This is a genomic window from Streptomyces sp. NPDC017246 (genome assembly GCF_044331325.1).
Lineage (GTDB): Bacteria > Actinomycetota > Actinomycetes > Streptomycetales > Streptomycetaceae > Streptomyces.
In genome coordinates this window covers 346030-461372 of record NZ_JBIRMW010000004.1, presented here as the reverse complement: position 1 = coordinate 461372, position 115343 = coordinate 346030, and the positions used below count along the sequence as shown (strand labels likewise).

General features: G+C 73.0%; 104 protein-coding genes and 1 pseudogene (2 of these 105 only partly in view). 64 read left to right on the top strand and 41 right to left on the bottom strand.

Annotation, left to right across the window (positions count from 1 at the left end; all coding sequences use genetic code 11):
* Positions 1-639 carry the 3' portion of a TIGR02452 family protein gene (locus ACH4MY_RS12745; protein ID WP_398001507.1) on the top strand. The gene continues 192 nt to the left of window position 1, outside the view, so 639 of the gene's 831 nt are visible here — the last part of the coding sequence; its start codon lies off the left edge, out of view; it ends in the stop codon at positions 637-639.
* Positions 640-716: 77 nt separating this feature from the next.
* Positions 717-887: a hypothetical protein gene (locus ACH4MY_RS12740; RefSeq protein WP_398001504.1), complete on the top strand. Its 171-nt coding sequence runs from the start codon at positions 717-719 to the stop codon at positions 885-887.
* Between the two features lie 229 nt (positions 888-1116).
* Here ACH4MY_RS12740 and ACH4MY_RS12735 read toward each other — a convergent pair whose 3' ends face one another.
* The 4 genes from ACH4MY_RS12735 to ACH4MY_RS12720 form a co-directional block, all read right to left on the bottom strand.
* Complete coding sequence (locus ACH4MY_RS12735) at positions 1117-2532, bottom strand: flotillin family protein (protein WP_398001501.1); 1416 nt, start codon at positions 2530-2532, stop codon at positions 1117-1119.
* A gap of 83 nt (positions 2533-2615) precedes the next feature.
* The gene (locus ACH4MY_RS12730; RefSeq protein ID WP_398001499.1) at positions 2616-2834 is read right to left on the bottom strand and encodes a hypothetical protein; all 219 of its coding nucleotides are present in this window, start codon (positions 2832-2834) and stop codon (positions 2616-2618) included.
* A gap of 14 nt (positions 2835-2848) precedes the next feature.
* Complete coding sequence (locus tag ACH4MY_RS12725) at positions 2849-3556, bottom strand: alpha/beta fold hydrolase (protein WP_398001496.1); 708 nt, start codon at positions 3554-3556, stop codon at positions 2849-2851.
* A gap of 43 nt (positions 3557-3599) precedes the next feature.
* Positions 3600-4859: an MFS transporter gene (locus ACH4MY_RS12720; RefSeq protein ID WP_398001493.1), complete on the bottom strand. Its 1260-nt coding sequence runs from the start codon at positions 4857-4859 to the stop codon at positions 3600-3602.
* Positions 4860-5014: 155 nt separating this feature from the next.
* Between ACH4MY_RS12720 and ACH4MY_RS12715 the strand changes: the two genes are divergently transcribed.
* The 3 genes from ACH4MY_RS12715 to ACH4MY_RS12705 all read left to right on the top strand — a co-directional run bounded on the left by ACH4MY_RS12715 (position 5015) and on the right by ACH4MY_RS12705 (position 7861).
* A complete protein-coding gene (locus tag ACH4MY_RS12715) occupies positions 5015-6049 on the top strand; it encodes a LacI family DNA-binding transcriptional regulator (protein ID WP_398001491.1) in 1035 nt (344 codons plus the stop codon).
* A 196-nt stretch (positions 6050-6245) separates the two neighbouring features.
* Positions 6246-6515 carry a hypothetical protein gene (locus ACH4MY_RS12710; RefSeq protein WP_398001488.1) on the top strand — a complete coding sequence of 90 codons (270 nt, stop codon included), beginning with the start codon at positions 6246-6248 and terminating at the stop codon, positions 6513-6515.
* Between the two features lie 158 nt (positions 6516-6673).
* On the top strand, positions 6674-7861 hold the full coding sequence (locus ACH4MY_RS12705) for a thiolase family protein (RefSeq protein ID WP_398001485.1): 1188 nt from the start codon (positions 6674-6676) through the stop codon (positions 7859-7861).
* Between the two features lie 148 nt (positions 7862-8009).
* Here ACH4MY_RS12705 and trxA read toward each other — a convergent pair whose 3' ends face one another.
* A complete protein-coding gene (trxA, locus tag ACH4MY_RS12700; protein ID WP_327165592.1) occupies positions 8010-8375 on the bottom strand; it encodes a thioredoxin in 366 nt (121 codons plus the stop codon).
* A 113-nt stretch (positions 8376-8488) separates the two neighbouring features.
* Here trxA and ACH4MY_RS12695 point away from each other — a divergent pair, with 113 nt between their 5' ends.
* Positions 8489-9937 carry a dihydrolipoyl dehydrogenase family protein gene (locus ACH4MY_RS12695; protein ID WP_398001482.1) on the top strand — a complete coding sequence of 483 codons (1449 nt, stop codon included), beginning with the start codon at positions 8489-8491 and terminating at the stop codon, positions 9935-9937.
* 7 nt (positions 9938-9944) lie between these two features.
* On the opposite strand, the gene ACH4MY_RS12690 is transcribed toward ACH4MY_RS12695, so the two are convergent.
* The gene (locus tag ACH4MY_RS12690) at positions 9945-10589 is read right to left on the bottom strand and encodes a TetR/AcrR family transcriptional regulator (protein ID WP_398001480.1); all 645 of its coding nucleotides are present in this window, start codon (positions 10587-10589) and stop codon (positions 9945-9947) included.
* A gap of 153 nt (positions 10590-10742) precedes the next feature.
* On the opposite strand from ACH4MY_RS12690, the gene ACH4MY_RS12685 reads away from it, so the two are divergent.
* Both ACH4MY_RS12685 and ACH4MY_RS12680 read left to right on the top strand, forming a co-directional pair.
* On the top strand, positions 10743-12164 hold the full coding sequence (locus tag ACH4MY_RS12685; protein WP_398001477.1) for a purine-cytosine permease family protein: 1422 nt from the start codon (positions 10743-10745) through the stop codon (positions 12162-12164).
* 116 nt (positions 12165-12280) lie between these two features.
* Positions 12281-13951, top strand: a complete 1671-nt coding sequence (locus ACH4MY_RS12680) for an amidohydrolase (RefSeq protein ID WP_398001475.1) — start codon at positions 12281-12283, stop codon at positions 13949-13951.
* A gap of 148 nt (positions 13952-14099) precedes the next feature.
* On the opposite strand, the gene ACH4MY_RS12675 is transcribed toward ACH4MY_RS12680, so the two are convergent.
* The 3 genes from ACH4MY_RS12675 to ACH4MY_RS12665 all read right to left on the bottom strand — a co-directional run bounded on the left by ACH4MY_RS12675 (position 14100) and on the right by ACH4MY_RS12665 (position 15705).
* Positions 14100-14762: a DUF305 domain-containing protein gene (locus tag ACH4MY_RS12675; RefSeq protein WP_398001473.1), complete on the bottom strand. Its 663-nt coding sequence runs from the start codon at positions 14760-14762 to the stop codon at positions 14100-14102.
* 98 nt (positions 14763-14860) lie between these two features.
* Positions 14861-15280, bottom strand: a complete 420-nt coding sequence (locus ACH4MY_RS12670) for a DUF6153 family protein (RefSeq protein WP_398001470.1) — start codon at positions 15278-15280, stop codon at positions 14861-14863.
* Positions 15281-15357: 77 nt separating this feature from the next.
* Positions 15358-15705, bottom strand: coding sequence for a tetratricopeptide repeat protein (locus ACH4MY_RS12665; protein WP_398001468.1), 348 nt, complete (start codon positions 15703-15705; stop codon positions 15358-15360).
* A 119-nt stretch (positions 15706-15824) separates the two neighbouring features.
* Here ACH4MY_RS12665 and ACH4MY_RS12660 point away from each other — a divergent pair, with 119 nt between their 5' ends.
* The 5 genes and pseudogenes from ACH4MY_RS12660 (at position 15825) to ACH4MY_RS12640 (ending at position 22598) form a co-directional block, all read left to right on the top strand.
* Complete coding sequence (locus ACH4MY_RS12660; protein WP_398001465.1) at positions 15825-16790, top strand: pirin family protein; 966 nt, start codon at positions 15825-15827, stop codon at positions 16788-16790.
* 221 nt (positions 16791-17011) lie between these two features.
* On the top strand, positions 17012-18067 hold the full coding sequence (locus ACH4MY_RS12655; RefSeq protein WP_398001463.1) for a magnesium and cobalt transport protein CorA: 1056 nt from the start codon (positions 17012-17014) through the stop codon (positions 18065-18067).
* 96 nt (positions 18068-18163) lie between these two features.
* Positions 18164-21673 (top strand): hypothetical protein, encoded by a 3510-nt coding sequence (locus tag ACH4MY_RS12650; protein WP_398001460.1) that lies wholly within the window; start codon positions 18164-18166, stop codon positions 21671-21673.
* A 40-nt stretch (positions 21674-21713) separates the two neighbouring features.
* The gene (locus tag ACH4MY_RS12645; RefSeq protein ID WP_398001457.1) at positions 21714-22475 is read left to right on the top strand and encodes a hypothetical protein; all 762 of its coding nucleotides are present in this window, start codon (positions 21714-21716) and stop codon (positions 22473-22475) included.
* 35 nt (positions 22476-22510) lie between these two features.
* Positions 22511-22598 (top strand): annotated as a pseudogene (locus ACH4MY_RS12640).
* A gap of 337 nt (positions 22599-22935) precedes the next feature.
* Here the strand turns inward: ACH4MY_RS12640 and ACH4MY_RS12635 are convergent.
* The 8 genes from ACH4MY_RS12635 to ACH4MY_RS12600 all read right to left on the bottom strand — a co-directional run bounded on the left by ACH4MY_RS12635 (position 22936) and on the right by ACH4MY_RS12600 (position 33596).
* On the bottom strand, positions 22936-23238 hold the full coding sequence (locus tag ACH4MY_RS12635) for a hypothetical protein (RefSeq protein WP_398001454.1): 303 nt from the start codon (positions 23236-23238) through the stop codon (positions 22936-22938).
* A 90-nt stretch (positions 23239-23328) separates the two neighbouring features.
* Positions 23329-26703, bottom strand: a complete 3375-nt coding sequence (locus tag ACH4MY_RS12630; protein WP_398001687.1) for a pyruvate carboxylase — start codon at positions 26701-26703, stop codon at positions 23329-23331.
* A gap of 295 nt (positions 26704-26998) precedes the next feature.
* Positions 26999-27607 carry an RBBP9/YdeN family alpha/beta hydrolase gene (locus ACH4MY_RS12625; protein ID WP_398001452.1) on the bottom strand — a complete coding sequence of 203 codons (609 nt, stop codon included), beginning with the start codon at positions 27605-27607 and terminating at the stop codon, positions 26999-27001.
* On the bottom strand, positions 27604-29040 hold the full coding sequence (locus tag ACH4MY_RS12620; RefSeq protein WP_398001449.1) for an MFS transporter: 1437 nt from the start codon (positions 29038-29040) through the stop codon (positions 27604-27606). Before ACH4MY_RS12620 ends, ACH4MY_RS12625 begins: the two co-directional genes overlap by 4 nt.
* A gap of 110 nt (positions 29041-29150) precedes the next feature.
* A complete protein-coding gene (locus ACH4MY_RS12615; protein WP_398001447.1) occupies positions 29151-30068 on the bottom strand; it encodes a TauD/TfdA dioxygenase family protein in 918 nt (305 codons plus the stop codon).
* Positions 30069-30110: 42 nt separating this feature from the next.
* Positions 30111-31085 carry a quinone oxidoreductase family protein gene (locus ACH4MY_RS12610; protein WP_398001445.1) on the bottom strand — a complete coding sequence of 325 codons (975 nt, stop codon included), beginning with the start codon at positions 31083-31085 and terminating at the stop codon, positions 30111-30113.
* Between the two features lie 100 nt (positions 31086-31185).
* Complete coding sequence (locus tag ACH4MY_RS12605) at positions 31186-32244, bottom strand: 3-keto-5-aminohexanoate cleavage protein (protein ID WP_398001442.1); 1059 nt, start codon at positions 32242-32244, stop codon at positions 31186-31188.
* Between the two features lie 326 nt (positions 32245-32570).
* Positions 32571-33596, bottom strand: a complete 1026-nt coding sequence (locus ACH4MY_RS12600) for an AraC family transcriptional regulator ligand-binding domain-containing protein (RefSeq protein ID WP_398001439.1) — start codon at positions 33594-33596, stop codon at positions 32571-32573.
* Positions 33597-34309: 713 nt separating this feature from the next.
* Here ACH4MY_RS12600 and ACH4MY_RS12595 point away from each other — a divergent pair.
* Both ACH4MY_RS12595 and ACH4MY_RS12590 read left to right on the top strand, forming a co-directional pair.
* Positions 34310-34942 (top strand): TauD/TfdA family dioxygenase, encoded by a 633-nt coding sequence (locus tag ACH4MY_RS12595; RefSeq protein ID WP_398001684.1) that lies wholly within the window; start codon positions 34310-34312, stop codon positions 34940-34942.
* Positions 34943-34969: 27 nt separating this feature from the next.
* Positions 34970-36493, top strand: coding sequence for a long-chain fatty acid--CoA ligase (locus ACH4MY_RS12590; RefSeq protein ID WP_398001437.1), 1524 nt, complete (start codon positions 34970-34972; stop codon positions 36491-36493).
* Between the two features lie 172 nt (positions 36494-36665).
* Here ACH4MY_RS12590 and ACH4MY_RS12585 read toward each other — a convergent pair whose 3' ends face one another.
* The 7 genes from ACH4MY_RS12585 to ACH4MY_RS12555 all read right to left on the bottom strand — a co-directional run bounded on the left by ACH4MY_RS12585 (position 36666) and on the right by ACH4MY_RS12555 (position 43921).
* On the bottom strand, positions 36666-36854 hold the full coding sequence (locus tag ACH4MY_RS12585; protein WP_398001434.1) for a CsbD family protein: 189 nt from the start codon (positions 36852-36854) through the stop codon (positions 36666-36668).
* 49 nt (positions 36855-36903) lie between these two features.
* Positions 36904-37254 carry a hypothetical protein gene (locus ACH4MY_RS12580; protein ID WP_398001431.1) on the bottom strand — a complete coding sequence of 117 codons (351 nt, stop codon included), beginning with the start codon at positions 37252-37254 and terminating at the stop codon, positions 36904-36906.
* A gap of 47 nt (positions 37255-37301) precedes the next feature.
* Positions 37302-38255: an NmrA/HSCARG family protein gene (locus tag ACH4MY_RS12575; protein ID WP_398001429.1), complete on the bottom strand. Its 954-nt coding sequence runs from the start codon at positions 38253-38255 to the stop codon at positions 37302-37304.
* A gap of 255 nt (positions 38256-38510) precedes the next feature.
* Positions 38511-39752, bottom strand: a complete 1242-nt coding sequence (locus tag ACH4MY_RS12570) for an MFS transporter (RefSeq protein WP_398001427.1) — start codon at positions 39750-39752, stop codon at positions 38511-38513.
* A gap of 1 nt (position 39753) precedes the next feature.
* A complete protein-coding gene (locus tag ACH4MY_RS12565; protein ID WP_398001424.1) occupies positions 39754-41514 on the bottom strand; it encodes a condensation domain-containing protein in 1761 nt (586 codons plus the stop codon).
* Positions 41511-42854 carry a DUF6271 family protein gene (locus tag ACH4MY_RS12560; RefSeq protein WP_398001421.1) on the bottom strand — a complete coding sequence of 448 codons (1344 nt, stop codon included), beginning with the start codon at positions 42852-42854 and terminating at the stop codon, positions 41511-41513. Before ACH4MY_RS12560 ends, ACH4MY_RS12565 begins: the two co-directional genes overlap by 4 nt.
* On the bottom strand, positions 42836-43921 hold the full coding sequence (locus tag ACH4MY_RS12555; RefSeq protein WP_398001418.1) for a phytanoyl-CoA dioxygenase family protein: 1086 nt from the start codon (positions 43919-43921) through the stop codon (positions 42836-42838). The genes ACH4MY_RS12560 and ACH4MY_RS12555 overlap by 19 nt, the downstream gene beginning before the upstream one ends.
* A 493-nt stretch (positions 43922-44414) precedes the next feature.
* On the opposite strand from ACH4MY_RS12555, the gene ACH4MY_RS12550 reads away from it, so the two are divergent.
* The 11 genes from ACH4MY_RS12550 to ACH4MY_RS12500 all read left to right on the top strand — a co-directional run bounded on the left by ACH4MY_RS12550 (position 44415) and on the right by ACH4MY_RS12500 (position 58373).
* A complete protein-coding gene (locus ACH4MY_RS12550; protein WP_398001415.1) occupies positions 44415-45272 on the top strand; it encodes an aminoacyl--tRNA ligase-related protein in 858 nt (285 codons plus the stop codon).
* A gap of 75 nt (positions 45273-45347) precedes the next feature.
* Positions 45348-45578 carry an acyl carrier protein gene (locus ACH4MY_RS12545; RefSeq protein ID WP_398001413.1) on the top strand — a complete coding sequence of 77 codons (231 nt, stop codon included), beginning with the start codon at positions 45348-45350 and terminating at the stop codon, positions 45576-45578.
* 10 nt (positions 45579-45588) lie between these two features.
* Positions 45589-46212 (top strand): 4'-phosphopantetheinyl transferase family protein, encoded by a 624-nt coding sequence (locus ACH4MY_RS12540; protein WP_398001410.1) that lies wholly within the window; start codon positions 45589-45591, stop codon positions 46210-46212.
* Positions 46213-46506: 294 nt separating this feature from the next.
* A complete protein-coding gene (locus ACH4MY_RS12535) occupies positions 46507-47433 on the top strand; it encodes an alpha/beta hydrolase (RefSeq protein ID WP_398001681.1) in 927 nt (308 codons plus the stop codon).
* A 149-nt stretch (positions 47434-47582) separates the two neighbouring features.
* Entirely contained in the window at positions 47583-49055 is a 1473-nt protein-coding gene (locus ACH4MY_RS12530) for a peptidoglycan DD-metalloendopeptidase family protein (protein WP_398001407.1), read from the top strand.
* Between the two features lie 29 nt (positions 49056-49084).
* Positions 49085-50578 (top strand): hypothetical protein, encoded by a 1494-nt coding sequence (locus ACH4MY_RS12525; RefSeq protein ID WP_398001404.1) that lies wholly within the window; start codon positions 49085-49087, stop codon positions 50576-50578.
* A 91-nt stretch (positions 50579-50669) separates the two neighbouring features.
* Positions 50670-52688 (top strand): family 43 glycosylhydrolase, encoded by a 2019-nt coding sequence (locus ACH4MY_RS12520; RefSeq protein ID WP_398001401.1) that lies wholly within the window; start codon positions 50670-50672, stop codon positions 52686-52688.
* A 234-nt stretch (positions 52689-52922) separates the two neighbouring features.
* Positions 52923-53720 carry a serine/threonine protein kinase gene (locus ACH4MY_RS12515; protein WP_398001399.1) on the top strand — a complete coding sequence of 266 codons (798 nt, stop codon included), beginning with the start codon at positions 52923-52925 and terminating at the stop codon, positions 53718-53720.
* 5 nt (positions 53721-53725) lie between these two features.
* On the top strand, positions 53726-55315 hold the full coding sequence (locus ACH4MY_RS12510) for a serine/threonine-protein kinase (RefSeq protein WP_398001396.1): 1590 nt from the start codon (positions 53726-53728) through the stop codon (positions 55313-55315).
* A gap of 133 nt (positions 55316-55448) precedes the next feature.
* The gene (locus tag ACH4MY_RS12505; RefSeq protein ID WP_398001393.1) at positions 55449-56531 is read left to right on the top strand and encodes an AI-2E family transporter; all 1083 of its coding nucleotides are present in this window, start codon (positions 55449-55451) and stop codon (positions 56529-56531) included.
* Between the two features lie 192 nt (positions 56532-56723).
* The gene (locus ACH4MY_RS12500) at positions 56724-58373 is read left to right on the top strand and encodes a glycosyl hydrolase family 8 (RefSeq protein WP_398001389.1); all 1650 of its coding nucleotides are present in this window, start codon (positions 56724-56726) and stop codon (positions 58371-58373) included.
* Positions 58374-58409: 36 nt separating this feature from the next.
* Here ACH4MY_RS12500 and ACH4MY_RS12495 read toward each other — a convergent pair whose 3' ends face one another.
* Entirely contained in the window at positions 58410-60101 is a 1692-nt protein-coding gene (locus tag ACH4MY_RS12495) for an FAD-dependent monooxygenase (RefSeq protein ID WP_398001386.1), read from the bottom strand.
* A 196-nt stretch (positions 60102-60297) separates the two neighbouring features.
* On the opposite strand from ACH4MY_RS12495, the gene ACH4MY_RS12490 reads away from it, so the two are divergent.
* A complete protein-coding gene (locus tag ACH4MY_RS12490; RefSeq protein WP_398001383.1) occupies positions 60298-60714 on the top strand; it encodes a hypothetical protein in 417 nt (138 codons plus the stop codon).
* Between the two features lie 72 nt (positions 60715-60786).
* Positions 60787-61269, top strand: coding sequence for an SAM-dependent methyltransferase (locus tag ACH4MY_RS12485; RefSeq protein ID WP_398001380.1), 483 nt, complete (start codon positions 60787-60789; stop codon positions 61267-61269).
* A gap of 131 nt (positions 61270-61400) precedes the next feature.
* Here ACH4MY_RS12485 and ACH4MY_RS12480 read toward each other — a convergent pair whose 3' ends face one another.
* From ACH4MY_RS12480 to ACH4MY_RS12460, 5 genes are all read right to left on the bottom strand, one after another.
* Positions 61401-62741, bottom strand: coding sequence for a carboxyl transferase domain-containing protein (locus tag ACH4MY_RS12480; protein ID WP_398001378.1), 1341 nt, complete (start codon positions 62739-62741; stop codon positions 61401-61403).
* Positions 62742-62830: 89 nt separating this feature from the next.
* Positions 62831-64162, bottom strand: coding sequence for an alpha/beta hydrolase (locus ACH4MY_RS12475; RefSeq protein ID WP_398001375.1), 1332 nt, complete (start codon positions 64160-64162; stop codon positions 62831-62833).
* Positions 64163-64344: 182 nt separating this feature from the next.
* Entirely contained in the window at positions 64345-64815 is a 471-nt protein-coding gene (locus ACH4MY_RS12470; protein ID WP_398001372.1) for a DUF6114 domain-containing protein, read from the bottom strand.
* A gap of 2 nt (positions 64816-64817) precedes the next feature.
* The gene (locus ACH4MY_RS12465) at positions 64818-65477 is read right to left on the bottom strand and encodes a DUF6230 family protein (protein WP_398001370.1); all 660 of its coding nucleotides are present in this window, start codon (positions 65475-65477) and stop codon (positions 64818-64820) included.
* 196 nt (positions 65478-65673) lie between these two features.
* Positions 65674-66348, bottom strand: coding sequence for a TetR/AcrR family transcriptional regulator (locus tag ACH4MY_RS12460; protein WP_398001368.1), 675 nt, complete (start codon positions 66346-66348; stop codon positions 65674-65676).
* Between the two features lie 488 nt (positions 66349-66836).
* Between ACH4MY_RS12460 and ACH4MY_RS12455 the strand changes: the two genes are divergently transcribed.
* Positions 66837-67502, top strand: coding sequence for a Tat pathway signal sequence domain protein (locus ACH4MY_RS12455; RefSeq protein ID WP_398001366.1), 666 nt, complete (start codon positions 66837-66839; stop codon positions 67500-67502).
* A gap of 64 nt (positions 67503-67566) precedes the next feature.
* Here the strand turns inward: ACH4MY_RS12455 and ACH4MY_RS12450 are convergent, their stop codons facing one another.
* Positions 67567-68025, bottom strand: a complete 459-nt coding sequence (locus ACH4MY_RS12450) for a cyclic nucleotide-binding domain-containing protein (protein ID WP_398001363.1) — start codon at positions 68023-68025, stop codon at positions 67567-67569.
* A 216-nt stretch (positions 68026-68241) separates the two neighbouring features.
* Here ACH4MY_RS12450 and ACH4MY_RS12445 point away from each other — a divergent pair, with 216 nt between their 5' ends.
* The 5 genes from ACH4MY_RS12445 to ACH4MY_RS12425 all read left to right on the top strand — a co-directional run bounded on the left by ACH4MY_RS12445 (position 68242) and on the right by ACH4MY_RS12425 (position 72388).
* Positions 68242-68937: an alpha/beta hydrolase gene (locus ACH4MY_RS12445; protein WP_398001361.1), complete on the top strand. Its 696-nt coding sequence runs from the start codon at positions 68242-68244 to the stop codon at positions 68935-68937.
* A gap of 170 nt (positions 68938-69107) precedes the next feature.
* The gene (locus ACH4MY_RS12440; RefSeq protein ID WP_398001357.1) at positions 69108-69863 is read left to right on the top strand and encodes an amino acid ABC transporter ATP-binding protein; all 756 of its coding nucleotides are present in this window, start codon (positions 69108-69110) and stop codon (positions 69861-69863) included.
* A gap of 68 nt (positions 69864-69931) precedes the next feature.
* The gene (locus ACH4MY_RS12435; protein WP_398001354.1) at positions 69932-70801 is read left to right on the top strand and encodes a glutamate ABC transporter substrate-binding protein; all 870 of its coding nucleotides are present in this window, start codon (positions 69932-69934) and stop codon (positions 70799-70801) included.
* Positions 70802-70811: 10 nt separating this feature from the next.
* Complete coding sequence (locus tag ACH4MY_RS12430; RefSeq protein ID WP_398001352.1) at positions 70812-71477, top strand: amino acid ABC transporter permease; 666 nt, start codon at positions 70812-70814, stop codon at positions 71475-71477.
* A complete protein-coding gene (locus tag ACH4MY_RS12425) occupies positions 71474-72388 on the top strand; it encodes an amino acid ABC transporter permease (RefSeq protein WP_398001350.1) in 915 nt (304 codons plus the stop codon). The genes ACH4MY_RS12430 and ACH4MY_RS12425 overlap by 4 nt, the downstream gene beginning before the upstream one ends.
* Positions 72389-72430: 42 nt before the next feature.
* Here the strand turns inward: ACH4MY_RS12425 and ACH4MY_RS12420 are convergent, their stop codons facing one another.
* Positions 72431-73186: an anti-sigma factor domain-containing protein gene (locus ACH4MY_RS12420; RefSeq protein WP_398001347.1), complete on the bottom strand. Its 756-nt coding sequence runs from the start codon at positions 73184-73186 to the stop codon at positions 72431-72433.
* The gene (locus ACH4MY_RS12415) at positions 73183-73767 is read right to left on the bottom strand and encodes a sigma-70 family RNA polymerase sigma factor (RefSeq protein WP_398001345.1); all 585 of its coding nucleotides are present in this window, start codon (positions 73765-73767) and stop codon (positions 73183-73185) included. Before ACH4MY_RS12415 ends, ACH4MY_RS12420 begins: the two co-directional genes overlap by 4 nt.
* 221 nt (positions 73768-73988) lie before the next feature.
* Between ACH4MY_RS12415 and ACH4MY_RS12410 the strand changes: the two genes are divergently transcribed.
* A complete protein-coding gene (locus ACH4MY_RS12410; RefSeq protein ID WP_398001342.1) occupies positions 73989-74618 on the top strand; it encodes a fasciclin domain-containing protein in 630 nt (209 codons plus the stop codon).
* Here ACH4MY_RS12410 and ACH4MY_RS12405 read toward each other — a convergent pair.
* Positions 74611-76743, bottom strand: coding sequence for an MMPL family transporter (locus ACH4MY_RS12405; protein ID WP_398001339.1), 2133 nt, complete (start codon positions 76741-76743; stop codon positions 74611-74613). The genes ACH4MY_RS12410 and ACH4MY_RS12405 overlap by 8 nt on opposite strands.
* 146 nt (positions 76744-76889) lie before the next feature.
* The gene (locus ACH4MY_RS12400) at positions 76890-77384 is read right to left on the bottom strand and encodes a MarR family winged helix-turn-helix transcriptional regulator (protein WP_398001337.1); all 495 of its coding nucleotides are present in this window, start codon (positions 77382-77384) and stop codon (positions 76890-76892) included.
* Between the two features lie 159 nt (positions 77385-77543).
* Here ACH4MY_RS12400 and ACH4MY_RS12395 point away from each other — a divergent pair, with 159 nt between their 5' ends.
* Both ACH4MY_RS12395 and ACH4MY_RS12390 read left to right on the top strand, forming a co-directional pair.
* Positions 77544-79193, top strand: coding sequence for an SDR family oxidoreductase (locus ACH4MY_RS12395; protein WP_398001334.1), 1650 nt, complete (start codon positions 77544-77546; stop codon positions 79191-79193).
* A 136-nt stretch (positions 79194-79329) separates the two neighbouring features.
* Positions 79330-80703, top strand: a complete 1374-nt coding sequence (locus tag ACH4MY_RS12390) for a cryptochrome/photolyase family protein (RefSeq protein WP_398001331.1) — start codon at positions 79330-79332, stop codon at positions 80701-80703.
* Between the two features lie 110 nt (positions 80704-80813).
* On the opposite strand, the gene ACH4MY_RS12385 is transcribed toward ACH4MY_RS12390, so the two are convergent.
* On the bottom strand, positions 80814-81803 hold the full coding sequence (locus ACH4MY_RS12385; protein WP_398001329.1) for a MerR family transcriptional regulator: 990 nt from the start codon (positions 81801-81803) through the stop codon (positions 80814-80816).
* A gap of 135 nt (positions 81804-81938) precedes the next feature.
* Between ACH4MY_RS12385 and ACH4MY_RS12380 the strand changes: the two genes are divergently transcribed.
* The 14 genes from ACH4MY_RS12380 to ACH4MY_RS12315 all read left to right on the top strand — a co-directional run bounded on the left by ACH4MY_RS12380 (position 81939) and on the right by ACH4MY_RS12315 (position 98280).
* The gene (locus ACH4MY_RS12380; RefSeq protein WP_398001326.1) at positions 81939-82556 is read left to right on the top strand and encodes a sigma-70 family RNA polymerase sigma factor; all 618 of its coding nucleotides are present in this window, start codon (positions 81939-81941) and stop codon (positions 82554-82556) included.
* A 258-nt stretch (positions 82557-82814) separates the two neighbouring features.
* A complete protein-coding gene (locus ACH4MY_RS12375) occupies positions 82815-84404 on the top strand; it encodes a molybdopterin-dependent oxidoreductase (protein WP_398001323.1) in 1590 nt (529 codons plus the stop codon).
* A 148-nt stretch (positions 84405-84552) separates the two neighbouring features.
* Complete coding sequence (locus ACH4MY_RS12370) at positions 84553-86721, top strand: ATP-binding protein (protein WP_398001320.1); 2169 nt, start codon at positions 84553-84555, stop codon at positions 86719-86721.
* Positions 86722-86798: 77 nt separating this feature from the next.
* A complete protein-coding gene (locus ACH4MY_RS12365) occupies positions 86799-87941 on the top strand; it encodes a sulfite oxidase (RefSeq protein WP_398001318.1) in 1143 nt (380 codons plus the stop codon).
* 377 nt (positions 87942-88318) lie between these two features.
* On the top strand, positions 88319-89149 hold the full coding sequence (nadE, locus tag ACH4MY_RS12360; protein WP_398001315.1) for an ammonia-dependent NAD(+) synthetase: 831 nt from the start codon (positions 88319-88321) through the stop codon (positions 89147-89149).
* A gap of 112 nt (positions 89150-89261) precedes the next feature.
* Positions 89262-89648 carry a VOC family protein gene (locus ACH4MY_RS12355; RefSeq protein ID WP_398001313.1) on the top strand — a complete coding sequence of 129 codons (387 nt, stop codon included), beginning with the start codon at positions 89262-89264 and terminating at the stop codon, positions 89646-89648.
* Positions 89649-89782: 134 nt separating this feature from the next.
* Entirely contained in the window at positions 89783-90463 is a 681-nt protein-coding gene (locus ACH4MY_RS12350) for an ABC transporter permease (protein WP_398001310.1), read from the top strand.
* Entirely contained in the window at positions 90460-91134 is a 675-nt protein-coding gene (locus ACH4MY_RS12345) for an ABC transporter permease (RefSeq protein WP_398001307.1), read from the top strand. The genes ACH4MY_RS12350 and ACH4MY_RS12345 overlap by 4 nt, the downstream gene beginning before the upstream one ends.
* A 119-nt stretch (positions 91135-91253) precedes the next feature.
* Entirely contained in the window at positions 91254-92174 is a 921-nt protein-coding gene (locus tag ACH4MY_RS12340) for an ABC transporter substrate-binding protein (protein WP_398001678.1), read from the top strand.
* Between the two features lie 196 nt (positions 92175-92370).
* Positions 92371-93834, top strand: coding sequence for a cellulase family glycosylhydrolase (locus ACH4MY_RS12335; protein WP_398001304.1), 1464 nt, complete (start codon positions 92371-92373; stop codon positions 93832-93834).
* Positions 93835-93962: 128 nt separating this feature from the next.
* Positions 93963-95270: an alpha/beta fold hydrolase gene (locus ACH4MY_RS12330; protein ID WP_398001302.1), complete on the top strand. Its 1308-nt coding sequence runs from the start codon at positions 93963-93965 to the stop codon at positions 95268-95270.
* 67 nt (positions 95271-95337) lie between these two features.
* On the top strand, positions 95338-96507 hold the full coding sequence (locus tag ACH4MY_RS12325; RefSeq protein WP_398001299.1) for a GntR family transcriptional regulator: 1170 nt from the start codon (positions 95338-95340) through the stop codon (positions 96505-96507).
* Positions 96508-96598: 91 nt separating this feature from the next.
* On the top strand, positions 96599-97531 hold the full coding sequence (locus ACH4MY_RS12320; protein ID WP_398001296.1) for an SIS domain-containing protein: 933 nt from the start codon (positions 96599-96601) through the stop codon (positions 97529-97531).
* The gene (locus ACH4MY_RS12315) at positions 97528-98280 is read left to right on the top strand and encodes a PIG-L deacetylase family protein (protein WP_398001293.1); all 753 of its coding nucleotides are present in this window, start codon (positions 97528-97530) and stop codon (positions 98278-98280) included. Before ACH4MY_RS12320 ends, ACH4MY_RS12315 begins: the two co-directional genes overlap by 4 nt.
* Positions 98281-98326: 46 nt before the next feature.
* Here the strand turns inward: ACH4MY_RS12315 and ACH4MY_RS12310 are convergent, their stop codons facing one another.
* The 3 genes from ACH4MY_RS12310 to ACH4MY_RS12300 all read right to left on the bottom strand — a co-directional run bounded on the left by ACH4MY_RS12310 (position 98327) and on the right by ACH4MY_RS12300 (position 100722).
* Positions 98327-98827, bottom strand: a complete 501-nt coding sequence (locus tag ACH4MY_RS12310; protein WP_398001291.1) for a GNAT family N-acetyltransferase — start codon at positions 98825-98827, stop codon at positions 98327-98329.
* Between the two features lie 60 nt (positions 98828-98887).
* The gene (locus tag ACH4MY_RS12305) at positions 98888-99667 is read right to left on the bottom strand and encodes a VOC family protein (RefSeq protein ID WP_398001288.1); all 780 of its coding nucleotides are present in this window, start codon (positions 99665-99667) and stop codon (positions 98888-98890) included.
* Between the two features lie 98 nt (positions 99668-99765).
* Positions 99766-100722: an NAD(P)/FAD-dependent oxidoreductase gene (locus ACH4MY_RS12300; RefSeq protein WP_398001285.1), complete on the bottom strand. Its 957-nt coding sequence runs from the start codon at positions 100720-100722 to the stop codon at positions 99766-99768.
* A 66-nt stretch (positions 100723-100788) separates the two neighbouring features.
* On the opposite strand from ACH4MY_RS12300, the gene ACH4MY_RS12295 reads away from it, so the two are divergent.
* The 12 genes from ACH4MY_RS12295 (at position 100789) to ACH4MY_RS12240 (ending at position 112732) form a co-directional block, all read left to right on the top strand.
* Positions 100789-101379: a helix-turn-helix domain-containing protein gene (locus tag ACH4MY_RS12295; RefSeq protein ID WP_398001283.1), complete on the top strand. Its 591-nt coding sequence runs from the start codon at positions 100789-100791 to the stop codon at positions 101377-101379.
* A gap of 188 nt (positions 101380-101567) precedes the next feature.
* Entirely contained in the window at positions 101568-102536 is a 969-nt protein-coding gene (locus tag ACH4MY_RS12290) for an NADPH:quinone oxidoreductase family protein (RefSeq protein ID WP_398001280.1), read from the top strand.
* On the top strand, positions 102533-103714 hold the full coding sequence (locus ACH4MY_RS12285; RefSeq protein WP_398001277.1) for an acyl-CoA dehydrogenase family protein: 1182 nt from the start codon (positions 102533-102535) through the stop codon (positions 103712-103714). The genes ACH4MY_RS12290 and ACH4MY_RS12285 overlap by 4 nt, the downstream gene beginning before the upstream one ends.
* Positions 103711-104817 (top strand): acyl-CoA dehydrogenase family protein, encoded by a 1107-nt coding sequence (locus tag ACH4MY_RS12280; RefSeq protein WP_398001274.1) that lies wholly within the window; start codon positions 103711-103713, stop codon positions 104815-104817. The genes ACH4MY_RS12285 and ACH4MY_RS12280 overlap by 4 nt, the downstream gene beginning before the upstream one ends.
* A gap of 133 nt (positions 104818-104950) precedes the next feature.
* Complete coding sequence (locus tag ACH4MY_RS12275) at positions 104951-106567, top strand: ABC transporter substrate-binding protein (RefSeq protein WP_398001272.1); 1617 nt, start codon at positions 104951-104953, stop codon at positions 106565-106567.
* Positions 106564-107556 (top strand): ABC transporter permease, encoded by a 993-nt coding sequence (locus ACH4MY_RS12270; RefSeq protein WP_398001269.1) that lies wholly within the window; start codon positions 106564-106566, stop codon positions 107554-107556. Before ACH4MY_RS12275 ends, ACH4MY_RS12270 begins: the two co-directional genes overlap by 4 nt.
* Positions 107549-108385, top strand: coding sequence for an ABC transporter permease (locus ACH4MY_RS12265; RefSeq protein ID WP_398001266.1), 837 nt, complete (start codon positions 107549-107551; stop codon positions 108383-108385). The genes ACH4MY_RS12270 and ACH4MY_RS12265 overlap by 8 nt, the downstream gene beginning before the upstream one ends.
* Positions 108382-109395, top strand: coding sequence for an ABC transporter ATP-binding protein (locus tag ACH4MY_RS12260; RefSeq protein WP_398001264.1), 1014 nt, complete (start codon positions 108382-108384; stop codon positions 109393-109395). Before ACH4MY_RS12265 ends, ACH4MY_RS12260 begins: the two co-directional genes overlap by 4 nt.
* Positions 109388-110059 carry an ABC transporter ATP-binding protein gene (locus tag ACH4MY_RS12255; RefSeq protein WP_398001262.1) on the top strand — a complete coding sequence of 224 codons (672 nt, stop codon included), beginning with the start codon at positions 109388-109390 and terminating at the stop codon, positions 110057-110059. The genes ACH4MY_RS12260 and ACH4MY_RS12255 overlap by 8 nt, the downstream gene beginning before the upstream one ends.
* Entirely contained in the window at positions 110056-110712 is a 657-nt protein-coding gene (locus tag ACH4MY_RS12250; protein ID WP_398001260.1) for a hypothetical protein, read from the top strand. Before ACH4MY_RS12255 ends, ACH4MY_RS12250 begins: the two co-directional genes overlap by 4 nt.
* 119 nt (positions 110713-110831) lie before the next feature.
* Positions 110832-111026, top strand: coding sequence for a hypothetical protein (locus tag ACH4MY_RS12245; RefSeq protein WP_384562485.1), 195 nt, complete (start codon positions 110832-110834; stop codon positions 111024-111026).
* A gap of 116 nt (positions 111027-111142) precedes the next feature.
* The gene (locus tag ACH4MY_RS12240; RefSeq protein WP_398001258.1) at positions 111143-112732 is read left to right on the top strand and encodes a hypothetical protein; all 1590 of its coding nucleotides are present in this window, start codon (positions 111143-111145) and stop codon (positions 112730-112732) included.
* Positions 112733-112811: 79 nt separating this feature from the next.
* On the opposite strand, the gene ACH4MY_RS12235 is transcribed toward ACH4MY_RS12240, so the two are convergent.
* Positions 112812-113606: a VOC family protein gene (locus ACH4MY_RS12235; protein WP_398001255.1), complete on the bottom strand. Its 795-nt coding sequence runs from the start codon at positions 113604-113606 to the stop codon at positions 112812-112814.
* A 119-nt stretch (positions 113607-113725) separates the two neighbouring features.
* On the opposite strand from ACH4MY_RS12235, the gene ACH4MY_RS12230 reads away from it, so the two are divergent.
* Entirely contained in the window at positions 113726-114406 is a 681-nt protein-coding gene (locus ACH4MY_RS12230) for a formylglycine-generating enzyme family protein (protein WP_398001252.1), read from the top strand.
* Between the two features lie 44 nt (positions 114407-114450).
* Here the strand turns inward: ACH4MY_RS12230 and ACH4MY_RS12225 are convergent, their stop codons facing one another.
* A protein-coding gene (locus ACH4MY_RS12225; protein ID WP_398001249.1) for a universal stress protein crosses the window boundary here: on the bottom strand, positions 114451-115343 show its 3' portion. It continues 76 nt past the right edge of the window; 893 of the gene's 969 nt are visible here — the last part of the coding sequence; its start codon lies beyond the right edge, outside the window; the stop codon is at positions 114451-114453.

Sequence of the window (115343 nt, the reverse complement as noted above, 5' to 3'; positions counted from 1 at the left end):
ACCGGCGAGAGCAGCCTGGTCGCCGCCCGCAGGATGACCGCCGCCGACGCCACCCGCCCGGTCGCCGTCCTGAACTTCGCCTCCGCCCGCAACCCCGGCGGCGGCTACCTCAACGGCGCCCAGGCCCAGGAGGAGGCGCTCTGCCGCTCCTCCGCCCTCCACACCACCCTGCTCCGCGCCCCCGCCTACTACGCCCACCACCGCGAAGAACGGGACGCCTTCTACACCGACCGGGTCATCCACTCGCCCCGGGTACCGGTCTTCCGCGACGACCGGGGCGGCCTTCTCGCCGAACCCTTCACGGTCGGCTTCCTCACCTCGCCCGCCCCGAACGCGGGCGTCGTCCGCCGCCGTACCCCCGAACTCGCCGGCCGCCTGCCGGCCGCCCTCGCGTCCCGCGCCGAGCGGGTCCTGGAGACCGCGGCCGCGACCGGCTACCGCCGGCTCGTGCTCGGTGCCTGGGGATGCGGGGTCTTCCAGAACGACCCGGAGCAGGTCGCCGGCGCGTTCAAGGCGCTGCTCACCGGGGACGGCCGCTTCGCGGGCCACTTCGAGGAGATCGTCTTCGCCGTCCTCGACCGGGCCTCCGGCACCCCCACGCTGGCCGCCTTCGCGCGGGTCGTGGGCGCGGCCGCCTGACATGCGGCCTTCGCACCCCCGTGCCAGGCTGAGGGGATACGGACCACAGTCCGACACCCGTCACGGGAGGCACGATCGTGGGCAAGAAACAGACCCGTTCGAACCGGGGAGCCCGTACCGGCGGCCATGAGCACCGCACCGAGGCGGCCGCGAAGGAGCAGACCGCGGCGGTTCCGAGGAGAGAGAGCCCGATGCCGCTCGTCGAGCACGCGTCGCACCGCAAGGAACGGAAGTTCGGCCACAACTGAGCGCCGCGGCTGAAGGCCTCGACCGGAGGCCCACGACCGAGGGCCGCAGTTGAAGGCCCCGACCGGAGGCCACGACCGAGGGCCCCATGGAAGGCCGCGGCGAAGACAGTACGACCCGAGGCGGCACAGCCGAGCACAGAGCGAGGCGGGGAGCCGACGGGGTGAGGGCAGGGGCCCGGTGGCAGACACCACCGGGCCCCTGCCCCTGTGCGACACCCGCTCGGCGCGGTTACTCCCCGTCGCCGACCGTGATCTCCACGCTCTCCGCCGACACCCGGGCCGCCGGCGGCACCGTGCCGCCCAGCCGCTCCTGAGCGGCCGGGTTCATCGTCGAGAGCAGCTGCCGGGCCAGACCGAGCCCCGTCCCGCCCATGGTCAGCGCCTTGGCGAACACGTCCGCCATGCCGTCGGCGCCGTTGAGCAGCACCATCTGGTCCACGTTCCCGAACGCCGACGCACCCGCGGAGACGATCTCCGGCCACTTCTCCGCCAGTTGCTGGGCGACCACGGCCTCCTGGTTCTCCGCGAGCGCCGCCGCCCGTGCCTTGATCGCCTCGGCCTCCGCCAGACCCTTCGCCCGGGTCGCCTCGGCGACCGCGAGCCCCCTGGCGTGCTGCGCCGCCGCCTCGGCCTCACCGGTGAGCCGGGTCGCCGTGGCCTTGGCCGCGCTCGCCAGCTCGGTCTCCTTCGCGTCGGCCTCGGCCGCCGAGATCCGGGCGTCCCGCTCGGCCGCGGCCAGCGTCCGGGTCTCGTACGCCAGCGCGTCCGCCGGCTTGCGGACCTCCGCCTGGAGCTGCTGCTCCTTCCGGTGTCCCTCCAGCTCGGCGACCCGGGTCTCCTGGACGACGACCTCCTGGCGCGAGGCCGCCTCGGCCAGCGGACCGGCCTGCCGGGCCCGCGCGGAGGCCTGGTCCCGCTCGGCCTGGTAACCCGCCTGAAGGATCTCGCTGTCGCGGGTCGCCTCCGACATGCGCGCCGCGGCCTGCTGTTCGGCCTCGGTCGCCCGCCGGTTGGCCTCGGCCTGCGCGATCCGCGCGTCGCGTGTGACGGCGGCCGCGTGCGGGGCGGCCAGGTTCTTGATGTACCCGGTCGGGTCCTCGATCTCGTGGATCTGCAGCGAGTCGACGATCAGACCGAGCTTCTCCATCTCCGTGCCACAGGCCGAACGGGCCTGCCCGGTCAGCTTCTCCCGGTCACGGATCATGTCCTCCACGGTCAACCCGCCGACGATGGCGCGGAGATGACCGGCGAAGACGATGTGCACCCGCTCGCTCATCAGCTTCTGCTGGTCGAGGAAGCGGCGTGCGGCGTTGGCGATCGACACGAAGTCGTCACCGACCTTGAAGATCACCACACCGCGGACCTTGAGCGGAATGCCCTGGTGGGTGACGCACTCGACGGACAGCTGGGTCTCGTTGAGGTCGAGCGAGAGCTTGCGCACCGCCTGGACCCCCGGCAGGACGAGCGTGCCGCGGCCGGTGACGATGCGGAACCCCATGCCCGCGCCGAGACCCTCGTTCTTGTGGTTGGAACCGGAGATGATCAGCGCCTCGTTGGGTTCCGCGACGCGCCACATCATTTTGAACACACCGATGAGAACGGCGAAGGCGCCGACGACGACGCCCGCAAGGATGCCGATGCCCATGGACCAGATCCCCCTTCACCGGAGCCGAAGCGGATCCGGTGAAGGGAGTGTGCGCCTGTGGCGGGCGCCACTCAACGGTTCGGTCAACTGTCGTACGCGGCTGTGACATAGACGGTGCGTGGAGGGAGATGTTCCATGACCATCACGACCGTTCCGACGTCGATCCGCTCCTTCGGGGAGGCCGGATGGGCGAGGAAGTGCTCGGCACCGCCCCGGATCCGGACGATCACCTCACCGACGAGACCGGGCCCGACGGTGCCGGTCACCCGGCCGAGCAGTCCCACCATCGACGCGTCGTCCATGTCTGAACGGTACGTCAGATCCAGCTTTCCAGCGCGGACATGAACCCGTCGAAGTCCTCCCGGTGGATCGTGTGGCCCGCCTTCGCCACCGTTCGGACGGTGAACCCGCGGCCCTCCAGCATCGTGGCGTCCTCGGGCCACACCAGCGTGCTCGGGTCGGCCCGCACGACCAGCGAGGGAACGGCGGCCCGGGCAGGCCACAGATCGGCGCCCACGAAGTCCTCGAGACCGTACGCCGACCGCCGGTCCCAGACCCGTACCGACGCCATCTCGGTGTCGAGGTCCTCGTCCGACCAGTCCGGGTTGAAGCCGCGGACCTGCTCCCGGGTCATCGTCGCGCCCCGGACGAAGGCCGCGGCCCGGTAGCCGGCCGGTCCCGCCCTCAGGTGCCAGGCGGGGTCGGAGTAGACCGCGCGGGCGGGCTTCAGCCGGTCGAGGGCGCGGGCCAGGACGAGCCCGCCGAGCGAGTGCCCGACGGCCAGTTCCGCGCCGGCCGGAAGGGTTTCGGCGAGATCGTCGGCGTAGTCGTCCGGCCCGTACTCCTCCGGGCCCGCGGCCCGCCCGCTCGCCCCGTGCCCCCGCAGGTCCACCGCGACCACCCGGTAGCCGCGCTCCGCGAGCGCCGGTCCGACCCGCCGCCAGGTGCGGTGGTCGGCCATGAGGCCGTGGACGAGCAGGGCGATCCGGTCACCGGATCCCCAGGTGGTGGTGTGCAGGCGCACGGTGCCGCCTTTCCGACGGTGTACTGCGGGCGCCGACGGGGGATCAGCGCACGCTGCGGATGGGGCGCACGGCGAGCGCGCCGAGTACCGACAGTACGGCGGCGATCAAGAACAGTGCCGTGTATCCGCCACTCAGCGAGACGACCAGCGAGGCCACGAAGGGGGCCACGATCTGCGGACCCGCGTTGGCGACGTTGAGGACGCCCATGTCCCGGGCCGCGTCCTCGGCCTTGGGCAGCACCATGGTCACCAGGGCGGTGTCGACGGCCATGTAGCAGCCGAAGCCGAGGCCGTTGACCATGGCGAAGACGAGCATCGCCGTCCAGCTCGTCGAGGCGGCCGGGATGAGCAGCGCGACGGCGGCGAGCGCGGCCGAGGCGCTCACGAAGAGCTTGCGCCGGTCGAAGCGGTCCGACAGCCAGCCGCCGAGCACCGTGGAGACCACCATGGCGACCGCGTTGAGCGGCATGAGGATCGCCACGGCCTCCTCGGGGCTCAGCCCGGCGGGCAGTTCGGTGTGGTCCTTGAGGATGTACAGCTGGAATCCGGCCACCGCGAAGTAGCCGAGGATCAGCAGGGCTCGGCCGATGAAGGCCCAGCGGAAGTCGTGGTTCCCGAGGGCGCTGCCGAAGGCCGCGATCTGCTCCTTGACCGGCAGTGAGGCCTTGGGGGGCATCCGCCGTTCGCGGGCGCAGACCGAGAACAGCACGGCGGTGGCCGCGACGATCGCTCCGAAGACCAGATAGCCGGTGCGGTAGTTCTCGGAGAAGGCTGCGCCGACGAGGGCGCCGATCGTCGAGCCGATGGGGAGGCCGAGACCGACGGCGGCCGAGGCCTTGCCCCGGGCGGCCACGGGGACCCGGTCGGGCACCACGGAGGTCAGGGCCGCCTGGTAGATGTTCATGACGGCCTGGCCCAGACACCAGGCGATGGTCACGAGCAGGATCGTGTGCACGCCGCCGAGGAGCAGCATCACGGGGAGGGCGAGCAGCCCGCCCGCGAGGATCCACGGGTTGCGGCGGCCCGAGCGGTCCGAGAGGGCGCCCGCGACCGGGTTGAAGACGGTGGCGAAGATCGCGGATATTCCGGAGACGAGGCCGAAGTTGGCGACCTTGTCGGCGGGGTCGATGTCCTCGATCTGGAGCGCGAGGAGCATGCCGGGAACGCCGACGTACAAGGCGTACATCGCGGTGTTCCCGGCGAGGAGCAGGGGCAGCAGGCCGCGCGTCGGCCGGTCGGCCGCGGGGGAGCCGGGGCCTGTCGTGCCGGTTTCGGAGCCGGTTTCGCGGGAGGAAAGGGCCACTGTGCCCTCCTGGGGAGATCGCCCGACGAAAGGGCGAGAGGCGGATCGAACGGTAGGGTTACACGTGTCAGTGACACGTGTGAGCACTGTGTAGCACTCGATTCCGGCCATCCGCCAGACCCGGGGCCGGATTGTTCTGGAAAGATGCCGGAGCGATGAGCCAGCCAACCGAACACTCCCCCGAACGCCCCACCGGGCGCGCGGTCCCGACCAGCGCCGATGTCGCCCGCCTCGCGGGCGTCTCCCGGGCCACCGTCTCGTACGTCCTCAACAACACCTCGGCCGTCCGCATCAGCGAGCCCACCCGCCGCCGGGTGCGCGAAGCGGCCGAGGAACTGGGATACGTGCCCCACGCCGCCGCCCGCAGCCTGCGCGCCGGCCACAGCCGGATGGTGCTGCTGCCGGCCTCCCACGTCCCGGTGGGACCGCTCTACAGCCAGTTCTTCAACGAGTTCCAGTGGGCGCTGCGACGCCTCGACTACACGGTGGTCCAGTACGGCAGCGTCGGCCTGGAGGGCGAGGAGGCCGCCCGCGCCTGGGCCGAGCTCCGGCCGGTGGCCGTGGTCTCGCTCGGCGAGGTCCAGCTCACCGGACAGGGCGTCGAGATCCTCAAGCGGTCCGGGGCCCGGGCCGTCATCACCCTCGGCACCCGGGGTGTCGAGGGCACCCATGCCCTCGTCATGGACCAGGGACGGGTGGGCGAGGTGGCCACCGCGCACCTCGTGGAGAGCGGGCGGCGCCGGATCGGCGTCGTCATCCCCGAGGAGCCGGGCCTCGGGATGTTCTCCGGCCCGCGTCTCGACGGCGCGCGGCGCGCGGTGGAGGGCACCGGCGCCACCGTCGTACCCCTGCCCCTGCGGTACGAGGAGGAGTCGGCGAACAGTCTCGCCGCCCGCTGGCGCGAGCTCGGCCTCGACGGCGTCTTCGCCTACAACGACGAGTACGCGATGCTCCTGATGGGGGCGCTCCAGGACGCGGGCGTCGCCGTGCCGCAGGACACCGCCGTCGTCGGCGCCGACGACCTGCTCCTCGGCCGGCTCCTGCGACCCCGCCTCAGCACCGTACGGATCGACATGGTCCTCGGGCGCGAGCTGGCCGAACTGGTCGACCGGGCCGTCCGGGAACCGGAGGCCCCGCCCCGCACCCGCGCCCTGCTGGCCTCGCAGGTCGTCCGGCGGGAGTCGAGCTGAGCGCTCGCCCGGTCGGCGCCGGGGCGAGCGGGCGCCGGACGGCAGGCCGGTGGGTCGGCCCGGGTGTCCGGGTGGCGGTCTCGGCGGGTCTCGGCCCGGTGTCCGGGTGGCGGCCCGGCGGGTGTCGCCCCCGGCGTCCGGCCGTCGGCCCGGCGTCCGTCCGGCGGGACCCCGGCCGAACGCTTAGCGTCGGTGCATGAGCACAGTTCCGCAGCGTTTCGAGATCCTGCTGGTGCCCGCGCACGTCGAGGACCGGGGCGGCGCCTCCGTCACGGACAGCGCCGTCCGCACGGCCGTCGTGGAGGCCACCGGGCGCCACGGCGAGTCGGGTTACCCGATCTACGAGGGGCACGGCATCAGGGCCGACATCGACCCCGGGACGCGGACCGTGGAGGCGCTCCTCGTCGACGGGCGCGAGCTGGACTACGGTCTGACCGCCCTCGTCCGCCCGGCGGCACGCGACTGACCTGGGACGCTTTCCCGCGCGATGTCCCGAAACGGCCCGTTGACACAGCGGTCCTCCCGGCAGAGACTCTGCGCGCGCGCCAAGACGAAAGCCTTCGAGGCGAACGTCTTGTCACCAGGCGAACAGAGTCGTTCCGAAGGTCACGTGGGAGAGAACCGATGAGCATCCGCGACGTCTACATCGTCGACGCCGTCCGCACCCCGATAGGGAAGTTCGGGGGCGCCCTCGCCTCCGTGCGCCCCGACGACCTCGCGGCACATGTCGTCCGGGCCCTCGTCGACCGCTCGCCGGCGCTCGACCCGGCCCGCGTCGACGACGTCTACTTCGGCGACGCCAACGGCGCGGGCGAGGACAACCGCGACGTGGCGCGGATGGCCGTCCTGCTCGCGGGGCTGCCCGTGTCCGTCCCGGGCGTCACCGTGAACCGCCTCTGCGGCTCCGGTCTCGAGGCCGTCATCCAGGCGGCCCGCGCCATCGCCCTCGGTGACGCGTCCGTGGCGATCGCCGGCGGCGTCGAGTCGATGTCCCGCGCCCCCTGGGTCCTGCAGAAGCCCGAGCGGGCCTTCCCCGCGGGTCACCAGCAGCTCCACTCGACGACCCTCGGCTGGCGCATGACGAACCCCCGCATGCCCGCCGAGTGGACGGTCGCGCTCGGCGAGGGCGCGGAGCTGATCGCCGACAAGCACGGCATCACCCGTGAGCAGCAGGACGCCTTCGCGCTCGCCAGCCACCGCAAGGCGGCCGAGGCCTGGGCGAAGGGACTCTACGACGACGAGGTCGTCCCCTACCCGGGGGCCGAGCTCGCCCGCGACGAGTGCATCCGCGACTCCACGTCCATGGAGGCCCTCGCCAAGCTGAAGCCCTCCTTCCGCCCCGACGGGGGCACCGTCACGGCGGGCAACTCCTCGCCGCTCAACGACGGCGCGGCGGCCCTGCTGCTCGTCGACGAGGACGGACTGCGCGAGACCGGCCGGGAGCCGCTCGCCCGGATCCGGACGTCCGCCGTCACCGGGATCGAGCCCCAGCTCTTCGGCCTCGGACCGGTCGAGGCGGCCCGGCGGGCCCTGGACAGGGCGGGGCGCTCCTTCGCCGACCTGCGGACCTTCGAGCTGAACGAGGCCTTCGCGGCCCAGTCGCTCGGCTGCCTCGCCGAATGGCCGGAACTCGACCCCGAGATCGTCAACCCGCGCGGCGGCGCCGTGGCCATCGGCCACCCCCTGGGCGCGTCCGGTGCGCGCCTCGCCGGATCGGTCGCCCACCAGCTGGCCGCGGCCGGCTCGGGCACCGGCCTCGCGGCGCTCTGCATCGGCGTCGGCCAGGGGCTCGCCCTGGTCCTGGAGCGCTGAGCCGCAGGACGGCACGGGCCGGGCGGCGCCGGACCGGAGAGCAGGGGACCGGACGGCACGGGACCGGACAGCACGGCCCGGGCGACACCGCACCGGAACGCACGCGAGGGGGGTACGGGAGAGCATCCCGTACCCCCCTCGCGGTGGGTCACGCCTGCTTGGCGTCCTCGACGGACTTGCGGACCTCGTCCATGTCCAGCTTGCGCGCCTGGCCGATGACGTCCTCGAGCGCGGCCTCCGGCAGCGCGCCGGGCTGCGCGAAGATCGCCACGTTGTCCCGCACGATCATCAGCGTCGGGATCGAGCGGATCTCGAACGCGGCCGCCAGCTCCTGCTGCGCCTCGGTGTCCACCTTGGCGAAGACCAGGTCCTGGTGACGCTCCGACGCGGCCTCGTAGACCGGGGCGAACTGACGGCAGGGACCGCACCAGGAAGCCCAGAAGTCGATCAGGACGAACTCGTTTCCGCTCACGACCTCGTCGAAATTGTCCTTGGTGAGCTCTACGGTGCTCATGCTTCCTACCTTTCAGGTCTCCTGGCGGTGTCCTCACGGTCCCCTGGGGACTCGCCCCGCACAACCGCGTATCGAGCCGCGCTATTCCGTACCGCTGAGCCAGACTGTCACTCATGACACGAACGGTGGAAAGCGAGCACGAGTACGCGTACGACGTGGTCGTCCTGGGCGCCGGCCCGGTGGGGGAGAACGTCGTCGACCGGGTGCGGGCCGCGGGCCTCAGCGCCGCGATCGTCGAGAGCGAGCTGATCGGCGGCGAGTGCTCGTACTGGGCCTGCATGCCCAGCAAGGCCCTCCTTCGCCCCGTGATCGCCCGCTCCGACGCCCGGAAGGTGGCGGGCCTGCGCGAGTCCGTCTACGGCCCGCTGGACGCCCTGGAGGTCTTCGCCCATCGGGACGCGGTCGTCGGCGACTGGAAGGACGACGGCCAGCTGGACTGGCTGGACTCGATCGACGTACGGATCTTCCGGGGCCACGGCCGCCTCCTCGGCCCCCGCCGGGTCGAGGTCGCGGGCCCCGAGGGCGAGCGTCATGTCCTCACCGCCCGCCACGCCGTCGCCGTCTGCACCGGCAGCCGCGCCGTCCTCCCCGATCTGCCCGGCCTGCCAGGGGCGCGCCCCTGGACCAGCCGCGAGGCGACCAGCTCCGACCGGGTGCCCGGGCGGCTGATCGTGGTCGGCGGGGGAGTCGTGGGCGTCGAGATGGCGACGGCCTGGCACGCCTTCGGCGCGAAGGTGACGATGCTCGTACGGGGCGGGGGGCTGCTGCCCCGGATGGAACCCTTCGTCGGCGAGCACGTGGCCGAGGCCCTCACCGCGCGCGGCGCGGACATCCGCACCGGCGTCTCGGTCAGCGCGGTGGTGCGCGACGGAGGTACGGGACCGGTGACCGTGGTCCTGGAGGGCGGCGACCACGTGGAGGGCGACCAGGTGCTCTTCGCGACCGGCCGGGCCCCGCGCACCGAGGACATCGGCCTGGAGGAGGTCGGCCTGGAGCCGGGCTCCTGGCTGGACGTGGACGACAGCCTCAAGGTCGTCGGCACCGACTGGCTGTACGCCGTCGGGGACGTCAACCACCGCGCGCTCCTGACCCACCAGGGCAAGTACCAGGCCCGGATCGCCGGCGCCGCCATCGCGGCGCGTGCGCAGGGCGACGGGGCCCTGGACGAGTCGAGCTGGGGCGCGCACGCGGCCACCGCCGACCACGCCGCCGTACCGCAGGTGGTGTTCAGCGACCCCGAGGCGGCCGCCGTCGGGCTCTCGCTCGCCGAGGCCGAGCGGGCCGGACACCGGGTCCGGGCCGTGGACATCGACATGAGCGGGGTCGCCGGTGCGGGTCTCTACGCCCAGGGCTACCGCGGGCACGCCCGGATGGTCGTCGATCTCGACCGAGAGGTGATCCTCGGCGCGTCCTTCGTCGGCCCGGGGATCGGCGAGCTCGTCCACTCGGCGACGGTCGCGGTCGTCGGCGAGGTCCCGATCGCCCGTCTGTGGCACGCCGTACCGTCGTACCCGACGCTGAGCGAGTCGTGGCTGCGTCTGCTGGAGGCCTACCGGGGCTGATGATCCGTCACTTCGCTGCGTCGTAAGGGGTGTCGGCGGCTTCGGGGCTGTAGGGGGCGATCAGCGCCCGGGCCGCCGAGCGGGCCGCCTCCAGGGCCGGCCGCGGATCGCGGCCGGACTCCTGGCCGAGGACGACCCGGGTGCTCAACCCGTCGAGGAGGGCCAGGAGTTCGGAGGCGCGGGCGCCGGCGTCGAGCGGGGCGAAGCGCCGCCGCGCGACCCCGGCGGCGAGGAGCGACTCCAGGTCCTCCTGCCAGCCCCGGTCCAGCTCCTCCTGGGCCTCGCCGAGCGCCGTGTTTCCGGGGGTTCGGGCCCAGAGCTCGATCCACAGGGTCCAGCGCGGGTCGCGCGGCCCGCGCGGCAGATAGAGCCGGAGGAACCCGTCGAGCTTGCGCTCGGCGGGGACCCGCCGGGACAGCAGTGCCCGGCGCTCCTCGGCCAGCGCCGCCTCGCTCCACCGGAGCGCGGCGAGCAGCAGGAGGTCCTTGCTGCCGAAGTAGTACAGGATGTGGCCGCCGCTCGTGCCGAGCCGCTCCGCGAGCGCCGACATCGTCAGCGAGGAGAGGCCGTCCTCGGCGATCGCCGTCATGGCCTCCTCCAGCATCCGCTCCTGGGTGACGTGCCCGTCCCGCCGTCGTGCCGCCCCTGCCACCGCCACTGTCCCCGTTCCGTCGTTCCGTCGGTGTTCCTGCTCGGGGTCGACCTTAATCGCAACCCCCGGAGGTCTTGACGTGGCCGGAACCCATCGCACATCTTGAATGCCATTCAAGAACTTAGAACGGTATTCAAGATCAGGAGGTGCGGTGTGCTCGGACACGAGACGGCGCCCGGGACCACGGCGGCCGGGACCACGGCGACCAAGGCCCGGGACGAGGTGTTCCAGGTCGAGGAGCACGGGATCGACCCCATCCCCGACGCCGAACGGCACGGCGGCGCCAAGGACGTCTTCTGGCTCTGGTTCGGCTCGAACCTCACCTTCACCTATGTGATCAACGGCGCCCTCGCCGTCGCCTTCGGCCTCTCCTTCTGGCAGGCCACCGCCGTCGTCGTGATCGGCGGCCTCTCCTTCCTCGCCATCGGCGCGGCCGGACTCAGTGGTGTACGGACCGGCACCGCCACCCTCGTCATCTCCCGCGCGGCCTTCGGTCCGCGCGGCAACTGGCCCGCCGGCCTGCTCAACTGGATCGTCAGCATCGGCTACACCATCGTGAACACCGTGGTGGGCACCCTCGCCCTGGAGGCCTTCTTCGCCGACCTCGGCTGGAGCGGCGGGGGTGCCGCCCGTGCCCTCGCCCTCGCCGTCACCCTCGCGTTGACCTTCGCCGTCGCCCTCTGGGGCCACGCCACCGTCCAGTTCGCCGAACGCTGGATGGCCTACGTCCTCGCCGTCGGCTTCGCCGCCCTGCTCGTCCTCGTCCTGCCCGGCGCCGACACCTCCGCCCCGTCCGCCGCGCCCGGCGCCGCCGGCTGGAGCCTCGCCTTCGTCGTGATGCTCGCGGGCCCCTTCTCGTACCTCCCCATGCCCGCCGACTACACCCGCTATCTGCCCCGCACGACCTCCCTCAAGGCCGTGACCTGGAGCGGAGCGCTCGGCGGCTTCGTCTCCTCCGTGGCCCTCGGGGTCGCGGGAGTGGCCGCCGCGACCCAGGTCGACATGACCGACGCCGTCGCGGGCACCGAGAGCCTGCTCCCCGGCTGGTTCCAGCCGCTCTTCCTCGCCCTGGTCCTCGGCGGATCGGTCACCAACTCGATCATCACGCTCTACTCGTCGAGCCTGAACCTCCAGGTCCTCGGCATCCCCTGGAGCAGGGCCCGCGCCATCGTCATCAGCGCCGCAGTGACCGCAGTCGGCTCCCTCGGAGCCCTCTTCCTCACCGACTTCACCACCTCGCTCCTCTCCTTCCTCTCCCTCCTGATCATCGTCTTCGCCCCGTGGGGCGGCGTCTTCCTCGCCGACATGGTGCTCCGCCGCTGCACCTACGACTCCGCCGGACTGCACGCGACCACCGGCGGCGCGTACTGGTACCGCGGCGGCTGGCATCCGGCCGGCCTCACGGCGCTCGTCGCCGGCCTGCTCTTCTCGGCGCTCACCTGCGACTCCGAGCTGTGGACCGGCCCGCTCGTCGCCCCGCTCGGCGGCGCGGACCTCACACTGCTCGGCGCGGGAGTCTCGGCCCTGGTGTACGTGCTCCTCGCCCGACGGAGCGTGGCGCCGGTACGCCCCTGAGGCCGGCCCGCCACCGCCCGCACGCCACCCGCCACCGCCGGCACCCCACCCGCACCCTCCACACGCCCTCGCGCACCCCCGCACACCCTCGTACGTACGTCACGGAGTCACCCCGTATGAACGCCACCAGCCCCGCCACCGCTCCCTCCGCCCCCGCCGACCTCCTCCTCGTCGGGGCCCGGATCCACACCGTCGACCCCGCGCTCCCCGAGGCCCAGGCCCTCGCGGTCCGGGACCGCCGCATCGTCTGGATCGGCTCCGACGCCGAGGCCGGAGCCTGGACCGGGCCCGGCACCCGCGTTCTGGACGCCGGCGGACGGCTCGTCCTCCCCGGCTTCGTCGACGCCCACAACCACGTCCGCCTCGGCTCCGACGACGCCTGCGTCCAGCTCGCCGGAGCCCGCACCCTCGAAGCGATCCACGACCGCGTCCGCGCCTGGCACACCGCGCACCCGGACGCCGAGTGGATCGAGGCCGAGGCCTTCGACTACTCCGCCGTCCCCGGCGGACGCATGCCCACCGCCGCCGACCTCGACCAGGCCACCGGCGACACCCCCGCCTTCGTCCTCAGCTACGACGTCCACACCGCCTGGCTCAACACCGCCGCGCTCCGCCGCCTCGGTGTCGACCGCGACCACACCGACCTCCCCTTCGGGCGGGCCGTCACCGACCCGACGACCGGCGAGCCCACCGGATTCGTCAAGGACTTCGCGGTCAAGGGCCTCTCCCGCGAAGGCCACCGGGCCCTGCGCGAGCTCGGCGTGCCGTGGGCCTCGCCGGACCGGCAGTACGGCCGGCTCGCGAAGAGCCTCGACGACGCCATAGGCTTCGGCATCACCACGGTCGTCGAACCGCAGAACTCCCTCGACGACCTCGCCCTCTTCGCGCGCGCCCGCGCCGAGGGCCGCCTGCGCTCCCGGATCGTCGCCGCGCTCTTCCACCCGCGCGGCACGACCGAGGCCGACCTGGACGAGTTCGAGGCCGCCGCCGAGGAGTTCGCGGACGACCGGCTGCGCGTCGGCCCGCTCAAGCTCTACATCGACGACGTCGTGGAGCCCCGTACGGCGGCTCTCCTGGAGCCCTACGCGGGCTGCTCCCACCACCGCGGGGACACCTTCTACCCGCCCGAGGAGTTCGCCGGACTGCTCACCCGCCTCGACGCGCGCGGCTTCCAGTGCTTCGTCCACGCCACCGGCGACCGGGGCATCCGCACCGTCCTCGACTCCGTCGAGCGGGCCCGCGCCGCCAACGGGCCGCGCGACGCGCGCCACCAGATCGTCCACGTCGAGTGCCTCGACCCGGCCGACACCCCGCGCTTCGCCGAGCTCGGCGTCGTCGCCTGCATGCAGCCCCGGCACGCAGCCCCGGACATCGCGGGTCCGGGCCAGGACTGGGCCGAGAACGTCGGCCCCGAGCGCTGGCACAAGGCCTGGCCGCTGCGCAGCCTGAGCGAGGCGGGCGCCGTCCTCGCCCTCTCCAGCGACTGGAACGTCGCCGAGATGGACCCGATGGTCGGCATCCACGCCGCCGTCACCCGCCGCCCGCCCGGCGGCGGGGAGGCATGGACGGCGGGCGAGACGATCGACGTCGAAACCGCGGTCGAGGGCTACACGAGGGGTTCGGCGTACGCGAACTTCCTGGAGCACGAGCGGGGGTCGCTGACGGTCGGCAAGCTGGCCGACTTCGTCGTCCTCTCCCGCGACATCCTGCGCATCGCCCCGGAGGAGATCCCGGGCACGGTGGCGGAGACGGTCGTGGTGGCCGGGGAGGTCGTCGTGGAGAGGTGAGGTGGGCGTGGAGGGGTGAGGTGCCGTGGAGCGCGGAGGCGGTCGTGGAGCGGCGAGCGCCCATGTGAAGCGGTGAGCGCCCTCGCGGAGTGCGGGGACGGCCCGCCCCGGGAGGGGCGGGCCGTCGTGGGCACGGGGGAGTGCCCGGTCAGATCCGGTCGAGGATCTTCCGCAGGGCGGTGACCTCGGCGGACTGGGTCCGCACGACGTCGTCGGCGAGCGCCTTGGCCGTGGCGTTGCGGCCGTTCCTCTGCTCGTCCCTCGCCATGTCGACGGCGCCGTCGTGGTGGGCGATCATCAGCTCGGCGAACTTCCGGTCGAAGGCCTTGCCCTTGACGGCGGCCAGGTCCTTCATGTCCTGGTCCGACATCATTCCGGCCATGCCGTGACCGCTCCCGCCGCCGGAGCCGTGACCGGCGGAATCGGGCCGGCCCCAGCCCTTGAGCCAGGCCTTCATCTTCTGGATCTCCGGATCCTGGGCCTGCTCGATCGCGGTGACCAGCTTCTTGACCTCGGCGTCCTCGGCGCGTCCCCCGGCGAGCTTCGCCATCTCCAGGGCCTGCTCGTGGTGGGGGATCATCATCTGCGCGAACATGACGTCCGCGTCGTTGAACGCGCCGGTGGCGGCGGCCCCGGTGGCGGAGGGGGCCGCGGTGGCGGTGACGGCAGGGGCGCCGGACACGGACGGATCGCCGTGGTCCATGCCGCTCTTGCCGTCGTCCGTGCCGCAGGCGCTGAGCAGGAGCCCGGTCGCGGTGGCGGCGCCGACGAGGGCGATCTTCCGGGTGGTGCGGCGGGTGAAGGAACGCATGGGTGAGACCTCGAGTGCTGTGCGTACATTCGTACGGACGGAAAGGGGTGGCCGAAGGCGTTCACGGGCAGCGCGAGGCGCCCGCGGTGGCGTACGGCCTAGATCCGCAGTACGGACAGTCGTGCGAGGTCGGGAGCTCTGGGCGGGGGTGCGGGCGGGCCCGTCGCGGGGGCGAGCCCCGTGAGAAGGAGGGTGAGCCGGTCGGGGCGGCGGCCGAGCGCGGCCCGGACGAGGCCGGTGAGCAGCCAGCCGGCGAGGACGGCCACACACAAGGTGGTCATGTCCATCCCCGTACCGGCGGGCTCGTGCCGGGTGCCGGAGCCGTCGCCGTCATGGGCGCCTGTGTCGTGGACGGCGGTGGTGGCGGTGGCGGAGGTGGTGTCCATGCCGTCGCCGGACCCCTCGGGGTGGCCGACGGCATGCATCAGGAACACCCCGAGCGCGAGCACGACGACGAGCAGAAGGTGCGCGAGGGCGCCTTCCGCTCGTCTCGTTCGTTCCGCTCGGTGGGTGTGCACAGCCAGGACCTCCTGGCCGCCGAATATACCGGACGGGGGTATCAGGAACGCGTCAGGGACCTGGGGTGTGTCAGGCCTCAGGAGGGTGGGGTCTCGCCCGCCATGGCGGCGGCCATCCGCAGGTGCGGCGCGGCCTCGTCCGGGCGCCCCAGGCGCTCCAGGGTCCGGCCGAGCATCAGCCGGGCGTAGTGCTCGACCGGGTCGAGCTCCAGGATCGCCCGCAGCTCGGTCTCGGCCCGGGAGAGCTGGGCGGAGTGGTAGTAGGCCCGCGCGAGGAGGAGCCGCTGGGCCGTCTGCTCCGGGTGCTCGGCGACCAGGCCGCGCAGGATACGGACGGCGGTTCCGTACTCCTTCGCGTCGAAGAAGAACCGGGCGCGGTCCCAGCGTTCTCCGGCCGTTCCGAACTCGTAGTACGTGTCGCTCACTTGCCCGCCCTTTCCAGAGGCCCGGATCTGCCACCCTGTGGGGTGGTCGACCAGGTCAACACATCGAGATCGTTGAACATTCCACTACTGTCACCTCCCCGGACAGGAACAGGTTGAGCATGAGCAATCTTGATCGCCAGGCCCCGCTGACCGTGTGCGGCGGCCGCGGCTTCGTCGTCGCCGAGCCGGTACGGGAACTCCTCAGTCCCCGCCACGTCCGGCTCGGCGAGTCGACCGAGGTCCGCCGACTGCTCCCGAACCTGGGCCGTCGGATGGTCGGGGCCTGGGCCTTCGTCGACCACTACGGGCCGGACGACATCGCCGACGAAGCGGGCATGCAGGTCCCGCCCCACCCGCACATGGGGCTCCAGACCGTCAGCTGGCTCCACGACGGAGAAGTCCTGCACAGGGACTCCACGGGCAGTCTGCAGACGATCCGCCCGCGCGAACTGGGCCTGATGACCTCGGGCCGGGCCATCTCCCACTCGGAGGAGAGCCCGAAGCCGCACGCCCGCCTCCTTCACGGCGCCCAGCTCTGGGTGGCCCTCCCCGACGCCCACCGCCACGTGGAGCCGCACTTCCGGCACCACGCCGACCTGCCCCGGGTCACGGCCCCGGGAATGACGGCCACGGTCATCCTCGGCGACCTCGACGGCGCCACCTCGCCCGGCACGACATACACCCCGATCGTCGGCGCCGACCTCGCGCTCACGGCCGGCACCGAGACGAACCTCCCCCTGGACCCCGACTTCGAGTACGCGGTCCTGGCCATGTCCGGCGAGGCCCACGTCGACGGCGTCCCCGTCCTCCCCGGCTCCATGCTCTACCTCGGCTGCGGCCGCACCGCACTCCCCCTCCGCGCGGCCTCCGACGCCGGCCTCATGCTCCTCGGCGGCGAACCCTTCGAGGAGGAGATCGTCATGTGGTGGAACTTCGTGGGCCGCACGGACGAGGAGATCCGCGAGGCGAGAGAGGCCTGGACGGCGAGCGACCGCTTCGGCGAGGTCAAGGGCTACGACGGCGACCGCCTGGACGCCCCCGAGGTCCCGGCGACCCCGCTGAAGGCCCGGGGGAGGGTGCGCTGACCTGCGCCTTCCTCTCTGTCCGGCGTGCTCGTACGACCCGGCGCCCACCTGTCGCACCGTCGACGAGGTCGACGCCCGGCGCGGTCGGCCGCGTCTGCGGCGGCCGGGCGGGACATTCCCGGTGAGTCGGAGGAGCATCTATGGATGTGAGGCCGGCACGGCACGCCGCGCCGCCGAGGGGAAGGAGGCGGCGCACGTCGGCCGGCCGCGAGGAGGCGGCCATGATCGTCGACTGCGCTCATTACCGGGACGGGCGTCGGCAGCACGAGGGCGCGATGCCGCTGGAGCAGGCGGCCGCGCACTGCAGACTGGGCGGATTCGTCTGGCTGGGCATGTTCGAACCGAGCCCCGAGGAGCTGAGCCGGGTCCGTGAGGTCTTCGGACTGCACGAGCTGGCCGTCGAGGACGCCCGGACGTTCCACCTGCGGCCGAAGGCGGAGCAGTACGAGGACGGCACCGAACTGATCATCCTGCGCACCGCACGCTACGACGACGAGCGGGAGGAGATCGACACCGGCGAGATCAGCATCTTCCTCGCCGAACACTTCGTGATCACGGTTCGCCAGGGCATCGCGAGCGAGCTGCACGAAGCCCGGAGCCGGCTCGAGAGCCGCCCCGAGCTGCTGAAGACCGGCAGTGCCTCCACGCTGTGGGCCATCTTCGACCAGGTGGTCGACGGCTACGCACCGGTCGTCGAAGAGCTCGAACGCGACATCGAGCAGATCGAGGCCACCGTGTTCTCCGGATCGGTCGCACCGACCCAGCGGATCTACTTCCTGCGCCGTGAGGCGACCGACTTCTACCGCGCCGTGCACCCACTGCTCTCGGTACTGGGGCGGCGTCTGCAGTCCGGCAAGTCGCCCCGCGCGCTCCTCCCGTACATCCGCGACGTGCACGACCACCTGCTGCTGGTCAACGAGGAGGTCGCGGCCCAGCGCGACCTCCTGACCACCGTCCTGGAGGCGAACATCGCGGTGATCTCCGTCGAGCAGAACAAGATCAACCTCCGGCAGAGCGCCACCATGGAGCGGCTCACCATCCTCGCCAGTGTGTTCCTCCCGCTGTCCTTCGTGGTCGGCTTCTTCGGGCAGAACTTCGAGTGGCTGGTACGCCACATCAGCGGCTTCCCGGCCTTCCTCGTCCTCACCCTCTGCGGACTGCTGCTGCCCTGCCTGATGCTCTACGCCTGGCTGCGCCGCCGCCGCGGTCACCTGCCACAGCCGACGCCGGAGGTGACCAACCCGGTCCCCCGGGATCCGCCCGCCTCCACCGAGTGAGGACGGCACCGGCGCACCCGGTGGCCGCCCCACCGCCCGCGGGATATCGGGATATTCAGTGGGGCCACGGAGCCCTCGTCGGGCACAATGCCCGCGATGATCTCCACTGCCGACCAGCTGCTCGCCGCCCTCGAACCCCTGCCGCACGCCGCCCGGCTCCGGTTCACCGCAGTCACCGCTCACCGGCTCGCCGCCGGGGACGGACTGCGGCCCCTGCTCCTCGCCCTGGCCGCGGGCGGCCCGTACGAACGCCGCCTCGCCGCGCTGGCGGCGCTCGCGGCCGGAGAGCCGGACCACCTGGTGACCCGGCTCGCTGACCCGGACCCCGTGGTCCGCCGGTACGCACTGCGCGGCGCACGCCGACTGCCCGTCCCGGACGCCGCTGTCGAGGCCGCCTACGACGACGCGCCCGCCGTGGTCCGCGCCGACCTCGCGCGGCTGCTGCGCGACGGTCGAAGGCCCGGACTCGCCGAGCGGCTCGTGCTCCGGGTGCGCGGCGAGTACGGCGACCGGGACGCGGCCCGCCTGCTGCCGGGTTGCTCGACGGAGTTCACCGCACGACTGCTGCCCGAACTCGCGGGGGCGCTCGCGTCCGAGGGCTGGAGCGCGCTGGCCGTACGCCATCACGCCGCCGTCCTCGACCACGCGGAGCGGGAACTCGGGGGCATACCCCAGCGGTTGCGCGAACACTGGTGGAGGCGGCACGCCGCCGGAGTCGCCGCGGCGCTGCCCGCAGCGCCGGGGCGCGTCCTGGACCTGCTGGAGCGGTACGGCCCCGACAATCTGCCCGGTCCGCTGCACGACCGGCTGGGCGACCTCGTCGCGGTCGACGCCGAGCGTGTCGTGCGCTGGTTCGCCGCCCCCGACCGGACGGCCGCACGGTGGGAACGGACCCCAGGCCGAGCCGTCATGCGGCAGCTGGTGGCAGCGGACCCGCCGTCGCTGCCCCTGCTCGGGGCGCGGTGGTTCCACCGGGAGGCGTTCGGTGTGCTGCTGCGGTCGATGCCACCGGGGCGCCGGGCCCGCTTCGTGGACGCGGTCGTCACCGCGGGCGATCCGCGCGGGAACGTCCGCGCGCACGCGGGGGTGATCGCCCCGCTGCCCCCTTCGGAGCGGCACGCCCGTGCCCGTACCGCGATCGAGGCGGTCCGCGCCGAACCCCGTGGGGGCTGGGACCTCTGGGGCCTCCTCGCCCTGCTGCCGCCTGCCGAGGTCCGCCCCGAGCTGCTGGCCGGCCTCGGTACCGAGGACGCCGACGAGCGCGGGACGATCTGGTACCAGCTCATCGCGAACGCCGGCCACAGCCGGGAACCCGGACAGATCGCGGAGGTCCTCGCGCTGGCCTCCGGCCGGCTCACGAACGAGCGCGACCCCGTACGCGAGGAAGCCCTGTCCGCCGTCGCCGACCTGCCGGCGCCCGCACTCGTCGCAGCCCTCACGATCCGCGCCTCCGCCGGGGGGCGCACCGGGGCCGCGTCCGTGGAACGGCTCTGCCTCGACGGCCTGAGGGCCCGGGACTGCTCGCACACGACCCGGGACACGATCCGGACGCTGGCCGTCACACTCCTGTCCAGTGCCACGGAAAGGAACGTCGCCGACGGCGCGGCCCCCGCCGACGCGCCTGCCGAGGCCGTCGGTGCCACCGCCCTGCGGACCGCCGTCCGCCTCGTCGAGGCCCTGACCGCGCACACCGGAGCGATACGGCTCGAAGCCCTGGGCGCCCTGGTGGGCGGCGGTGGTGCGGGCGCCGTGCTCGGCGCGATCGGACCGTGGCTGGACCGGGCCGCCGCCTCCGGAGACGTCGCGCCGCTGCTCGCGCTGGTCAGGTCCGCCGGACGCCACGCGTACCGGATCCCGGACCTCCAGAAGCGTCTCGGACAGGCCCTGGGCGCCTGCCCCGACGGGGTCTACGGGGAGGTCGCCGCGGCCTGGCTGGCCGACCCGGCGTCGCGGGGCGACCGCGTGGCCGAGCTGCTGGCGCGGGAGCCGTCCGCGGCCTTCGTACCCGAGGTGCTGGCCGTCCTCGCCGCGGAACGCACCGACCTGCTGGACCGCGCCCTGCTCGGGACACCTCCCCCGGGCGGCCGGTTCCCCGCGGCCGGGGCTCCCCGGCCGTTGCCCCCGTTCCGGTACGCCGACCGGTGGCTGCCCCGGCAGCAGGAGGCCGCGGTCCGGCTGGCCGCGACCGTCATCGCCGATCCCGGCCGTGGTCTCGACGAACGCGCCGCGCTGCTCCGCGCGGTGGCCCCGGTGCCGGAGCACGGCAGGGCTCTCCTCCAGCGGTACACGGCCCCGGCGCGGAGCCTGCCCGGGCCGGAGGGGACGGAGGATCCCTCGGCCGACGAGGCCGGGTCCCCCCTGACGGCGGCGGCTCTGGACGCGGCCGCCCACACCGACGACCCGGCCTCGGCCCTGGGCGCCCTTCTCGACCACGCGGGCGACGACCGGGCGGCGGCCGCCTGGTCCGCGGCCGCCCGTGCCGCGGCCCACGCCCGGCCCAGCCGGGTGGCCGCCCTGCTCCATGACGTCCTGACCCGTGAGACCGGAGTGAAGGTCACCGTCAGGAAGGCAGCCGCCCGGCTCGCCGCCCGCCACCTGCCCCCGGGCGCCGCCACCGCGCTCCTCTCCACCGTGGGCCGTACCCCGGACATCCACCGGGACGTGCACGCCACCGTCGTCGGCCTGGCCGCGACGCTGCTGCCGGACGAGCGGATGTGGGCCCTGCTGGAGTCGGCGGTGGCCGACGGCCCCGAGACCGCTCGCGACGCGGTCCTGGACCTGAGCCCGGCGGACCTGGCCCCCGCCCACCGGTCGCGGTACGGGGAGTTCGTCGCCCGGCTGGCCCTCGCCCCCGGGGAACAGACGGCGGACCAAGCCCTGTTCGGCCTCCGCGACTGGGCGCCGTACACGCCCGCGGCCGGAAACGCCCTGGCGGACATCTACACGGACCTCGCCTCGCCCCTGAGCGTCCACCGGGCGGGGTACGCACTGACGGAGCTCGCCCAGTCCGGACTGCCCCACCCGATCGGCGGCGCGGCGCGCGGCACCCTTCTGCACGATGTCGTGGACCGCCTGCTGCTGCTCGTCGCGGCCGGCGAACCGGAGGACGGCGGGCGTGGCGGTGACCTCCCGGCGCGGCGTCGCCTCGACTCCCTCCTCGGCTCGGCGATCCGGGACCCTCGGATGTGCGCCGTCCTCGCCCGGCGGCTGGCCGCCGAACCGGCGGTCACCGCCACCCGCACCGCGCTCCTCGTCCGGGCGGTCGACCTGGCGGCGACGGAGCCCGAACTACTCCTCTCACTGTGTGAGTTGACCGCCGCGATCGCGGGTCGACCCGTCCTCGCGGCGCGAGTGGCTGAGGACATGGAGGAGGTACACCGATACGGCAGGCCGCTCGCCGGCCCCGGCGCCGTCCTGACCGCGGTGCGCGTCCTGAGCGGCGACGGCGGCCTCGTCGAAGGCCTTCTCGCCGTCGGTCTCGCCACGGCCCTCGGCAGCCGCCTTGACTGGCCGGAGCGTTGCCGAAAGGCCGTCGTGGAACTGCGCCGCCACCCGGAGTTGGAGGTCCGGGAGGCCGCGTACGCCACGGTCGTGGGCGGCGGCTGAACCCGCCGAGGGCGGCGGTGCGAAAATCGCTCGATCAGCCATGCCCTCGCGGTCTAGGGTCAGCGACGTGGCAACGAAACTCAATCAGATCATCGCAGTGGAAAAGGGCGTCAAGTCCCGGGCGCATCATGACCTGACGGCAGCTCATCACGGCCTGCAGAAGCCCGCGTTGCTCGCCGGCATCTCCCGCACCTACCAGCCGAAGGACGAGGAGGGTGAGCAGCTGCCGCCCGAGTCCACGCTGGTGCAGGTGAAGGCCGAGGACGTCCTGCGCGACACCGCGCGGGCGCTGACCCGCCTGTTCGATGTGACGGCCACCAAGGACTGGGCGAACTGCGAGGCGCGCGCCGACGTGACGGTCGACGGGCGCGTGCTCGTGGAGCGGGTGCCCGTGGCGTACCTCCTGTTCCTGGAGAAGCAGCTCACGGACATCAACACCTTCGTGCGCAAGCTTCCGGTGCTGGACGCGGCGGAGTCGTGGACGCAGGACCCGTCGACCGATGCCTGGAAGACCGAGATCGTGCGCACGGTCCGTACGAAGAAGGTGCCGCGCAACCACGTGAAGGCGGAGGCGACGGACAAGCACCCGGCGCAGGTCGAGGTGTACTACGAGGACGTGCCGGTCGGCTACTGGACCACCGTGAAGTTCTCCGGCGCGCTGCCGGCCCGGCGGGTCAATGAGCTGCTCGAGCGGGTGGAGAAGCTCCAGCAGGCGGTGAAGTTCGCCCGCGAGGAGGCGAACAGCGCCGAGGTCACCGACCAGCGGGTCGGCGACGCCGTCTTCGGCTACCTCTTCGGGTAGCCGGGACACCACAGACTCCCCGGCCACAGAGAACGGCCGGGGTGCGCGAGGAGCGCAAAGCTGAAGCTGAGCCTTGTCGTGACATCCGCGGTTCCAGTGGAGGTTCGAGTCCTCCTCCCGGCACTTCCCGCCGGGATGGCCCAACCTGGCAGAGGCAGACCGCGGTCAATCTCAGACTATTGCTCCAGACTCAGCATTCGCCGCTCATCGCCGGATCGACCGGGCCCGGGCCCTGGTGCGTCGAGATGCCAGTTCGAATCTGGTCCGCCGAGCTCGATCGGCGGTGGTCCAAAGGCAGGACGCGACGCAATGACGAATGACCCGGGTTCTCAAGTGTGCCGGCGTGTGATGTGAGTGGCATCGACAGGGTCCGGGGGCAGGCTACGCCCTCGGACCCGCTCCTTTTCCCGGGACCTGCCCCTCTCGTGGCCGATGCCGCGGCGCCGCCGGGGGTGCGTCCTCAGGCGCGTGCGCCGAATCCGTACTCCGTCCACCTCTCCATGACCCGGCGGCGTACGCCCTCGGGAAACGAGTTCTCGAAGGACGCGGTGCAGAAGGAGGACCAGTTCCTCGGCCTGCTGCGGCGACTGGTCCAGGGGCCGAACACACCCTGAACGCACGCCCGCTCCCGCCGGGGCACGGTCCCGATGCCGATGCCGATGCCGATGCCGATGCCGATGCCGATGCCGATGGCGATGGCGATGGCGATGGCGATGGCGATGGCGATGGCGATGGCGATGGCGATGGACGGCGGCCGGGACACCCGAATCGGTGCCCCGGCCGCCCACGAGCCAGAGGGTGTCCCGCCGATCGGGCCGGCCTCGCGGCGTGATCGGCAGGACACCCCCGCGCGTCACCCGATCTCGACGAGGAGGTCGCCGCCCTCCACCTGCTGAATCCTGGTGATGGCCAGTCGGGACACCCGACCGCCCCTGGGCGCGGTGATCGAGGCCTCCATCTTCATCGCCTCGATGGTGGCCACCGTCGCACCGGCCTCGACCTCGTCGCCCTCCGCGACGGCCAGCGTGACCACCCCGGCGAACGGCGCGGCGACATGGCCGGGGTTGCCCCGGTCGGCCTTCTCGGTCACCGGGAGATCGGCGGCCGCCGCGTTGTCGCGTACCTGGATCGGCCGCAGTTGGCCGTTCAGGGTGGACAGGACCGTGCGCATACCGCGTTCGTCGGCCTCGCCGATGGCCTCCAGCTCGATCAGCAGCCGCACACCGGGCCCGAAGTCGACGGTGTACTCCTTCCCGGGGCGCAGCCCGTAGAAGAAGTCCTTGCTGTCCAGCACGCTGGTGTCGCCGTACGCCTGACGGTGTGCCTCGTACGCCTTCGTCGGGCCGGGGAAGAGCAGCCGGTTCAGCGTCGCGCGCCGGTCCTCGGCCAGGCTGGCGCGGTCCTCCGCGGTCAACTCCGGCATCGGCCTGGGGCCGGCACGGCCCTCCAGCGCCTTGCTGCGGAACGGTTCCGGCCAGCCGCCGGGAGGCGTGCCCAGCTCGCCGTGCAGGAAGCCGATGACCGAGTCGGGGATGTCGAAGCGGTTCGGCGCCGCCTCGAAGTCCTCGGGCGCCACCCCGGCGCCCACGAGGTGCAGCGCGAGGTCACCCACCACCTTCGACGACGGCGTGACCTTCACCAGCCGGCCCAGCATCCGGTCCGCCGCGGCGTACGTCGACTCGACGTCCTCGAAACGGTCGCCGAGGCCGAGCGCGACGGCCTGGGTACGCAGGTTGGAGAGCTGCCCGCCGGGAATCTCGTGGTGGTACACGCGCCCGGTCGGCGAGTCCAGACCCGCCTCGAACGGGGCGTAGACCTTGCGGACGCTCTCCCAGTACGGCTCCAGGTCGCCGACCGCCTGCAGGTCGAGGCCGGTGGGCCGGTCGGAGTGGTCCGTCGCGGCGACGATCGCCGACAGCGAGGGCTGCGAGGTCGTGCCGGCCATGGAGGCCACCGCGCCGTCCACCGCGTCCGCCCCGGCCTGGATCGCCGCGAGATAGGTGGCGAGCTGGCCGCCCGCGGTGTCATGGGTGTGGAGATGCACCGGCAGGTCGAACTCCCTGCGCAGCGCGGAGACCAGCTTGGCGGCGGCGGGGGCCCGCAGCAGCCCCGCCATGTCCTTGACCGCCAGCACGTGGGCCCCCGCGGCGACGATCCTCTCGGCCAGCCGCAGGTAGTAGTCCAGGGTGTACAGCTTCTCCGCGGGGTCGGAGAGGTCGGACGTGTAGCAGAGGGCGACCTCGGCCACCGCCGTCCCGGTCTCCCGTACGGCGTCGATGGCGGGGCGCATCTGGTCGACGTCGTTGAGCGCGTCGAAGATACGGAAGATGTCGATGCCGGTGGCGGCGGCCTCCTGCACGAAGGCGTCGGTCACCTCGGTCGGATACGGGGTGTACCCCACGGTGTTGCGGCCCCGCAGCAGCATCTGCAGACAGATGTTCGGCACCGCCTCGCGCAGGGCGGCGAGGCGCTCCCACGGGTCCTCCGCGAGGAAACGCAGCGCGACGTCGTAGGTGGCGCCGCCCCAGCACTCCAGGGACAGCAGCTGCGGCAGGTTGTGCGCCACCGCGGGGGCGACGGCCAGCAGATCCTTGGTCCGGACCCGGGTGGCGAGCAGCGACTGGTGGGCGTCGCGGAAGGTGGTGTCGGTGACACCGATGGTCGGCGACTCGCGCAGGCTCCGGGCGAAGCCCTCCGGGCCGAGCGCGAGGAGCCTCTGCCGGGAGCCGGCGGCCGGCCCGCCGGGGGACAGCGCCGGCAGCTTGGTGGCCGGGGCGATCAGCTCGGGCCGGGGGCCGTGCGGCTTGTTCACGGTGACGTCGGCGAGATACGTGAGCAGCTTCGTACCGCGGTCGGCGGAGTGACGCGCGGTGAGCAGATGGGGCCGCTCCTCGATGAAGGACGTCGTGACCTGTCCCGCCCGGAAGTCCGGGTCGTCGAGCACGGCCTGCAGGAAGGGGATGTTCGTGGACACGCCCCGGATACGGAACTCGGCCACCGCGCGCCGGGCCCGGGCGACGGCGGTCGCGAAGTCCCGGCCCCGGCAGGTCAGCTTGACCAGCATCGAGTCGAAGTGGGCGCTGACCTCCGTACCGGCGTGGGTGGTGCCGCCGTCGAGCCGGATGCCGGAGCCTCCCGGAGAGCGGTACGCGCTGATCATGCCCGTGTCCGGGCGGAAGCCGTTGGCCGGGTCCTCGGTGGTGATCCGGCACTGCAGGGCGGCACCGCGCAGAACGACGGACTCCTGTGTCAGGCCGAGGTCGGCAAGGGTCTCGCCGGCGGCGATGCGCAGCTGCGACTGCACCAGATCGATGTCGGTGACCTCCTCGGTCACCGTGTGCTCGACCTGGATGCGCGGATTCATCTCGATGAAGACGTGGTTGCCCTCGCGGTCGAGGAGGAACTCCACGGTGCCCGCGTTGCGGTAGCCGATCCGGCGGGCGAACCTCACGGCGTCGTCGCAGATGCGCTGCCGCACCACCGGGTCGAGGTTCGGGGCGGGCGCGAGTTCGATGACCTTCTGGTGGCGCCGCTGCAACGAGCAGTCGCGCTCGAACAGATGGATGACGTTGCCCTCGCCGTCGGCGAGGATCTGCACCTCGATGTGGCGCGGGTCGACGACGGCCTTCTCCAGGAAGACGGTCGCGTCGCCGAAGGCGGACTCGGCCTCCCGGGCCGCCGCCTCGATGGACTCGCGCAGTGTCGCCGGGTCCTCGACCCGCCGCATGCCGCGACCGCCGCCGCCCGCGACGGCCTTGACGAACACCGGGAAGCCGATGCCCTCGGCGGCCGCCACCAGCTCGTCCACATCGGTGGAGGGCGCCGAGGAACCGAGCACGGGTACGCCCGCCTCGCGGGCGGCGGCCACGGCACGCGCCTTGTTCCCGGTCAGCTCCAGGGTCTGGGTGCTCGGGCCCACGAAGGTGATGCCCGCCTCCTCGCAGGCGTGCGCCAGTCCCGGGTTCTCGGAGAGGAATCCGTAACCCGGGTAGACGGCGTCGGCCCCGGCCAGGCGGGCCGCCCGGATGATCTCCTCCACGGAGAGATAGGCCCGTACGGGATGGCCGGCCTCACCGATCTCGTACGCCTCGTCGGCCTTCAGCCGGTGCAGAGAGTTGCGGTCCTCGTGGGGGAACACGGCGACCGTGCGCGCCCCCAGTTCATAGCCGGCGCGGAACGCGCGAATCGCGATCTCACCGCGATTGGCCACCAGTACCTTGCGGAACATCATGATCCCTTCACCTTGCCGGTGATGAGCAACGGGTTGCCGACACCTCCCCGCGGGGGTCGTGCCCGGAGCGGCACTCGCCCGCGTCGCGCCCGGCTCGTTTCGGCAACGCTAAGGGGTGCGCCGTGGCCTTCTGAAGGTCCCACGACAGTGACATGGATCATCGCCGCGCCGCTGTTTGTACGCGCCGGTCCGGGGAGGGCGGTCGGCCCGGAGCGGCTCCGGCGGGTGCCGGGGCCGGAGCCGCCACGCCCCGGCCGTTCCGGGGCCGGGGCGTGGGCGGGAGCGCCGCGGACTAGGACGGGGGCCGCGGTGCGCTGCGGTGCCGGCCGTGTTCGAGGGCCGCGACGAGTTCCTCGGCCTGAGGCCACGGACCGTGTCCGGAGGCGGGGTTGACATGTCCTACGGGGCCGAGATCCACCAGGAGGCTCCGCCAGTCCCGCGCGAGTCCGGCGACGCGTTCCGGAGATCCCAGCGGATCGTCCGAACCGGCCGCGACGATGCTGGGGAAGGGCAGCGGTCCCCGGGGTACCGGTGTCCAGCCCTGCGCCGCCAGCTCCTCGGGGGTGGGGTAGCCGTCCGGCAGCGGCGTCCCGAAGTCCGGGGGCGCGACCAGCAGGGCGCCCCGGACGTCCGCGTCGTACCGCCGGGCCCACTGCACCGTGGTCATGACGCCGGCGCTGTGGGCGACGATGGTCACCGGCCCGGTGACCCGCGCCATCACCTCGGCCAGGTTGGCGACCTGGGCGTCACGGCTGAGCCGGTCGCGTCCCAGCGGGGGAACCGTGTGGACGGTGCGGCCCGCGTCGCCGAGCCGCCGGGCCAGAACGGTCTGCCAGTGGTCCTCGACATGGTCCCGCAGGCCGGGGACGATCACGATCGTCGGCACGGTGGTCCCCGTCATGAGGTCGTCTCCGATGTCCCGGTCCCGGTCCCGGTCCCGGTCCCGGTCCCGGTCCCGGTCCCGGTCCCGGTCCCGGTCCCGGTCCCGGTCCCGGCCGCCGCGGCGGGCGCGGTGAGGCGGTGGAGGTCCTGTGCGTACCGGCGGCGGCCGATCAGGAAGGCCGCCGTGGCCGCGATCGCCACGAGCGGGACGAGCCGGAGCGCACCGAGCAGACCGAACCGGTCCGCGAGCATGCCGGTGACGGCGGGACCGGGCGCCAGTCCGAGCAGGCTCTGGGCCAGCGTGAGCGTGGCGAACGCCGTGGCGGCGATGGCCGCGGGGGTCAGATTCGCCACCATGGCGGCACCGGGACCGGCCGTACCGGCGCACAGCAGGGCTCCCAGGGCCAGCGTCAGCAGTTGCACCGGGCCGGCGGGCAGACGGAACGCGGTCGTCAGCAGGACGAGGGAGCCCACGCTGCAGCAGATGGCGACGGACCACGTGCGGAGGGGGTCGCGCCGGCTGAACCGGTCCGAGGCGATTCCGCCGGCGATCATGCCGATCCCGATCATCAGGGCGAAGAGCCCCGAGGTGGCGCCGGCCTTCGCGGTCGGCATCTCGTAGTAGCGGTCGAAGTAACTGGGCAGCCAGGCGATCAGGGCGCCGGCGATGAACAGCTGGAGGCCGCTGCCGACATAGGCACTGACCACCGAGACGGAGGAGAACAGCCGCGGCAGGAGCACGCGGAGCCGCTCGTTGCCGCCGGAGCCGGAGCCGGAGCCGGAGCCGGAGCCGGAGCCGGAGCCGGAGCCGGGGCCGGGGCCGGGGCCAGGGCCGGAGCCGACGCCGACGCCGGTCGCCCGGTCGTCGGACGGGTCCGTCCGAGGAGCCAGCCGTTTCTCCGTGACCACGACGGCGTAGACACCGGAGAGCACCAGGCCGAAGACACCCATCACGGCGAACGCCGAGCGCCAGCCGTACGCCTGGGCCACGGCGCCGCCGATGGATATGCCGAGGACCGAGCCGAACGCCCCGCCGGCGATGAAGGCCCCCGAGAGCGTCGCCCGCAGGGCGTGCGGGAAGACGCTGAGGACCACGGCGATGCCCACGCTGCCGTAGGCGGCCTCACCGATGCCGACGAAGAGCCGGCCGGCGAACATCTGGCCGTAGCTCGCCGCGACCGCGCAGCCCAGGGTCGCCAGGCTCCACATCGTCGCGGCGACGACGAGCGACCTCACCCTGCCCCACCGGTCGGCCAGCAGCGAGAGGGGGAAGGTGAGCAGACCGACCATCAGCGCCACGATGCCGCTGAGGGACCCCAGCCGGGCGTCCGAGAGCAGCCAGTCGGCCTTCAGCATCGGGAAGACGGCGTTGAGCACCTGCCGGGACATGTAGTCCGAGAGCAGGAGTGCGAAACTCAGTGCGAAGACCACCCAGGCGTAGCGCCGGGGCACGGGCCATTCCGAGGAACCGGTACCGCTACCGGTTCTCTCGGTGGCAGGTGCCGCAGTGGTGAGAAACCCCATTGTCATCACCTCGACTGCTGTTGACGGAAGAAGCAGGGTCAGAAGGTCCTGTCGCCGACGATTCCGGCGCGCTCCATCCTGCGGACTGCGGGCCAGTAGTCCTGGACGGCGTAGTGCTGGGTGGAGCGGTTGTCCCAGATGGCGACGCTGTTCCTCCGCCAGCGCCAGCGGACCTGGTACTCGGGCACCGCCGCCTGGCTGATCAGGTAGTTCAGGAGCCGGCCGGCGCCCGGCGCGTAGTCCTGGCCGAAGCGGACGTTGGCGGGTGTGTGGTAGTTGACGAAATGGGTCGTGAAGGCGTTGACGAAGAGGATCTCCTCGCCGGTCTCCGGGTGGGTGCGTACCACCGGGTGCTCCGCGTCCGGGAACCGGGCCGCCAGCGCGCGACGCTGTTCCGCGGGCATGACCGCGCCGAAGCTCGCCTCGATGCTGTGCCGGGCCCGCAGGTCCCGGATCTGTGCCTTGACGTGCTCCGGGAGACGGCGGTGGGCCTCGACCATGTTGATCCAGATGGTGTCGCCGCCCACGGGGGGCGTCTCGACACAGCGCAGTACGGCTCCCATGGACGGGTTCTCGCGCCATGTGCCGTCGGTGTGGAGCGCGTTCTCGTAGTGCTCGGGAGCGCTGTCGAGGTCCTTGTAGATACGGACCAGGCCCGGGTGCTCCGGGTCGCCGCCGACGACCGGGTGGTCCTCCAGCGGTCCGAAGCGTTCGGCGAAGGCGACGTGGTCGGCGCGCGTGATGTCCTGGTCGCGCAGGAACAGCACCTTGTACCGCAGCAGCAGGCTCTTGATCTCGGCGAACAGGCCGTCGTCGCGGGCGGCGTCGGCGAGGCTCACGCCGGAGAGCTCTGCGCCGATGGAGCAGGTCAGCGGCTCGACGCCGAGGGAGGTGCGGAGCACGTCCGGGCGAACCAGGGCCGGAGTGTGTTCCTTCGGTCGGAGGGTTTCGGGCATGGTGCTCACTCCTGGGCTGGGTGGGGTGGTGGCGCGGTGTCCTCAGAGGGCGAAGACGGAGGATCCCGTGGTCCGCCCGGCCTCCAGATCGCGGTGTGCCTGCGCGGCGCCGTCGAGGGAGTAGCGCTGATTGATCTCGATCGAGATGCGCCCGGAGGCGACGTGACCGAACAGCTCGCCGGCCAGCGCGTCGCGCTCCGCCGGTTCGGCGATGTAGTCGGCGAGTGCCGGACGGGTGACGAAGAGCGAGCCGTTCACGGCCAGTTGCATGGCGTCGATCGGCGGCACCGGACCGGAGGCCGTGCCGAAGCAGACCAGGAGTCCCCGGCGCGAGAGCGAGGCCAGCGAGCCGGCGAAGGTGTCCTTGCCGACACTGTCGAGGACGACCGGCACGCCTGCGCCGTCGGTCAGTTCGCGCACCCGCTCGGCCACGTCCTCGCGCCGGTAGTGGATGATGTGCTCGCAGCCGTGCGCGCGGGCGATCTCGGCCTTCGCCTCGCTGGACACCGTGCCGATCACGGTGATGCCGAGGAGCCTGGCCCACTGGCTGACGATCAGACCGACACCGCCCGCCGCCGCGTGGAGCAGTACGGTGTCACCGGCCTTCAACGGGTGGATACGGCGCAGCAGATACGCCGAGGTGAGGCCGCGCATGGTCATGGCGGCGGCGGTCTCGAAGCCGATCTCGTCCGGCAGCCTGATGAGGTGCGAGGCGGGCATGACCCGCTCCGTGCTGTACGCCCCCAGCGGGCTGCCGGTGTACGTGACCCGGTCGCCCTCGGCGACGTGGGTGACGCCCTCGCCGACGGCCTCGACCACTCCGGAGCCCTCGACGCCGATGCCGTCGGGCAGCCGGACCGGGTAGAGACCCGTACGGAAGTACGTGTCGGCGAAGTTGAGACCGACGGCGATGTGCCGGATGCGCACCTCGCCCGGCCCGGGGTCGCCGACCGGGACCTTTTCCCAGGTCAGGACATCGGGTCCACCGGTTTCGTAGAAGCGGACGGCGTGGGCCACAGGATTGCTCCGATTGCTCGTGTGCGGGCGGGTGTGCGGTGGCGGGTGGCGGGTGGCCGGGTGGACGGGTGGCGGGTGGCCCGGTGGCCGGGCGACCCGGTCAGCTCGTGAGGTCGCGCAGCATGAAACCGCGCTGCCCGGGCCGGCGGTTCGGCACCATGCCGAGGCGGTCGACGGTCTCGTCGGCGTCGCGGTAGTACTCGCCGATCCTGTAGATCCTCTTGGCCTCGGGGCCGGTCGCGATGTCGCGGCCGAGGGTGTTCGCGATCCGGACCATCTGCTCGACCTGCTCGACGGAGGACATCCGCTCGCCCTTGCGCCGCCACAGGTTGTCCTCGTTGCCCACGCGGACGTGCACACCGAGCGCGATGGCGATCGCGTTCATCGGCGCCACGGCGCGCATGGAGCTCTCGACGGTGAGGACCGCGCCGTCCGGTACACGGCGGATGAACTCGATCAGGTCGGAGGGGTGCCGCCCGGCGAAACCGCCGCCGATCGCCACGTAGTTGAGGACCAGGGGGCCGGTGTGGACGCCGGTGCGGATCAGTCGCTCGACGGTCTCCAGCTGGGCCATGGTGGCCAGTTGGAAGTGCGGCTGGATTCCGTTCGCGTGCAGACGCTTGAGGTGTTCGAGGTAGAACTCGGGTCCTGCCTCCACGACCATGTCGCGGTAGGCCCGGTAGTACTCGGGCTTGGCGATCGAGGTGCCCTCCAGGTCGTCGTCGGTCATGATCTCGACGATGTTCATCTGGCTGGTGTTGATCGCGATGGTCACCTGGTCCGGCGCCGGCGTGAGGTCGGCCAGGAGGTGCCTGGTGTCGTAGGAGAGCCACTTGGCGTCGCCGCCCTCGCCCTCGGGGGCGAAGGAGATCGAGCCGCCGATCTGCAGGACCATGTCCGGAACCGCCTCGCGCAGCCGGCCCATCAGCTCGTTGAACATGGACATCCGCTTGGAGCCCTTGCCGTCGAGCTCGCGCACATGGATGTGGAGCACCGTGGCACCGGCGTTGTAGCAGTCGACGGCCGCCTGGACGTGCTCGTCCATGGTCAGGGGCAGGTCGTCGGCGTCGCCGGGCAGCCATTCGGGCCCGTACGGGGCGGCCTGGATGACGAGCCTCTCCTGGTTCTCGGGGAAGAGCGAGTCGTCGTGAAAGTGCACGGTCCTTCTCCTTCGTGTACGGGTGACCACCGGCCGGGGCCGTCGGCGTCCGGGGAGTCGCATCTCCTGGACGGCGGGTGCCGGCGGCGGGTGGGGGAGAGCAGCGGGCGCGCGGGCCCGGTCGTGCCCGGCCGGGCCGGAGGGGAGCGGGCTGTCGGGGGAACGGCCCGTCTCACCTCCGGCGGCCTACCGCCGTGAGCGGTGCAGCCAACGTAGGGGCGGGTGGGCGCGGCCGCTTGACCCGTGGTGACGGGTGACTTGTCATTTGGGGACAGGAGCGACCGGCGGCCGAGGCGCCGTCCGTGTCTTTCGTGCCGCCATGGGCGTCAGCCCAGGCCCGGGTGCCGCTCCTGGCCGTTCTCCTTGCGCCACTGCCTCGGGCTGCACCCGAACTGCTCGTGGAACCACCGAGAAAAGGCGCTCAGGGACGAGAAGCCCAGGAGGTCGGAGATCTCCGTCAGGGAGCGGCGGGGACTGGCCACGAACTGCTCCGCGAGCCGCGCCCGTGTGGCGTTGAGCAGCGAGGAGAACGTCTCTCCCGAGTGGGCCAGATGCCGGTGGACGGTGCGGCGGTCGACGCCGAGGCTGCGGGCGACCTGCTCGACGGAGCATCGGCCGGTGGGCAGCAGCGCCTCGATGAGTTCGCGCACCCGGTCCGCCACCGAGGTGTCCCTGGGCGCGGCGCCGATGGCGTCGAAGTACTGCCGGGCGTAGTTGCGCAGCTGCGGGTCCGCCATGGCGTTGGGGGCGTCGAGGTCGTCGGCGTAGAAGACGACGCCGTTGAACTCGCGGTCGAACTCGAGCCCGGTGCCGAACATGCTGCGGTGCCTGGCCGAGTCCGCCGGAGCGCTGTGGGCGAACCACACGGAGAGGGGCTGCCACCGCGGGTCGAGGAACCCTCGCAGAATGCGGGTGTAGGCGGCCACGATCAGCTCCGTCGCCTGCCGGGCCGGCGCCGTGTCACCGAGCCGGAGGTCCACCTTGAGGGTGGCCAGGCCGTTCCCCACGGACAGGCGCGTGTGCAGGAGCTCGTTGTACATGTGCTCGTGGCGCAGCAGCAGGGTCAGCGCGCTGCGTACGTCGGGTTCCTCGCGGACGACCAGGCTGATGGGGCCCAGGTTGGAGAAGCGGCGCAGCTCTGCCATGCGCAGGCCGAAGTCGGCGTGGTGCGAGGCGGCCGCGGAGAGCTCCAGGAGACGGACGGCGGCCGGGCCGGAGATCCACCGGTCCTGGACGGCGAGGTCCGCGGTGTCCAGGCCCACGCGCTTCATCAGCGCGCGCGGGTCGACGCCGAGGGAGCGGCTCAGCTCGACGTAACCGTTCAGCGCTGCGGTGCGGACAAGGGGCCTCATCGGCGTGCTCCAGGTGTTCGGTCCCCAGAAGTTAAGTTTCTCGTCCCGGCACGTCAAGCATCCGGAGTGAGCCCGTCCTAGCATCCCCTCAACGCGGTCCCGACGAGGGGCGTGCGGAGCCGCCCGGACGCGCCCGGGGACGGCCGCCGGTCCCGGGACGCGGACCGGCTCGCGGCTCGTCATGACACGGAGGCGAACATGCCCGACATCGAGGATGCGAGGGACATCTCGCGCAGGCCTTTCGTGGCCCCGGCGGTCCGGTACGGCCCGGCCGTCCGGGACAGCCCGGCGGTCTGGCACGGCCCGGACCTGGCCGGGAGCGAGGAGTGGGTCCTGCGGCTCTCGGCCCGGCAGACCGGTGAGCTGAGGGCGGCGCTGCGGACAGCGCGCAGACGCGCCACCACGCTGCTGAGGATGACCGCCGAGGACTTCCCGCTCCCCACGCTCGCCGGTGAGCTGGCCGAGGCGGCCGGAGAGCTGGCGACCGGCCGGGGGTTCGTCCTGGTCAAGGGCGTCCCGGTCGGTGAGCTCGGCGACCGGGACGCCGGTACGGTCCTCCGGGGCATCGGCCAGTACCTCGGGCGGCCCGTGCCCCAGGACGTGGACGGCCACACGCTCCGCCACGTCCGGCACACGCCGGGTTCCGCGGACGGCTCCGGGGTGCCGGGCCCCCGCTCCCGGGCGGGGGCCCCGTTCCACATCAGGAGTCGGATCTGCTCGGCCCGCTCTGCCTCGCGCCGGGCCGCCCGGGAGGACGCACCTCCCTCGTCAGTTCGGCCGCCGTCCACGAGGCCCTGGCGGACCGCAGGCCCGACCTCGTTGAGTGCCTGTACCGCACCCACTTCTTCGACCGACGTGACGCGCGGGCACCCGGCGAACGCCCGTATCTGGCCGCCCCCCTCGTGACCGGGCACGGCGCGGAACTCGGCATGCGCTACGACCGCGACCGGCTGGAGGCCGCGCGGAGCCTCGTCGGCGTACCCCCGTTGGAAGCGGCGGACACGGAGCTGTACGCCCTGGTCGACGCCCTGGCCGGGTCCTCCCGTCTCCGGCTGGACCTCTCCCTCGAAGCCGGCGATCTGCTACTCGTCGACAACCACGCCGTCATGCACGCCCGCTCGGAGGCCGAGGACCTCGACGCGTCCGAACCGGGGCGCCACCTGCTGCGACTGTGGCTGGCCCGGCACCGGGACACCGGTGCGCCGGACACGGCCGCCCGTGGTCCACGCGCCACGGAGACACGCCGTGGGATCACCCCGCTCGACGTCGTCCGGCCCCGGAGCCTGCGCCCCGGCCCCCCGGGCGGCGGATGCCGCGACCGTCGCCCGCACCGCGGCGACGGCTGAGACGAACAGACGAAGGAGACTGCCGCCATGACCAACCTCGCCGCCTTTCTGGTGAACTCCGCGGCGGCCCGCCGCGACCGGGTCGCCGTACGCCACGACGACACCGCCCTGACCTACGCCGAGCTGGACGACGCGAGTGCCCGGTTCGCCGCGGTGCTGCGCGACCGCGGGGTGCGGCCGGGCGACCGTGTGGCGATGACCATGCCGAACGTGCCCCTGTTCCCCGTCGTCTACTACGGGACGCTGCGGGCCGGGGGCGTGGTCGTGCCGTTGAACCCCCTGCTCAAGGCCCGTGAGGTGGCATACGTCCTGCGTGACTCCGGGGCCCGCGTCGCCGTGGCGTTCCCGCTGTTCGCGGAGGAGGTCGCGAAGGCCGCCGCCGAGCTGGGCACCGAGTGTCTGGTGACGGAGCCCTCGGCGTTCCGCGAGCTGCTCACGGCCGTCGAACCGCTGCCCGGCGTAGTCGACCGTGAGGACGGGGACCCGGCGCTGATCCTCTACACCTCGGGCACCACCGGCACACCCAAGGGAGCCGAGCTGACGCACGGCAACCTGGTCTCGAACACGACCACCACCGCCGAGACGCTGATCCAGGTCGGCCCCGACGACGTCCTGTTCGGCGGACTGCCGCTGTTCCACGCGTTCGGGCAGACCTGTGCGCTCAACGCGTCCGTGGCCGCGGGGGCGACGCTGACCCTGCTGCCGCGGTTCGATCCGCGGCGGGCGTTGGAGGTCGTCCACCGTGACGGGGTCACCGTGTTCCTCGGCGTCCCCACGATGTACTCGGCACTGCTCCAGGCCGAGCTGCCCGACGGCTTCGACGGCTCCCGGCTGCGCCTCGCCGTCTCCGGCGGTGCCGCGATACCCGTCGAGGTGCTGCACGGATTCGAGCGGCGCTTCGGCGCCCCGGTGCTGGAGGGCTACGGACTCTCCGAGACATCGCCGGTGGCCTCCTTCAACCACCCCGACCGCCCGCGCAAGGCCGGCTCCATCGGGGTGCCGATCCGCGGGGTCGAGATGAGGCTCGTCGCCGATGACGGCTCCGCGGCGGGCCCGGGCGAGGTCGGCGAGATCGCGATCCGCGGGGAGAACGTGATGAAGGGCTACGTCAACCGCCCCGAGGCGACCGCGGAGGCGGTGCGCGACGGATGGTTCCACACCGGCGACCTGGCCCGCGTCGACGAGGAGGGCTTCTACTTCGTCGTGGACCGCAAGAAGGACCTGATCATCCGAGGGGGCTACAACGTGTACCCGCGGGAGGTCGAGGAAGTCCTGTACGAGCACCCCGCCGTGGCCGAGGCGGCGGTGGTCGGCGTGCCGCACGAGGTGCACGGGGAGGAGATCGCGGCGGTGATCGTCCCGCGCGAGGGCGCGGACGCGACGGCCGAGGAGATCCGGGCCTTCGTCGGGGAGCGGGTGGCGGCGTACAAGTACCCGCGGATCGTCACCTTCGCGGACGGACTCCCCAAGGGCCCCACCGGGAAGATCCTCAAGCGCGAGATCGTCGTCCCGACGAGCGACCGATTCGGTGAGGCCGAGAGTGAAGAGTGAGGCCCAGGGGCCGGCGTGAGGCCGACGGTCAGTGCGAGGCCGAGGCCGAGGCCGACGTACGGCGCCGAGGCGCTCCGGCGCGCGCCCGTATGCCCGTCGGGCTGCCGCCGACGGGCTCGCTCCGGAGTGGGTTCCGGGTGTTCCGGACCCCTATCCGGGTGTCCCTGGTCTGCTAGGAGAGGCGTCGCTTGATCTCGTCACGCGCCTTCCGCGCGCTCTCGTGCACCTTCTCCATCGCCTCGCGGGCCTTGGCCGCCATCTGGTCGGCCTTCCCCTGCCGCTCCAGGCCCGCGTCTCCGGTCGCCTTGCCGACGGCTTCCTTGACCTTGCCCCTGCCCTTCTGCACCGTGCTCTTGCGCATGACCGGGTTCCTCTCGTGTGGGGTCTTCGGGCCGGTGCCCCGTGCACGCTCACTGCTCCGGTGCGCGCCTCCGCTCCCTTCGGCGCCGCACCGCGGACCGTACGAACGTCGTCAGGCACACCACCGTGACCACCCACACCGCGGCGAAGCCCCAGAGCGGCGCCGAGGACGAGGAGGCGCCGGCGAGGAGGAACAGGGCCACGGAGGCCGTGCCGAGAAGCGCGGTGCACCAGCCGAGGCGGTGCCGCGGAGACACGTCCCATCGGCCTCCCGCGCCGGTCCCCGCGCGAGGCTTTCCGAGGGTTCGCAGTGTGCGATCGAGGGACTCGTCGCTCCTGAGGCCCTCCTCGATGCCTTCGAGCAGCATGCGTTCCTGGTGGGTGAGCTTGGGATCGTGCATGACGAGCTCCCGTCGAGCGGTCCGGTCACCGGTCACGTCGTCACCGGTCACGTCCAGGTCGTGCGCAGACGTTCCTGGTGTCCCGCGAGCCAGGTGGCGAAGTCCTGGAGGGCGGGGTTGAGGCCCCGGACGGCGTCGATGTCCCGGGACTCGGTGAAACGCTGCTCGCAGTCCGTGTAGTACTGGAACATGTTCCCCGACTCGTCCGCGCCCGGGAATCCCTGCGCACGCCATTCGTCCGGAGTGAGGGGCCGGTAGCGCACCGGTTCGCCGAGCGCGCCGGTGAGAGCCGCGGCCATGGCGGCGACCTCGAGGTGCTCGCCGGCGATGCTCACCGTCGCGGCGATGAGGTCCGTACCGCGTTCGAAGACGGCCAGTGCCGTCCTGCCCACGTCGTCCGCCGCGATCCCGGCGAGCCTGGCCCCGCCCATCGGGAACGTGAGCCGCAGCGCGCCGTCCGGGCCGCGCTGCGGGGCGAACGAACCGAGCAGGTTCTCCCAGAAGAAGGTGGTCCGGAGGAACGTCGTCGGCACGCCTTCGTCGAGGAAGTAGTGGTCCGCCTCCGCCTTGCCGTCGAAGTGCGGCACCTTGTAGTGCTCCTGGAGCGTCGGCATCCGCTCGTCGTCGAGCGGAACGCACTCACGGGTGTCCTCGAGCGTCGACCAGATCGCGTGCTGCACACCCGCGTGCGATGCGGCCCGTGCCAGGGCAGCGGCCTGGTTCTTCTCCCGCTCCGCCGACATGTGCTCCCAGAAGTTCGTGACCAGGAACGCGCCGTACGCGTGCTCGAACGCCGGTCCGAGGCTCTCCGGGTCGTCCATGTCGGCCCGCACGACCTCGGCGCCCAGCCGCTTCAGTTCCGCGGCCGGCTCCCCGTCGGGGTGTCTCGTGACGGCACGGACCGAGAATGCTCCGTCACGGTCGGCCAGGACGGCTCGCGCGAGGCCGCCGCCCTGCCGGCCTGTCGCGCCGATCACCGTGATGATCTTCTTCGCGGTCATGTCTGGATCCGCCTCACAGCTGCGTGGTGCACCCGTGGAACCCGGGAGTCCTCCTCCGCGTGTTCCCGCGAACAGCCGCGGCACGCTACTGCCGCGGCGCGGGCTCGGAAGCCGACCCCCACCAGACTACCGCTCGACCCCGGAGGCGGTACGGGTGAGTGATCCCTCCCCGACCGCCGCGGGTGCCCCGTCCCGTCCCCCTGTTTCGGCAGGAGTCGCTGACCGCCGCAGGGGGACGGCGGCGGCCGCCGCCGGTCAGACCTTCGGGGAGCGGCCCAGCGCGCGGATCGCCGGAATGCAGAGCATGACGCCGATGAGCGCGATGCCCATCACCGACGAGAACAGCAGCACCCGGTCCGCGCCGTAGGCGTCCGCCGCGGGGCCTGCCAGGGCTCGGCCCAGGGGGATCACCATGATGGAGCCGGCCACGTCATAGGCCGACACGCGGCTCAGGACCGCCAGCGGGATGTGGGACTGCACGCTCGTCGCCCACATGACTCCCCAGAACGCGAACCCGCAGCCCGCCACGACCCCGGTGAGCGCCGTCGCGGTGAAGGACCAGCCGAGCGCGGGCGCCAGCGGATTGAGGGTGAAGAAGAACATCGCGCAGGCGCCCGCGACGAGCGGCCGTCGTGGCCGGACCCGCATGCCGAGCAGACCGCCGACGATCGTTCCGGCGCCGTCGGCCGAGGCGATCCAGCCGTATCCGCCGGCCCCGTGCTGCTGGGTGAGGAGCGCCGCGCCCAGCGGGAGCGCCGGGCCGAAGACGAAGAGGCCGTACACCGCCCACACGGCGATGACCCCCCACAGCCAGGAACGGGACCGGAACTCGTGCCACCCCGTGGCCAGCCGGTGCCACATCGGGTCGTCGCTCTCGTCCCGGGCCGTGCCGAGCCCGCGCAACGGCGCGAGGCCCAGTGCGCTGAGCGCGTACGCCGCGGCGATGACCACGAACGAACCCGCCACGTCCCAGTAGGCCACCAGGAGACCCGCCACGCCGGGACCGAGCAGGGTGCAGATCGCCTCGGAGACGCGCAGCAGCGCGTTGGCCCGCTGGATGTCCTCGGCGACCTGGGGGACCAGGCTCGCGAGACCCGGCTGGAACATCGCGGTCGCCGCTCCGCTGAGCGCCAGCAGCGCCATGATGTGCCAGAGCCGTATGTCCGTGGCGATCAGCAGCACCGCGAGCGCGAGCATGGCCACCATGCGCACCACGTCGGCGCCGACCATCATCACCTGCGGGGTGAACCGGTCGGCGAGCACTCCGCCGAACAGCACCAGCAGGACGATCGGCGCCATCCACGCGGCCAGCGCGTATCCCACACCGCTCGCCCCGTAGCCCGCCCCGAGTACGGCGGTCGTGAGCGACACCATCAGCATGCCGTCGGCGAGCAGCGACGTGCTGCGGGCCGTGAAGAACAGCCGGAAGCGACTCGACCGCCACGGGCTGGGCGGAGCGTCCTGCTCCCGCCGCTCGGTTACCTCATCCATCGTCATGTCACATCCGCCGGTCCCGGCCGGTCCCTTCCCTGAGAATCTGCTGCCGGAGCCAGGCGCTGCTCCGGTCCGCCTCCGCCGGCGGGTCCTGGACGATCACGTACCGGCGCGGTGCCAGTACGCCGGGGCGGCCGGGGAGCGCGTCCATCAGTGCCGTGTGGGCCTCCGCCGGTGCGAGGGGGGTGTCGCCGGCGGCGATGTACGCCGTCAGGGCCCTCTCCGGCGGCATGTACGCGTACGAGGCCTCCACGGTGACGTGGACGGGCAGGCCCCCCAGGACCTCGCTCAAGGTCTCCGCCACCAGCGGCGGCGACGTCCACGACCCGTCCACCCGGCACCACCGCGGACCCCGCTCCACCGGACGGACTCCCGTCACCCCGGTGAGCGACGACAGCGGTACGTCGTCCGTGGCGGCCGCCTCCAGGAGCCGTACCAGACCGGTGAGGAAGCCCTCCGCCTCGTCCTTGTCGAACAGCGCGGGATCCGCCCACAGAGCGAGGTGGATCAGCGGCTCGGTCGCGTAGACGAAGGTCAGGACACGGGTCGGCAGCACCTGGTCGGGACCCCAGCTCAGCTCCAGGTCCGGCCCTGCGGTGTCCTCCGGCCGGGCGGAGGCGCCCGGGACGACGGCGGAGGGGAGCGTGCTCACGTCGTTGAAGACGACGTCACGCGCGAACTGGCTGCCGCGCTCGAAGGTCGCCCGCCCGATCATCTCCCAGAGGCGGACCGCGTCGAACTGGCTGTGCCGGTAGGCGTCGAGCGCCCCTCCCCAGGACTTCTTGAGCAGGGCGTCGAAGGTCGGCACCTGGACGTCGAGGGAGAGCAGCGCGTCCTGGGACAGCGTGTTCACGGAGCGGGCGAGCCGGGAGTGGTACCGGTTGGAGGTGGGGACGGCGGCGACACACGCGGTCTGCGCCGTGCGGTGGGCGACGAGCGCGCACCACGCGGTCAGCAGCACGGTGGACGGCAGGCCGCCCGTGCGCTCGGCCACGAGCGCCAGGGCCCGCGCGCCCCGCCGCGACCGGAGGGTGAGCCGCGGCACCCGCACCTCGGTGCCCTCGGCGCCCGGCTCCGCGAACATGGCCTGCGGTCCGCCGCGGATGATCCGCTCCCAGTACCGCAGCGACGCCTCGGACTTGCGGAGTCCCGCCGGGGTCGACTCCTGGGCGGCGAGGTCGAGCGGGGTGAGGGAGTCGAGGGGCGGCAGTGTCCCCCCGGCCAGCAGACCCAGCCATTCCTCCTTCAGGACCGCGAGGGCGCCGACGTCGGTCACGGCGTGGCTCGCCGCCATGGCGACGAAGACGGGCGTGCCCGCCACGGCGACGAGGGAGACGCGGAGCGGGAAGTCCCGGTCCAGATGGAAGCGTTCGGAGCGGGCCTCGCGGGCCAACGACTCGGCGTGGGACTCGAGTTCTCCGGGAAGTTCGCCGGGGAGTTCGTCGTGGTCGACGAAGGTGACCGTGAACGTACCCTCGGACGCCACCACTTGCTCGCGGGGTGCGACCCCCGGGGCATGCGGAAAGGTCGTACGCAGCGCCTCGTGGCGTACGGCGAGCGCGCGCAGCGCGTCGATCGCCGACTCCGTCCGGGTGCCCTCGGGGACCGGCCACACATCGTGGATGTTGATGTGCTCGGGCTCGTCCCGCAGCATGCAGCGGATCATGTTGGCCTGCCCCATCGTGACGGGGCCCCGGCGCTCCTCACCGCCCGCGTACGCGACGGTGAGGGTGCGGGAGCTCCTCGGGGGACGGTGGCCGCTCATGCGGTGCCTTTCAGGGACTCTCGAAGCGGATCGGGGTGACGGTGCGACCGGCTCGCGCGGGTCAGGGCCTCCCACGTGTCGGTCAGGAGGGCGAACTCCTCCATGTCCTGACGGGCCTCGTCGAGGAGTCGTTCGCGGAGGGAGGCGAGGACGTCCGCCGCCGTGGCCCAGCGGCCGCCCAGGGCGCGGTACGAGCGGATGAGGACGTCCAGCCGGCCGGCGTTCTCGGCCCGGTCCACGCGGCTGCCGTGCGTGCTGTCCCTGGCGAACCCTGCGACGGTGTCGGCGCGGACGTGGCCCTCGTCGTCGAGCAGCGCGTCACCGGCCTCCTTCATCGCGGTGTACACGGAGGTGAGGTGCGGTGCGGCGAGGAGGAACTTGGCGAACCGGAGCTGATAGGCGAGGAACCCGGCGTCGGAACGGCGTTCACCCGTATGGAAATTGACGATGTGCCGGTTGTGCAGCACCCCCGGCAGCCGGGCGTCCTGGATCAGATGGAGGAGGAAGTAGTCGCTGCCGATGGTGTCGGTGGCGGGCGGAAGCGGCACCCGCGCGTACACCTCGCGGTCGAGGGCGATGTTGCACATGTCCACACGCATCGGGCTGACGCTCATGAGCGTGGAACGGTCGCCGGTGTACGGGGTGGTCCCCGCGCCGCGGAAGGACTCCGCGATGAGGTTCCTGCGCCAGATCTCCGGGTAGTCGGCGGGGACCGACAGACCGACGACGTCCTCGTACACGGCGGGGTCGAGCCGGCGGATCTCCTCGACGTCCACGGACATCTCGCCGACGAACGAGCCGCCGACCAGGGCCACCGGCCGGTCCGCGCACGCGGGGTCGAGTCTGCTCCGGGACACCAGACCGGCCGCGTCGGCGGCCCGCCGTCCCAGTGAGGTGAGCTCCTCGTGGAGCGGGAAGACAGGCTCGCCGTCCAGGTACTGGTAGCGGCTGTCCGAGTCACGGCGGTGGACCGACGTACAGCCCAGGGCCTCCGCGATGAGGAAGGCGCGGTTGGTGCAGGCCCCGTAGGAGACGCGGTCCGGCAGCATCAGGTCGAGCATCCGGTCGGGAGCGGCGACGCCGGACCGGGCGATCACCTCCCGGAGGAAGGTCCGCTGCTCGTCCTCGTCGAGGTGGTGCGCGATCACACCGGGGACGGCGGGCAGCGCGGCCACCGCCTCCCGGTGCTCGGCGAGCGCGGGGGCGTCGGAGGAGTCCAGGACGAGGAGACGTACCTCGGCGCCGAAGTGACGGGCGCCGTGGGCGGCTTCCTCGGCGACGGCCCGGATGGTCGCGGCGCAGGCCCGGTTGGTGGGAAGGGTCAGGCAGACACGGCGCACGCCGGCTCCCCGCCCTCGGTCCCGGTCTTGCCCGCGTCCTTCCAGGAGGTGAGCCCGAGCAGGCGGCTGCCGAGTTCGTTCAGGGCGGCCGTGGGGTATCGCTTGGACTCGTGCAGGACGGGGTCGCCGACGAGGGTCCGGTTCCAGCGCGGGGTCCGCAGGTGCCGCCAGGCGTCGACGCGGGACCGCCGCAGCCGCTCGTGCTCCTCCAGCGCCGGCATCATCGACAGGTACTGGACCGCGCGGACCTGGTCCCGGGAGACGTTGCGCGCCACACCGTGGGCGAGCAGGCCGTTCCAGATCAGCAGATCACCGGGGTGCAGATCGGGGCGTACGACGGGGTACTCCGTGCGGTCCACGGCGGGGCGGAGGGGGTCCCGGCCGGCCGGCTGGCCGACCTTCCACTCCTCGAACCGCCGGAACAGCTCCGGGTCGCACTGGAAGCCGCCGGACTCCGGCCGGGTCTCGTTGAGCGCGATGATCCCCTGCACCCGCTGCGGAGGGACGCCGAGCGTGGTGTCGATGTCCCAGTGCAGATCGATGTCGAAGCCGCGGTCGGTGGGCTCGATGAGGGCGCGGTCACGGTTTCCGACATTGGGCGGGTTGAGGTTGAGCCGGTCCTGGGTGACCCACAGTTCCTCGCAGTCCCACACGTCCACGAAGGCGTCGTAGACGCGCCGGGCCTGGCGGTTGTCCCAGAGGAGCTGGTGGTGGTACGCCTCCACGAAGCCGTAGACGTGCAGCTGCTGGTCCAGTTCGGAACGGAACGGCCGGTCCTCGTACCAGCTGTCCGGCCGGTCCGGGTCGAGGCCCTGGAAGTCCCAGGTGAAGTCGAGCAGACGCTTCGCGGCCTCCGCCGGGATCGCCTCGCGGACGATCACATAGCCGTACGTCTGCCAGTGGGCGAAGTCCTCCTCGGACAGCACGCGCAACGGCCGGGACTTCTTCAGCTCGCGCAGGGTGGTCTGCGCCAGATAGGACTCGCCGTCCGCGCTGAAGTACGGCAGGTCCGAGGACGCCCGGTGGAGATGCGGGCGACGGGATCGATGCGGGGCGGGTGTCGTCATGGTGGTCCCTCCAGGGCGGGAGTCGGGGGAGACGGTTCGGCTCGGCGGCCGGCGCGGGGCGCCGGGACCGCGGGGAACCCTTCGGGGCTTCTCCTCGGCCGGGGGACAGCACGGCGCGACCCTCGGCGCGGGGCCGGTGGCACACGGCATGGACGGACGGCGGGACGGACTGCGCGGACGGGCGGCAGGGACGGACGGCTGCGCCGTGGCGCGGTGCGGCGGCCACGTCATGCACAACGATTGGTTTAGACCATAGCCGCTGTCAAGTGTCATCTCAATATGCGGAGTTGTTCCGGCCCGGGGGTGCGCACGACGGCCGGGAGGGGCTCCCGGCCCGGCGGCTTTGGTCTAGACAACAGGGTCGCTACTCGCCTAGTGTCCCCCTGCGGAGTCCGGTCCCTGATGGCACATCAGCCGACGCGGCAGTGCATTCCTTCCGCCCATCCGACCGACACCCCTGACTGTTCGACCACGCCCAGAGGGAGCGGTTTCCATGAGCACACCCAGCACCACGGTCCTGCCGGACGGCGGCCTGAAGAGCCCAGGTGCGGGCCTGATCACACTGGACCCGGTCCGCACCGCGCTCCTGCACGGCCTCGACGACCTCCTCACCGGACTGGCCGCACGGCTCTCCGCACCCGAGGTCGTCGGACCGCCGCTGCTGTCCGTGGAGGGCCTGGCACGGCTCGACTTCTTCCGCAACTTCCCCCATCTCGGCGTCTCCGCCGGGCGGTTCGCCCCGGACGCGCTCGACGGCCTCGCGGCCGGTGAGACACCGGGAGAACTGCCGCTCCGGCCGACCGGCTATCTGCTGCCGTCCGCCACCTGCTACGGACTGCTGCTCTCCCTGGAGGGCCGGGACGTCGGCGAGGACGGCCTGCGGCTCTCCGCCGCCGGTCGCTGCTTCCGCAACGAGACCCACTACGACGGGCTGCGCCGCCTCTGGGGCTTCCACATGCGTGAGGTCCTGTACCTCGGCACCAAGCAGGGCGCCGTCGAACACCTCGCACACGGCGCCGAGTTCATCCAGGAGGCGGCCGCGCGCCTCGGTCTGGAGCTCACCAGGGCCGTGGCCGACGACCCGTTCTACGACAAGGGCGGCTCCCGGGCCAAGCTGATGGCCCTCGACCCCGTCAAGCACGAGTTCAGCGCGCCCGACGGCACGGCCATCGCCTCCGTCAACCGACACCGCAACTTCTTCGGGGAGCGGCTGGACATCCGCGCGGGCTCGGAGGGACCGGCGTACAGCGCCTGCGTCGCCTTCGGCGTCGAGCGCTGGGTCCACGCGATGATCCTCACCCACGGCAGCCCGGAGCAGGCCCTGGACCGGCTCGGCGAAGCCGCCCTCTAGGTCCTGTCGTCGAACGCCGCCGGGCCCCGGAGCCCCACGTACCCCCGCAACAGCAGCAAGGAGCGACCCCTTCCCATGGAACGCATCGCCGCGTGGCTTCACGAGAAGAACCCCGGCCTCGACGGCCCGATCGACACCGACGAGGACCTCATCGAGGCGCGTCTCATCGACTCGATGGACTTCCTGGAGTTCATCGACCTCCTGGAAGAGCTCTCCGGTACGAGCATCGACCTCCAGGAGGTCACCATCGATGACTTCCGCACGCTCGGACGCGTGCGGGAGCGCTTCCTGAGCGCCGCCGGGTGACCGTCCCCCGATGACCGCCAGTCCGGGCCGGGACACGGCCCTGGCCGTGGTGGCGACCACCCGTGAGGTCCTGGCCCGTCCGGAGCTGCACGAGGGGCTGCTCGCACCCTGGGAACGGCGCCGCCTCGCGGGCATCCGGCTGCCGAGCCGCCGCGACGACGTGGTGGCTTCGCGGCTCCTCGTCCGGCTGTGCGTCGCCCGCTTCACGGGACTGACACCGGCCGAATCGGCCCCTGACCAGCTGTGCCCCGACTGCGGCCGGCACGGCCACGGGCGTCCCTACCTGCGCGGCCGGCCCGGGGTCGGCGTCAGCCTGAGCCACGCCGACGGCCTGGTCGCTGCGGCCGTCGGCCCGGGCGCGGTCGGCATCGACGTCGAGCCCTCGACGCGCCGCCCCGGCCCCTTGCGCGTCCTGCGCCGGCTGCTGCCCGAGGCGGATCTCGACGAGGCCGCCGCCCTGCCGGACCCCGGCCCCGCACTGCTCCGCCTCTGGGTCCGCAGGGAGGCCCGACTCAAGGCGGGCCGGGACGACCTCCACCTGCTGGAGTGGACGGACCACGACCGGGCCGCCGTCGCGGCGGTGGCCGGTACGAGCCCGACGACGCTCTTCACCGTCTCCGGCGACACGCGGTAGACCCCGGCCGGACCGGCGGTGCGGCACGCGGTGGACCCCCGGTCGGACCGGCGGTGCGGCACGCGGTAGACCCCGGCAGGACCGGCGGCATGGAACAGCGGGGACGGGCCCCTACCCCAGCGAGCCCCTCCCCGTCCCTCCGGAAGGTTACGGGTGCTCCGTCGGCGTCCTCGTCGCTACGTTCCAAGCGGCCAGGAACCATGTTCGTCATGCGCCGACCAGGAGGTCACGTTGACCGCGCAGCACCCCACCCGCAGGAGCATCCTCAAGACGGCCGGCGGACTCTCGGCCGCCATGGCACTCGGCGCCGGAGGCGTCCTCGCGGGGGCTTCGACGGCCTCGGCGGCCGGTGACGGTTTCGGTCTGCGGATCGTGGACCGCAACGAGAGCGACCACCGGATGTGGTACTACCGCTTCGCGACCGACGCGATCGGCTGGAACCCCGCCGTGAACGTGCTGCTCCCCGACGACTACCACTGGAGCGGCCGGACCTACCCCGTCCTGTACCTCTTCCACGGCGGCGGTACGGACCAGGACTTCATCACCTTCGACCGCGAGGGCATCCGCGCCTGGACGGCCGGCAAGCCGATCATCGTGGTCATGCCCGACGGCGGCCACGCGGGCTGGTACTCCAACCCCGTCAGCTCCAACGTCGGCCCCCGGAACTGGGAACACTTCCACATCGCCCAGCTGCTGCCCTGGGTCGAGGCGAACTTCCGCACCTTCGCGGAGTACGACGGCCGCGCGGTGTCCGGGTTCTCCATGGGCGGCTTCGGCGCCCTGAAGTACGCGGCCAAGTACTACGGTCACTTCGCCTCGGTCAGCGCCCACTCCGGTCCCGCCAGCCTGCGCCGCGACGGCGGCCTCGTGGGTCACTGGGCCAACGCCTCGGCCGCGGCCCTCGACCTGAACGGCGGCACGATCTACGGTGCCCCGTTCTGGGACGAGGCCCGGGTGAGCGCCGACAACCCCGTGCAGCGGATCGAGAGCTACCGGAACAAGCGCGTCTTCCTCGTGGCCGGCACCAGCCCGGCCCCCATCAACTGGTTCGACACGGCCAACGAGACCCAAGTCCTGGCCGGGCAGCGCGAGTTCCGCTCGCTCCTCGGCAACGCGAACATTCCGCACGAGTGGTACGAGCTGCCCGGCGGTCACTTCATCCGCCACGACATGATGCAGCGCGACATCGACGGCATCATCGGCCGGCTCCGCAAGGCGTGACCCCGCGCGCTCCGCGCGACCCGCCACCGTCCCACCCACCCCGAGACGACCAAGGGGAGGAGCCTCCCGTGTTTTCCGGACCGCCTTCGACGCCCTCGAAATCCCCGGCGCCCACACTGTCCCGACGTGCCGTCACCTGCGTCCTCACGATGATCGCCGCGCTTCTGCCGGCACTGGTGGCAACGACCCCGGCCGCCGCCCGGACCACCACCTCCGCGGCCGCCTGCCCGACCACCGGGCAGGTCACCCAGCCCTATCACAGCGGTCACAACGGCGTGGACATCGGCGACGCCATCGGCACGCCGATCCACGCCGTGGGTGACGGCGAGGTCACCATCTCCGGTTACACCGGCGACTACGGCCAGTGGATCCGCATCCAGCACGCCGACGGGCGGATCTCCGAGTACGGGCACATGTACCAGCGGGACGTATCCGTCGGCGACCGCGTCGTGGCAGGCCAGCGGATCGCCCTGATGGGCTCCGAGGGCAACTCGTCCGGCTCGCACCTGCACCTGCGGATCTGGGGTGACCCGTCCGCCACGTACGGTATCGACCCGGAGCTCTACCTCGCGGAGGGCGGCATCTCGCTGCCCTGCGTCCCGGGCAGCGGCGGTCCGCCTCCGCGACCGCCGCTGGTGTATCCGGCGGAGTCGGGCCGGGTGGTGTCGGCGCGGTCGGCGGACGGGCGGCTCGAGGTGTTCGCGGCCGCCGCGGACGGTGTGCATCACGCCTGGCAGCTCCAGGCGAACGGGGAGTGGTCGGCCTGGGAGTCGCTGGGTGGTCCGGGCGGCGCGGAGTTGGCGATCGTGCCGAACGCGGACGGCCGGCTGGAGATGTTCGCGATCAACGGGAGCACCTTCCAGCACCGCTATCAGCTCTCCCCGGCCGGTGGTTGGTCGGGTTGGGAGGCCTTCGGGGGCGGTGGTCGTGATGTCGCGGCGGGTGTGAATGCGGACGGTCGCATCGAGGTCTTCGCCTCGGGGCCCGTGGGGTTGTTCCACCGGTATCAACTGGCACCCAACGGTGGCTGGGCGGAGTGGGAGCCCACGGGCGGTGGTCCCGCTGACGGTCGGGTGGAGATGGAGAAGGCTCCGGACGGGCGTCTTGAGGTGTTCGCGATGAACGGGGATGTCTTCCAGCATCAGTACCAGACGGCGCCGAACGGCGGTTGGTCGTCGTGGGAGACCTTCGGTGGCGGTGGGCACGACTTGACCGTCGATCACAACGCCGACGGCAGGATCGAGGTGTTCGCCTCCGGTCCGGTGGGTGTGTTCCACAAGTACCAGACCAGTGCGACCAGTTGGTCGGGCTGGGAGCCGACCGGTGGTCCCGTGAACGCTCAGCTCAGCAGCGAGCGCACGCCGGACGGCCGGGTCGAGGTCTTCGCGATGAACGGCGAGACGGCGATGCACACCTGGCAGACCGGTGCGAACGCACCGTACGGCGCATGGGCCACGTTCGGCACCGGCGGCACCGAGGTCACCGCCACGACCAACGCGGACGGCCGGATCGAGGTCTTCGGCACCAGCCACGCCGGTACGTTCCACCGGTGGCAGACCGGATTCTCCAGCTGGTCCGAATGGGCCTGGGTCGGCAACACCGCAGGTCCCGTCCTCAACTGACCGACCACGACATCCGAAGGAGGCCGTAGGTGACCAGCGTCCAGCGCTCCTCGCCGACGAGACCCACGCCATCCCGCCGCGGTCGCACGCACCGGATCGTTCTGTCGCTGCTGACGTCACTGCTCGTCGCCGGAGGAGTCCTCGTCGGCGCCTCGCCGGCGCAGGCGGCGGGCAGCGATCTGTGCGCCCGGACGGGCTATACCGCAGGCTTCCGGGGCGACGGTCTGGTGACCGCGATCGCCGTCGCCCTCGCGGAGTCCAGCTGCAACCCGTCGGCGTCGAACGTCCAGAACAACACGCCCCCGTCCACCGATCGGGGCCTGTGGCAGATCAACGACTACTGGCACCCCGAGGTGGACGACGCGTGCGCCTACGACGCCCAGTGCAACGCGAACGCGGCGTTCGAGATCTCCTCGGGCGGTACGAACTGGCAGCCCTGGTCCACCTACAACCAGGGCCTGCACTGGCGGCACATGGATGAGGCGCGGGCCGCCGTGGACCGCCTCGGTCACCAGGAGCCCGGTCCCGGCCCGCTGGTGTATCCGGCGGAGTCGGGCCGGGTGGTGTCGGCGCGGTCGGCGGACGGGCGGCTTGAGGTGTTCGCGGCCGCCGCGGACGGTGTGCATCATGCCTGGCAGCTCCAGGCGAACGGGGAGTGGTCGGCCTGGGAGTCGCTGGGTGGTCCGGGCGGCGCGGAGTTGGCGATCGCGCCGAACGCGGACGGCCGGCTGGAGATGTTCGCGATCAACGGGAGCACCTTCCAGCACCGCTATCAGCTTTCCGCGTCCGGTGGTTGGTCGGGTTGGGAGGCCTTCGGGGGTGGTGGTCGTGATGTCGCGGCGGGTGTGAATGCGGACGGTCGCATCGAGGTGTTCGCCTCCGGTCCGGTCGGACTGTTCCACCGGTATCAGGTCGGGCCGAACGCCGGCTGGGCGGAGTGGGAGCCCACGGGCGGTGGTCCTGCTGACGGTCGGGTGGAGATGGAGAAGGCTCCGGACGGGCGTCTTGAGGTGTTCGCGATGAACGGGGATGTCTTCCAGCATCAGTACCAGACGGCGCCGAACGGCGGTTGGTCGTCGTGGGAGACCTTCGGTGGCGGTGGGCACGACTTGACCGTCGATCACAACGCCGACGGCAGGATCGAGGTGTTCGCGTCCGGTCCGGTGGGTGTGTTCCACAAGTACCAGACCAGTGCGACCAGTTGGTCGGGCTGGGAGTCGACCGGTGGTCCCGTGAACGCTCAGCTCAGCAGCGAGCGCACGCCGGACGGTCGTGTCGAGGTCTTCGCGATGAACGGCGAGACGGCGATGCACACCTGGCAGACCGGGGTCAACGCACCGTACGGCGCATGGGCCACGTTCGGCACCGGCGGCACCGAGGTCACCGCCACGACCAACGCGGACGGCCGGATCGAGGTCTTCGGCACCAGCCACGCCGGTACGTTCCACCGGTGGCAGACCGGATTCTCCAGCTGGTCCGAGTGGGGCTGGCTCAACGGCACCGCAGGTCCCGTCGTGAACTGACTCCTCGTCCGACCGCCGCCGCATCCCCGACCGGTGGCCGGCCGCGCCCGAGCGGCACGGCCGGCCACCGGTCCTCCGAGGAGAGACGAACATGCTCCCGATCAGCAGACGGAACCTGTTGCGAGGCGCCGCCGCGGCGGGTGCGCTCCCCCTCCTCGGCACCGGCCGAGCCGGGGCCACGCCCGCCGCGGCCGCCTCATGGGTCGGCGCCGGGCCCTTCACCCACGTCCACGACCCGTCCACCCCCGCCGGGCCACGCTATCTCAACGACCACACGCTGATCCGGGCGCAGGGCCGGTGGCACCTGTTCGGCATCGTCGGGGACAGCGCACCGCCCGGGGAGGCCCCGGACAGCGCGGCGGAGATCTCCTTCGCCCACGCCTCCGCGCCGACCCCGCACGGGCCGTGGACCAGCCACGCCGACGCGCTCACCGTCGATCCCTCCTACTTCGGGGAGGAGCACCTGTGGGCGCCGCACGTCGTCGAGGCGGGCGGCAGGTTCTGGATGTTCTACGCCGCCGGCGGCGCGAACGGCGCCGCGATCAACCTCGCCACCTCGACCGATCTGTTCACCTGGACCCGTGAGCCGTCCGGCCCGCTGTTCCTGGGCCTCGCGGCGCGCGACCCGATGGTGCTCCGGGTCGGCGGCGAGTGGGTCATGTACTACACAGAACTGTCGGCCCCGGGCGGCCACCACATCGTGGCCCACCGGCGGTCCGCCGACCTGGTCCACTGGAGCGCGCCGGGCACCGTGTTCACCGACGCGAGCACCGCCACGACCGTCTCGGTCACCGAGTCGCCGTACGTCGTCGGACGCGACGGCTGGTACTACCTGTTCATCGGGCCCCGCAACGGCTACGAGGGGACCGACGTACTGGCTTCGCGCGATCCCTTCCACTTCGACCCGACCGGGTACGCGGGCCATGTCGCGGGCCACGCCGTCGAGGTCTTCGCCGACGGCGAGGACTGGTACGCGAGTGCCACCGGATGGTTCCGGCAGGGCCTGTACGTCGCACCCCTGGGCTGGCGGGACACGCCACCACCCTGGCAGAGCCCGGACAACCCGGTCGCCGCCCTCGACGCCGACGGACGCCTGACCGTCTTCGCGCTCGCCGCCGCCGACCGGTCGATGCTGCGGCGCGTCCAGCTCGATCCGTACACCGACACCTGGTCGGAGTGGGAGACGTTCGGCGGGCCCGCCGGGGCGGTCCCCACCCTGGGCCGCGACGCCGACGGGCGCCTTGAGGTCTTCTCCCTCGCCCCGGGCGGGGCCAACCTGCACCACCGGGTTCAGCGGACGGACGGCGGCTGGCACGACTGGGAGGAGTTCGGCGGTCCCGCGGGCGCGGCCCCCGCGGTCGCCCGCAACGCCGACGGACGGATCGAGGTCTTCGCCCTGAGCCCCGGCGGCGCCTCCGTCGCACGACGACGCCAGTGGTCCCCGGGTTCCCCCGCCTGGGACCCGTGGGATCCGGGGTTCGGCGGTCCGGCGGGCGCACCGCCGGTCGTCGCGTCCAACGCCGACGGCCGCCTGGAGGTCTTCGCCCTCGCGCCCGGCGGCGCGGCGATCGACCACCGGTGGCAGACGTCACCCAACGGTCCCTGGGCCGCGTGGAACCGCTTCGGCACGGCGGCCGGGGCCGCGCCCCGGGTAACCCGCGACGGCACCGGCAGACTCGCCGTCGTCGCCGTCGGGCCGTCCGGTGCGGGGGCCTTCCATCGGCGGCAGTCCGTGCCCAGCGGCGGGTGGGACGCCTGGCAGTCGCTGTTCGGCTGGACGGAGGCGGCCCCGATGCTCGCGCCCAGCGCCGACGGGCGGCTCGAGGCCTTCGCGCTGTCCCCGGGGGGCGCGCGCCTCGGCCATCGCCGGCACCGGACGCCGGGCGGCGCCTGGGATCCCGGTGACGACTTCGGCGAGCCCGGCGTCCTGCTCGCCGCGACGCCGACGGCCGCGGCGGACGCCACAGGCCGGCTGCATGTCCTCGCCGTCACGGCGGACGGCCGGATGCGCACCCGCGTACAGGATCGGCCGAGTGCCGGCTGGCGTCCGTGGACCGCGTTCGGCGACCGGCCGGTCGCCCCGATCCGGTCGGGCTGCCCCGCCGGCTGAGACGGCAACAGGGCGCCCTGGCAAGGCCGTTGCTCCGATGCGTTCGCCGGCCGAGCCGTTCTCCGGCTGACGCGGGAGCCCGGCCCGGCCGCCCGGAGGGCCGCTCGCCTTCTCCCGCTACCTCACGGTTCGACCGGGTCGCGGAAGTGGCCGATGCCATACGGTGAACCTCCGCGTACTACCGGTAGCGTTCTGCGTACATGACATCTGTCGACGCGCGGGACAGGGGGAGCGGTGAGCGGCATAGTCGTCCATCTGCCGCGGGGGAGCGGCGGCCTCGTCGACGGTGAGCCGTACGGCGACGCGGTGACCCTCCGGCTCGGCCCGGGGGAACGCGCCCGCTTCGGGCGTGGCTCGTCGCGGACACCGGTCGAACTCCGCCTCGCCGACGCCGCCATCTCCCGGCTCGCCGGAGAGATCCGGGTCACGGACGACCACTGGCAGCTGAGCAACCACAGCACGACCCACAGCTACCTGGTGGAGAACCCGGAGGGCGCGGGCGAGTATCTGCGCGTGCCGCCGCGACGGGCCGGCGCGCCCATCCCCTTCGAGTTCTCCCGGGTGGTGCTGCCGACGCGCCGGGACACCACGGTCTCCTTCCAGGTGTTCGCGCCCGACCACGTCTATCTGGACCCGCACGGCACGGGCGGATCCTGGGAGAGTCGTACGGTCATGGCCTACTCGCTCGACGAGACGGCCACCTACTTCCTGGTGCTCGCCGCGCTCTGCGAGCCGTGGCTGAGAGACCAGTCACCGGTCGCCGTACCGACGACCCCGCAGGTCGTCGAGCGGCTCAGGGGACATGCCGCCTGCGCGAAACTGACTCCCCGCGCGGTGAGTTCGCACATCGACTACCTCGCGGAGGAGAAGCTGAGGGTCGGGCCCGGCCCGGTGGCCGAGGCGGGCCGCGCCGACCGCCGGCACGGCAAACGCGAGGCCGTGGTGGGGATCGCGCTGAGATTCGGGATCGTACGGGAGGAGCATCTCGCGCTGTTGCCGCCCCGGGCCGAACCGGCCGAACGGGGACGGTAGAGGGCGTGACGCGGGTGCGCGGTCGGAGCACGTCATGGGGGAGTGACCGGGCGGAGCCGCTGCCACGGGGACACCGGGTCGGGAACTGGGTGGTCTCCGAGCCGATCGGGGCCGGTGGCTGGGCGACGGTCTACGCGGGACGGCCCGCGGAGGGCGGCGGGGACGAGGTCGCCCTCAAGGTCATGCCGACCGCCGGACTCGCGCCGCGCCAGGCCCGCCGCGTGGCGGAGGCCGCCCGTCGCGAGGTCGCACTCGGCCGCGCGGCGGGGCACCCGAGGCTGGTCCGGCTGCTCGACTCGCTGGTTCTGCGCACTCCCGGGCAGCCGTCCCTGGACGGTGCGATCGTCCTCGTCATGGAGCGTGCCCGGTGCAGTCTGCGGGAACTGCTCGACGCCGGGGTGACCGGGGCCGAGGGCGGCCGGCTGATCGCCGGCGTCTGCGAGGGCCTCGCCCATCTGCACGCGGCGGGCTGGGTGCACGCCGACCTCAAACCCGAGAACGTCCTGATCGGCGAGGACGGCTCGGTGAAACTCTCGGACTTCGGCCTCGCCACCGAGGTGACCGGGACGCACGGGTACGCGCCTCCGATGGGAACCCTCGACTACCTCCCGCCCGAGCGGTGGAGGGCCCCGCTGGGAGAGCACGGTGTGGAGGTCCGGCCGAGTGCCGACATCTGGGCCCTGGGCATCGTGATCCACGAGGTCTTCGCCTCGGGCGTGTCCCCGTTCGCCGGCGCCACGCCGATGGCGCGGGGCGCCGCCGTGCAGGAGTACGCGCAGGGGCGGGCTCCCTTACGGATGGACCAGGCGGTACCGGAGTTCTGGCGGGCCGTGGCCGCCGACTGCCTCGCCCCCACCCACGCCGAACGCGCCGCGCACACGGCCGCGAGTCTCATCGAGCGGATCGCCGCCCAGGAGGCCGGCAGGCCGGGGGAGACCGGGCGAGCCGGGGAGGCGGGCACGGCCGGGACGGCGGGGAAGGCGGGGACGGCGGGGACGGCTGGGACTGCTGGGACCGCGCCCGCGTCCGGCACCGTTCGTAGAGGCCGGCGGGCTCGGGCCGCGGTCCTCACCGTGACGGTGTGCGGGGCGGTGGGGGCGGCGCTCTGGACGTACGCCGGGCGCGACGGGGGGCCGGGGCGCCAGGACGGTGCCGGTACGTCCCCGGTCCGGGTCCGGGTGTTCAACGCCGAGCGCGGCTGCCAGGACCGCGCGGACCGGGACCCGCAGTGCAGCCTGGGCCTCGCGATCGACCCCCGGCGCCCGTACACGGCCGAGAACGTCGTACCGACCCGGGTGTGGCACGGCGATCTCCTCGACGCCGAGTGCGAGGTTCCCCGCGGGCAGTCGATCATCGACGAGGAGGACCTGGAGTCCACCCGCTGGTTCCGCGTCCGCCTGCCGCCGGGGGACGCGGGGACGGCGAAGGGGACGCGGACGGACGAGGGGACGGGTTCGGGGGCGGACGCGCGGACGGACGCGCGGGTCACCGCCTGGCTGCCCGCCGTCCGTACGAAGGACCGCCCGGTGCTCCCCCGATGCCCGTACCCCGCCCCGGCTCCCGCGCCGGCCGCCGTCCCGGCTCCCGCGCCGTGACAGGGCAGGCAGTGCGGGGCAGGGCGGGGCAGTGTGCCGGCGGCCTCGGACCCGGTCGGCCGAATGCCGCGTTGTCGGGCGAATGTCGGGCCCGGGGCGTGGCCCGGCACCGCCCCGGTGGTAGGTCGTCGCCATGCAGTCAGGCACACCGGCGACGGTGACCCCCATCCTTCGCACGGCCGCCGCCTACGCGTGGCGGCTGCTGATCGTCGGCGCGTTCGTCTACAGCCTGTTCGCGGTGCTCGGACGCTTCCACGAGATCGGCGTCGCCCTGTTCCTCGGGTTCGTGATCACCGCGCTGCTGCGGCCGCTCGCCGATGTGGTCGCCCGGGGGCTGCCCCGGTCGTTCGCGGTCACCCTCACCCTGCTCGGGAGCATCGCGCTCGTCCTCGGCGTGCTCGCCCTGGTCGGTGAGGCGGTGGCGGGGGAGCGGCTGACCCTGGTGCGCGAGTTCCGGGTCGGGGTCGACCGGATCGAGGACTGGCTGGAGAGGCCGCCGTTCCGGCTGAACCCGGGGGCGCTGTCCGACCTCCAGGCCAAGATCGGGGAGTACGTTTCCAGCCATCGTTCGACTCTGGTCAGTACGGCGCTGAGCGGTGCCCATCAGGTGGTGGCCGTGCTGACGACGCTCGCCCTCGCGCTGTTCTCCTCGGTGTTCTTCATCCACTCGGGGGACCGGCAGTGGGCCTGGTTCAAGGAGCAGCTGCCCCGGTCGGTGCGCGGCCGGGTGGCGATCGGTGGTCGCGCGGCCTGGCGGACCTTCACCGGCTACACCCACGGGATCGTCCTGGTCGCGGCGGTGAACGCGGTGCTCGTCGGGGTCGCGCTGTGGCTCCTCGGTGTCCCGCTCGCGGTGCCGCTGGCGCTCCTGGAATTCGTCGCCGCGTTCGTGCCACTGATCGGCTCGCCGATCGCCCTGGCCGTCGCGGCCGTGGTGGCACTGGCGTCGAAGGGCCCGCTGGTGGCCGCGATCGTGATCGGCCTGATCGTGGTGATCGGCCAGATCGAGGGGCATCTGCTCCACCCGCTCGTGATGAGCTGGGCCGTACGGCTCCACCCGCTGGTGGTGGCGATCTCGGTGATCGCGGGTTCGATCGCCGCCGGGATCGTGGGCGCGGTGGTGGCCGTGCCGCTGGTCTCGGTGTTCTGGTCGGTCCACACGGCGCTGCGGGAGGCCCGCGCGGCGACGCCGGAGACGGTGACGCCCGAGGGGTGACGCCGGAGGGGCGATGTCCGTCCGCACGTCCGTCTGCCGACGGGGCGATGTGCGTCAAAGGGGGCGTCCGCGCCCTGGGGAGCGCCCTGTTGTCGTGCGAGGTCTTGCGCGGGGGTGCCGGTCTCTCTACTCTCCCGGCCAATGGTTAGGAATATTTCCTAACCATTGGCCATGGAGGGAAAGGGAGTTGTCATGCGTCGACGAAGCGTCTCGCTTCTCGGGCTCGCGGGGCTGCTGGCGTTGCCCCTGACGGTGATGCCGCAGGCACAGGCCGCCGACGGAGTGGTCTCCACCGGAAAGACGGTGACGGCCTCGTCCGTCGAGACCTCGGCCTTCGGGGCCGGTCTCGCGGTGGACGGGAACGCGGCCACCCGCTGGGCGAGCCTCGAAGGGGTCGATCCGCAGTGGATCCGTATCGACCTGGGGGCCAACCACACCATCTCCCGCGTCAAGCTCAACTGGGAGGACGCGTACGGGAAGACGTACCGGATACAGACCTCGGCCGACGGCACGAACTGGACCGACGTCTACTCCACCACCGCGGGCGACGGCGCGACGGACGACCTGACGGTCTCCGGCAGCGGCCGCTACGTCCGGATGTACGGCACCGGCAGAGGTACGGCGTACGGCTACTCCCTCTGGGAGTTCGAGGTGTACGGCGCGCCCGCCGGAGGCGGCGGCGGGGGCGGCGGGACGGCCGTCCCCTTCGGAAGCCATCTCAAGCCCTACGCCGCCGGCATGCTGAAGCCCTCCGGTTCCCAGGCCACGATCGACCAGAAGGTCGTCGACTACTACAACCGGTGGAAGTCCGCCTTCGTCCGGCAGAACTGCGGCAACGGCTGGTACCAGATCATCTCGCCCGACGCCGACCACCCGTACGTCGCCGAGGCGCAGGGCTACGGCATGGTCGTCACCGCGACCATGGCCGGTGCCGACCCCGACGCGAAGAAGATCTTCGACGGCCTGGTCAAGTGGAAGATCGACCACCCGTCGGCCGTCAACCCGAACCTCCTCGCGGCCGAACAGGACGTCGCCTGCAAGAGCGTCAACGGCGGTGACGGCGCCACCGACGGCGACATGGACGTGGCGTACGGCCTGCTCCTCGCCGACAAGCAGTGGGGCAGCACCGGCACCTACAACTACAAGGACCTCGCGCTCAAGCACATCGCCGCGATCAAGAAGGACGAGCTCAACCCGACGACCAAGCTCCTGAAGCTGGGCGACTGGAGCGGCTCGGGCGACCAGTACTACTACATCTCCCGCACCTCGGACTGGATGGTCGACCACTTCCGCGCCTTCCGTACGGCCTCCGGCGACACGACCTGGGACGCCGTGCGCACCGCGCACCAGACCCAGATCTCCCGGCTCCAGTCGACCTACGCCTCGGGCACCGGCCTTCTCCCCGACTTCGTCGTCGACACCAACACCACGCCGAAGCCCGCCCCGGGGGAGGTCCTGGAGGACCCCAACGACGGCGCGTACTGGTGGAACGCCTGTCGCACCCCGTGGCGGATCGCGGACGACGCGGTGACCAGCGGGGACGCCACGTCTCTCGCGGCCGCGCGGAAGGTCAACAGCTGGATCAAGACGAAGACCGGCGGCGACCCGAACAAGATCGCCATCGGGTACAAGCTCAACGGCACGCAGATCTCCTCCGGCAGCGAGGCCGCCTTCTTCGCCCCGTTCGCGGTGGCGGCGATGACCGACTCCGGCAGTCAGGCCTGGCTCGACGCCCTGTGGAACAAGATGCTGGCCACCCCGATCGACACCAGCAGCTACTTCTCCGCGAGCATCCAGCTCCAGGTCATGATCACGGCCTCGGGCAACCACTGGGTCCCCTAGCGGTCCTCAGACGGCCTCCGGGTCACCGGGCGGTCCTCAGACGGCCGCCGGGTCACCCAGTGGTACGGACAGTGCCCTGAGGCAGCCGGACAGGGCCGCCGCGGTACCGCTCAGCGGGAACCGGGCGGCGAGCTGCCCGTCGGGACGTACGACGAAGCCGGTGCCGCCGTCGGGGAGATAGAGCCGTGCGAACTCCCCGGCGGCGTCGCGGTACGCCGGAACACCGAGGTCCGTGGCGGGGGGCGGCGCGGGCGGCCCGGAGGCGTCGGCCTCCGCCGCCCCCCGGGGCAGCACGGCTAGGACGGTGAGGGGGAGCAGCCCGCCGCACGCGCTCGCCTCCGTCGCCGCAGCGGCCAGCTCGGCGCCGTCGTCCCCGTACAGCAGGACCACATGCCCCGGGTGTCCGCGCAGGACGTCGAGCAGACGGAACGGGTGGACGGCGATCGGGGTGGTCAGACCACTGCAGTCCGGGGCCCGGTCGCCGGGCTGCGGGGCGCCGGCCGGCCCGTACGGGGCGCCGGAGAGCGGACCGTCCCGGTAGCCGACGAGCAGCTGGGCCTCGCGGAGGAGCACGGTCCGCGGGTCGTCGGGGTCGTTCTCGATGCCCTGGGTGGAGTGCCGGACGGTGCGGCCGACGACCTCCTCGCCCACCGGGCGCCGCTCGGCGTCATAGCTTCCGAGCAGCGCGGGACCGGCCTCGCCCCGCACCACGAGCGCGAGCTTCCAGCCCAGGTTGACGGCGTCCTGGACACCGGTGTTCATCCCCTGCGCACCGGTCGGCGGATGGATGTGGGCTGCGTCGCCCGCGACGAAGACCCGCCCCTCGCCGTAGCGGTCGACGATGCGGTGGCTGATCCGGAAGACCGAGGACCAGCGAAGCCCGGAGAGCCGGGCGGGGCGCGGAGCCAGCCGGTCCACGACCGCCTGGAGTCGTGACAGGTCCGGGCCCTGCCCGCCGTCGAGACCATGGGCGATTCCGTCCGACGCGGGCGCGGACGCGCTCAGTTTGGGCGGGACCGTCATCGACATCCGATAGCGCCCGGCGCCCGGCAGCGGGATGCAGACCAGCACGCCGTCGGTGGAACCGTCGGCGGCACGGTGCTCGGAGCGGAGCGCGTACCCGGCGGGCAGGTCCCAGTCGGACTCGGCCACGACGTCGCCGAGCATGTACGTGGCGGGAAACGCGCCGCCCTCGAACGACAGCCCCAGCGTCTTGCGGACGATGCTGTGCGCCCCGTCGCAGCCGATCAGATAGCGGACCCGCAGCTCCTCGGTGGCCCCCGACGCGGCACGTAGTGCGGCGGTTACGCCGTCGGGGTCCTGGCCGAACGAGACGAGCTCGGTGCCGCGTTCGACGGCCGTCCCCAGTCCCGCGAGGTACTCCTCCAGGAGCCGCTCGGTCTCGTACTGCGGCAGCGCGGCGAACCTGTACGGCACCTCCGAGGGCAGCACCAGGTCGATCCGTGCGGCCTCCCTGCCGTCGACGTAGGCCAGTTGGCCGCGCATCGGGACCGCGGCCTCCAGGACGGCACGGGCCAGCCCCATCCGGTCCCAGAGCTCCAGGGTGCGCGGCTGGATCCCGACCGCCTTGGCGAACGGGAGCCGGGCGGGCAGCCGGTCGACGAGCCGGCACCGCACACCGTGACGGCGCAGCTCGGCGGCGGCGCTCAGGCCGACGGGACCCGCGCCCACGATCAGTACGTCGGTGGTGGTGCCGGTGCGCGCCACGGGCCTCTCCCAGTCCTTGCCGGCTTCCGGTCGGTCCCCGTCTCCCATGGTCACCCGGGGCCGCCCGTTCGGCGAGCCGTGCTGCCGTCGTCGCTCCGGTGGGAGTACGCCGGTACGCCTCCGCGCCCGAGACGCCCGCACCTCGGTCGAACCGGCGTACGGAACCGGACCGGGGTGACCGGCGTCCCTCCCGGGCATGAGCGAGAACCCCGCACCCGAGCCCGACGACGTCGCGGAGAGCCCCCGGGGCCTGGACGGCGCCGCCGAGGACGACTCCGGCGACGGTCGGGCCGAGAGTGCCGTCGGCTGTCTGCTGGCCGTCGCCGGAGTCGCCGCCGCCGGGGTCTTCGCGCTGCCCCGGGCCGCGTTCAGCATCGACGGGGGTTTCGAGGGGCATGCCCGGGACTGGAGCGTCATCCTCGTCGACGTACCGCTGATCCTCCTCGCCGGTCTCCTCGTCCCGCCCATGACCTGGGCGGCCGCGACGCGACGGCTCCGCCCGTGGGCGGCGTTCCTGGTGTGCGCGGCCGTCGCCGCGCTCGGCCTCTGGGGCGTCTCGGCCGTGTGGCACCCGCGCCAGGACCCCGACCCGGGATACGGGCCCGGCGTCTGACGGCCGCCCGGCGAGCGGTAGCGTCCCGGTCACGGCACCCCGGCAGGGGGCGGAGGAGAGGACGACGCGCCCATGGCACAGGAGCACACCCGGCCGGAGGTCGTCTCGCACGCGATGGGTCATGTCGTCGGCGGGCGTGCCGAGGTACGGGACGACGACTGGGGCGATGTCGTGTCGGTCATCCGGCTGGACGCGGAGGCGTTCGGCCCCGAGGCACTCGCCGGTCTGGACGCCTTCTCGCACCTGAAGGTGGTCTATCACTTCGACCGGGTACGCCCCGACGCCGTCGAGAGCGGCGCCCGCCACCCGCGCGGCAACACGGAGTGGCCGCTGGTCGGGATCTTCGCCCAGCGCGGCAAGAACCGCCCCAACCGCATCGGCGTCCCCCGCTGCCGACTGCTCCGGACGGAAGGGCTGGACGTCCATGTGCGGGGCCTGGACGCGGTCGACGGCACACCGGTCCTCGACATCAAGCCGTACATGGCCGAGTTCGGCCCCCAGGGCCCGACCACCCAGCCGGCCTGGGCCGACGAGATCATGCGCCGCTACTACTGATCCCGGCGGACGGGCGGACGGGCGCGCCGGCGGTGCGCCCGCCCGGTCGACGGCGACCCGCCATTCCCGTCGTGGGGCTTCCCCCGGCACGGCGAAATCCGACGGGTCATGTTCGTCATGTCCGCGTGCCTCTAGTGCTCCACGACGCCCCGGGCGACACCCAGGTCGACCAGATCCTCCGGGCGCAGCCGGAGCTGGTCCGCCGTCGTGGCGGATTCCTCCGGCGGGCGCTTGAGGATGGACGCGGCCGCCTCGGGGGCGATCACCGAGAAGTAGCTGTCGGGTGTGGCCCAGAGGTTGCCGGGCGCGGCCAGGGCCAGTGCGCCGCCCGAGCCGCCCTCGCCGATGAGGAGGGAGGTGAGGGGGACGCGCGCCGAGGCGACGGCGGCGAACAGATCGGCGATGGCGGGGCCCGCGCCCGCGTGTTCCGCCGCCGGGTCGTTGGCGGCCCCCGGGGTGTCGACGAGGGTGAGGACGGGGACGCCCAGCCGGTCGGCGAGCCGCACGAGGCGGGCGGCCGTACGGAAGCCGGCCGGGCGGGTCGCGGTCCCGCACTGCGCGGCGTAGGCGACGGTACGACCGTCGGGGAGCCGCCCGAAGCCGCAGCGCATGCCCGGGTCGACGCCCCCGGCCCGGTCGCCGGAGATCTCCTCGCGGTCGGTGAAGTAGCCGTCCAGGTACGCGTCCGCCCGGGGCCGCTCGGGGTGCCGGGCCCGCGCCACGGCCTCCCGGCCGCTCGCGGCGGGCGGTGTCCCCGGGGCGCCGAGCGCGCGCGGCGGTGCGACCGGGCCCACGGCGGGGCGGGTGAGCAGCGAGAGCCAGTGTCCGAGGGTGTCGCGGAGGGCGTCGGGGGCCACGATCGCGTCGATGTGGCCGTGTGCGAGCTGTGCCTCCGCGGTGTACGCGGCGGGGTCCGCGTCCGGCGGCCGGACGCGGGAACCGGCGAAGCCGACCTGGGCGCCGGGCAGGGCGAGGACCACGTCCGATCCCGCGCCGAGGGTGGCCCAGCCGCCGCCCGTCGTCGGATCCCTGAGGACCGCGATCTGCGGCAGGCCGGCGGCCCGGGTGAGGGACGACTCGCGTGCCAGGAACTGGAGTTGGAGCAGGGCGCGCATGCCCTCGTGCATCCGGCTGCCGCCGGTGGCGGGCAGGACGACCACGGGCAGCCGCCGTTCCCGGGCCAGCGCGTGGGCGGCCGCCGCGCGTGTGCCGGTCCGCTCTCCGAGGGACCCGCCGAGGAACCGGAACTCGAAGGAGATCACGACCGCCTCCACCCCGCCGATCCGGCCCGTGCCGCAGACCACCGACTCGGTCTCGCCGGTACGGGCGGAGGCGCGCGCGTGGGCGTCGGTGTAGCCGGGCCATCGGATCGGCCCGTCATCCTTCAAAGGGCCCTCGGTGAAGGGGAGTTCGGTGAAGTCGTCGCCGGTGACGAGGGTGATCGCCTCGCGTGCCGTCGTCGGGTCGCTCATCCGGGCCTCGCAGCTCGTCGACGGAGGGTGGGGGAGGGGTGAACCGGGGGCCGGGAGCCGCCCGGGTCCTGCCCTCCCACCGTACCGCCCTACCGCGCCCCGCCTCCTTCGGCCCGTGCCGGCCGGGTGTCCAGCGCGTCGAACCAGTCCGCGATCCGCGGGGCGGAGGTCCCGAACGCGCCGAAGTGGTTCACCGCCCCCTGGTCGACGACGGTCGCCTTCCGCCCGTGCCGGGCCAGGTCCGCCGCGCAGGCCCGGGAGTTGGCGATCGGCACGTCGCGGTCGCCGGCGGCCGTGTAGAGGCGCACCGGCACGTCGGGTCGCCAGTCGCATGTGACGTCGTTGGCGCGGAACGTGCGCAGCAGCTCGCCCGAGGGGTGTCGCAGCCTCTCCAGGAAGTCCGCGGTGAACAGCTCATCCAGGGTGCCCGGCAGCCGCCCGACGATCTCCTCCTCGCCGTGGGTGCCGTCGAAGAGGTCCTCGACGAACCCGGCGTACGGCGCTCGGAACACCTCGGCCGGGTCCCGGTAGAGCGGACGCAGCCGGTTCTGGGCGGTGAGGAAGTACGAGAAGTAGAAGACGGCGCTCCCGGGCTCCACGCGGCCGTCGAGGGCCCCGGGGGTCTCGCTGCCCTCGATGTCGTACGGTCCGCTGATCGGGGCGAGGGCCCGCAGCCGGAACCCCGGGTCGGCCCCGCGGGTCAGCTCGCGGCCGAGCCCCATCGCCACCTGCCCGCCCTGGGAGAAGCCCGTCACGTACACGTCGCCGGTCAGCGGCCGGTCGAGCCGCCGGGCGGCCTGCCGGGCCGCCCTCAGCATGTCGAGCGAGGCGGAGACGGAGGAGCGGGTGTCCATGTACGGGTGGCGGCCGGGGCCCCGGCCGAGCCCCAGGTAGTCGGGCGCGGCGACGGCGCGGCCCCGGGCGGCGTGCAGATACGGGGAGAGGCGGCCGAAGCTCTCGCCCACCGACGGCGCGTAGTCGCGGTGCGCCATCGTGCCGTGCGTGTCGGAGACCAGGGAGAGCCGGTGCGCGCCGCCCCGGGGCAGGACGAGGAGACCGGTGGCGGTGGTCGGCGCCCCCGTGGGAGTGACGGTCCGATAGGTGAGCCGGTAGGCCCTCACCCCGTACCGGACTCCGCCCGCGTCGATCCCCGTCCCGGAGAGGAACGCGGATACCTGTTCGCGGTCGAGGGCGGCGACCGGGGTGATGTCGAGGAGTGCGCCACGGCGACCCTCGTCCTGCCGGTCCTGCCGGTCCTGCCGATCCGCCGCACTCGCTGCCGCCGCCCCGGCGGGGCCGGACGCGGTGGCGGCGGGGGCGGCCGCGAGCAGGGCCGTGACCAGGAGGGTTCCGGCGGCGACGGTACGCCGTGCGGTCCGGCGACGTCCCGCCCGTACCCGAGAACGCGTGTCAGTTGTCATGGCGACGACGCTAGGTCCCGCCGCCCCGCCGCGGACATCCCGCGGTCCCCCGGACGAGGGGTGGGGCTACCCTCAACAGCCAGCGGACGGAGGCGGGTTCGGCGGCCGTCCCGCTGCCGGGCTTCCGAACTCCCGTACTCCAGGAGGTCCGTGACCCGGCAGCGGCTTCGAGACGCCGGCCGTCAACCCGCCGTCGCCGATGCCTCCGTGCCGCGCCCCGCCGGTCCCTCCGTGCCCTGCCCGGCCGTCCGCGGCTTGCGGCGCCAGGGGCGCCACCCGGTGCGCCGGGGCCGGTCGGGGAGCCAGCCGAAGGCGAGCGAACTGCCGACGAGGCCCAGCATCATTCCCACGAAGAATCCGCCCAGGTTGGACGTGACCCAGCTGCCCAGGGACGCCAGCACACCGACGACCGAGTAGAAGAGCCGCTGGCGCGGGTTGAGGACGACGAGCAGTCCGCAGATGACCATGAGCACGGGCAGGACGTAGCCGACGAGGCTGTCGGCTCCGGCCGTGAGGATCACGTTGATGCTCGCCCGCTGGGTCAGCAGGATCTCCGCCCCGCCCAGGGCGAGCGCGAGTCCGGCCCCGAAGGGCCGCCGGTGCCGCCAGCGGCGGAAGGTCCGCCAGGGGTGCCGTGGACGGCGGGGCGCCACGCTCAGCAGCCCTTCGAGCTGAAGCGCATGTGCAGGTCGGGCAGGGTGAACCGGACGGCGGTCGTGGCGTAGTTGGTCTGCCGCAGGTCCTTGATGGTGACGGTGTCGGCCTGCTGCCCGAAGGAGCCGAGCGGACCCTTGATCGGCGGCTTCTCGAAGGTGCTGGCGTCCCCGCCGATCTCGATGTTGTCGAAGTCGGCGAGCTTGCCGGAGATGTCGGTGGAGTCGGTGGTGAGCCCCGAGGCCTTGACCGGGGTGCCCTCGCCGCCCGCCGTGATGTGCAGATACGTGCCCCCGAGCTCCACGCTCTGGCAGAGGTTGGTGAGCTTGGCCTCGCGGATCGCGGTGACGATGACCAGCACCTGGCCGCCGGTGTCGCCGGCGTTGGGGCTGCCCTCGGCCATGTTGTCCAGGGCTCCGAACTGACCGAAGCCGGTGCCTTCCATGGAATCGGCGGCGACCGTGAACGGCATGCCGGAGATGGCGAACTGGGCGGCGAGCGCCCCTTGCGCGGTCAGCACCACGAGGGTGGCCGCCACGGCCAGGGCGGGTACGCCCATGAGGGCGGCGCGACGGAAGCGGACCCGGCCGCGTCTGCCGGAACCGTCCTCCGGTAACGCGGTGTCGGTGGTGCTCTCGGGGGTGCCTTCGGACAGGGCCATGCGGTGCTCCTGACATGAGTGAGGAAACAGACCTGCGCGGCTTCGTCCTGGCGCGGACAGTTCCCCAACCCGCCCGGGTCTTCCTCGCGTGGTGCGGAGGCAGACGTGCCGCAGGGAACCGTTCGGACCGTAAGGCTTGCTGTTACCCGGGGTCAACCACCGTGCAACGGCGGGCTGTCGGCGCCCTGACGATCGATCATTCGGAGGTGAAGGGGGCCACCACGACATGCACCAGACTGTCGAGGAGCAGGGGAAGATCACCGGTCCGTCCCTCGTCGACAGCCCGGTGCACCGCGGCGTGGACGGCACCCACCACGGTGTCCACCAGCTCGCCGCGCGCGACCCACGGTGGGCCCGGCGGGGCGTCGGTGAAGAACCGTCGAAAACTGGCCAGAAGTTCGGCGCGTGCCCGGCGCCCCGCGGGCCCCAGCGACTCGATCTCGACCACCATCGTGGCGAAGGCCGGGGTCTGGGTGAGCAAGGTCAGTAAGACCCGCAGCCCGGCCCGTACGGAGCTCGGCCAGTCCGTCGCGCCGCCCGCCTCGTCGTACGCCCGCTGCATGGCCCGCACCACCTGCTGCGTGCCGCCCCGGTAGGCGGCGACGACGGCGTCCTCCTTGCCGGAGAACAGCTCGTAGAAGACGGGTCGGGTCACTCCGGCGGCCCGGCAGATGTCGCTGATCCGTGCGCCGGCGTAGCCGTTCGCGGCGACCGTCCTGGCGACTCCGTCGAGCAGTCGCTCCCGTTGCCGGGAGGCCACCTGCTCGGGTGTGAGCCGGCGCGGTCCGGGGCGCAGCGAGCGCTCCGGCTCACGTCCTGAGCGGGCCCCCGGCAGGACGAGCCCCTCCTCGGTTCCGTGAGCACTCGTCATCGGCCACATCCTCCGCGGGTTGTTGACGTCGCATACTCGGCAGGATTACAACCCTCATGGGTTTTCCTCTCGGCGCGTCCCCACCGCGCACCGCACCGAGTATCACGCTCCCGCACCTCTCGCGACACCGCTGCCGGACATCCGTGGCGCCGGATCGTTCCGGCGGCGGTCTCGCGCACCACCCCCGTACCACCACTCACCCCTGCGTGGAGCCGCTCGACCCGACACGGATCCGCACCTGGATCCGCTCGCTCCCGAGGGAGCCGCTCGACCCCAGGCGGAGCCGATCACCTCTGTCGCCCACCCCTGCGTACAGCCGCCCGTCCCCGCCGCTCCTGGCTCCCGCACATCCCCGTACTCCCCGCGGACCCACGCACACCGCCGAGTACGGCAGCCGCTCCGGCGCACACAGCCGCCGTCCGGCAGCACCACTGTCGAAGTACAGCCGAGTTCCGCACCCCCACCTCCGTACGGAAGGAAGCACCCTCATGCGCAAGCGCGCACTCCTCGTCTCCCTCGGCCTCGCCGTCTCCGCCGGCCTGGCCGCGACCGCCCAGGCCGGTGCCACCGCCGCCGCCGGCAACGTCCTGACCACCGGCGGCCCGGCCGGCACGGCCGTCGCCGTCGGCGACGTCCTCACCGCCACCCTCCCCGCCGGGACGCAGGCCCGGATCGCCACCACGTCCGGCGGCAGCACCGGCATCACCTGCAACACCTCGGCGTTCACCGCCACCGTCACCGGCAACCCCACCGCGCCCGGCACCGCGACCGAGTCCGCCACCGCCCACACGCTCAGCAGCTGCACCACCAACATCATCGGCGCGACGGGAGTCCAGAGCATCACGGTGAACAACCTGCCGTTCGCCACCGCCGTCGTCTCCGGCGGATCGCTCACCGTCACCGCGGGCGCCGCGGGACCGATCCAGACCACCCTGAAGATCAACACCATCCTCGGCCTGACGACCTGCGTCTACCGGGCCACCAGCCTCACCGCCACACCCTCCAACACCGACAACTCGCTCACCTTCACCAACCAGCTGTTCACCAAGACCAGCGGACCCGGCACCTGTCCCGCCAACGGCTACTTCTCCGCGAAGTACGGCCCCGTGCAGGACACCAGCCAGGCCGGCAGCCCCGCCGTCTTCGTGAACTGACCACGCGCCCCGGCCCCCTCGTACCCGGGTACGAGGGGGCCGGAGCGTTCGCGCCAGGATGCGTTCAGGCCAGGATGCCGCTCCCGTGCGGGGCGTACAGATCGAGGAGCCTGACCCGGGTCACATGAAGGCGATGCGCGAGGATCGCGCCCACCCAGAACATGACCGAGGCACCGAACTCCGTGTCCGAGCGGCACATCGACCGGACGGCCGGGGCATTGAACTCGTGTGCCCGCACCGGCGTCATCGCCTCGGCCCCCGACTGACACAGATAGGGCGGGAACAGCCACGAAAGGCCGACCAGCTCACCGTGGCGCAGGGTCTCGATCACGGGTGCCCCCCGGCCGGGGACCTTCGCGTCGAGCGTCACCGCGCCCGTCTTCACGATCCAGAACCGGTCGGCGTGCTGCTGCTCCTCGAACAGCCGGTGACCGGAATCGAAGTACACGTCCTCCGCGAAGGCCATCAAGCGCTCCCGGTGCTCCGGCGGCAACGTGCTGGCCTTGGGTGCGGCACTGCTCATGGCGGACCCTCCTCGCGCACTCGGCTCCCACCCCCCAGTGTCCGCCAGGCCGCCCCCACGCGCGCGTACGCGGGTCGTCGGGTCCGGCGCCCGTGCCTCACGCGCGTGTCCCCGTCCGGACATGCGTGCCCGCCACCGCTCCCGTACCGTGACCGCGGGGGTACGGGGCGGGAGCAGGGGCGGGATCCATTCCTCGCGCAGATCGGTACGGAACCCATGGCAGACAAGCCCGCGATCGTCCTCGTCCACGGCTTCTGGGGCGGCGCCGCCCACTGGTCGAAGGTGATCGTCGAACTCCACCGGCGTGGTCACCACCGCCTGCACGCCGTCGAGAACCCGCTCACCTCGCTCGCCGACGACGCCGAGCGCACCCGGAAGATGGTCAAGCAGATCGACGGGCCCGTGGTGCTCGTGGGCCACTCGTACGGGGGCGCCGTCATCACCGAGGCGGGCGACCTGCCGAACGTGACCGGACTCGTCTACATCGCCGCCTTCGCCCCGGACGCCGGGGAGAGCCCGGGACAGATCAGCCAGGAGAAGCCGCCCGCCGCCTTCGAGAACATCGCCCCCGACTCCGACGGCTACCTCTGGATCAAGCAGGACACGTTCCACGACAGCTTCGCCCGGGACCTGACGAAGGACGAGGCCCTGGTCATGGCCGTCACCCAGAAGGCACCGCTCGCCTCCACCTTCGGCGACAACGTCACCGCCCCGGCCTGGCGGGCCAAGCCCACGTACTATCAGGTCTCCACCGAGGACCGCATGATCCACCCGGACAACGAGCGCCGCATGGCCGCGCGCATGAACCCGCGCAAGACCGTCGAGCTCGACGCGAGCCATGCCTCGCTCGCCTCCCGGCCCCTCGACGTGTGCGACCTCATCGAACTCGCCGTACGCGAGACGGGCGCCTGACGGCCCCGCCCGGTCGCTCCCGACGTGGCCCCCGGCCCCTCGGCCGGGGGCCACGTCCCGGTGTGCCCGCTCACCCTCCGTGCACCCTCCGGAGTGCGGGGGCCGGGCGGAGGGCGGAGCATGAACGTGAGGAGGGAGCGGCAAGCGGGGGCGCGAGCCAGGAGGGTGCCATGCCCGTCCCGGAAGGCGGCGACGAGCTTGTCGTGCTGCGCGAGGTCGACAAGCACTTCGGCACCCTGCACGTCCTCCAGTCCATCGACCTGACGATCCACCGCGGCGAGGTCGTGGTCGTCATCGGGCCGTCCGGATCGGGGAAGTCGACGCTCTGCCGCGCGATCAACCGCCTGGAGACCATCGACAAGGGGGAGATCGTCGTCGACGGCCGGCCCCTCCCGGCCGAGGGACGCGAACTCGCGGCCCTGCGGGCGGACGTCGGCATGGTCTTCCAGTCCTTCAACCTCTTCGCGCACAAGACGGTGCTCGACAACGTCACCCTCGGCCAGATCAAGGTCCGCAAGAAGGACCGGAAGGCGGCCGAGCAGCGCGCCCGCGCCCTGCTCGACCGGGTCGGCGTCGCCTCGCAGGCGGACAAGTACCCGGCCCAGCTCTCCGGCGGCCAGCAACAGCGGGTGGCGATCGCCCGCGCCCTCGCGATGGATCCGAAGGTGATGCTCTTCGACGAGCCGACCTCCGCGCTCGACCCCGAGATGATCAACGAGGTACTGGAGGTCATGCAGCAGCTCGCCCGGGACGGCATGACGATGGTGGTCGTCACCCATGAGATGGGCTTCGCCCGTTCCGCCGCCAACCGCGTGGTCTTCATGGCCGACGGCCGGATCGTCGAGGAGACGACCCCGGACGAGTTCTTCAACAACCCGCGCAGCGACCGTGCCAAGGACTTCCTCTCCAAGATCCTCCACCACTGAGCCGCACCGCACCGCACCAGGCCACGGCACGGCCGCCGCCCGACCAGCAGCCCCCAGGGGTGATCCTCATGAACGCGACCAGGACCCGCAGGGCAGGCGTCCGGACCGGCAGGGCCACCGTGGCCGTCGCCGCGGCCGTCGTCCTCTCCTTCACCTCCGCAGGATTCGCGAACGGCGCGACCGGTGCCGTGCCACGCGACCACGGCGGCGACGAGATCACCGTCGGCATCAAGTACGACCAGCCCGGCATCGGCCTGAAGACCCCCGACGGCACCTACACCGGCTTCGACGTCGACGTGGCCACGTACATCGCCAAGGAGCTCGGCCACGACCCGTCCGACATCGTCTGGAAGGAGGCCAAGAGCGCCGACCGGGAGACGCTGCTCCAGCGCGGTGACGTGGACTTCATCGCGGCCTCGTACTCGATCAACGACAAGCGGGCCGAGAAGGTCGACTTCGCCGGCCCCTACCTCCTCGCCCACCAGGACGTCCTGATCCGGGCCGACGACGACTCGATCAAGAAGCCGTCCGACCTCAACAACAAGAAGCTCTGCTCGGTCACCGGCTCGACCTCCGCGCAGAACGTCAAGGACAAGATCGCCCCCGACGCCCAACTCCAGGAGTTCGGCGGCTACTCCGAGTGTCTGACCGGTCTCGAGAACGGTGTCATCGACGCCGTCACGACCGACGACTCGATCCTCGCCGGATACGCCTCGCAGAGCGAGTTCAAGGACAAGTTCAAGCTCGGCGGCTTCAAGATGAGCAACGAGAACTACGGCATCGGCGTCCAGAAGGGCAGCGACCTCAAGGTCAAGATCGACACGGCCCTGGAGAAGATGGTCGCCGACGGTTCCTGGGACGCGGCGGTGAAGAAGAACTTCGGCCCCGCGAACTACCAGAACGAACCCGCCCCCAAGATCGGCGTCATCGTGAAGTGAGCGGGCCGTCGTGTTCGACTTCCTCCAGGGGTACGACCTGCTCGGAGCCTTCTGGGTGACGGTGCAGCTCACCGTCTACTCGGCGATCGGCTCCCTCGTCTGGGGGACGCTGCTGGCCGCCATGCGCGTCAGCCCCGTCCCCCTCATGCGGGGCTTCGGCACCGTCTACGTCAACATCGTCCGCAACATCCCCCTCACCGTCATCATCGTCTTCACCTCGCTCGGCCTCTTCCAGACCCTCGGCGTCGACATGGGCGCCGACCGCTTCACCACCATCAACTTCCGGCTGGCCGTCCTCGGCCTCATCGCCTACACCAGCGCCTTCGTCTGCGAGGCACTCCGCTCCGGCATCAACACCGTCCCCCTCGGACAGGTCGAGGCCGCCCGGGCCATCGGGCTCAGCTTCCCCCAGGTGCTGCGGATCATCGTGCTCCCGCAGGCCTTCCGCTCGGTCGTCGGCCCCCTGGCCAACGTCCTCATCGCCCTCACCAAGAACACCACCGTGGCCGCCGCCATCGGCGTCGCCGAAGCCGCCCTGCTGATGCGCGAGATGATCGAGAACGAGGCCCAGCTGATCCTCATCTCCGCGATCTTCGCCGTCGGCTTCATCTGTCTCACCCTGCCCACCGGCCTCTTCCTCGGCTGGGTGGCCAAGAAGGTGGCGGTGAAGCGGTGAAGACCCGGCCCACCGTCCTCTACGACGTCCCCGGCCCGCGCGCCCGGCGGCGCAACCTCCTCTGGACCCTGCTGTTCGTCGTCGGACTCGCCGGCGTCGTGTGGTGGGTCGTGGCGAGCCTCGCCGACAAGAACCAGCTCGAATGGGCCAAGTGGGCGCCCTTCTTCACCGACGCCCGCGTCTGGGAGACGTACATCCTCCCCGCCCTCAAGAACACCGTGATCGCCGCCGGTCTCGCCATGGTGATCGCGCTGCCCCTCGGCGCCCTCCTCGGCATCTCACGCCTCTCCGACCACCGGGCCGTACGCGGCGCGGCGGGCACCGTCGTCGAGTTCTTCCGCGCGATCCCCGTCCTGATCCTCATGCTCTTCGCCAACGCGGCCTACTCCGAGTTCACCGACATCAGCCCGGAGACCCGCCCGCTGTACGCCGTCGTCACCGGCCTCTTCCTCTACAACGCCTCCGTCCTCGCCGAGGTCGTCCGCGCCGGCATCCTCGCCCTCCCCGCCGGCCAGACCGACGCGGCGAAGGCCATCGGCATGCGCAAGGGCCAGACCATGGCGTACGTGCTCCTCCCGCAGTCCGTCACGGCCATGCTGCCCGCCCTGGTCAGCCAGCTCGTCGTCATCGTCAAGGACACCGCGCTCGGCGGCGCGATGCTCGGCTTCTCCGAACTCCTCGCCTCCGTCCGCCCGATGAGCGCCAACTACGGGGCCAACACGATCGCCTGCTTCACCGTCGTCGCCGTCATCTTCGTCATCCTCAACTTCGCCCTCACGAGCTTCGCCTCCTGGCTCGAAGGCCGGCTGCGGCGCGGCAGGAAGTCCACCGGCGCGGTCGTCGGCGCGGGGGCGGTGGAGGAACTGGCCACTCCGGGCGAACACCTGGGCCCGACCGACGGGACCAGGTGACCGGTGCGCGGCGGCCGCGCCGAGGCGCGGATCCGCCGCGCCTCAGACCCGCGGGAAGGCGAGCAGCGCCACCGGGTCGGAGGTCGGCCGCGGTGAACCGCCGGCGGGCTCGACGGTGACCCCCATTCCCGAGGCCCGGTCCACCGGGCCGTCGAGGAGGGTCGCCCCGGCGGTCGCCCCCGGGTCCATCAGCCCCGCGGACCGCATCGTGCCCCCGTCGTCGTACCAGAGCTGGTAGACCTTGCCGGCCGGCGGCGGCGCCATGCCGGAGGCCGCGAACACCGCACGGTCGAGCGAGGCCGAGACGACGACCGTGCCCACGGCGCCCCCGTCGAGCCGGCTGGTGGAGACCCGGGCGTCCGGTGCGGCCAGGACCTCGGCGACGGCGTCGTTCGACTGACGCGCCCGGGCCGTCTCCTGCCGGGCGTCCTCGGCCAGCCCGTGCTGCCGGACCGCGACCCCGCCGAGCCCGACGGCCCCGGCGAGACAGGCCGCCAGCGCCCAGTGCGACCAGCGGTCGAAACCGCGCCGCCCCCGCGGGGTCCGCACCGTCCTGGTGGTCGGCGGCGGTTCCTGGCGTACGGTCGCGATCCGGGCCAGCACTCCCGACCGCAGGGCGGGGGTCGGCGTCTCCGCGACGGCGAGACCGAGCCGGACCACGGTCTCGGAGAACTCCCGGACCTCCTGGGCACACGAAGGGCACTCCGCCAGATGGCGCCGTACGGCCTCGTGCTCGTCGGAGTCCAGTGCGCCGAGCGCGTACGCGCCGGTCAGCGTGTGCGGATCGACGGCGTTCACACGCCCACCCCCAGACAGTCCCGGAGCCGGACGAGACCGTCGCGCATCCGCGCCTTGACGGTGCCCAGCGGCACGGCCAGCAGTTCCGCGACCTCGCGATAGGTGAGGCCCCGGTAGTACGCCAGGGTCACCGACTGCCGCTGCAGCTCGGTGAGACCCCGCATGCAGCGCCGGACCTGCTCGCGCTCCAGTCGGCTCTCCACCTGCTCCACCACCCCGTCGTAGGCGGTCGTGTGCTCCAGGAGCGCCACCCGCTTCTCACGGTTCGACGCCGCCTGTTCCGAGCGCACCCGGTCGACGGCCCTGCGGTGCGCGAGCGTCAGGACCCAGGTCAGCACCGACCCCCGCGCGGGCTGGTAGCGGGCCGCGGTCCGCCACACCTCGACCAGCACCTCCTGGGCGACCTCCTCCGACTGGGCGGAGTCCCGCAGCACGGTGCGGACGAGGCCCAGCACCGGCCCGGAGACGGCCTCGAAGACGGCCGTGAAGGCCTGCTGGTCGCCGAGCGCCACCCGGCCCATCAGCTCGGGAAGGTCCGGAGGCGAGGGCCGGACACTGCCGATCCACACGTTTTCTGTCACCGGCGATTTCCTCCAGGAGCGGCTTGGGTACACGAGGCATTCGGAGCCGGCTGCCCGGCGGACGGGTCGCGTCGGAGGCTTTTCCGCGCGACCCCGCCCGCCGAGGCGGGCCTGCCGGTCCTCATCACTCCTTCGGGTGATGGGAGGCATCCGGACGCGGCCGCGCACCGAATGACTGGTGTGGGTCGCCGACCGGTGGACCCGAAGCCTCAGGAGTGATCATGAACACCCAGACCTACCGTCGCGCCGCCGTCGCCCTCACCGCCGCCGTGCTGTTGCCGCTGGGCCTGACCGCCTGTTCGGCCGAGGCGAGCGGCGACGGAGCGGCGGCCCCCGCGGCGGACTCGTCGCAGCCGGCCACCACCGCCGCGACGGCCGACGGCCCCTTCGGCCCCGGGTGCGCCTCGGTGCCGAAGGAGGGTGCCGGTTCCTTCGACGGCATGGCGAAGGACCCGGTGGCCACAGCCGCCTCGAACAACCCCGAACTGTCCACGCTGGTCGCGGCCGTCAAGCAGGCCGGTCTCGTCGACACGCTGAACAACGCGGAGAACATCACGGTGTTCGCGCCGACCAACGCCGCCTTCGCCAAGATCCCGAAGGCCGATCTGGACAAGGTCCTCGCCGACAAGGCGATGCTGACGGACATCCTCACGTACCACGTCGTGGGCCAGAAGCTGACCCCGAAGCAGCTCGAGAACGGCTCCTTCGAGACCCTCCAGAAGGGCAAGCTGACCACCAAGGGCTCCGGCGAGTCCTTCACGGTCAACGACTCCGCGAAGGTGGTCTGCGGCAACGTCCCCACCGCCAACGCCACGGTCTACATCATCGACACCGTGCTGATGCCTAAGTAGGCCCGGCACCCTCCCGAGCGGTACCGGTCTTCTCCGGCCCCGTCGCGCCCCGGCTGAGCCTGCCCGGCCACCACGCGACGGGGCCGAGGTCCCGTACGAGGGCCGGTACGAGCAGCGAGCGGACGACGAGGGTGTCCAGGAGGACGCCGAACGCGACGATGAACGCGATCTGCACCAGGAAGGCGAGCGGAATGACGCCCAGGGCCGCGAAGGTGGCGGCCAGCACCACACCGGCGGACGTGATGACGCCGCCGGTCGCGGTCAGCCCGCGCAGGACGCCCTCGCGGACCCCGTGCCGCAGCGACTCCTCCCGGACCCGGGACATCAGGAAGATGTTGTAGTCGACACCCAGCGCGACCAGGAACACGAATCCGTACAGCGGGACCGAGGAGTCCGTGCCGCTGAAGCCGAAGACGTGGCGGAAGACCAGGGCCGACACCCCGAGGGTGGCGAAGAAGTTCAGCGCCACCGTGGCCACGAGGAGCAGCGGCATCACGACCGAGCGGAGGAGCAGCACGAGGATGGCCAGGATGACGGCGAGCACCACCGGCACGATCAGCATCCGGTCGCGCTCGGCGGTCCGCTGGGTGTCGTACCGCTGCGCCGTGTACCCGCCGACGAGGGCGTCCGCCCCCGGCACCGCGTGCACGGACGTGCGGAGCCGGGCCACCGCCGCCTTGGCGGCGTCGCTGTCGGCTGCGTCGGTCAGGGTGACGTCGATCCGGACCCGTCCGTCGACGACCAGCGGTGCTCCGGCCCCCGGCCGGCCGGAGGCGGTGACCGCGGCGGCCGAATCCACTCCCTCGACCCGCTCGGCCGCCGCGGTCACCCGGGCCGCCGCGTCCGCGTCGGCGATGACGACCGCCGGGTTGCCGGCTCCACCGGGGAAGTGCCGTCCGAGCGTCTCCTGCGCGGCGACGGAGGGGGCGTCGTTGACGAAGATCTCGTCGAGCGGAACCCCCTTGGACTCCAGGACCGGGGCGAAGGCGGCGCAGGCCAGGAGTCCGGCGAGCGTCGCCGCCCACACCTTGCGGGGAGCACGGTCCACCAGCGCGGCCACCCGACGCCAGATGCCGTGGCCGCCGCTCTCGGCGTCGGACGGCTGGGGGCGGGAGGGCCAGTACGCGGCGCGGCCGAGCAGGACCAGGACGGCGGGCAGGAAGGTCAGCGTGCTCAGTACGGCGCAGACGATGCCGATGGCGCCCACCGGGCCGAGGGCCCGGTTGTTCGTCAGATCGCTGAACAGCAGCGCGAGGAGGGCGAGCGCCACGGTGGCCGCGCTGGCCGTGATGGGACCGGCGGACTGGCGCAGCGCCGCGCGCATGGCGGGGACACGCTCTCCGTCGCGGCGGGCGAGCTCCTCGCGGTAGCGGGCGGCGAGGAGCAGTGCGTAGTCGGTGGCGGCGCCGATGACCAGGATCGACAGGATGCCCTGGACCTGTCCGTCGACCCGGACGATGTCGTGGTCGGCGAGCACGTACACGACGGCGCAGGCGAGGGCGAGCGAGAGCACCGCGCCGACGATGATGATCAGAGGCAGCAGCACACTGCGGTACACGAGCAGCAGGATGACCAGCACGGTGACCAGGGCGACCACGAGCAGCAGGCCGTCGATGCCGGCGAAGGCGTCCGACAGGTCGGCCTGCGTGGCGGCGGGACCGGCGAGCCACACGGTCGTCCCGGGGACCGATGAGGCGGCCCGGTCGATCGCCTGGAGTGTGGGAGTCAGCTCCTCGCCGAGGTCGGGGCGCAGCTGTACGACGCCGCGCAGCGCCTCCTCGTCCTCGGAGGGCAGGGCCGGGGTCGGGCTGCCGACGACACCGGGCTGCCCGGTGAGCGTGGCCAGCGCGCGGGTGGCCGCGGATCGGGTCTCCGGGGTGATCTTCCCGCCGCCGGGCGAGGTCCAGACGACGAGTGCGGGAAGTGTCTCGTTCTGGTGGAAGGCCCGCTGGGCCTCGATCACCCGGGTGGATTCGGCGCTGCGGGGGAGGAAGGCGGCCTGGTCGTTGGTGGCCACCTCGCCGAGCTTCCCCGCGTAGGGGCCGAGGCCGCCGCCGACGGCGAGCCAGAGGACGAGCAGGACGAGGGGCAGCAGACGGGCTGCCCATCGTGTGGGGCGGGGCATGCGGACTCCAGGGAGGGGGTCTCTCGACACGCGATCAAGTATCTCAAAGAAAAAGAATCTCAATGATTGAGAGAGATTGAAGCATGCCGGGACCGCGAAGGGTGGCACGGGGGTCGAGGGCACGCCGGAGCGCCGGACTCCTCCGGTCAGCGGCGGGGGACGTTCACCTCGCCGAGTTCCTCGTTCAGCGCGTCCAGAAAACGTACGGCCGCGGCGAGCTCCTCCGCGTCGAACCGCAGCCGGGCCCGCTCCGCCGCCTGCGCCAACGGCATGAAATAGCTGCGGGCCGCGGCCTTCGCGCCCTCCACGTAGTGCACATGGACGACCCGGCGATCGGCGCTCTCCCGGGAGCGGCGGATGTGCCCGGCCCGTTCGAGCCGGTCGAGACAGGCCGTGACCGCCCCCGAGGTCAACCCCAGGTGCTCCCTCAGGCGCCCCGGCGTCAGCGGCTCCTGGCTGTCGAGGACGACCGACAGCGCCTGGACGTCCGTGGGATGCAGACCCTGCGCGGCCGCGAAACCATGGACCAGTCGATTGATCTCACCGTTCGTCCGGCGCAGGGCGCGGGCGAAACTCTGGGCATCACCCGGCACGCGCCCGGGCGCGGCTCCGCCCGTCTCGGATTCCTCTGTACTGGCCACACGATCAGCCTATAGAAGCCGGCCCGTGCATCCGCGGCGGCCGCACCCCCGGAAGAGAAAGCGGCAACATCCCCGGAAAGCGGCGGCATCCCGGGACCGAGGACCCCCGGCCGACGGGGGAGCAAGGCACCTTCCCCGACAGCGGAACGGAGCAGATCCATGAGCGACGCGTCAGCGCACGAGACCCCGGGACCGCTGTGCCTGGTCACCGGCGCCAGCGGCTACATCGGCGGGCGCCTCGTCCCCGAACTCCTGGAGGCCGGTTTCCGGGTGCGGTGCCTGGCCCGTACCCCGGCGAAGCTCCGGGACCATCCCTGGGCCGGAGAGGTGGAGATCGTCCCGGGCGACGTCACCGACGCCGAGACGCTCGCCCCCGCCTTCCGCGACGTCGACGTCGCCTACTACCTGGTGCACGCCCTCGGCGCCGGGAAGGGCTTCGAACGCACCGACCGCACGGCGGCCCTGAACTTCGCCGGGCAGGCCCGCGCCGCCGGGGTCGGCCGCATCGTCTACCTCGGCGGCCTCACCCCGCGCGACATCCCCGACCGGGAACTCTCGCCGCACCTGCGCTCCCGTGCGGAGGTGGGACGCATCCTGCTGGAATCCGGAGTACCCACCACGGTGCTCCGCGCCGCCGTCATCATCGGCTCGGGCTCCGCCTCGTTCGAGATGCTCCGCTACCTCACCGAACGCCTGCCCGTGATGGTCACCCCGAGCTGGGTCCGCACCCGGATCCAGCCGATCGCCGTCCGGGACGTGCTGCGCTACCTCGTCGGCAGCGCACGGATGCCCGCGGACGTCAGCCGGGCCTTCGACATCGGCGGACCCGACATCCTCACGTACCTCGGCATGATGCGCCGCTACGCCGCCGTCGCCGGACTGCCCCGGCGGCTCATCCTCACCGTGCCGGTGCTCACCCCGCGCCTGTCCAGCCACTGGATCGGACTGGTCACCCCGGTGCCCCGGTCCATCGCCCGCCCCCTCGCGGAGTCCCTCCGGTACGAGGTCGTCTGCGACGAGCACGACATCGCCGACCACGTGCCGGACCCGCCCGGCGCCCCGCTCGGTTTCGACCGGGCGCTCGCGCTCGCCCTCCAGCGGGTCCGCGAGGCCCGGACCGTCACCCGCTGGTCCTCCGCGTCCGTGCCCGGCGCGCCGAGCGATCCCCTGCCCACCGACCCCGACTGGGCCGGCGGCAGCCTCTACACCGACGAGCGCGAACTCACCGTCGGCGCGTCACCGCAGGCGCTGTGGCGGGTCGTCGAGGGCATCGGCGGCGAGAACGGCTGGTACTCCTTCCCCCTCGCCTGGGCCGTCCGCGGCTGGCTCGACCGGCTCGTCGGAGGCGTCGGTCTGCGCCGGGGCCGCCGCGACGCCCTGCGCCTGAGAGCGGGCGACTCGCTGGACTTCTGGCGGGTGGAGGAGATCGAACGGGGCCGGCTGCTGCGGTTGCGCGCCGAGATGAGGCTCCCCGGACTGGCGTGGCTGGAGATGTACGCCGAGCGCGACGACAGCGGGGCGACCCGCTACCGCCAGCGGGCGCTGTTCCACCCCCACGGCCTGGCCGGCCACGCCTACTGGTGGAGCGTCTCGCCGTTCCACGCCATGGTCTTCGGCGGAATGGCCCGCAACATCGCGCGGACGGCGGAGGCGAGCGAGGCGGAGGGGACGGTCGGGGCCGAAGGGGCGACAGGGGCCGCCGAGTCCGCAGCGGTGGCAGGGCCCACGGGGAGCGCCGCCTCGGGGCCCCGCCCCGCGTCGTCCGGTCACCACCCCCGGCCCGGCACCCGGCCGGGCGACGGCCGGTGAAGTGCCCGGGATCCGTGCCTCCTCGCCCGCATCCGGCACGCCCCCGCGGGGCGAATGACCTCCGCACATCAGTACAGCGACGACCGGGGCGGCGGCTCGCCGAGCCGGTCGGTCACCCCACGCCAGGAGCGGTGCCATGAACGTGTCGGTCGTCCTGTTCACCTCGGACCTCCGCGTCCACGACCATCCGCCCCTGCGTGCCGCGCTGGGCAGGGGGAACGAGGTCGTCCCCCTGTTCGTACGCGATCCGGCCGTGGCCCGCGCCGGCCACGCGGCGCCCAACCGGGACGCCTTCCTCGCGGACTGTCTCGCGTCTCTCGACGACGCACTCCGCGAGCGCGGCGGCCGGCTCGTGGTCCGCTCGGGCGACCCCGTCGACGAGGTGTGCGCCGTCGTGCGGGAGGCCGACGCCGACGAGGTCCACATGGCGGCCGGCTGCAGCGGGTTCGCCCGGCGCCGTGAGGACCGGCTGCGCCGCGCCCTGGAGGCGGACGGGCGACGCCTGTACGTCCACGACGCCGTCGTCACGGCGCTGCCCGCCGGCGCCGTGACACCGGACGGCTCGGACCACTACGCCGTCTTCACGCCCTACTTCCGGCGCTGGTCGCGCGAGCGTCTGCGCGAGCCGCTCGCGGCGCCGCGGGTGGTCCGGACGCCCCGGGGGCTCCGCTCCGAGGACCTTCCGGCGCGCGCCGCCGTCCCGTCCGTCTCCGAGGGCCTGACCGCGGGCGGCGAGAAGAAGGGCCGGGAACGGCTCACCGCCTGGCTGGCACGGGGCGCCGACGCGTACGAGGACGGCCACGACGACCTCGCGGGCGACGCGACGTCACGCCTCTCGCCGTACCTCCACTTCGGCGCCGTCTCCGCTGCCGAAGCGGTCCACCGTGCCCGGTCGCGCGGCGGGGCGGGCGCCGAGGCCTTCGTACGCCAGCTCTGCTGGCGCGACTTCCACCACCAGGTCCTCGCCGCCAGGCCCGACGCCGCCGCCGACGACTACCGCACCCGTCACGACCGCTGGCGGCACGGGAAGGAGGCGGAGGCCGACCTGCTGGCGTGGCGGGAGGGCCGCACCGGCTACCCCGTCGTCGACGCCGCGATGCGCCAGCTCGCCCACGAGGGCTGGATGCACAACCGGGGACGGCTGCTCACCGCCTCGTTCCTGACCAAGACGCTGTACATCGACTGGCGCGAGGGCGCGCGGCACTTCCTGGACCTCCTGGTCGACGGCGACGTCGCCAACAACCAGCTCAACTGGCAGTGGATGGCCGGCACGGGCACCGACAGCCGCCCCAACCGGGTGCTCAACCCGGTGATCCAGGGCAAGCGGTACGACCCCGACGGCGCGTACGTACGGCGATGGGTGCCCGAGCTCGCCGGGCTCGACGGGCCCGCGGTCCACGAGCCGTGGAAGCTGCCCGGCCTGGAAAGGGCCCGGTACGACTACCCCGACCCCGTGATCGAACTCGCCGACGGTCTCGCCCGCTTCCGGCACGCCCGCGGCCGGGACTGAGGGACGGAGCCCCTGCCCGCGCCGGGCGACAGGGCCCGCGCGCCGAGCGACGGCGTCCGGGCCCGCGCCGAGGAGCGGAGTCCGGCGGGCCGCCGAGCGTCCCGGCTGGCTCAAGCCGCAGGCGGAGACGCCGTCGGTGCCTCGCCGTCCCGCGCCGTCGCGCACAGACCGCGCAGCAGGGACAGCGCCTCCCGCAGACCGGCGGGCCGGAACATCCCCGGTCCTGGAGTCCGGCCCGCCCAGCCGGGACCCGCGAGAAGGACCGCCGTCCGGGTCCTGGCACCTCTGACGCCCCACGAGGTGTCGGCGACGTGGCGTGCCAGGGGATGGTGCGCCGTGGAGCGCGCCTGGGCCCAGAGCACGACGGCGGCGGGACCGGTCCTCCGTACCGCCTGGTCGAGAGCCTCGGGCGGTACGGCCGCGCCGAACATCAGGGCGGGCACCCCGATCTCGGCGAGCCCCGCGGCGAGTGCCTCCAGCGGGAGCGTGTGCTGCTCGTTGGGTACGCAGGCGAGCAGCACCGGGGGAGTGCCGGTCTCCGGGGGCCCGGCGGACTCCGAGGGGCCGACCCGGCGCAGCGCCGTCGACACGTGCCAGGACAGCAGATGCTCCACCTCGACGTAGCGGTCCTCCGAGGTCTCCCACTTGCGGCCCACCGCGTGAAGGGCCGGCGCCAGCACCTCCTCCCAGGCGGTGACCAGACCGTGCCGCGCGATCACGGACTCCAGGAGCTCGTCCATGGCCTCGGAGTCGAGACGGACGGCCGCGCGCCCCAGGCCCCTGAGCTCCCGTCGTACGTCCGCGGGGGTCAGGACCCGGGCAGCGGGCCCGGCGGGGGCCTCCTCGGTGGCGGGCGGCGTCGGGGCGGCGCCGGCACGGGCGGCACGGGCGGCCTCCGCCGGAGGGACTCCGGACGCCGTCAGCCGGCACATCTCCTGCAGCACGGCGATGTCGTCCGGGCCCCACCGCCGGTGCCGCCCGCTCTCATGGGCGGCGGGCCCGATGCCGTAGCGCCGGTCCCAGGAGCGCAGGGTGGTGGGCGCGACGCCCAGGCGGCGCGCGACCGCGCCGCTGGTGAGACCTGGCGAGGGTTCGCTCATGCAGCCCACGATACGACGCACGACCGATGCGAATGGTGCGGGCGCCGTGCCGGGACGGAGCCTTGGGGTGCCCCATGAGGGGACCCCCGCCCCGCCGACCGGTCGCCTCCGGTCCCGGCCAGAGGAGCAGTCGCCATGACCGCACCGAGTGTCGTCGCCCCGCCCCCGCTCCGGAGCGAGCCGCGGCCCCTGTCCGACCGCGAGGTCGCCGACGGCTTCGTACGCGGCGACGAGCGCTGTCTGGCCGCCGCGTACGACCGGTGGCACGGCCTCGTACAGACCCTCGCGGCCCGCACCCTCGGAGACGTGAGAGAGGCCGAGGACGTCGGCCAGCAGGTCTTCCTCGCGGCCTGGCGGGGCCGTGCCGGCTACCGTCCGGAGCGCGGTCCCTTCCCCGGCTGGCTCGTCGGCATCACCCGGCGGAAGATCGCCGACTCCCTCTCGGCACGCACCCGGCGCCGGGACCTGGTGGTCGCGGCCGGGGCGCGGCTGACCCCCGACGGAGTGACCGCCCCGGATCCCGACGGGGTCGTCGACCGGCTCGTGGTCACCGGCGAGCTGGCGAAGCTTCCCGCCGCGCAGCGCGAGGTGCTCGCCATGGCCTTCTACGGGGACCTCACCCAGGTCCAGATCGCCGAGCGCACCGGCCTGCCGCTCGGCACCGTGAAGAGTCACGCGCGACGCGGCCTCGACCGGATGCGCCGCTCCCTGAGCGAGGCGCCGGGCGCGCGCGCCACGGCCGCCGCGAGCTGAGCATCGCCCGGACGCCGCCCGCGCGCGGCGATGCCCCGGGGAGGTCGCCGGGCTCCCGCCCGAGTCAGTGGTCCGGGGAAGTCACGGGGCTTGCGCCCCGCGTCGGCGGATCGGGGAAGCCACCGGGCTCCCGACCGCGGCAGCGGCTCGGGGAAGTCACCGGTGGCTCCCGCCCGGGGGGAGCCACCGGACCGCACTCCCGTCCACCTTCCAGGTGAATCCGCCCATCCGGAGCGCCGTCGATGCCGAATGAGGAGCATGACCCTCTCCGCCCCACCCCCTGAGCCGACCCGCACGGACCGACTCCTCGCCGCCGTCGGCGGTCTCATCGCCGGATACGTCTCGCTGGCCGTCGCGGACCTCGCCGCCTTCTGGGTGCGGCCCGAGGCGAGCCCCGTGCCCGCCGTCGGCGGCGCCGTCGTCGACCGGACACCGGCCGCCCTCAAGGAGTGGGCGATCCGCACGTTCGGCGAGAGCGACAAGGCGGTCCTCCAGCTGGGCATCCTGATCATCCTCGGGCTGCTCGCCGTCGGGATCGGGCTGCTCGCCCTGCGCCACCGCCTGCTCGGCTCGGCGGCGGTCGGCGCCTTCGGCCTCCTAGGCGCCCTGGCCGCCGTCACCCGCCCCGACTCCGACTCCGCCCTCGACGCCGTGCCCTCGCTGGTGGGCGCCGTCGTGGGCGCGGTCCTGCTCTACGGCCTGATCGGCCTCCTCTTCGCCCGGAGGTCCCGCGACGGTTCCGGGGGCGCGCGCGCCGACCGCCGGAACTTCCTGGTCGCGGCCGTGTCGGCAGGCTTCGTCGCGACCGGCGCCGCCGCCGTCGCCAGGGCGGTCGGCAGTCCCGTCGAGGAGAACGCCGTGGCCTCCCGGGCAGCCCTGAGACTGCCCCGGCCCGCCTCCCCCGCACCGCCCGTACCCGCCGGAGCCCAGCTCCGCGTCCCCGGCATCAGCCCCTTCGTCACCCCCAACCGCGACTTCTACCGGGTCGACACGGCGCTCGTCGTGCCCCGGGTCGACGCCGGGCGCTGGCGGCTGCGCCTCCACGGCAGCGGAGTGCGCGAGGAGCTCACCCTCACCCTGCGGGACCTCATGGCCCGGCGGATCGTGGAGCGGGACATCACGCTCGCCTGCGTCTCGAACGAGGTCGGCGGCCCGTACGTCGGCAACGCCCGCTGGCTCGGCGTATCCCTCGCCGACCTGCTCCGCGAGGCCGGCGTCCGCCCGCCGTCCGAAGGCGGCCCCGCCGACCAGCTGGTCGCCCGGTCCGTCGACGGCATGACCATCGGCACCCCCGTCGAGCAGGTCATGGACGGCCGCGACTCCCTGCTCGCCTTCGGCATGAACGGCGAACCCCTGCCCTTCACCCACGGCTTCCCCGTCCGCATGGTCGTCCCCGGCCTCTACGGGTACGTGTCCGCCTGCAAGTGGATCTCGTCGATCGAGCTGACCACCTTCGCCGCCTACGACGCCTACTGGGTCCCGCGAGGCTGGGCCGCCCAGGCCCCCGTGAAGACCCAGTCCCGCATCGACACCCCCCGCTCCTTCGCCCGCCCCGCCGCCGGCACCGTGGCGGTCGCCGGGGTCGCCTGGGCCCAGCACCGGGGCATCCGCCGGGTGGAGGTACGGATCGACGACGGCCCCTGGCAGGAGGCGGAGCTCGCCGCCGAGGACAGCGGCGACACCTGGAGGCAGTGGCTGTACCGGTGGGCTGCGACACCCGGCCGGCACACCCTCACCGTCCGGGCCACCGACGGCACCGGCGCCGTCCAGCCGGAGGAGCGCACCGACACCATGCCCGACGGGGCGCAGGGATGGCACTCGGTCGTCGTGACGGTCGAAGGAGGGTGACCCGGGGGATGGCGTTCGAACAGGGGGTAGCCGTGACGTCGTGCGTGCGGCATCGTGACCGTCGGAAAGGCGTCGCCGGATCGGTCCGAGCGCGTAACGAACCGGTGCCGCCCGCCCGTTCACCGCTCTCATGAGGGAGACTGCTCCCGTGCGTGGACATCTGCCGGACGAGAACCCCGGTTTCGTGGGACGCCGCACGGAACTGAGGCGTGTCTCCGCCGCGTTGGCGGAGCACCGTCTCGTCACCGTGACCGGCGTCGGGGGAGTCGGGAAGACCCGGCTCGCGCTGCGTGCCGCGCACCGCGCCGCCGACGGGTACGCCGACGGAGCCTGGTGGACCGACCTCACCCCGCTCGACGGCGACCGGCTCCTCGTCGCCCTCGTCGCCGACTCCGTCGACCTCGCCGACCACACCCCCGGCATGGCGACCACCGGGCTCTGCCGCCGGCTCGCCGACGACCGGCTGCTGCTCGTCCTCGACTCCTGCGAGCATCTCGCCGAACCCTGCGCCCGGCTCGTCACCGAACTCCTCGCCGCCGCCCCCGGGCTCACCGTCCTCGCCACCAGCCGGCGTCCCCTCGGCGTCGAAGGGGAGCGGGTCGTCGCCCTCGACCCGCTGCCGCCGGCCGGACGCGACGCCCTGGAGCTGCTCCGCCGGGCCGCGGGGGAGAAGTTCCCCGCCGCCGGTCCCGCCGGCGAGATCTGCGTACGCCTCGAAGGCATCCCGCTCGCCCTGGAACTGGCCGCCGCGCAGATCCGCCTCCAGGGCGCAGAAGCCGTCCGGGACCAGCTCGGCACCCGCTTCGACGCCCCGCCCGCCGCCCGCTTCGACCTGCTCGCACACACCGAGCGGGTGTGGCCGAGCCGCCACCAGACCCTGCGGGCGGCCATCGGCTGGAGCCATGAGCTGAGCGCGCCGCTCGAACGCCTCCTCTGGGCCCGGCTCTCCGTCTTCCGGGGCCCCTTCGACCTGGCGTCGGCGACCGCCGTCTGCATCGGCGGCCCGTTGAACAGGGCCACCCTGCCCGACGCCCTCGACGGTCTCGTCCGCGCCTCCGTGGTCCGCCCGCCGGACGCGGCCGGCCGGCTCCGGATGCTCGACACGATCCGTGCGTACGGGGCGACCTGGCTGGACCGCACCGGAGAGACCGGCACCGTCGCCGACCGGCACGCCGCCCACTTCCGGGGCCTGGCGCGGCGGGCGGAGACCGAATGGCACGGTGCCCGCCAACTGCGCTGGTACCGGACCGTCGACGCCCATCACACCGATCTGCGCACCGCCCTCGACCGGCTGCTCCGGACCGACCCCGACGGGGCGCTCGACCTCATCGGCTCCGTCGCCTTCGCCTGGTCCTGCCGCGGCCGGCTCCGCGAGGCCCGCGACGGCCTCGAACAGGCCCTGCTGCTCAGCGGCGCCCGCGGCCGCACCCGGGCCCGTGCCCTGTGGGCCCTCGGCGTCACCCTCGTCCTCCAGGGCGAGTTCGGGCCCGCCCAGGAGGTCAGCGAGCGCTGCGCCCGCGAGGCCCGGTACACCGAGTACACCGAGCGCACGGCGGACGCCGAGCAGGCACGTAGCCCGGAGTACGCGGAGTACGGCGACGGTCACCGGCAGGCCGGTGACCGGGGACGCCCCGGCGGCGAGGGGCATCCCGAGGACCGGGGACGCCTCGGCGACCTGACCCTCGACGCCGCCGCCCTCGCCGGACTCCTCGCCCTCACCACCGGCCGGCCGATGGCCGCGTACGTCGTCGTGGGGCACGTCCTCGACGCCGCCCGCGGCGGCCCCGCCGACTCCGCCGCCCGGCTCCGCTGCCACCTCGTCCGGGTCTTCGCCCTCACCGGCCTCGGCCGGCTCCCCGAGGCCCGGGACCGGGCGCTCGCCCTGCGTGCGCTCTGCGAGGAGCTCGACGAGCACTGGACCCGGACCGCCCTGGAGTACCAGCTCGCCCTGACCGGTCTCCTGGAGGGCGACCCGGCGGCCGCCGCGGGCCATGCCAGGGCCATGCTCGAAGGCACCCGCGGACTCGGCGCGAGCCTCGGTGTCGCCCTCGGGCTCGACGTCCTCGCCACCGCCCTCGCGGCGGCCGGTGACGGCGAGCGCGCGGCCGACGTCTCCGGCACCGGGGAGGCGTACTGGCGCTCCACCGGACAGCCCCGGCGCGGACTTCCCGGCCTGCGGGCCCTGCACGAGAAGTACACGGACACCGTCCGCGCCAGCATCGGCGAGCCCGCCTACGAGGAGATCTTCGTCCGCGCCCTCACCGGTCTCCCCCAGGACGGCCTGGACCGGGCGCTGCGCGGCTCCCCGCAGACCTGAGGCCCCGCGCCGCCGCCCGCCCGGGGCCACGCCCGCGCCGACGTGCCGCACCCCCGGGCGCGGCGCACCATGAGGGAATGGACGGATCCCTGAGCGGTCTGGGCGACATCAGCGCACCGGGACGCGTGGCGGGCCCCGACGAAGGCATCACCGCGCAGGAGCTTGCCCTCGCCGCCCGCAACCACGGGCTTCCGCTGGAGGCGCTGCGGTACGACGTCACCCCGCCCGGACTCCACTACGTCCTCGTGCACTACGACATCCCCGCGACGGACGCGGACGGCTGGCGGCTCACCGTCGGCGGCCGGGTGCTCAGGCCCCTCGACCTGGACCCGGCCGCGCTCCGGGCCCTGCCCGCCGTCACCCGCCGGGTGACCCTGGAGTGCGCGGGGAACGGCCGGGCCCGTCTGACACCCCGCCCGGTGAGCCAGCCCTGGCTGGTCGAGGCCGTCGGCACCGCCGACTGGACCGGCGTCCCCCTCACGGCACTCCTCGCGGAGGCGGGAATCGCGGAGGACGCCGTCGAGGCGGTGTTCACGGGCGCCGACCACGGTGTGGAGCGGGGCGTCGAACAGGACTACCGGCGGAGCCTCCCCCTCACGACGGCCGCCGACCCGGCCCGGGACGTCCTGGTCGCGTACGAGATGAACGGGGCGCCCCTGCCCCCGCAGCACGGCAGCCCCCTCCGGCTCGTCGTCCCCGGCTGGTACGGCATGGCCCATGTGAAGTGGCTCCACGACATCACCCTCACCGCCACCCCGTACACCGGCTTCCAGCAGAGCGTGGCCTATCGCGTACGGCAGGCCGCCGAGGATCCGGGGGAGCCGGTCACCCTCATCGCGCCCCGGGCCCTGATGGTGCCGCCGGGATTCCCCGACTTCATGTCCCGGACCCGCGTCGTCCGCCCCGGGCCCGTGCCGCTCGCCGGCCGCGCCTGGTCGGGGCACGGCCCGGTCGCCCGCGTCGAGGTGAGCGAGGACGGCGGGGCGGCCTGGACCGAGGCCTCGCTCGTCCCGGACCCCGGACACCCCTGGGCCTGGACCGCCTGGCACACCACCTGGACGGCGACCCCGGGCCTGCGCCATCTGACGGTGCGGGCCACCGACGCGGAGGGCAACGTCCAGCCCCTGGCCGAACCGTGGAACCGCGGCGGGTTCGCGAACAACCTCGTCCAGCGGGTCGAGGTCCTCTGCGCCCCGGACCCTGTCCGCGGGGCGGCATAACCACCGCTCGGACCCGGCCCGCGGGGCGGCGTAACCACCGCGCCCTCGCCGAAGCGGCGCCGTCGCGCGCGGAGCACCTCCGTCGGGCCGGCGGCGGTGGACCGGGTCCCCGACCGGCCCCGTTACGTGACGCCGGTGCCCGGGCACACATCCGACCGGCCGCCGTCACGCGGCCACCGGGGACGTGCCCGGCGTCCTCGTCCGCGCGCACCGGGGCCTGGCCCGCACCCTGGAGGCCTCCTCCGGCAGCTGACGGCGGCCGCGGGACGCCCGCACCGCCGACCGGCAGGTCAGGAGGTACGGGGCAGGGCGACGTGCGCCGGCCCGGGTGCGTAAAGTCGACTGCCGTAGCCCCTGACACGACGAGGAGACCCCCCGTGACCGACCCGGCGTCCACCGCCCTCCAGCAGCAGATCGCCCGGGACCTCCAGGTGGCCGAGACCTTCGACCCGCGGGCCGAGATCGAGCGCCGCGTGGCCTTCCTCACCGAGCGGCTCACCTCCACCGGTCTGCGCTCCCTCGTCCTCGGCATCAGCGGCGGCGTCGACTCCACCACCGCCGGACGGCTCTGCCAGCTCGCCGTGGAGCGGGCCCGCGCCGCCGGTCACGACGCCACCTTCCACGCGATGCGCCTGCCGTACGGCGTCCAGGCCGACGAGAAGGACGCGCAGACGGCCCTCGGCTTCATCCGCGCCGACTCCGTCCTCACCGTGGACGTGAAGGCCGCGAGCGACGCGGCCCTGGCCGCCGCGCTCGCCGGCGGCGTGGTCTTCCGCGACGCCCACCACCAGGACTTCGTGCAGGGCAACATCAAGGCCCGCCAGCGGATGGTCGCCCAGTACGCGGTCGCCGGCGCCCACGACGGGCTCGTCGTCGGCACCGACCACGCCGCCGAGGCCGTCTCCGGCTTCTTCACCAAGTTCGGCGACGGCGCGGCCGACGTCGTCCCGCTCACCGGTCTCACCAAGCGGCGGGTCCGCGCGGTCGCCGCCGAGCTCGGCGCCCCGGCCGAGCTGGTGTGGAAGACGCCGACGGCCGACCTGGAGACCCTGGACCCGGGCAAGCCGGACGAGGACGCCCTCGGTGTCACGTACGACGACATCGACGACTTCCTGGAGGGGAAGCCCGTCGCCGAGGCCGCCTTCGCCTCGATCGTGCGCCGTTACGAGCTCACCGAGCACAAGCGGCAGCTCCCGATCGCGCCCTGAGCGACGCACGCGCCACCCCGGGCGACCGCGCGTCACCCGGAGCGGCGGGCGGCGGGCAGTCGGCGGATCCTGGAAGGGGTGCCCAGCGCGGGCCCCCGGAAAGGAGTACGTCATGTTCGGCGAAACCCCGGCATTCAGCGGCTTCTCGGTCGACGACCTCGAAGCCGCCCGGCGCTTCTACGGGGACACCCTCGGCCTGAAGGTGGGCGAGGAGGGGCAGGGCGAGATGCGGATGCTCTTCCTGACCCTGGCGGGCGGGGCGAGGGTCTTCGTCTACCCCAAGGACGACCACACCCCCGCCTCCTTCACGATCATCAACTTCGCCGTCGACGACATCGACCGGGCCGTGGACGAGCTGACGGGGCGCGGAGTGACCCTGGAGCGGTACGACGGCTTCGAGGCAGACGCCAAGGGCATCGTGCGGGTCGAGGGCGGACCGGCCATCGCCTGGTTCACCGACCCGGCGGGCAACGTCCTGTCGGTGCTCCAGGAGTCCTGAGACACCGGCACCCCCGTCCGACCCGAGCGGATCGGCCGTAGCCCGTCCGACCCGAGCGGATCAGCCGTGGCCCGTCCGCCCCCGAACGGACCGGCCCACGTGCGCGGCAGCGCCGTACCGCCTCGAATGGGGGGGTGATCGCGCCGCCCGACGACTGCCTCGCCCGCAACGAGTGGATCTGCGGCGCCTATCTCTCCACCCGGAGCGAGATCCTCACCGACGCCGTCGTCCAGCACCTCCAGCTGACCTGCCTCTCCGTCGCCCTCGGTCTGGTGCTCGCGCTGCCCCTCGCGGTGGCCGCCCGCCGCTGGCGCTGGGCGGCGGGGCCGGTCCTGGGGGTCACCACCCTGCTCTACACGATTCCGGCCCTGGCGATGTTCTCGCTGCTCCTGCCGGTGTACGGGCTCTCCGCCGCGCTCGTGGTGGCGGGCCTCGTCCTGTACTCCCTCACCCTTCTCGTCCGGAACATCCTCGCCGGGCTCCGCGCCGTCCCCGAGGAGACCCGGCAGGCGGCGCGCGGTCTCGGGTACGGCCCGGTCCGGCTCCTCCTCGCCGTCGAGCTGCCGCTCGCCCTGCCCGCCGCGATGACGGGGCTGCGGATCGCCACCGTCTCCGCCGTCTCCCTCGTCACGATCGGCGCGATCGTCGGCCACGGCGGTCTGGGGAACCTCATCTACTCCGGGATGAACACCTACTTCAAGGCGCAGGTCCTCACCGCCTCCGCGCTCTGCGTGCTGATCGCCGTCGCCGCCGACCTGCTGCTCCTCGGCGCCCAACGCGTGCTCACCCCCTGGACCCGGGGGCGGGCCGCGTGAACACCCTCGCCGAGGCCTGGTCCTGGCTCACCACCGCCGCACACTGGTCGGGCGAGAACGGTGTCTGGCACCGGCTGGGCGAGCACCTCTTCCTCACCGTCGTCTCCCTCGTCATCAGCTGTGCGATCGCCCTTCCCGTCGGCCTGGTCCTCGGGCACCTCGGCAAGGGCGGCGCGCTCGCCGTGAACCTCTCCAACGCCGGGCGGGCCGTCCCCACCTTCGCGGTCCTCGTACTGCTTCTGCTCAGCCCGATCGGTTCGTACGGCGACTGGCCGACGATCATCGCCCTGGTCCTGTTCGCCGTGCCCCCGCTGCTGACCAACGCGTACGTGGGGGTGCGGGGCGTCGACCCCGATGTCGTACGGGCCGCCCGGGGCATGGGCATGACGGGCCGCCAGACCCTCGCCCGGGTCGAGATCCCCCTCGCGGCGCCGCTGATCCTCACGGGGGTACGGATCGCCGCCGTCCAGCTGGTCGCCACCGCCACCGTGGCGGCGCTCGCCGGCGGCGGCGGGCTCGGCCGGATCATCACCGCCGGGTTCAACCTCGCCTCCACCCCCCAGGTCGTCGCGGGGGCCTGTCTCGTCGCCGTGCTCGCGCTCCTCGTGGAGGGGGTCTTCGAGGGCGTCCAGCGTCTCGCGCCCACCGGGGGGCGGGGGAGCGGCGCGTGAGGAGACCGCCGGGCGTCCCCGGCTCCGGCCCCGTCCCCGGCCGTGTCCGCGCCGTCGGCCCCGCCGCCGGCCCCGCCCCTGCCCCCGGCCCCGTCCGCGCCGCCGTCCTCGGGCTCGTCCTGGTCGTCTGCGGCGGCCTGGGCGGCTGCTCCGCCGGACCGTCCCTGGAGGACCAGGGGGCGGTCACCGCCCCGCCGGGCGACAGCCGCCATCTGACCGTCGGCTCGGCCGGGTTCACCGAGAGCGACCTCCTGGCCCAGATGTACGCCCTGCTGCTCCAGGAGGCCGGTTACGGGACGAAGATCCTCTCCGTCACCAACCGCGAGCTGTACGAACCCGCCCTGGAGCGCGGCCAGATCGACGTCGTGGCCGAGTACGCGGCGACCTTCGCCGACTGGCTGAACGCCAAGGCCAACGGGGCGGACGCGCCGACCGTCGGCTCGCCCGACCTGGCCGAGACCATGACCGCGCTCCGCGCGCTCGCGGGCCCGCGCGGGCTCACCGTCCTCGACGCGGGCCACGCCGTCGACCAGAACGCCTTCGCCGTGACCGCCGCCTTCGCCGCCGAGCACCGGCTGAAGACCCTCAGCGACCTGGGTGCCACCGGTCTGCCCGTCCGGCTGGCGGCGGGTGACGAATGCGTCCGGCGGCCGTACTGCGCCCCCGGTCTGAGGGAGGTCTACGGCATCGACGTGACCGCCGTCGACCCGAAGGGCGTCGGCACCACCCCGGCCAAGCAGGCCGTGCAGAACGGGCAGGACCAGCTGGTGCTCACCACGACCACCGATGCCACGCTCGACGAGTTCGGGCTCGTTCTGCTCGACGACGACAAACACCTGCAGAACGCCGACCACGTCGTCCCCGTCGTCAACCGGGCCCGGGCCGGGAGCGAGGGCGTCACCCGGGCGCTCTCCCGGCTCAACACGGTTCTGACCACGGCCGATCTGGCGCGGCTCAACGAACAGGTGGACAGCTGGCGACGCCTTCCCGAGGACGTGGCGCGGAACTATCTCGTCGACGAGGGGCTCATTCCGCGCTGAGGGCACGCCGCTCGTCGCACCGCCGGAATCCGGGCCCGGCTGTCAGCCCGCTGAACAGCGTCTCTTGTCATGACCCTTGCGAGGCGGTTCTCGGCCCTGCTATTCATCCGTTAGGAAAGTTTCCTTCCAGTCCAAGCTTTCCGCCCGTCCCACCGCACTGTCCTCAGACCTCGTTCGTCGTACCGTGGAGACCCCCATGACTTCGGCACGATCCGTACGACCCGGCCTCCGGCGCCTCGGCGTCGCGGGAACCGCCCTCGGAGCCCTGCTCCTCGGCCTCGCCACGGCCCCGCCCACCGCGAGCGCCGCACCCGTCACCCACGAGGCCGAGACGGCCACCGTCTCCCAGGGCCTCGTCGAGTCCAACCACACCGGATTCACCGGCGACGGATTCGTCAACTACGACAACACCACCGGCGGATACGTCCAGTGGAACGTCGACGCAGCCCAGGCCGGCCCCGCCACCCTGACCCTGCGCTACGCCAACGGCACCACCACCGACCGCCCCATGAACATCGCCGTCAACGGCGCCGTCGCCGCCTCCGGCAAGTCCTTCGCGGGCACCGGAGCCTGGACGAACTGGGCGACCACCACCGTCACCACCACCCTCAAGGCCGGCGCCAACACCGTCCGCGCCACCGCCACCACCGCCAACGGCGGCCCCAACGTCGACCACCTCGCCGTCGACAGCACCACCACCCCGCCGCCCACCACCGGCAGCACCCCCGCCGCGATCAACGGACAGCTCAAGGTCTGCGGCACCAAGCTCTGCAACCAGTACGGCAAGCCCATCCAGCTGCGCGGCATGTCCAGCCACGGCACCCAGTGGTACAGCCAGTGCCTGACCGGCGGCTCGCTCGACGCCCTCGCCAAGGACTGGAACGCCGACGTCCTGCGCGTCTCCACCTACGTCCAGGAGGAGGGCTACGAGACCGACCCGCGCAAGTACACCGACCTCGCCCACTCCCTCATCGAGCAGGCCACCGCGCGCGGCATGTACGTCATCGTCGACTGGCACATGCTCGACCCGGGCGACCCGCACTACAACCTCGCCCGCGCCAAGACCTTCTTCACCGAGATCGCCCAGCGCCACGGCGCCAAGACGAACCTGCTCTACGAGATCGCCAACGAGCCCAGCGGCGTCGCCTGGTCCCGTATCAAGAGCTACGCCGAGCAGCTCATCCCGGTCATCCGCGCCAAGGACGCCGAGACCCCGATCCTCGTCGGCACGCGCGCCTGGTCCTCGTTCGGCGTCTCCGAGGGCGCCAACGAGTCCGAGGTCGTGTCCAGCCCGGTGAACGCCACCAACATCATGTACACCTTCCACTTCTACGCGTACTCGCACCGGGACGAGTACCTGAACACCCTGTCCCGCGCCGCCGACAAGCTGCCCGTCTTCGTCACCGAGTTCGGCACCCAGAACTACGCCGGTGAGGGCGGCAACGACTTCCCGATGTCGCAGCGCTTCCTCGACCTCATGGCCGCCAAGAAGATCAGCTGGGTCAACTGGAACTTCTCCGACGACGAGCGCAGCGGCGCCGTCTTCAAGACCGGCACCTGCACCGCCGGCGGAACCTGGACCGGCACCGGCTCGCTGAAGCCCGCCGGTGTCTGGATCCGGGACCGCATCAGGACCGCGGACGACTTCCCGACCTCCTGACGCCCCGGGCCCCCCGAGGCTCCGGGCCCACTGAAACTCCCGGCCCCTGACGCTCCCCGCCCCCGGTACGCCCCCGCCGTGTGATCCACTGTCCTCGCGGGGGCGTACCGAACAGGAGCAGCGACAGCGTGACCACCTACCGGCAGCCGGGACTCGTCCTCACCGACCACCGCTTCCCCGTCCCCCTCGACCACGCCCGCCCCGACGGCGAGCGGATCGAGGTCTTCGGCCGCGAGGTCGTCGCGAGCGGCCACGCCGGAGCCGACCGGGACCGGCTCCCCTGGCTGGTCTACCTGGAGGGCGGACCCGGCTTCGGCGCCCGCCGCTTCATCGGCCCGCAGGCCTGGCTCGGCCGGGCCGTCAAGGAGTTCCGCGTCCTCCTCCTCGACCAGCGGGGCACCGGCCGCTCCACCCCCGCCAACCGCCAGACCCTGCCGCTCCGCGGCACCCCGGCCGAGCAGGCCGACTACCTCGCCCACTTCCGCGCCGACTCCATCGTCGGGGACTGCGAGACGATCCGCCGCCGGCTCACCGGCGGCGCCCCCTGGACCGTCCTCGGCCAGAGCTTCGGCGGCTTCTGCGCCACCCACTACCTCTCCACCGCCCCCCAAGGCCTGGAGCGGGTCCTGATCACCGGCGGACTGCCCTCCCTCCACGCCACCGCCGACGAGGTCTACCGCGCCGCCTATCCCCGGATCCGGCGCAAGAACGAGGCCCACTTCGCCCGCTACCCGCAGGACGCCGAACGGGCCCGCGCCATCGCCGCCCACCTCCTCGCCCACGAGGTCACCCTCCCCGGCGGCGGTCGGCTCACCCCCGAGGCCTTCCAGTCCCTCGGCATCCTCCTCGGCTCCGGCGACGGCACCCACCAGCTCCATCTGCTTCTGGAGGGCGCCTTCGTCCCCACCCCGGGCGGACCCGAACTCTCCGACGCCTTCCTGGAGCAGGTCCAGGCCCACCTCTCGTACGCCGGACACCCGCTGTACGCCGTGCTCCACGAGGCCATTTACGCCCAGGGGCAGGGCCCCACCGACTGGGCCGCCGAACGCGTCCGCGCCGACCACCCCGAGTTCGACGCCCGCACCGCGCTCGCCGAGGGCGGACCGCTGCTCTTCACCGGGGAGACCGTCCACCCCTGGCACTTCACCATCGATCCCGCCCTCCGCCCGCTCCGCGAGACCGCGGAGCTGCTGGCGGCCCGCACCGACTGGACCCCGCTCTACGACCCCGAACGGCTCGCCGCCAACAAGGTCCCGGTCGCCGCCGCCGCCTACCACGACGACATGTACGTGGACACCGCCCACTCCCTCGACACCGCGCGCACGATCCGCGGTCTGCGGACCTGGGTGACGGACGAGTTCGAGCACGACGGCGTACGGGCCGGGGGACCGCGCGTCCTCGACCGGCTGCTCGCACTCGCCCGGGACGAGATCTGATCACTTCCGCGTAGGATGCGGCGCGCCGTCGGACCAGCCGGGGCGCCACGCGCACGAGGGGGTCCGGATGACGGGACGCGAGACACCGGCCTCCGGCCGGGAGCTGAAGTTCCGGGCCCTCACGGCCGAGCTGCGGCGCGGCATCCTCGACGGCACCTGGCCGCCCGGCAGCAAGCTCCCCACCGAACGCGCCCTCGCCACCGAGACCGGCCTGTCCGTGACGACCGTCCGCCGCGCCTACGAGGACCTCGTCGCCCTCGGGCTCGTCGAACGCCGCCAGGGCGCGGGCACGTTCGCCGCCCACCGGCCCGAACGCGGCGACACCGGCCGGCGGATCGTCGGCGTCCTCGTCCCCGACACCACGTTCTACTACCCGAGGGTCCTCCAGGGCATCGAGAAGGAACTCGCGGCGGCCGGCGCCCGCCTCGTCCTCGCCTGCTCCCACTACGACCCCGACGAGGAGGACGCCGCCGTCGAGCGCCTCCTCTCCGCCGGGGTCCACGGGCTCCTCCTCGTCCCCAGCCTCCACACCGCCACCGACCCCGGCCGGCGCGCCGAGGAGCTCCTCGCCCTGCCCGTCCCCGCCGTCCTCGTCGAGCGGCGGCTCGCCGCCCACGGCCCGGGCGACCCCACCGAGCACGTCTGCACCGACCACGAGGGCGGCGCCTACGACGCGGTCCGCCATCTGCGCGCCCTCGGCCACGAGCGGCTCGGGCTCGTCGCCCGTACCGACGCGCCCACCACCGCGCCCATCGAGTCCGGCTTCGCCCGCGCCCTCGGCGACTTCGGACTGTCCGAGGCACCGCCGTACGAGCGGGACGTGATGGCCCGCTGGGACCCGGACCGCGCCGACCTGGCCCTCGCCGCGCTGCGCGCCGCCGGGGTCACCGCCGCGCTCTGTTTCGGCGACCGGGAGGCCGCGCTGATGCTCGGGGCGGCGCGCCGCGCGGGGGTGCGGGTCCCGGACGACCTCGCCCTGATCAGCTACGACAACGAGTTCGCCGATGTCGCGGAGACCCCGCTGACCGCCGTCTCGCCGCCCAAGTACCAACTCGGCCGGCTCGCCGCGCAGATCCTGCTCCGGCGCCTGGCCGAGGGCGAGGCCGCCCCGCTGCACCAGGTGCAGCTGCGGCCCAGGCTCGTCGTCCGCGCCTCGTGCGGCGGCGGACGGGGTGGCGATCGCTCCACGGGCGGCGACGGAGGGGGCTCGGGCGGCGTTCAAAAGTCCAAGGGGTGAGGTCCCATTGCTCATGGAGTGCTCATGGCGCGTGCCGGTAGAACTCGGTCCGGACCCCCGCGCGGGGATCCCGCGAGGAGAGGACCCGGACATGAGCACCCACGTCGGCACGGAGATAGCCGCCCAGCCGGACTGCTGGCGGCGGGCCGCCGAGATCGCCTACCGCGACGCCGACCGGCTGCCGGCCCGCGGCGAGCGCGTGGCGGTGGTCGGCTGCGGCACCTCGTACTTCGTCGCCCGCGCCTACGCCGCCCTGCGCGAGTCCCTCGGCGCGGGCGAGACCGACGCCTTCCCCGCCTCCGACTCCACGCCGCTCGGCCGGGGTTACGACCGCATCGTGGCCCTCACCCGCTCCGGCACCACCACGGAGGTGGTACAGCTGCTCGCCGGCGCGGCGGGGAGGATCCCGACGCTCGTCCTCACCGGCGCGCCCGACAGCCCCGCCGGGCAGCTCGCCGACCGGGTCGTCGGTCTCGGCTTCGCCGACGAACGCTCCGTCGTCCAGACCCGGTTCGCGACCACGGCCCTCCAACTCCTGCGCGCGGGACTCGGGGTGGACCTCGGGCCCGCGATCGCCGACGCCGAACTCGTGCTGTACGAGCGGCTGCCCGCGGCCTGGGAGCGGCGCGGCCAGTTCACCTTCCTCGGCACCGGCTGGACCGTCGGACTGGCCGACGAGGCGGCCCTCAAGCTGCGCGAGGTGGCCCGCGCCTGGACGGAGTCGTACGCGGCGATGGAGTACCGGCACGGCCCGATCAGCATCAGCGACCGGTCCAGCCTGGTCTGGTGCCTGGGCCCCGCGCCGTCCGGCCTGCGGGACGAAGTGGAGTCCACGGGCGCGCTGTTCGCCGCCGACGCGATCGACCCGGTCGCCGCGCTCGTACGTGCCCAGCGGCTCGCGGTCGCCCTCGCGGACCGGCGCGGACTCAACCCCGACCGGCCCCGGAACGTGTCCCGTTCGGTCATCCTCTCCGGCGGGTTCCGCCCGACCGCCGCGGAGGCGGCCCGTATCCTGCGATCATGAACGGAACCGATGTCGCGGACCTCGCGGAGATGCCCGGCGACTGGCAGCGCGCTCTCGCCGTCGTCGCCCACCCGGACGACCTGGAGTACGGCTGCGCGGCGGCCGTCGCCGGCTGGACGGATGCGGGGAAGGAGGTCGTCTACGTCCTCGCCACCCGCGGTGAGGCGGGCATCGACGGCCTCGCCCCGGACGTCTGCGGTCCGCTGCGCGAGCGGGAGCAGCGGGACAGCGCCGCCGTCGTCGGGGTGGACACGGTCGAGTTCCTCGACCACCGCGACGGGGTGATCGAGTACGGTCTCGGGCTGCGCCGCGACATCGCGGCCGCGATCCGCCGGCACCGACCGGAGCTCGTCATCACCCTCAACCACCGCGACACCTGGGGCGGGGGTCCGGGCGCGCCCTGGAACACCCCCGACCATCTCGCCGTCGGCCGGGCCACCCTGGACGCGGCGGCCGACGCGGGAAACCGCTGGATCTTCTCCGATCTCGCCGACGAGGGCCTGGAGCCGTGGAACGGGGTGCGCTGGGTGGCGGTCGCCGCGTCCAGCACCCCGACGCACGCGGTCGACGCGGGCCCGGGCCTGGAGCGCGCGATCCGCTCGCTCCTCTGTCACCGCGCCTACATCGAGGCCCTGACGGACGAGGACCCGGAGGGGTACGTCCGTTCCTTCCTCACCTCGGCGACGGGCCGCTCCGCCGCGCGCTTCGGCGACCGCCCCGCGGTGGCCTTCGAGCTCTTCGCCCGCTGAGGGCGGCCGGGCCCGGCCGCCACCGGCCGGGCACGGCGCGGGGCCGTCAGCGGCGGCGGGTCAGCACCCGGGTGGTGCTGCCGTCCTCCTCGGTGAGGTCCCGGACGTGCGTGAAGCCGATCCTGCCCAGCAGGACCAGCGACGCGGTGTTCGGTTCGGCCACGGTGGCGTGCACCGCGGGGAGTCCGAGGGTGTCGAAGCCGTAGGCCACGAGGGCCTCGGCGACCTCGGTGCCCAGGCCGGCACCCCAGGCCGCCGGGGCGATCGCGTACACGATCTCGTGGCCTCCCACCTGCTCCGTCGGCTTGATCTCGGCGTGCCCGACCAGCAGGCCGTCCCGGCGGACGGCCCAGACGGCGAACAGGTCCTGGGCGTAGACCTTGCTGAAGATCCGGCCGAACAGCGCCCGGTCGTCCTCCTCGGGAACCGGGCCGTCGCCCATCCACCGCGCCACCCGCGGATCCTGGAAGAGCGCCGTGAAGGCGTCCTCGTCCGCGGGGACGTAGGGCTCGAACAGGAGCCGTTCGGTACGCAGCGTCGGGATCATGAGCGGCGACGCTACCCACCGGCCACCGCCCCGGCAAACCACTTTCACCCGCGGGGCGGGTCAGCCCATCGGCGCCGGCTTCAGGACCGCGAAGGTCGCGCCGAAGGGGTCGGCGAGCCAGGCGATGCGGCCGACGTCGGGGATGTCGGCCGCGGGCATCAGGACCGTGCCGCCGTTCCCCTGCGTCGAGACGGCGATCGCGTCCGCGTCCTCGACCGCGAAGTACGGGATCCAGCGGGCCGTCTCGCTCCTGTCCTGGAGTTCGGCGGCGCCGCCGAAGGAGGCGTCCTCCTGGTCCCCCTCGGCGGTGGAGAGTACCTGGTACATCATGCCGGGCGCCGCCATCTCCGCCGATCGCCAGCCGAACAGCGTGCGGTAGAAGCCGAGGACGGTCTCGGGGTCGGTGACGTGGAGCTCCGCCCAGACGAGGGTGTTCGTCGACGAGGTCCGCTCGAGGCCCTTGTTGGCGCCGGGCTGCCAGACGGCGAACCGGGCGTCGCCCGGGTCGGTGAGGGCGGCCATGCGGCCCGCGTCCATGACGTCGACGGCCGCGACGCGCACGGTGCCGCCCGCGGCTTCGGCGGCCTTCTGCGTGGCGTCCGCGTCCGGGGTCTGGAAGTACACGGTCCAGGCGCTCTGCGCGCCCTCCTCGGTGAGCGGCCCGAGCGCGGCGACCGTGAGGCCGTCCTGCTGGAAGAAGCCGTAGCCGCCGGTGTCGGGTCCCGCCGAGTGGAACTCCCAGCCGAAGACGGCGCCGTAGAACGCCGCCGCCGCCTCCGTGTCCGGGCTGCCGAGGTCGATCCAGCAGGGGGAGCCCTTGGTGAACTGCGTACCGAGCATGGGAGGTGTCCCGTCCTTCCGTCGTCGCGTGCCGATTCCGGCCACCGTGACCGATCCTCACCCCTCGGTACGCGCGACGCAGCCCCAGCCGCCGCGGTTCATCCGACCGGCCGACGGGCGACCTTCTCCTCGAGGTCGGCGAACAGCAGCTCGGCGTTGAGCGCGACACCGGCCCGATAGCCCCGGCTCACGGCGTTGACCACCTGTTCCTGCGGCCCCGTCACGTTCCCGGCCGCCCACACGCCGGGCACGCTCGTCCGCCCCGTCTCGTCCACCACCACGAACTCCCCGAACGGGGTCGCGCGCAGCTCCGCGCCGAGCTGCCGCAGTACGGCGTCCCGGGCCGCGAGGCGCGAGGCCCCGGCGAAGACCACCGAACGGGCCACGGTCCGCCCGTCGGCGAGCCGCACGCCGGTCAGCCGGTCGTCCTCCACCGCGAGACCCGTCACCTCGCCCCGCTCGACGCGGACGCCCGCCGCGTCGAGGAGGGCCGCGTCGTGCTCCGACGGCTCGCCGGCGGTGTGCAGGAACAGGGTCACGTCCTTCGACCAGTGCGCGACCATCAACGCCTGGTGCGCGGGCATCGCCGGGTGGGCGATGACGCCGAAGGGCTGGTCACGGACCTCCCAGCCGTGGCAGTACGGGCAGTGCAGCACGTCCCGTCCCCACCGCTCGGCGAGCCCGTCGATCGCGGGGAGCTCGTCGACGAGCCCGGTGGTGACGACGAGCCGGCGTGCGCCGACGGTGTCCCCGTCCGCCAGGGTGAGGGTGAATCCGCCCCGGCCGTCCGGCACCGCGCCCGTCACCTCACCGGCCCGCAGCCCGACCCCGTACCCGGCGATCTCGGTCCGGCCCGCGGCCAGGAAGTCCGCCGGGCTCATGCCGTCCCGGGAGAGGACACCCTGCATGTGGGCGGCGGGGGCGTTGCGCGGCTCGCCCGCGTCGACGACCAGGGTCCGGCGCAGCGACCGCCCCAGGACCAGGGCGGCGCTGAGCCCGGCGGCGCCTCCGCCGACCACCACGGCCTCGTACGTGTTCTCCAGATGTGCGTTCATGGGGCGAGGGTGCCTCCGTCCGACGGGTCCGGCAAGCAATCTTGCCGTTTCTGCAACACTGGACGTATGACCGACGACGACCGCACCGACGCCGTACTGAACGAGGTCGGCCCCCGGCTCCGCCGGATGCGCCGCGACCGCGGGGTGACCCTGGCCGAGCTCTCCGCCGACACCGGTATCTCCGTGAGCACCCTCTCCCGGCTGGAGTCCGGGCAGCGCAAGCCCAGCCTCGAACTGCTCCTGCCGCTCGCCCGCGCCCATCAGGTCCCGCTCGACGAGCTGGTCGGCGCCCCCGCGACGGGCGACCCCCGGGTCCGGGCCAGGCCGATCGTGCGCCACGGCCGCACGATGTTCCCGCTGACCCGGCAGCCGGGCGGCCTCCAGGCGTACAAGGTGATCCAGGAGAAGACGCAGGGGGAGGATCCGGAGCCGCGTGTCCACGAGGGGTACGAGTGGCTGTACGTGCTCTCCGGCAGGCTCCGGCTCGTCCTCGGTGAGCACGATGTCGTCCTGGGTGCCGGCGAGGCGGCCGAGTTCGACACACGCGTTCCGCACTGGTTCGGACCGGCGGGCGAGGCGCCGGTGGAGTTCCTGAGCCTCTTCGGCCCGCAGGGGGAGCGGATGCACGTACGGGCCCGCCCGAAGAAGTCCGACTGACCGGCCGGCCCGCCGAGAAGCCCCGCCGGCGTGCCGGCCCGCTGGAGCCGCCCCGCTGCTCCGTCGGCCCGCCGGAGAATCCCCGCCACTCCGTGGCGCTGCCCGAAGAAGTCACGCCCAGACGTTCCCCCGGGTGCAAGCGACCGCTTAGTATGCCACCGACCGCTCGGTACGGAGGAGGCTTCCGGATGCAGGCATGGCGTGTGTACGAGAACGGGGAACCGGGCGCGGTGATGCGCCGCGAGGAGGTGGCACCACCCACACCCGGCGACGGCCAGGTCCTCCTCAAGGTCCGCGCCGCGAACGTCAACTTCCCCGACGCGCTGCTCTGCCGCGGCCACTACCAGGTCCGCCCCCCGCTGCCCTTCACCCCCGGCGTGGAGGTCTGCGCCGAGACCGAGGACGGCCGCAGGGTGATCACCACCGCGGCCCTCCCGCACGGCGGCTTCGCCGACTACGTGCTCGCCGACGCCGCCGGTCTGCTCCCGGCCCCCGAGTCGCTCGACGACGCCGAGGCCGCCGCCCTCCACATCGGCTACCAGACCGGCTGGTTCGGCCTGCACCGCCGCGCCGCCCTCCAGGAGGGCGAGACCCTCCTGGTCCACGCGGCGGCCGGCGGAGTCGGCAGCGCGGCCGTCCAGCTCGGCAAGGCGGCCGGCGCCACCGTCATCGGGGTCGTCGGCGGACCGGAGAAGGCCGCCGTCGCCCGCGCGCTCGGCTGCGACGTGGTCGTCGACCGGCGCTCCGAGGACGTCGTCGCCGCGGTCAAGGCCGCGACCGGCGGCCGCGGCGCCGACGTCGTCTACGACCCCGTCGGCGGGGAGGCGTACCAGCAGTCCGCGAAGTGCGTCGCCTTCGAGGGCCGGATCGTGATCGTCGGCTTCGCGAGCGGCACCGTCCCGACTCCCGCCCTCAACCACGCCCTGGTGAAGAACTACTCGATCCTGGGCCTCCACTGGGGCCTGTACGCGGCGAAGGACCCGGCCTCGATCGGCCGCTGCCACGAGACCCTGACCGCCTACGCGGCCAAGGGCCTCATCAAGCCCCTCATCGGCGAACGCGTCCCCTTCGCGGGCGCGGCGGACGCCGTCCAGCGCGTCGCCGACGGCACCACCACCGGCCGCCTGGTCGTCCTCCCGGAAGGAGCCCACGCATGACCGACGCCGAGGAACTCCTCGTACGCACCAGGAAGCTGCTGGCGGAGCACCCGCCCGCCACCACCGGCCGCACCGACTTCCTGCGCGCCCGCTTCGACGCCGGCCTCGCCTGGGTGCACTACCCGGTCGGCCTCGGCGGACTCGACGCGCCCCGCGCGCTCCAGACCGTCGTCGACGCCGAACTCGCCGCCGCCGGCGCCCCCGACAACGACCCGCGCAAGATCGGCATCGGCCTCGGCATGGCCGCCCCCACCGTCCTCGCCCACGGCTCCGACGAGGTCAAGGAGCGCTTCCTCCGCCCGCTCTGGGTCGGCGAGGAGGTCTGGTGCCAGCTGTTCAGCGAGCCCGGCGCGGGATCCGACCTCGCCGCGCTCGCCACCCGGGCGGTCCGCGACGGCGAGGACTGGGTGGTGGACGGGCAGAAGGTGTGGACCTCCAGCGCGCACACGGCCCGCTGGGCCATCCTCATCGCCCGCACCGACCCGGACGCGCCCAAGCACCGGGGCATCACCTACTTCGTCTGCGACATGACCGACCCCGGCGTGGAGGTCCGGCCGCTGCGCCAGATCACCGGCGAGGCCGAGTTCAACGAGGTCTTCCTCACCGGCGTCCGCATCCCCGACGCCCACCGCCTCGGCGAGGTCGGCGACGGCTGGCGGGTCGCCCAGACCACCCTCATGAACGAGCGGGTCTCCATCGGCGGCGCCCGCATCCCGCGCGAGGGCGGCATGATCGGGAAGGCCGCCACGACCTGGCGCGAACGCCCCGAGCTGCGCACCCACGACCTCCACCGGCGCCTCCTCGACCTGTGGGTCGACGCCGAGGTGGCAAGGCTCTCCGGGGAGCGGCTCCGCCAGCAGCTCGTCGCGGGCAGGCCCGGCCCCGAGGGCAGTGCGATGAAGCTCGCCTTCGCCGGTCTGAACCAGGCCATCAGCGGTCTCGAGGTGGAACTCCTCGGCGACGAGGGCCTGCTGTACGGGGAGTGGGAGATGCGCCGCCCCGAACTCGTCGACTTCACCGGCCGCGACGCCGGCTACCGCTATCTGCGGTCCAAGGGCAACTCGATCGAGGGCGGCACCAGCGAGGTGCTGCTCAACATCGTCGCCGAGCGGGTCCTGGGCCTGCCGCCCGAGCCCCGCAACGACAAGGACGTCGCCTGGAAGGACCTCGCCCGATGACCGAGACGACAGCGCCGGCGGAACAGCCGCTGGACCTCCTCTACTCCGAGACCGAGGACGACCTGCGGGCCGCCGTCCGCGCCCTGCTCGCCGACCGGGCCGGCCACCGGACCCTCCTCGGCCGGATCGAGACGGACAGTCCCTATGTCCCCGGTCTGTGGAAGTCCCTCGCCGCCGACATCGGCGCCGCCGGACTCCTCGTCCCCGAGAAGCTCGGCGGCCAGGGCGCGAGCCACCGCGAGGCCGCCGTCGTCATGGAGGAGCTGGGCCGTGCGGTGACCCCGCTGCCGTACCTCACGAGCGCGGTGGTGGCCACCGAGACCCTGCTCGCCCTGGTGGGGGAGAGCGACGCGGCTGCCGGGCTGCTCGCGGAGCTGGCCGGCGGCCGTACGGTCGCGGTCCTCGCCGTACCGCTGTCGACGGCGCCCGACGCGGAGCTCCCGCTCGCCGGGCCGGTCGCCGCGGTCGCCGACGCCCCGGCCGCCGATGTGTTCCTCGTCCTCCGGGCGGACGGCCTGTACGCCGTACCGGCGGAAGAGGCGTCCGCCGAGCCGCGGACCCCGCTCGACCTCACGCGCCCCCTGGCCACGGTCACCGTCGGAGCGGCGAGCGGAACCCGGCTCGCGGGCCCCGACGAGGCCCGGGCGGCGGTCCGGCGCGGACTGCTCGCGGGTGCCGGACTCCTCGCCTCGGAGCAGCTCGGCCTCGCCGAGTGGTGTCTGGAGGAGACCGTCAGGTACACCCGCGAGCGCCACCAGTTCAACCGGCCGGTCGGCTCCTTCCAGGCGCTGAAGCACCGCATGGCCCAGCTCTGGCTGGACCTCGTCGGGGCCCGTGCGGCGGCCCGCGCCGCCGCCGACGCTCTCGCCACCGGCAGCGCGGACGCCCCGCTGATCGTGGCCGTCGCGCAGGCGTACTGCTCCAAGGTCGCCGTCCGGGCCGCCGAGGAGTGCGTGCAGCTGCACGGCGGGATCGGTATGACCTGGGAGCACCCGGCGCATCTGGCGCTCAAGCGGGCCAAGTCCGACCAGATCGCGCTCGGTTCGACGGGCCGGCATCAGGACGCGATCGCCGCCCTGGTGGGTCTGGAGCCTCCCGCTTAGCCGGCGGACGCCTCGGGCGTCATCGGCCCGGAGTCCCCTTGTAAGGGGCCGCCGAGTCCACACCCCTTTACATACTGTTTAATTGCAAGCCGTTCGCAATAACAGTTGATCTCCAAAAAGGGGTGTGGACACGATGACCGCCCGATTCCTCCGCGGCACGGCCGCCGCGACGCTCGCGGGGGCCCTGGCCCTCACCGCGGCGGCCTGCACGAACCCCGGCTCCACCGCCGGGGCCTCCGGCGGACCCAAGGATTCCGCGGTCGTCGGCATCGCCTACGAGCCCGAGACCCTCAGCCCCCTCCTCGGCTACGGCAAGGACGGCAACTCCAAGATCTTCGACGGGCTCCTCGCCTTCGACGCCGACATGAAGCTCAAGCCGGCGCTCGCGGCCGAGCTGCCGCACATCGCCGACGGCGGGCTCACCTACACGTACACCCTCCGCACCGGGGTCACCTTCAGCGACGGCGCCCCGTTCACGGCCGAGGACGTCGTCTTCACCTACCGGACGATCCTCGACCCCAAGACGAACAACGCCTCCCGCACCGAGCTCGACGCCCTCAGGAACGTCGAGGCGATCGGCGACGACACCGTCGTCTTCCACCTCAAGTACCCCTACGCGCCCTTCGCCGAGCGCACCGTCCACGCCATCGCCCCCGAGCACATCGCGGCGAAGCAGGACGTCAACACCGGCGCCTTCACCAGCAAGCCCATAGGCACCGGCCCGTACGTCCTCACCGGCTGGTCCAAGGGCGAGAAGCTGAGCTTCAAGGCCAACCCGACCTACTGGAACGGCGCGCCCGCGGTGAAGAAGTTCACCATGGCGATCATCAAGGACGACGACGTCCGCGCCACCCGGCTCCGCGCCGGCGACCTCGACGGCGCCGTCCTGCCGCCCAACCTCGCCGCCGGATTCAAGAAGGACCGGGCGAGGAGGACCTGGGCGGCGAAGACCTACGACTACCGCACGGTCACCCTCCCCACCCACAACGAGGTCGCCGGCGACACCGCCGTCCGCCGCGCCCTCGACCTCGCCGTCGACCGGCAGGCCATGGTCGACAAGATCCTCGAAGGCGCCGGAAAGCCCGCCTACGGGCCCGTCCCCACCGACAGCCCCTGGTTCGCGAAGGGCACCGAGCGCCGACACGACCTCGCCGGCGCGCGGAAGATCCTCGACGAGGCCGGCTGGAAGCCCGGCCCCGACGGCGTCCGCGTCAAGAACGGCGTCCGCGCCGCCTTCCCGCTCTGGTACCTCTCCGGCGACAAGCTCCGCCAGGACCACGCCCTCGCGTACGTCTCCGACGCCAAGAAGGCCGGCGTCGACATCACCGCCCAGGCCGGCACCTGGGAGGTCATCGAGCCCCGGATGAAGACCGACGCCGTCCTCGCGGGCGGCGGCTCGCCCGGCGACCCCGACTTCGACCAGTACCTCCTCCTCAAGTCGAGCCTCGCGGGCGACGGCTTCAACAACATGGCCCGGTACGACAACAAGACCGTCGACCGCGCCCTGGACGACGGCCGCCGCACGAACGACCTCACCAAGCGCCGCGCCGCGTACGACACCGTCCAGCGCGAACTGGTGAAGAACCCCGGCTACACCTTCCTCACCCACATCGACCACCTCTACGTCGTCAACGACGCCTGGGACGGCCCGAGCACCCAGACCGAGCCGCACGACCACGGCCTCGCCTCCGGCCCCTGGTGGAACATCGAGAGCTGGCGGCCGAAGAAGGCCGGGGCGACGGAGAAGTGAAGCGCCGCCTCCCCTGGGGGCCCATGGCGCGGATGACGGGACGGCGCGCCCTGGCCGCCGTCCCCGTCCTCCTCGCCGTCACCTTCGCGGTGTTCGCCGTCGCCGAAGCCTCCCCCTTCGACCCCGTCAAGGCCTACACCGGCACCGCCGGACTCACCGCCTCGCAGGAGAACCTCGACCAGCTCCGCGCCAACCTCGGCGTCGACCGGCCCCTCCTCACCCGCTGGTGGGAGTGGCTCACCTCCGCCCTCACCGGCGACCTCGGCGACTCCGCCGTCATGCGACGGCCCGTGGCCGAGGTCATCGGCGAACGCCTCGGCTGGTCCGTCCTCCTCGCCGTCACCGCCTTCCTCGTCGCCATCGCGCTGGGCACCCTCCTCGGCGTCCTCGCCGGGCGCCGCCGCGGCGGCGCGATCGACCGCGCCGTCAGCTCCGTCGCGTACACCCTGGAAGCCGCCCCCGCCTTCTGGCTCGGACTCCTCGCCATCTGGTTCTTCGCCCTGCAGCTCGGCGCCCTGCCCGCCGGCGGACTCACCGACACCGCGAGCGACACCGTCACCGCCGACCAGGTCGCCCGCCACCTCGTGCTGCCCGCGGTCGTCCTCGGCGTCTCCCAGCTGCCCTGGTTCTTCCTGTACGTCCGCCAGGGCGTCGGCGACGCCCTCGACGAGGACCCCGTACGCGGCGCCCGCGCCCGCGGCCTGCGCGAACGCACCGTCCTCACCGGTCACGCCCTCCGCTCCGGAATGCTGCCCATGCTCACCCTCATCGGCTCCCGCGTGCCCGAGCTGATCACCGGGGCCCTGCTCGTGGAGACCGTCTTCAGCTGGCCCGGCATCGCCGCCGCCACCGTCCAGGCCGCCACCTCCGTGGACTTCCCGCTGCTCGCCGCGCTCACGGTCCTCGCCACCGCCGCCGTCCTCCTCGGCAACCTGCTCTCCGACCTCCTGTACGGACTCGCCGACCCCAGGGTGGGCTTCGATGGCTGACCCGCGCACCCACCGCCTGCGGCTCTGGAGCTCCGCCCTCGTCGTCGGCGTCGTCCTCCTCGCGGTCCTGGTCGTGCCGCCGCTCGTCCAGCTCGACGAACAGGCCGTCGACCTTTCCGAGAAGCTCCTCCCGCCGTCCTGGGACCACCCCTTCGGCACCGACGACCTCGGCCGCGACCTCCTCCTGCGCTGCGTCTACGGCCTGCGGATCTCGCTCCTCGTCGGACTGGTCGCCGCGCTCGTCGCGACCGTCGTCGGCACCGCCGTCGGAGCGGCCGCCGGGGCACTCGGGGGCTGGACCGACCGCACGCTCATGCGCCTCGTCGACGCCTTCTCCTCCGTACCGCACCTGCTGCTCGGCATCTTCGTGGTCGCCCTCTTCCGGCCCGGCGTCTGGCCCGTGATCGCCTCCGTCGCCGTCACCCACTGGCTCTCCACCGCCCGGATCGTGCGCTCCGAGGTCCTCTCCCTGCGCACCCGGCCCTTCGTCGACGCCGCCGTCTCCGGCGGCGCCACCCGATGGCGCGTCGCCGTCCGGCATCTGCTCCCCGCCGTCCTGCCGCAGGCGGGCCTCGCCGCCGTCCTGATGGTCCCGCACGCCATGTGGCACGAGTCCGCCCTGTCCTTCCTCGGACTCGGCCTCCCCAGCCATCAGGCGAGCCTCGGCAACCTCGTGCAGAACGCCCGCTCCTCGCTCCTCGCCGGATACGGCTGGCCCACCCTCTTCCCCGGCCTCCTGCTCATCGTGCCGACCCTCGCCATCGCCGGCCTCGCCGGCGCCTGGCGCGACCGCCTCAACCCGCGCCGCCGATCGGAGCTCATGCTGTGACCGCCGACAACGTGCTCCGCGCCCTCGATGCCGTCTCCGCCGGGAGGGCGCGGGACGCCGTCCTCAGTGTCCGCGACCTCACCGTCCGCTTCCGGCTGCGCGGCGGCCGGACCGTCGCCGCCGTCAGCGACGCCGACTTCGACCTCGGCGCGGGGGAGTGCCTCGCTCTCGTCGGCGAGAGCGGCTGCGGCAAGTCCGTCCTCGCCTCCGCGCTCCTCGGCCTGCTCCCCGCCAACGCCGAGACCTCGGGTACGGCCCTGCTCACACGGCCCGGGGGCCAGGACGGCACCGATCTGCTCGCCGCCGACGAGAAGACCCTCGCGCGCACCGTACGGGGCCGCCGCGTCGGCCTCGTACCGCAGAGTCCCGCCGCCCACCTCACCCCCGTCCGCACCATGCGGTCCCAGCTGGAGGAGACCGTCCGGGACCTCACCGGCACCTCCCGCCGCGCCCGCCGGAAGGCCGCCGAGGACGCGGCCGACCGGGCGGCCTTCCCCGCCGACCACCTCGACCGGCACCCGCACGAGCTCTCCGGAGGCCTCGCCCAGCGCGCCGCCACCGCCCTCGCCCTCATCGGCGACGCCGGGCTGCTGCTCGCCGACGAGCCGACCACCGGACTCGACCGCGACCTCGTCGACCGGACCGTCGACGAACTGAGGCGCCACGCCGACGACGGCCGCGCCCTGCTCCTCATCACCCACGACCTGGCCGCCGCCGCGCGCATCGCCGACCGGGTCGCCGTCATGTACGCGGGCCGCATCGTCGAAATCGCCCCCGCCCACCGGTTCTTCGGGCCGGCCGGCCCCCGTCACCCCTACGCGCGCGGACTCCTCGACGCGCTGCCCGACCGGGCGTTCACCCCGATCCCCGGCATGCCCCCGGAACTCTCCGCCCTGCCCGAGGGCTGCGCCTTCGCCCCGCGCTGCCCGCTGGCCACCGAACTCTGCGCCGACCGCCCCGCGTTCACCGCGGGCGTGGCCTGCCACCACCCGGAGCACCCCCGTGCTTGAACTCGACGGCGTCACCGCCGGATACGACCGCCGCGCCCCCGCCTTCCGGGGCGCCTCGCTCACCGTCGCCCCCGGTGAGTCCGTCGGACTCCTCGGCCCCAGCGGCTGCGGGAAATCGACCCTCGCCCGGGTCGCCGCCCTCCTCCACCGCCCCGACGAGGGCCGCCTCGTCCTCGACGGCACCGAGGTCCGGGCCTGGCGCCACCGCGCCCCGCGCGCACTCCGCGTCTCCGTCGGCGTCGTGTTCCAGCAGCCCCGCATGGCCGCCGATCCCCGGCTCAGCCTCGCCGACCTGCTCGTCGAGCCGCTCCGCGCCACCGGCCGGCGCGCCGAGGCTCCGGCCCGGCTCGCGGAACTCGCCCCGGCCGTCGGCCTCACCCCCGACCTGCTCGTCCGCCGCCCGCACGAGGTCAGCGACGGACAGCTCCAACGCGCCTGCCTGGGACGCGCCCTGGCCCTGCGCCCCCGCTGGCTGATCTGCGACGAGATGACCGCGATGCTCGACGCCTCCACCACGGCCGCCCTGGTCGCCGCGGTCGAGGGCTACCGCGCCGACACCGGCGCCGGTCTCCTCGCCGTCGGGCACGACCGTGTCCTGCTGAGTCGCTGGTGCGACCGTACGGTGGAGTGGAAGGACTGCCTGCCCGCCGAGGAGAGCCCGTGACGAGCGATCCGCCGACGTCCACCGACGGGGCGGCCCCCTGGAAGGCCGTCGCGGAGGACGACCCCCTCGACGGGCTGCGCGCCGCACTCGCCGAGGCCGAGTGCGGCTACGAGCCCCGGGGCGGGTACGAGGACAGCTGCTGGATCCTCCACGCGATCCACGAGGGTCCGGTACGGCTCCGCTGGGACGAGGTGCTGTCCCGGGCGGGCCGTAACCTGGAGGACTGGCCGGGCACCCTGTCGTACCTGGTCTTCGAGGGCCTGGCGGGGGCGGACGGGCTCGAAGGGCCCGACCCGGCGGAGTTGGACCGCGCCTCCCTGGCCCGTCTCGTCGAGCACCTGGTCCGGAGCGGTCCCCGAGGAGCGGACACGCCCTGCGGGGCCGCCCAGGCGCCCGCGTCGACTCCTCTGGGCGGGTCGCCGGTCGCCCGGCGCGGCCGGCTCGGCGACGCGCTCGCCCACCACGACGCCATGGCCGACTTCTGGTTTCCCGCCACGTGGTGGGCCTCCGACGGCGGCTGGCACGTCCTCACCGACCTGGACCTCTCCGCCACCGAGGTCTTCGGAAACCGTGCGCTGATCGCCGGACTGCTCGCCGACCCGGAACTCGACACGGTGCGCCGGCCGACCGCCGCCGAGACCCTCGGCGGCTGAGCCCGGCCGAATCTCACCCGTATGGCCGCCCCGCCATTCGCCCGGACGGACCGCGCATTCCGCCACACTGTCCGCCGAACGCCGCAATTCCGGTGCGGCGACGGAGGGACGTGAACGCGATGGCCGTTTCCATTTCTGTCGTGGTGCTGCTGCTGGTACTGGCCGTGATCTTCCTGCGCAGTGGCGGGCTCAAGCTCACCCACGCGCTCGTCTGCGCGCTGCTCGGCTTCTTCCTCGCCGGCACCAGCATGGCGCCGACGATCCACAACGGGGTCGCCGCCACCGCCAACGTGGTCTCCAGCCTCAGGCCGTGATCATCGCCCGATCATGAACTGCCTGTGAAACACAGGGCAGTTGCATGTACATCTCACGGACTCGGGCCTAGCGTCGGCCGCCGGCGCGACAGATGCCGGCAACCCGAGGAGCCACAGTGACCACGCACCCGCCACGAAGACGAGCACGTGCGCTCGTGCTGCTCGCCGCGCTGAGCGCGACCCTCCTCGCGGGCGCCGCTCCTGTCGCGCAGGCGGAGGAGATACCCCTCGCCCTCGGCCACCGCCTCGTGGAGCACTACGAGGGCGCCCCCGCCACCGCGCGGCCCGTGCCCGGCAAGGGCACGGCCCAGCACCCGTACCTCGCCCCCAACGGGCGCAGCGGTATGCACGCCGACGGCGCGGGCAGCGGCACCCACCCCTATCCCGGGCCGCTCGGCCGCGCCCCGCGCGTGGACAGCGAGAAGATCGCCCCCGTCGGCGGCGAGTGCGCCACCGTCACCTTCGACTCCGGCGGCCGACTCGTCACGGTGTGCGGCACCTTCAGCGGCTTCCTCCTGAAGCTGCTGGACCCACGCACCCTGGACACCCTCGCCGAGTACAAGCTGCCGCAGCGCTCCTCCACCGTCGAGGCCATCACCCGTCTCGACTTCGAGAAGATCTTCAAGGACACCTCCGGCGGCGCCTACTTCTTCCTCGACGACCGGGACCGGGTCGTCCTCGCCGACTCCCGGCAGCACATCCAGCGCATCGCCCACCGCCAGAAGGCCGACGGGGCCTGGGAGTTCGTCGTCGAGAACGACTGGGACCTCACCTCCCTCGTCCCGCACGACTGCGTCACCTGGACCAACCTCTTCCCCAGCGGCGTCTGCGACCCGGTCACCTCCGTCATGCCGGACTGGGAGGGCCGCGTCTGGTGGGTCACCCGGCTCGGCCGTGTCGGCACCGTCGACCCCGAGACGGGTGCGCTGCGCGCGATCCGCCTCGAAGGGGAGGAGATCCAGAACTCCTTCTCCGCCGCCGAGGACGGCGTCTCCCTCGTCACCGACCACGCCCTGTACAGCTTCCGGGCCGATGCCGACGGGGTGCCGCGCGTGCGGTGGCGTGAGACGTACGACCGGGGGACCGGTACCAAGCCCGGTTCCGTGAACCAGGGTTCGGGCACCACGCCCGACCTCTTCGGCACGCACGACGAGTACGTCGCCATCACCGACAACGCCGACGACCGGATGAACGTCCTCGTCTACCGCAGGGGCGCCGACGTCCCGGCCTCCGAGCGGCTGGTCTGCCGGGTGCCGGTCTTCGGATCCGGGGCGTCCACCACCGACAACTCCCTGATCAGCTGGGGAAACAGCCTCGTCGTCGAGAACAACTACGGTTACGAGAACCCGAGTACGCTCACCCTCGGCCGCAGCGTCGTGGGCGGCGCGACCCGCGTCGACGTCCGGGCCGACGGCAGCGGCTGCGACACCGTCTGGGAGAGCGACGTCCGTTCGCCCTCGACCGTACCGAAGCTCTCCACGGCCAACGGGCTGCTCTACTTCTACGAGAAGCGCCCCAACTCCTGGGGCGTCGACGCCTGGTATCTCACGGCCGTCGACTTCCGCACCGGCAAGCGGGTCTTCAGCCGCTTCACCGGGACCGGCCTCGCCTACGACAACAACTGGGCCCCGATCACCCTCGGCCCCGACGGCGCCGCGTACATCGGTGTCTTCAACGGCATCGTCGCCGTCCGCGACAGCGCCTGACCGGCCGACCGGTCCGGCCCGACGCGGCGAACCGCCCCGGAGCCACGGCTCCGGGGCGGTTCCGGTGTCCCGTTCCGCGTCAGACCATCTCGGGCATCTCACCGACGGTCGTCTTGACGTCGATCACGGCGAACGCGGCACCCTGCGGGTCCAGGATCGCCGCGAACCGGCCGAACGGGCTGTCCATCGGCCCGAAGACCTTCTGCCCCTTGAGGCGTTCGGCCGCCTCGACGGCCTTGTCGCAGTTGTCGACGGCGAAGTAGATCTGGATGTACGACGGGATCTCCGGCGGGAAGTCCGACGTCATCGTCATCCTGCCGATCAGCGGATCGCCGCCGAGGTCGAAGACCCGGTAGTCCATCTCGGCGTCCTGCATCGTCTTGGCGTTGTAGCCGAAGACGGTGGTGTAGAAGGGGTCGGCCTTCGCCGGTTCCCGGGTGAAGACCTCGGCCCAGACGTAGGAGCCGGGTACGCCCTGCGCCTCGAAGCCGGTGTGCTCGCCCGCCTGCCAGATCCCGAACACGGCACCCGCCGGATCCTGTGCGATGCACATCGAGCCGAAGGCGCCGACCTGCATCGGCTCCATCAGGACGGTGCCGCCCGCGTTCCGGATCTTCTCGGCCGTGGCGGCGACGTCGGGCGAGGCGAAGTAGAGACACCAGGACGACTTCTGCTCGCCGTCCTGCCCCGGCATCGGCGGGACGATGGCCGCGACGGCCTTGCCGTTCTTGTACGCCTGTGTGTAGTTGCCGAACTCCGTGGAGGACTCGCCGAAGGTCCAGCCGAGGACGTCACCGTAGAACGTCTTGGCGCCCTCGAAGTCCTTGAACATCGCGTCGGCCCAGACAGGCGTGCCTTCAGGTGATGCAGCCATGACGGTGACTCCCACTTCCGATTCGATGACGTGTTCCTGTGAGCCACGCTAGCCACGCTCGTCCCCGCCCGCTCGGTGACGCGGCGTGACGGGACCCGAATGCTGAGAACATCGTGGGCATGGGGACACAGGGGGCCACCGCGATGATCGAGATCTCCGGGGGGCCGGTCACGCTCTCGGACCGGCGCACGGAGCGCAGCTGGACGGTCGGGGTCGGCCCGTACGCCCTGGGCGCGGTCCCCGTCACCCGCGGCCTGTACGAGCAGGTCACCGGCGAGAGACCGGACACCGCACCCGGTGACCGGCGGCCGGTGGAGGGAGTGTCCTGGGGCGACGCGGTCCGCTTCTGCAACGCGCTCTCGGCCCGTGAGGGGCTGAGCCCCGCCTACCGCCTCCCGGCGGACGACGCCGAAGAGCCGGCGTGGGACCGGACCGCCGACGGATACCGGCTCCCCACCGAGGCCGAGTGGGAGCACGCCTGCCGCGCCGGCACCACGGAGGCGCGCTACGGGCCGCTCGACGAGATCGCCTGGCACCGGGGGAACTCCGGCGAACGCCTCCACGAGACCGGCACCCGCCGGCCCAACGCCTGGGGGCTCCACGACACGCTGGGCAATGTCTGGGAGTGGTGCTGGGACGTGTACGACGCCGAGGTCTACGGCGGCTACCGGGTGCTGCGCGGCGGGGGCTGGTTCGACGAGCACTGGAGCTGCCGCGCCTCGGTCCGCCGTCGCAGCCACCCCACCCTCCGCATCGACGACGTGGGATTCCGTCTCGCGCGGACCCTCCCGCCGAGCTGAGGACGGCCGGGGGCAGCCGGGAGACGCCGGGTCCGGGACCACCCTCACTCCTGGGGGTCCGGGACCGCCCTCACTCCTGGAGTACCGGGGGGAACCACGGCGACCGGGCAGTGCGCGTGATGCAGCACCGCGTGCGCCACCGAGCCGATGAGCAGCGACCCGAAGCGATGCCGGTGGTGGCGGCCCACGACCAGCAGCCCGGCGTCCCGCGAACCCTCCACCAGCAGCGCCGCCGCGTCCGTGGGCACCACCGTCGGGACGAGAACGACCCCCGGCCAGCGCGCGGCGAACGGCCGCAGCCGCTCCTCCTGCTCCCGCCTCGCCTCCCGTACGAGATCCTCCGCCTCGTTCGCGAGGGGCAGCGGCGGAGGCACCTGGAGCGCCGGGGCGGGGGAGGCGACCAGGGCGCTCGCCTGGGGAGGCAGCCGGAACGCCGTCACGGCCTCCAGCGCCACGCGCCGGTGGTGCGCCGCCTCGAAGGCGAAGTCCACCACCTCGTCCGGGGTCTCCTCCGTGTGCAGCCCGAGCAGCACCCGTCCCGCCCCCGCCCCGCCCTCCAGGACGACCGCGCGCGCCTCGTGCGGGACGACGACGAGCGGGCAGGGCGCGATCGAGGCGAGCGTGCGGCTGGTCGAGCCGAGCAGCAGACTCGCGAAGCCGCCGTGCCCGCGGGAGCCGGTCACCAGAAGCCGCGCACCCCGCGCGGCCGCCGGCAGGGCGTCGGTCACGGACCCGTCCAGCGACTCGTACCGCACGGGAACCCGGTGCCCGCCCTTCTCGACCACGCTCCGTACGCCCTCGACGACCGTGTCGGGAAGCTCGGGGGACGGACCGAGGGAGGCGATCCGCGCGGCGCCGAGCTGAAGGGCGTCGGAGCGCACATGGGCCACGACCAGCGGCGATCCCAGGTGCTCGGCGGCACTCAGGGCCCACTCCA

Coding starts and splice junctions, on each gene's coding strand:
- ACH4MY_RS12710 (WP_398001488.1), top strand. CDS start 6,246: ATGAGCACAGTTCCGCAGCGTTTCGAGATCCTGCTGGTGCCCGCGCAC.
- ACH4MY_RS12320 (WP_398001296.1), top strand. CDS start 96,599: ATGAGCACCCACGTCGGCACGGAGATAGCCGCCCAGCCGGACTGCTGG.
- ACH4MY_RS12680 (WP_398001475.1), top strand. CDS start 12,281: ATGAACGCCACCAGCCCCGCCACCGCTCCCTCCGCCCCCGCCGACCTC.
- ACH4MY_RS12535 (WP_398001681.1), top strand. CDS start 46,507: ATGGCACTCGGCGCCGGAGGCGTCCTCGCGGGGGCTTCGACGGCCTCG.
- ACH4MY_RS12280 (WP_398001274.1), top strand. CDS start 103,711: ATGACCGAGACGACAGCGCCGGCGGAACAGCCGCTGGACCTCCTCTAC.
- ACH4MY_RS12540 (WP_398001410.1), top strand. CDS start 45,589: ATGACCGCCAGTCCGGGCCGGGACACGGCCCTGGCCGTGGTGGCGACC.
- ACH4MY_RS12305 (WP_398001288.1), bottom strand. CDS start 99,667: ATGCTCGGTACGCAGTTCACCAAGGGCTCCCCCTGCTGGATCGACCTC.
- ACH4MY_RS12615 (WP_398001447.1), bottom strand. CDS start 30,068: ATGCCCGAAACCCTCCGACCGAAGGAACACACTCCGGCCCTGGTTCGC.
- ACH4MY_RS12565 (WP_398001424.1), bottom strand. CDS start 41,514: ATGAGCGGCCACCGTCCCCCGAGGAGCTCCCGCACCCTCACCGTCGCG.
- ACH4MY_RS12480 (WP_398001378.1), bottom strand. CDS start 62,741: ATGAGCGACCCGACGACGGCACGCGAGGCGATCACCCTCGTCACCGGC.
- ACH4MY_RS12265 (WP_398001266.1), top strand. CDS start 107,549: ATGGCTGACCCGCGCACCCACCGCCTGCGGCTCTGGAGCTCCGCCCTC.
- ACH4MY_RS12675 (WP_398001473.1), bottom strand. CDS start 14,762: ATGCGTTCCTTCACCCGCCGCACCACCCGGAAGATCGCCCTCGTCGGC.
- ACH4MY_RS12590 (WP_398001437.1), top strand. CDS start 34,970: ATGACCAACCTCGCCGCCTTTCTGGTGAACTCCGCGGCGGCCCGCCGC.
- ACH4MY_RS12505 (WP_398001393.1), top strand. CDS start 55,449: ATGCAGTCAGGCACACCGGCGACGGTGACCCCCATCCTTCGCACGGCC.
- trxA (WP_327165592.1), bottom strand. CDS start 8,375: ATGAGCACCGTAGAGCTCACCAAGGACAATTTCGACGAGGTCGTGAGC.
- ACH4MY_RS12520 (WP_398001401.1), top strand. CDS start 50,670: ATGCTCCCGATCAGCAGACGGAACCTGTTGCGAGGCGCCGCCGCGGCG.
- ACH4MY_RS12530 (WP_398001407.1), top strand. CDS start 47,583: ATGATCGCCGCGCTTCTGCCGGCACTGGTGGCAACGACCCCGGCCGCC.
- ACH4MY_RS12630 (WP_398001687.1), bottom strand. CDS start 26,703: ATGTTCCGCAAGGTACTGGTGGCCAATCGCGGTGAGATCGCGATTCGC.
- ACH4MY_RS12575 (WP_398001429.1), bottom strand. CDS start 38,255: ATGACCGCGAAGAAGATCATCACGGTGATCGGCGCGACAGGCCGGCAG.
- ACH4MY_RS12600 (WP_398001439.1), bottom strand. CDS start 33,596: ATGAGGCCCCTTGTCCGCACCGCAGCGCTGAACGGTTACGTCGAGCTG.
- ACH4MY_RS12735 (WP_398001501.1), bottom strand. CDS start 2,532: ATGGGCATCGGCATCCTTGCGGGCGTCGTCGTCGGCGCCTTCGCCGTT.
- ACH4MY_RS12310 (WP_398001291.1), bottom strand. CDS start 98,827: ATGATCCCGACGCTGCGTACCGAACGGCTCCTGTTCGAGCCCTACGTC.
- ACH4MY_RS12730 (WP_398001499.1), bottom strand. CDS start 2,834: ATGGACGACGCGTCGATGGTGGGACTGCTCGGCCGGGTGACCGGCACC.
- ACH4MY_RS12380 (WP_398001326.1), top strand. CDS start 81,939: ATGACCGCACCGAGTGTCGTCGCCCCGCCCCCGCTCCGGAGCGAGCCG.
- ACH4MY_RS12460 (WP_398001368.1), bottom strand. CDS start 66,348: ATGACGAGTGCTCACGGAACCGAGGAGGGGCTCGTCCTGCCGGGGGCC.
- ACH4MY_RS12405 (WP_398001339.1), bottom strand. CDS start 76,743: ATGCCCCGCCCCACACGATGGGCAGCCCGTCTGCTGCCCCTCGTCCTG.
- ACH4MY_RS12585 (WP_398001434.1), bottom strand. CDS start 36,854: ATGCGCAAGAGCACGGTGCAGAAGGGCAGGGGCAAGGTCAAGGAAGCC.
- ACH4MY_RS12325 (WP_398001299.1), top strand. CDS start 95,338: ATGACGGGACGCGAGACACCGGCCTCCGGCCGGGAGCTGAAGTTCCGG.
- ACH4MY_RS12485 (WP_398001380.1), top strand. CDS start 60,787: ATGGCACAGGAGCACACCCGGCCGGAGGTCGTCTCGCACGCGATGGGT.
- ACH4MY_RS12475 (WP_398001375.1), bottom strand. CDS start 64,162: ATGACAACTGACACGCGTTCTCGGGTACGGGCGGGACGTCGCCGGACC.
- ACH4MY_RS12275 (WP_398001272.1), top strand. CDS start 104,951: ATGACCGCCCGATTCCTCCGCGGCACGGCCGCCGCGACGCTCGCGGGG.
- ACH4MY_RS12625 (WP_398001452.1), bottom strand. CDS start 27,607: ATGACGGGGACCACCGTGCCGACGATCGTGATCGTCCCCGGCCTGCGG.
- ACH4MY_RS12300 (WP_398001285.1), bottom strand. CDS start 100,722: ATGAACGCACATCTGGAGAACACGTACGAGGCCGTGGTGGTCGGCGGA.
- ACH4MY_RS12445 (WP_398001361.1), top strand. CDS start 68,242: ATGGCAGACAAGCCCGCGATCGTCCTCGTCCACGGCTTCTGGGGCGGC.
- ACH4MY_RS12365 (WP_398001318.1), top strand. CDS start 86,799: ATGGACGGATCCCTGAGCGGTCTGGGCGACATCAGCGCACCGGGACGC.
- ACH4MY_RS12450 (WP_398001363.1), bottom strand. CDS start 68,025: ATGAGCAGTGCCGCACCCAAGGCCAGCACGTTGCCGCCGGAGCACCGG.
- ACH4MY_RS12295 (WP_398001283.1), top strand. CDS start 100,789: ATGACCGACGACGACCGCACCGACGCCGTACTGAACGAGGTCGGCCCC.
- ACH4MY_RS12230 (WP_398001252.1), top strand. CDS start 113,726: ATGGGGACACAGGGGGCCACCGCGATGATCGAGATCTCCGGGGGGCCG.
- ACH4MY_RS12385 (WP_398001329.1), bottom strand. CDS start 81,803: ATGAGCGAACCCTCGCCAGGTCTCACCAGCGGCGCGGTCGCGCGCCGC.
- ACH4MY_RS12655 (WP_398001463.1), top strand. CDS start 17,012: ATGATCGTCGACTGCGCTCATTACCGGGACGGGCGTCGGCAGCACGAG.
- ACH4MY_RS12645 (WP_398001457.1), top strand. CDS start 21,714: ATGCCCTCGCGGTCTAGGGTCAGCGACGTGGCAACGAAACTCAATCAG.
- ACH4MY_RS12555 (WP_398001418.1), bottom strand. CDS start 43,921: ATGACGACACCCGCCCCGCATCGATCCCGTCGCCCGCATCTCCACCGG.
- ACH4MY_RS12335 (WP_398001304.1), top strand. CDS start 92,371: ATGACTTCGGCACGATCCGTACGACCCGGCCTCCGGCGCCTCGGCGTC.
- ACH4MY_RS12435 (WP_398001354.1), top strand. CDS start 69,932: ATGAACGCGACCAGGACCCGCAGGGCAGGCGTCCGGACCGGCAGGGCC.
- ACH4MY_RS12455 (WP_398001366.1), top strand. CDS start 66,837: ATGCGCAAGCGCGCACTCCTCGTCTCCCTCGGCCTCGCCGTCTCCGCC.
- ACH4MY_RS12490 (WP_398001383.1), top strand. CDS start 60,298: ATGAGCGAGAACCCCGCACCCGAGCCCGACGACGTCGCGGAGAGCCCC.
- ACH4MY_RS12355 (WP_398001313.1), top strand. CDS start 89,262: ATGTTCGGCGAAACCCCGGCATTCAGCGGCTTCTCGGTCGACGACCTC.
- ACH4MY_RS12290 (WP_398001280.1), top strand. CDS start 101,568: ATGCAGGCATGGCGTGTGTACGAGAACGGGGAACCGGGCGCGGTGATG.
- ACH4MY_RS12695 (WP_398001482.1), top strand. CDS start 8,489: ATGACACGAACGGTGGAAAGCGAGCACGAGTACGCGTACGACGTGGTC.
- ACH4MY_RS12465 (WP_398001370.1), bottom strand. CDS start 65,477: ATGGCCCTGTCCGAAGGCACCCCCGAGAGCACCACCGACACCGCGTTA.
- ACH4MY_RS12245 (WP_384562485.1), top strand. CDS start 110,832: ATGGCCGTTTCCATTTCTGTCGTGGTGCTGCTGCTGGTACTGGCCGTG.
- ACH4MY_RS12375 (WP_398001323.1), top strand. CDS start 82,815: ATGACCCTCTCCGCCCCACCCCCTGAGCCGACCCGCACGGACCGACTC.
- ACH4MY_RS12650 (WP_398001460.1), top strand. CDS start 18,164: ATGATCTCCACTGCCGACCAGCTGCTCGCCGCCCTCGAACCCCTGCCG.
- ACH4MY_RS12315 (WP_398001293.1), top strand. CDS start 97,528: ATGAACGGAACCGATGTCGCGGACCTCGCGGAGATGCCCGGCGACTGG.
- ACH4MY_RS12705 (WP_398001485.1), top strand. CDS start 6,674: ATGAGCATCCGCGACGTCTACATCGTCGACGCCGTCCGCACCCCGATA.
- ACH4MY_RS12235 (WP_398001255.1), bottom strand. CDS start 113,606: ATGGCTGCATCACCTGAAGGCACGCCTGTCTGGGCCGACGCGATGTTC.
- ACH4MY_RS12660 (WP_398001465.1), top strand. CDS start 15,825: ATGAGCAATCTTGATCGCCAGGCCCCGCTGACCGTGTGCGGCGGCCGC.
- ACH4MY_RS12440 (WP_398001357.1), top strand. CDS start 69,108: ATGCCCGTCCCGGAAGGCGGCGACGAGCTTGTCGTGCTGCGCGAGGTC.
- ACH4MY_RS12500 (WP_398001389.1), top strand. CDS start 56,724: ATGCGTCGACGAAGCGTCTCGCTTCTCGGGCTCGCGGGGCTGCTGGCG.
- ACH4MY_RS12390 (WP_398001331.1), top strand. CDS start 79,330: ATGAACGTGTCGGTCGTCCTGTTCACCTCGGACCTCCGCGTCCACGAC.
- ACH4MY_RS12410 (WP_398001342.1), top strand. CDS start 73,989: ATGAACACCCAGACCTACCGTCGCGCCGCCGTCGCCCTCACCGCCGCC.
- ACH4MY_RS12395 (WP_398001334.1), top strand. CDS start 77,544: ATGAGCGACGCGTCAGCGCACGAGACCCCGGGACCGCTGTGCCTGGTC.
- ACH4MY_RS12580 (WP_398001431.1), bottom strand. CDS start 37,254: ATGCACGATCCCAAGCTCACCCACCAGGAACGCATGCTGCTCGAAGGC.
- ACH4MY_RS12570 (WP_398001427.1), bottom strand. CDS start 39,752: ATGACGATGGATGAGGTAACCGAGCGGCGGGAGCAGGACGCTCCGCCC.
- ACH4MY_RS12285 (WP_398001277.1), top strand. CDS start 102,533: ATGACCGACGCCGAGGAACTCCTCGTACGCACCAGGAAGCTGCTGGCG.
- ACH4MY_RS12550 (WP_398001415.1), top strand. CDS start 44,415: ATGAGCACACCCAGCACCACGGTCCTGCCGGACGGCGGCCTGAAGAGC.
- ACH4MY_RS12545 (WP_398001413.1), top strand. CDS start 45,348: ATGGAACGCATCGCCGCGTGGCTTCACGAGAAGAACCCCGGCCTCGAC.
- ACH4MY_RS12715 (WP_398001491.1), top strand. CDS start 5,015: ATGAGCCAGCCAACCGAACACTCCCCCGAACGCCCCACCGGGCGCGCG.